At 28.7% G+C, this 112765-nt stretch carries 119 protein-coding genes, 1 pseudogene, 1 riboswitch and 2 other annotated features; of the genes and pseudogenes, 89 read left to right on the top strand and 31 right to left on the bottom strand.

Translation table 11 applies throughout. The features are described from left to right. The 4 genes from BS62_RS09165 to BS62_RS09150 all read left to right on the top strand — a co-directional run. On the top strand, positions 1-334 hold a 334-nt coding region (locus BS62_RS09165), incomplete at its 5' end, for a hypothetical protein (protein ID WP_496490965.1). A 101-nt stretch (positions 335-435) separates the two neighbouring features. Then, on the top strand, positions 436-1353 hold the full coding sequence (locus BS62_RS09160) for a DMT family transporter (RefSeq protein ID WP_496490964.1): 918 nt from the start codon (positions 436-438) through the stop codon (positions 1351-1353). A 36-nt stretch (positions 1354-1389) separates the two neighbouring features. Beyond that, positions 1390-1794, top strand: coding sequence for a large-conductance mechanosensitive channel protein MscL (mscL, locus tag BS62_RS09155; RefSeq protein WP_496490969.1), 405 nt, complete (start codon positions 1390-1392; stop codon positions 1792-1794). 337 nt (positions 1795-2131) lie between these two features. Further along, entirely contained in the window at positions 2132-3556 is a 1425-nt protein-coding gene (locus BS62_RS09150; protein ID WP_496490963.1) for an alanine/glycine:cation symporter family protein, read from the top strand. Positions 3557-3622: 66 nt separating this feature from the next. On the opposite strand, the gene BS62_RS09145 is transcribed toward BS62_RS09150, so the two are convergent. Then, positions 3623-4042 (bottom strand): hypothetical protein, encoded by a 420-nt coding sequence (locus BS62_RS09145; protein WP_496490962.1) that lies wholly within the window; start codon positions 4040-4042, stop codon positions 3623-3625. A 276-nt stretch (positions 4043-4318) separates the two neighbouring features. On the opposite strand from BS62_RS09145, the gene potA reads away from it, so the two are divergent. The 6 genes from potA to rbr all read left to right on the top strand — a co-directional run bounded on the left by potA (position 4319) and on the right by rbr (position 9414). Then, on the top strand, positions 4319-5362 hold the full coding sequence (potA, locus tag BS62_RS09140; protein ID WP_496490961.1) for a spermidine/putrescine ABC transporter ATP-binding protein: 1044 nt from the start codon (positions 4319-4321) through the stop codon (positions 5360-5362). 1 nt (position 5363) lies between these two features. Continuing rightward, a complete protein-coding gene (locus BS62_RS09135) occupies positions 5364-6200 on the top strand; it encodes an ABC transporter permease (protein WP_496490960.1) in 837 nt (278 codons plus the stop codon). 98 nt (positions 6201-6298) lie between these two features. After that, on the top strand, positions 6299-6985 hold the full coding sequence (locus tag BS62_RS09130; RefSeq protein WP_496490968.1) for an ABC transporter permease: 687 nt from the start codon (positions 6299-6301) through the stop codon (positions 6983-6985). Continuing rightward, positions 6972-8024 carry an ABC transporter substrate-binding protein gene (locus BS62_RS09125; RefSeq protein WP_496490959.1) on the top strand — a complete coding sequence of 351 codons (1053 nt, stop codon included), beginning with the start codon at positions 6972-6974 and terminating at the stop codon, positions 8022-8024. Before BS62_RS09130 ends, BS62_RS09125 begins: the two co-directional genes overlap by 14 nt. 142 nt (positions 8025-8166) lie before the next feature. After that, positions 8167-8718 (top strand): hypothetical protein, encoded by a 552-nt coding sequence (locus tag BS62_RS09120; RefSeq protein ID WP_496490958.1) that lies wholly within the window; start codon positions 8167-8169, stop codon positions 8716-8718. 99 nt (positions 8719-8817) lie between these two features. Next, entirely contained in the window at positions 8818-9414 is a 597-nt protein-coding gene (gene rbr / locus BS62_RS09115; protein WP_496490957.1) for a rubrerythrin, read from the top strand. A 42-nt stretch (positions 9415-9456) separates the two neighbouring features. On the opposite strand, the gene BS62_RS09110 is transcribed toward rbr, so the two are convergent. Continuing rightward, entirely contained in the window at positions 9457-9723 is a 267-nt protein-coding gene (locus tag BS62_RS09110) for a TIGR03905 family TSCPD domain-containing protein (RefSeq protein ID WP_496490956.1), read from the bottom strand. Positions 9724-9901: 178 nt separating this feature from the next. Beyond that, positions 9902-10423 (bottom strand): hypothetical protein, encoded by a 522-nt coding sequence (locus BS62_RS09105; protein ID WP_496490955.1) that lies wholly within the window; start codon positions 10421-10423, stop codon positions 9902-9904. Between the two features lie 247 nt (positions 10424-10670). Between BS62_RS09105 and BS62_RS09100 the strand changes: the two genes are divergently transcribed. The 5 genes from BS62_RS09100 (at position 10671) to BS62_RS09080 (ending at position 17096) form a co-directional block, all read left to right on the top strand. After that, on the top strand, positions 10671-11723 hold the full coding sequence (locus BS62_RS09100; RefSeq protein ID WP_496490954.1) for a Gfo/Idh/MocA family oxidoreductase: 1053 nt from the start codon (positions 10671-10673) through the stop codon (positions 11721-11723). A gap of 84 nt (positions 11724-11807) precedes the next feature. Beyond that, complete coding sequence (locus BS62_RS09095) at positions 11808-12920, top strand: hypothetical protein (RefSeq protein WP_496490953.1); 1113 nt, start codon at positions 11808-11810, stop codon at positions 12918-12920. Between the two features lie 113 nt (positions 12921-13033). Further along, positions 13034-14695 carry a S8 family serine peptidase gene (locus BS62_RS09090; protein ID WP_496490952.1) on the top strand — a complete coding sequence of 554 codons (1662 nt, stop codon included), beginning with the start codon at positions 13034-13036 and terminating at the stop codon, positions 14693-14695. A gap of 14 nt (positions 14696-14709) precedes the next feature. Continuing rightward, positions 14710-16404, top strand: a complete 1695-nt coding sequence (locus tag BS62_RS09085; protein WP_496490951.1) for a S8 family serine peptidase — start codon at positions 14710-14712, stop codon at positions 16402-16404. Between the two features lie 104 nt (positions 16405-16508). Continuing rightward, positions 16509-17096: a hypothetical protein gene (locus tag BS62_RS09080; RefSeq protein WP_496490950.1), complete on the top strand. Its 588-nt coding sequence runs from the start codon at positions 16509-16511 to the stop codon at positions 17094-17096. Between the two features lie 111 nt (positions 17097-17207). Here BS62_RS09080 and BS62_RS09075 read toward each other — a convergent pair whose 3' ends face one another. Next, positions 17208-17531, bottom strand: a complete 324-nt coding sequence (locus BS62_RS09075) for a YlbF/YmcA family competence regulator (RefSeq protein WP_496490949.1) — start codon at positions 17529-17531, stop codon at positions 17208-17210. A gap of 177 nt (positions 17532-17708) precedes the next feature. On the opposite strand from BS62_RS09075, the gene BS62_RS09070 reads away from it, so the two are divergent. Beyond that, on the top strand, positions 17709-18065 hold the full coding sequence (locus tag BS62_RS09070) for a hypothetical protein (RefSeq protein WP_496490948.1): 357 nt from the start codon (positions 17709-17711) through the stop codon (positions 18063-18065). A 280-nt stretch (positions 18066-18345) separates the two neighbouring features. Here the strand turns inward: BS62_RS09070 and BS62_RS09065 are convergent, their stop codons facing one another. Further along, positions 18346-18966, bottom strand: coding sequence for a GNAT family N-acetyltransferase (locus tag BS62_RS09065; RefSeq protein WP_496490947.1), 621 nt, complete (start codon positions 18964-18966; stop codon positions 18346-18348). A 159-nt stretch (positions 18967-19125) separates the two neighbouring features. Between BS62_RS09065 and BS62_RS09060 the strand changes: the two genes are divergently transcribed. The 3 genes from BS62_RS09060 (at position 19126) to BS62_RS09050 (ending at position 21274) form a co-directional block, all read left to right on the top strand. Further along, the gene (locus BS62_RS09060; RefSeq protein WP_496490946.1) at positions 19126-20286 is read left to right on the top strand and encodes an amidase domain-containing protein; all 1161 of its coding nucleotides are present in this window, start codon (positions 19126-19128) and stop codon (positions 20284-20286) included. A gap of 110 nt (positions 20287-20396) precedes the next feature. Beyond that, on the top strand, positions 20397-20597 hold the full coding sequence (locus BS62_RS09055; RefSeq protein WP_496490945.1) for a cold-shock protein: 201 nt from the start codon (positions 20397-20399) through the stop codon (positions 20595-20597). 248 nt (positions 20598-20845) lie between these two features. Further along, a complete protein-coding gene (locus BS62_RS09050; RefSeq protein ID WP_496490944.1) occupies positions 20846-21274 on the top strand; it encodes a CBS domain-containing protein in 429 nt (142 codons plus the stop codon). Between the two features lie 41 nt (positions 21275-21315). On the opposite strand, the gene BS62_RS09045 is transcribed toward BS62_RS09050, so the two are convergent. After that, complete coding sequence (locus tag BS62_RS09045; RefSeq protein ID WP_496490943.1) at positions 21316-22077, bottom strand: peptidylprolyl isomerase; 762 nt, start codon at positions 22075-22077, stop codon at positions 21316-21318. Between the two features lie 205 nt (positions 22078-22282). Between BS62_RS09045 and BS62_RS09040 the strand changes: the two genes are divergently transcribed. Then, complete coding sequence (locus tag BS62_RS09040) at positions 22283-22507, top strand: alpha/beta-type small acid-soluble spore protein (protein ID WP_496490942.1); 225 nt, start codon at positions 22283-22285, stop codon at positions 22505-22507. 41 nt (positions 22508-22548) lie between these two features. Here BS62_RS09040 and BS62_RS09035 read toward each other — a convergent pair whose 3' ends face one another. Then, positions 22549-22998 carry a hypothetical protein gene (locus BS62_RS09035; RefSeq protein WP_496490941.1) on the bottom strand — a complete coding sequence of 150 codons (450 nt, stop codon included), beginning with the start codon at positions 22996-22998 and terminating at the stop codon, positions 22549-22551. A 213-nt stretch (positions 22999-23211) separates the two neighbouring features. Between BS62_RS09035 and BS62_RS09030 the strand changes: the two genes are divergently transcribed. The 3 genes from BS62_RS09030 (at position 23212) to BS62_RS09020 (ending at position 25006) form a co-directional block, all read left to right on the top strand. Next, on the top strand, positions 23212-23421 hold the full coding sequence (locus BS62_RS09030; protein ID WP_496490940.1) for a cold-shock protein: 210 nt from the start codon (positions 23212-23214) through the stop codon (positions 23419-23421). 101 nt (positions 23422-23522) lie between these two features. Beyond that, a complete protein-coding gene (locus BS62_RS09025; RefSeq protein ID WP_496490939.1) occupies positions 23523-24263 on the top strand; it encodes an alpha/beta hydrolase in 741 nt (246 codons plus the stop codon). A gap of 92 nt (positions 24264-24355) precedes the next feature. After that, on the top strand, positions 24356-25006 hold the full coding sequence (locus BS62_RS09020; RefSeq protein ID WP_496490938.1) for a hypothetical protein: 651 nt from the start codon (positions 24356-24358) through the stop codon (positions 25004-25006). Between the two features lie 40 nt (positions 25007-25046). Here BS62_RS09020 and BS62_RS09015 read toward each other — a convergent pair whose 3' ends face one another. Beyond that, on the bottom strand, positions 25047-25493 hold the full coding sequence (locus BS62_RS09015; RefSeq protein ID WP_496490937.1) for a hypothetical protein: 447 nt from the start codon (positions 25491-25493) through the stop codon (positions 25047-25049). A 280-nt stretch (positions 25494-25773) separates the two neighbouring features. Here BS62_RS09015 and BS62_RS09010 point away from each other — a divergent pair, with 280 nt between their 5' ends. The 4 genes from BS62_RS09010 (at position 25774) to BS62_RS08995 (ending at position 28968) form a co-directional block, all read left to right on the top strand. Further along, positions 25774-26319 carry a DUF3867 family protein gene (locus tag BS62_RS09010; protein ID WP_496490936.1) on the top strand — a complete coding sequence of 182 codons (546 nt, stop codon included), beginning with the start codon at positions 25774-25776 and terminating at the stop codon, positions 26317-26319. A 94-nt stretch (positions 26320-26413) separates the two neighbouring features. Beyond that, positions 26414-27172: a SagB/ThcOx family dehydrogenase gene (locus BS62_RS09005; protein ID WP_496490935.1), complete on the top strand. Its 759-nt coding sequence runs from the start codon at positions 26414-26416 to the stop codon at positions 27170-27172. A gap of 224 nt (positions 27173-27396) precedes the next feature. Beyond that, positions 27397-28671, top strand: coding sequence for an HD-GYP domain-containing protein (locus BS62_RS09000; RefSeq protein WP_496490934.1), 1275 nt, complete (start codon positions 27397-27399; stop codon positions 28669-28671). Between the two features lie 15 nt (positions 28672-28686). Continuing rightward, the gene (locus BS62_RS08995) at positions 28687-28968 is read left to right on the top strand and encodes a DUF1653 domain-containing protein (RefSeq protein ID WP_496490933.1); all 282 of its coding nucleotides are present in this window, start codon (positions 28687-28689) and stop codon (positions 28966-28968) included. A gap of 37 nt (positions 28969-29005) precedes the next feature. Here the strand turns inward: BS62_RS08995 and BS62_RS08990 are convergent, their stop codons facing one another. Then, the gene (locus tag BS62_RS08990; protein WP_496490932.1) at positions 29006-29752 is read right to left on the bottom strand and encodes an acyl-[acyl-carrier-protein] thioesterase; all 747 of its coding nucleotides are present in this window, start codon (positions 29750-29752) and stop codon (positions 29006-29008) included. Between the two features lie 271 nt (positions 29753-30023). On the opposite strand from BS62_RS08990, the gene BS62_RS08985 reads away from it, so the two are divergent. The 5 genes from BS62_RS08985 (at position 30024) to thiE (ending at position 33525) form a co-directional block, all read left to right on the top strand. Continuing rightward, the gene (locus BS62_RS08985; RefSeq protein WP_496490931.1) at positions 30024-30188 is read left to right on the top strand and encodes a zinc-ribbon domain-containing protein; all 165 of its coding nucleotides are present in this window, start codon (positions 30024-30026) and stop codon (positions 30186-30188) included. Between the two features lie 90 nt (positions 30189-30278). After that, positions 30279-31106, top strand: a complete 828-nt coding sequence (locus BS62_RS08980) for a DUF2278 family protein (protein WP_496490930.1) — start codon at positions 30279-30281, stop codon at positions 31104-31106. 30 nt (positions 31107-31136) lie between these two features. Next, positions 31137-31247: riboswitch (TPP riboswitch) on the top strand. Positions 31248-31318: 71 nt separating this feature from the next. Beyond that, positions 31319-32128: a bifunctional hydroxymethylpyrimidine kinase/phosphomethylpyrimidine kinase gene (gene thiD, locus BS62_RS08975; protein WP_496490929.1), complete on the top strand. Its 810-nt coding sequence runs from the start codon at positions 31319-31321 to the stop codon at positions 32126-32128. After that, entirely contained in the window at positions 32121-32921 is an 801-nt protein-coding gene (thiM, locus tag BS62_RS08970) for a hydroxyethylthiazole kinase (RefSeq protein ID WP_496490928.1), read from the top strand. The genes thiD and thiM overlap by 8 nt, the downstream gene beginning before the upstream one ends. Beyond that, a complete protein-coding gene (gene thiE / locus BS62_RS08965) occupies positions 32914-33525 on the top strand; it encodes a thiamine phosphate synthase (RefSeq protein ID WP_496490927.1) in 612 nt (203 codons plus the stop codon). The genes thiM and thiE overlap by 8 nt, the downstream gene beginning before the upstream one ends. Positions 33526-33571: 46 nt before the next feature. On the opposite strand, the gene BS62_RS08960 is transcribed toward thiE, so the two are convergent. Continuing rightward, positions 33572-34360, bottom strand: coding sequence for an ABC transporter permease subunit (locus tag BS62_RS08960; protein WP_496490926.1), 789 nt, complete (start codon positions 34358-34360; stop codon positions 33572-33574). After that, positions 34353-35261, bottom strand: a complete 909-nt coding sequence (locus BS62_RS08955; protein ID WP_496490925.1) for an ABC transporter ATP-binding protein — start codon at positions 35259-35261, stop codon at positions 34353-34355. The genes BS62_RS08960 and BS62_RS08955 overlap by 8 nt, the downstream gene beginning before the upstream one ends. Before the next feature lie 164 nt (positions 35262-35425). On the opposite strand from BS62_RS08955, the gene BS62_RS08950 reads away from it, so the two are divergent. Beyond that, complete coding sequence (locus BS62_RS08950; protein ID WP_496490924.1) at positions 35426-36073, top strand: lysoplasmalogenase; 648 nt, start codon at positions 35426-35428, stop codon at positions 36071-36073. A gap of 57 nt (positions 36074-36130) precedes the next feature. Here BS62_RS08950 and BS62_RS08945 read toward each other — a convergent pair whose 3' ends face one another. Next, positions 36131-37240: a DEAD/DEAH box helicase gene (locus BS62_RS08945; RefSeq protein WP_496490923.1), complete on the bottom strand. Its 1110-nt coding sequence runs from the start codon at positions 37238-37240 to the stop codon at positions 36131-36133. Positions 37241-37543: 303 nt separating this feature from the next. Between BS62_RS08945 and BS62_RS08940 the strand changes: the two genes are divergently transcribed. Then, entirely contained in the window at positions 37544-39151 is a 1608-nt protein-coding gene (locus BS62_RS08940; RefSeq protein ID WP_496490922.1) for a SulP family inorganic anion transporter, read from the top strand. Between the two features lie 44 nt (positions 39152-39195). Here the strand turns inward: BS62_RS08940 and BS62_RS08935 are convergent, their stop codons facing one another. From BS62_RS08935 to BS62_RS08925, 3 genes are all read right to left on the bottom strand, one after another. Then, positions 39196-39627: a hypothetical protein gene (locus BS62_RS08935; protein ID WP_496490921.1), complete on the bottom strand. Its 432-nt coding sequence runs from the start codon at positions 39625-39627 to the stop codon at positions 39196-39198. A 30-nt stretch (positions 39628-39657) separates the two neighbouring features. Then, on the bottom strand, positions 39658-40074 hold the full coding sequence (locus BS62_RS08930) for a hypothetical protein (protein WP_496490920.1): 417 nt from the start codon (positions 40072-40074) through the stop codon (positions 39658-39660). 80 nt (positions 40075-40154) lie between these two features. After that, the gene (locus BS62_RS08925; RefSeq protein ID WP_496490919.1) at positions 40155-41345 is read right to left on the bottom strand and encodes an L-lactate MFS transporter; all 1191 of its coding nucleotides are present in this window, start codon (positions 41343-41345) and stop codon (positions 40155-40157) included. Between the two features lie 164 nt (positions 41346-41509). Here BS62_RS08925 and BS62_RS08920 point away from each other — a divergent pair, with 164 nt between their 5' ends. After that, on the top strand, positions 41510-42331 hold the full coding sequence (locus tag BS62_RS08920) for an MBL fold metallo-hydrolase (RefSeq protein ID WP_496490918.1): 822 nt from the start codon (positions 41510-41512) through the stop codon (positions 42329-42331). A gap of 57 nt (positions 42332-42388) precedes the next feature. Here the strand turns inward: BS62_RS08920 and BS62_RS08915 are convergent, their stop codons facing one another. Next, positions 42389-42592, bottom strand: a complete 204-nt coding sequence (locus BS62_RS08915) for an alpha/beta-type small acid-soluble spore protein (protein ID WP_496490917.1) — start codon at positions 42590-42592, stop codon at positions 42389-42391. Between the two features lie 121 nt (positions 42593-42713). After that, complete coding sequence (locus BS62_RS08910; protein WP_496490916.1) at positions 42714-43907, bottom strand: anaerobic nitric oxide reductase flavorubredoxin; 1194 nt, start codon at positions 43905-43907, stop codon at positions 42714-42716. A gap of 132 nt (positions 43908-44039) precedes the next feature. Between BS62_RS08910 and BS62_RS08905 the strand changes: the two genes are divergently transcribed. Further along, positions 44040-44750 carry a YczE/YyaS/YitT family protein gene (locus BS62_RS08905; RefSeq protein WP_496490915.1) on the top strand — a complete coding sequence of 237 codons (711 nt, stop codon included), beginning with the start codon at positions 44040-44042 and terminating at the stop codon, positions 44748-44750. Between the two features lie 53 nt (positions 44751-44803). Here the strand turns inward: BS62_RS08905 and BS62_RS08900 are convergent, their stop codons facing one another. Then, complete coding sequence (locus BS62_RS08900; RefSeq protein WP_496490914.1) at positions 44804-44983, bottom strand: hypothetical protein; 180 nt, start codon at positions 44981-44983, stop codon at positions 44804-44806. A 163-nt stretch (positions 44984-45146) separates the two neighbouring features. Between BS62_RS08900 and BS62_RS08895 the strand changes: the two genes are divergently transcribed. From BS62_RS08895 to BS62_RS08860, 8 genes are all read left to right on the top strand, one after another. Beyond that, complete coding sequence (locus BS62_RS08895; RefSeq protein ID WP_496490913.1) at positions 45147-45566, top strand: CidA/LrgA family protein; 420 nt, start codon at positions 45147-45149, stop codon at positions 45564-45566. Further along, complete coding sequence (locus BS62_RS08890; RefSeq protein WP_496490912.1) at positions 45559-46251, top strand: LrgB family protein; 693 nt, start codon at positions 45559-45561, stop codon at positions 46249-46251. Before BS62_RS08895 ends, BS62_RS08890 begins: the two co-directional genes overlap by 8 nt. Before the next feature lie 118 nt (positions 46252-46369). After that, positions 46370-46561, top strand: coding sequence for a hypothetical protein (locus BS62_RS08885; protein ID WP_496490911.1), 192 nt, complete (start codon positions 46370-46372; stop codon positions 46559-46561). Positions 46562-46743: 182 nt separating this feature from the next. Beyond that, positions 46744-46995: a hypothetical protein gene (locus BS62_RS08880; RefSeq protein WP_496490910.1), complete on the top strand. Its 252-nt coding sequence runs from the start codon at positions 46744-46746 to the stop codon at positions 46993-46995. A gap of 69 nt (positions 46996-47064) precedes the next feature. Then, positions 47065-47327: a binding site (T-box leader), on the top strand. Between the two features lie 163 nt (positions 47328-47490). Then, entirely contained in the window at positions 47491-48288 is a 798-nt protein-coding gene (locus BS62_RS08875) for an amino acid ABC transporter substrate-binding protein (protein WP_496490909.1), read from the top strand. Between the two features lie 45 nt (positions 48289-48333). Next, positions 48334-48945, top strand: a complete 612-nt coding sequence (locus tag BS62_RS08870; protein WP_496490967.1) for an amino acid ABC transporter permease — start codon at positions 48334-48336, stop codon at positions 48943-48945. 11 nt (positions 48946-48956) lie between these two features. Then, positions 48957-49703 carry an amino acid ABC transporter ATP-binding protein gene (locus BS62_RS08865; protein WP_496490908.1) on the top strand — a complete coding sequence of 249 codons (747 nt, stop codon included), beginning with the start codon at positions 48957-48959 and terminating at the stop codon, positions 49701-49703. A gap of 67 nt (positions 49704-49770) precedes the next feature. Further along, on the top strand, positions 49771-51282 hold the full coding sequence (locus BS62_RS08860; RefSeq protein ID WP_496490907.1) for a fascin domain-containing protein: 1512 nt from the start codon (positions 49771-49773) through the stop codon (positions 51280-51282). A 72-nt stretch (positions 51283-51354) separates the two neighbouring features. Here BS62_RS08860 and BS62_RS08855 read toward each other — a convergent pair whose 3' ends face one another. Then, a complete protein-coding gene (locus BS62_RS08855; RefSeq protein ID WP_496490906.1) occupies positions 51355-53034 on the bottom strand; it encodes a flavin monoamine oxidase family protein in 1680 nt (559 codons plus the stop codon). A gap of 200 nt (positions 53035-53234) precedes the next feature. Between BS62_RS08855 and BS62_RS08850 the strand changes: the two are divergent. From BS62_RS08850 to BS62_RS08840, 3 genes and pseudogenes are all read left to right on the top strand, one after another. Further along, positions 53235-53369: pseudogene (locus tag BS62_RS08850) on the top strand (tautomerase family protein); the annotation flags it as partial. 148 nt (positions 53370-53517) lie between these two features. Beyond that, positions 53518-54834: a hemolysin family protein gene (locus tag BS62_RS08845; RefSeq protein WP_496490905.1), complete on the top strand. Its 1317-nt coding sequence runs from the start codon at positions 53518-53520 to the stop codon at positions 54832-54834. Between the two features lie 77 nt (positions 54835-54911). After that, positions 54912-55415 (top strand): peptide deformylase, encoded by a 504-nt coding sequence (locus tag BS62_RS08840; protein ID WP_496490904.1) that lies wholly within the window; start codon positions 54912-54914, stop codon positions 55413-55415. 51 nt (positions 55416-55466) lie between these two features. Here the strand turns inward: BS62_RS08840 and BS62_RS08835 are convergent, their stop codons facing one another. Then, positions 55467-56015, bottom strand: a complete 549-nt coding sequence (locus tag BS62_RS08835; RefSeq protein ID WP_496490903.1) for a DUF2238 domain-containing protein — start codon at positions 56013-56015, stop codon at positions 55467-55469. Positions 56016-56168: 153 nt separating this feature from the next. Here BS62_RS08835 and sfsA point away from each other — a divergent pair, with 153 nt between their 5' ends. The 4 genes from sfsA (at position 56169) to mnmA (ending at position 60739) form a co-directional block, all read left to right on the top strand. Then, on the top strand, positions 56169-56858 hold the full coding sequence (gene sfsA, locus BS62_RS08830) for a DNA/RNA nuclease SfsA (protein WP_496490902.1): 690 nt from the start codon (positions 56169-56171) through the stop codon (positions 56856-56858). Between the two features lie 148 nt (positions 56859-57006). Then, positions 57007-57876: a DegV family protein gene (locus tag BS62_RS08825; protein WP_496490901.1), complete on the top strand. Its 870-nt coding sequence runs from the start codon at positions 57007-57009 to the stop codon at positions 57874-57876. Between the two features lie 187 nt (positions 57877-58063). Then, positions 58064-59515, top strand: a complete 1452-nt coding sequence (locus BS62_RS08820) for an amino acid permease (RefSeq protein WP_496490900.1) — start codon at positions 58064-58066, stop codon at positions 59513-59515. A 135-nt stretch (positions 59516-59650) separates the two neighbouring features. Further along, positions 59651-60739, top strand: coding sequence for a tRNA 2-thiouridine(34) synthase MnmA (gene mnmA, locus BS62_RS08815; RefSeq protein ID WP_496490899.1), 1089 nt, complete (start codon positions 59651-59653; stop codon positions 60737-60739). A gap of 34 nt (positions 60740-60773) precedes the next feature. Here the strand turns inward: mnmA and BS62_RS08810 are convergent, their stop codons facing one another. From BS62_RS08810 to BS62_RS08800, 3 genes are all read right to left on the bottom strand, one after another. Continuing rightward, a complete protein-coding gene (locus tag BS62_RS08810) occupies positions 60774-61226 on the bottom strand; it encodes a staygreen family protein (protein WP_496490898.1) in 453 nt (150 codons plus the stop codon). A gap of 137 nt (positions 61227-61363) precedes the next feature. Next, complete coding sequence (locus tag BS62_RS08805) at positions 61364-62296, bottom strand: ATP-grasp domain-containing protein (protein WP_496490897.1); 933 nt, start codon at positions 62294-62296, stop codon at positions 61364-61366. Between the two features lie 34 nt (positions 62297-62330). Continuing rightward, positions 62331-63638 carry a dicarboxylate/amino acid:cation symporter gene (locus BS62_RS08800; RefSeq protein ID WP_496490896.1) on the bottom strand — a complete coding sequence of 436 codons (1308 nt, stop codon included), beginning with the start codon at positions 63636-63638 and terminating at the stop codon, positions 62331-62333. A 122-nt stretch (positions 63639-63760) separates the two neighbouring features. After that, positions 63761-63997: a binding site (T-box leader), on the bottom strand. Positions 63998-64172: 175 nt separating this feature from the next. Between BS62_RS08800 and cspBA the strand changes: the two genes are divergently transcribed. The 5 genes from cspBA (at position 64173) to BS62_RS08775 (ending at position 73680) form a co-directional block, all read left to right on the top strand. Continuing rightward, positions 64173-67514, top strand: a complete 3342-nt coding sequence (cspBA, locus tag BS62_RS08795) for a bifunctional germination protease/germinant receptor pseudoprotease CspBA (protein ID WP_496490895.1) — start codon at positions 64173-64175, stop codon at positions 67512-67514. Positions 67515-67650: 136 nt separating this feature from the next. Next, the gene (locus BS62_RS08790; protein WP_496490894.1) at positions 67651-69339 is read left to right on the top strand and encodes a S8 family serine peptidase; all 1689 of its coding nucleotides are present in this window, start codon (positions 67651-67653) and stop codon (positions 69337-69339) included. A gap of 322 nt (positions 69340-69661) precedes the next feature. Further along, complete coding sequence (locus BS62_RS08785; protein WP_496490893.1) at positions 69662-73084, top strand: pyruvate carboxylase; 3423 nt, start codon at positions 69662-69664, stop codon at positions 73082-73084. A gap of 108 nt (positions 73085-73192) precedes the next feature. Beyond that, positions 73193-73387 carry a CDIF630_02480 family spore surface protein gene (locus BS62_RS08780; RefSeq protein WP_496490892.1) on the top strand — a complete coding sequence of 65 codons (195 nt, stop codon included), beginning with the start codon at positions 73193-73195 and terminating at the stop codon, positions 73385-73387. 98 nt (positions 73388-73485) lie between these two features. Beyond that, positions 73486-73680, top strand: coding sequence for a CDIF630_02480 family spore surface protein (locus tag BS62_RS08775; protein WP_496490891.1), 195 nt, complete (start codon positions 73486-73488; stop codon positions 73678-73680). A gap of 33 nt (positions 73681-73713) precedes the next feature. Here BS62_RS08775 and BS62_RS08770 read toward each other — a convergent pair whose 3' ends face one another. Next, positions 73714-74745 (bottom strand): alpha-hydroxy-acid oxidizing protein, encoded by a 1032-nt coding sequence (locus BS62_RS08770; protein ID WP_496490890.1) that lies wholly within the window; start codon positions 74743-74745, stop codon positions 73714-73716. Between the two features lie 95 nt (positions 74746-74840). Then, the gene (locus BS62_RS08765; RefSeq protein ID WP_496490889.1) at positions 74841-75701 is read right to left on the bottom strand and encodes a nucleoside hydrolase; all 861 of its coding nucleotides are present in this window, start codon (positions 75699-75701) and stop codon (positions 74841-74843) included. Between the two features lie 159 nt (positions 75702-75860). On the opposite strand from BS62_RS08765, the gene BS62_RS08760 reads away from it, so the two are divergent. The 16 genes from BS62_RS08760 (at position 75861) to BS62_RS08685 (ending at position 90759) form a co-directional block, all read left to right on the top strand. Continuing rightward, the gene (locus BS62_RS08760) at positions 75861-77072 is read left to right on the top strand and encodes an ABC transporter substrate-binding protein (protein ID WP_496490888.1); all 1212 of its coding nucleotides are present in this window, start codon (positions 75861-75863) and stop codon (positions 77070-77072) included. Between the two features lies 1 nt (position 77073). Further along, entirely contained in the window at positions 77074-77937 is an 864-nt protein-coding gene (locus BS62_RS08755) for an ABC transporter permease (RefSeq protein WP_496490887.1), read from the top strand. Positions 77938-77945: 8 nt separating this feature from the next. Beyond that, positions 77946-78740, top strand: coding sequence for an ABC transporter permease (locus BS62_RS08750; protein WP_496490886.1), 795 nt, complete (start codon positions 77946-77948; stop codon positions 78738-78740). Positions 78741-78771: 31 nt separating this feature from the next. Beyond that, on the top strand, positions 78772-79794 hold the full coding sequence (locus BS62_RS08745) for an ABC transporter ATP-binding protein (RefSeq protein WP_496490885.1): 1023 nt from the start codon (positions 78772-78774) through the stop codon (positions 79792-79794). A 9-nt stretch (positions 79795-79803) separates the two neighbouring features. Next, positions 79804-80478 (top strand): TIGR04283 family arsenosugar biosynthesis glycosyltransferase, encoded by a 675-nt coding sequence (locus BS62_RS08740; RefSeq protein ID WP_496490884.1) that lies wholly within the window; start codon positions 79804-79806, stop codon positions 80476-80478. Further along, positions 80478-81188: a TIGR04282 family arsenosugar biosynthesis glycosyltransferase gene (locus BS62_RS08735; protein WP_496490883.1), complete on the top strand. Its 711-nt coding sequence runs from the start codon at positions 80478-80480 to the stop codon at positions 81186-81188. Before BS62_RS08740 ends, BS62_RS08735 begins: the two co-directional genes overlap by 1 nt. Next, positions 81163-82164: a phosphotransferase gene (locus tag BS62_RS08730; protein ID WP_496490882.1), complete on the top strand. Its 1002-nt coding sequence runs from the start codon at positions 81163-81165 to the stop codon at positions 82162-82164. Before BS62_RS08735 ends, BS62_RS08730 begins: the two co-directional genes overlap by 26 nt. Before the next feature lie 12 nt (positions 82165-82176). Continuing rightward, positions 82177-82929, top strand: coding sequence for an exodeoxyribonuclease III (locus tag BS62_RS08725; protein ID WP_496490881.1), 753 nt, complete (start codon positions 82177-82179; stop codon positions 82927-82929). Between the two features lie 181 nt (positions 82930-83110). Next, complete coding sequence (locus BS62_RS08720; RefSeq protein ID WP_496490880.1) at positions 83111-84259, top strand: (Fe-S)-binding protein; 1149 nt, start codon at positions 83111-83113, stop codon at positions 84257-84259. 34 nt (positions 84260-84293) lie between these two features. Next, on the top strand, positions 84294-85262 hold the full coding sequence (locus BS62_RS08715) for a sulfurtransferase (protein WP_496490879.1): 969 nt from the start codon (positions 84294-84296) through the stop codon (positions 85260-85262). An 82-nt stretch (positions 85263-85344) separates the two neighbouring features. Continuing rightward, positions 85345-85773, top strand: a complete 429-nt coding sequence (locus BS62_RS08710; RefSeq protein ID WP_496490966.1) for a C-GCAxxG-C-C family protein — start codon at positions 85345-85347, stop codon at positions 85771-85773. A 147-nt stretch (positions 85774-85920) separates the two neighbouring features. Next, on the top strand, positions 85921-86625 hold the full coding sequence (locus tag BS62_RS08705) for a YdjY domain-containing protein (protein WP_496490878.1): 705 nt from the start codon (positions 85921-85923) through the stop codon (positions 86623-86625). Positions 86626-86685: 60 nt separating this feature from the next. After that, complete coding sequence (locus tag BS62_RS08700; RefSeq protein ID WP_496490877.1) at positions 86686-87879, top strand: TVP38/TMEM64 family protein; 1194 nt, start codon at positions 86686-86688, stop codon at positions 87877-87879. Positions 87880-87938: 59 nt separating this feature from the next. After that, positions 87939-88589 carry a TVP38/TMEM64 family protein gene (locus BS62_RS08695; RefSeq protein ID WP_496490876.1) on the top strand — a complete coding sequence of 217 codons (651 nt, stop codon included), beginning with the start codon at positions 87939-87941 and terminating at the stop codon, positions 88587-88589. Positions 88590-88646: 57 nt separating this feature from the next. Further along, positions 88647-89813 carry a (Fe-S)-binding protein gene (locus tag BS62_RS08690; RefSeq protein WP_496490875.1) on the top strand — a complete coding sequence of 389 codons (1167 nt, stop codon included), beginning with the start codon at positions 88647-88649 and terminating at the stop codon, positions 89811-89813. Positions 89814-90072: 259 nt separating this feature from the next. After that, positions 90073-90759 (top strand): TVP38/TMEM64 family protein, encoded by a 687-nt coding sequence (locus BS62_RS08685; RefSeq protein ID WP_496490874.1) that lies wholly within the window; start codon positions 90073-90075, stop codon positions 90757-90759. Positions 90760-90838: 79 nt separating this feature from the next. On the opposite strand, the gene BS62_RS08680 is transcribed toward BS62_RS08685, so the two are convergent. Beyond that, positions 90839-91600: a rhodanese-like domain-containing protein gene (locus tag BS62_RS08680; protein WP_496490873.1), complete on the bottom strand. Its 762-nt coding sequence runs from the start codon at positions 91598-91600 to the stop codon at positions 90839-90841. A 207-nt stretch (positions 91601-91807) separates the two neighbouring features. On the opposite strand from BS62_RS08680, the gene BS62_RS08675 reads away from it, so the two are divergent. The 12 genes from BS62_RS08675 to BS62_RS08620 all read left to right on the top strand — a co-directional run bounded on the left by BS62_RS08675 (position 91808) and on the right by BS62_RS08620 (position 101563). Then, complete coding sequence (locus BS62_RS08675; RefSeq protein ID WP_496490872.1) at positions 91808-92167, top strand: GntR family transcriptional regulator; 360 nt, start codon at positions 91808-91810, stop codon at positions 92165-92167. Position 92168: 1 nt separating this feature from the next. After that, positions 92169-92867 carry an ABC transporter ATP-binding protein gene (locus BS62_RS08670; protein WP_496490871.1) on the top strand — a complete coding sequence of 233 codons (699 nt, stop codon included), beginning with the start codon at positions 92169-92171 and terminating at the stop codon, positions 92865-92867. Then, positions 92860-93588 carry a hypothetical protein gene (locus BS62_RS08665; RefSeq protein WP_496490870.1) on the top strand — a complete coding sequence of 243 codons (729 nt, stop codon included), beginning with the start codon at positions 92860-92862 and terminating at the stop codon, positions 93586-93588. Before BS62_RS08670 ends, BS62_RS08665 begins: the two co-directional genes overlap by 8 nt. 95 nt (positions 93589-93683) lie before the next feature. Beyond that, positions 93684-94907 carry a beta-N-acetylhexosaminidase gene (gene nagZ / locus BS62_RS08660; RefSeq protein WP_496490869.1) on the top strand — a complete coding sequence of 408 codons (1224 nt, stop codon included), beginning with the start codon at positions 93684-93686 and terminating at the stop codon, positions 94905-94907. A gap of 206 nt (positions 94908-95113) precedes the next feature. Beyond that, the gene (locus BS62_RS08655; protein ID WP_496490868.1) at positions 95114-95740 is read left to right on the top strand and encodes a DUF47 domain-containing protein; all 627 of its coding nucleotides are present in this window, start codon (positions 95114-95116) and stop codon (positions 95738-95740) included. A 10-nt stretch (positions 95741-95750) separates the two neighbouring features. Next, positions 95751-96752, top strand: coding sequence for an inorganic phosphate transporter (locus BS62_RS08650; protein WP_496490867.1), 1002 nt, complete (start codon positions 95751-95753; stop codon positions 96750-96752). Between the two features lie 197 nt (positions 96753-96949). Then, entirely contained in the window at positions 96950-97495 is a 546-nt protein-coding gene (locus tag BS62_RS08645; RefSeq protein WP_496490866.1) for a hemerythrin domain-containing protein, read from the top strand. A 140-nt stretch (positions 97496-97635) separates the two neighbouring features. Beyond that, on the top strand, positions 97636-98364 hold the full coding sequence (locus BS62_RS08640; protein ID WP_496490865.1) for an ABC transporter ATP-binding protein: 729 nt from the start codon (positions 97636-97638) through the stop codon (positions 98362-98364). Continuing rightward, positions 98357-99541, top strand: a complete 1185-nt coding sequence (locus BS62_RS08635) for an ABC transporter permease (protein ID WP_496490864.1) — start codon at positions 98357-98359, stop codon at positions 99539-99541. The genes BS62_RS08640 and BS62_RS08635 overlap by 8 nt, the downstream gene beginning before the upstream one ends. An 88-nt stretch (positions 99542-99629) precedes the next feature. Continuing rightward, positions 99630-100439: a ZIP family metal transporter gene (locus BS62_RS08630; RefSeq protein WP_496490863.1), complete on the top strand. Its 810-nt coding sequence runs from the start codon at positions 99630-99632 to the stop codon at positions 100437-100439. Between the two features lie 53 nt (positions 100440-100492). Next, on the top strand, positions 100493-100867 hold the full coding sequence (locus BS62_RS08625) for a DUF4363 family protein (RefSeq protein ID WP_496490862.1): 375 nt from the start codon (positions 100493-100495) through the stop codon (positions 100865-100867). 12 nt (positions 100868-100879) lie between these two features. After that, positions 100880-101563 carry a YetF domain-containing protein gene (locus tag BS62_RS08620; RefSeq protein WP_496490861.1) on the top strand — a complete coding sequence of 228 codons (684 nt, stop codon included), beginning with the start codon at positions 100880-100882 and terminating at the stop codon, positions 101561-101563. Positions 101564-101609: 46 nt separating this feature from the next. Here BS62_RS08620 and BS62_RS08615 read toward each other — a convergent pair whose 3' ends face one another. Together BS62_RS08615 and BS62_RS08610 are read right to left on the bottom strand one after the other, a co-directional pair. Next, positions 101610-101849, bottom strand: a complete 240-nt coding sequence (locus BS62_RS08615; RefSeq protein ID WP_496490860.1) for a hypothetical protein — start codon at positions 101847-101849, stop codon at positions 101610-101612. 341 nt (positions 101850-102190) lie between these two features. Continuing rightward, positions 102191-102580, bottom strand: a complete 390-nt coding sequence (locus BS62_RS08610; protein WP_496490859.1) for a GntR family transcriptional regulator — start codon at positions 102578-102580, stop codon at positions 102191-102193. 343 nt (positions 102581-102923) lie between these two features. On the opposite strand from BS62_RS08610, the gene BS62_RS08605 reads away from it, so the two are divergent. Both BS62_RS08605 and BS62_RS08600 read left to right on the top strand, forming a co-directional pair. Next, positions 102924-104036 (top strand): ABC transporter ATP-binding protein, encoded by a 1113-nt coding sequence (locus BS62_RS08605; protein WP_496490858.1) that lies wholly within the window; start codon positions 102924-102926, stop codon positions 104034-104036. A 19-nt stretch (positions 104037-104055) separates the two neighbouring features. Next, complete coding sequence (locus BS62_RS08600; RefSeq protein ID WP_496490857.1) at positions 104056-105609, top strand: glycine betaine ABC transporter substrate-binding protein; 1554 nt, start codon at positions 104056-104058, stop codon at positions 105607-105609. Between the two features lie 58 nt (positions 105610-105667). Here the strand turns inward: BS62_RS08600 and BS62_RS08595 are convergent, their stop codons facing one another. Continuing rightward, positions 105668-106564, bottom strand: a complete 897-nt coding sequence (locus BS62_RS08595) for an HD domain-containing protein (RefSeq protein ID WP_496490856.1) — start codon at positions 106562-106564, stop codon at positions 105668-105670. Between the two features lie 141 nt (positions 106565-106705). Here BS62_RS08595 and BS62_RS08590 point away from each other — a divergent pair, with 141 nt between their 5' ends. Then, entirely contained in the window at positions 106706-108448 is a 1743-nt protein-coding gene (locus tag BS62_RS08590; RefSeq protein WP_496490855.1) for an ABC transporter ATP-binding protein, read from the top strand. After that, positions 108438-110174, top strand: a complete 1737-nt coding sequence (locus BS62_RS08585) for an ABC transporter ATP-binding protein (protein WP_496490854.1) — start codon at positions 108438-108440, stop codon at positions 110172-110174. Before BS62_RS08590 ends, BS62_RS08585 begins: the two co-directional genes overlap by 11 nt. 86 nt (positions 110175-110260) lie before the next feature. Here BS62_RS08585 and BS62_RS08580 read toward each other — a convergent pair whose 3' ends face one another. Both BS62_RS08580 and BS62_RS08575 read right to left on the bottom strand, forming a co-directional pair. Then, positions 110261-111217, bottom strand: coding sequence for a 1,4-dihydroxy-2-naphthoate polyprenyltransferase (locus tag BS62_RS08580; RefSeq protein WP_496490853.1), 957 nt, complete (start codon positions 111215-111217; stop codon positions 110261-110263). Between the two features lie 113 nt (positions 111218-111330). Continuing rightward, positions 111331-111852: a QueT transporter family protein gene (locus BS62_RS08575; RefSeq protein WP_496490852.1), complete on the bottom strand. Its 522-nt coding sequence runs from the start codon at positions 111850-111852 to the stop codon at positions 111331-111333. 374 nt (positions 111853-112226) lie between these two features. Between BS62_RS08575 and BS62_RS08570 the strand changes: the two genes are divergently transcribed. Next, a partial coding sequence (locus BS62_RS08570; protein ID WP_496490851.1) for an anaerobic carbon-monoxide dehydrogenase catalytic subunit occupies positions 112227-112765 on the top strand: 539 nt, incomplete at its 3' end.

Here is a 112765-nt window from a genome sequence, read left to right as displayed (position 1 = left end):
TAATGAAATTTCTAAGGTTAGTTTAATTGATGTTAAGGAAGATGAAAAAAATAATAAGAAGAATAATGATAAAAATAATACTAAAAATAAAATTATAATTGAAATTAATAATGTAAATACAGGAAATAAGAATAAAAAAGAAGAAAAAGAAGTTAAAAAAGAAGAAAAAGAAATTAAGAAAGAAGAAAAAGAAGTTAAGAAAGAAGAAAAAGAAATTAAAAAAGAAGAAAAAGAAGTTAAGAAAGAAGAAAAAGAAATTAAAAAAGAAGAAAAAGAAGTTAAGAAAGAAGATAAAAAAGAAAATAATAAAAATAATGACAAAAAAACTAATTAGATATAGAATTAAGGAGATACACAGTAAAATGTGTGTTTCTTTATTTTTGATAACTTAATATAATTAAAAACAATTGGGATTTTATACGAAGGGGGGATTATATGAAAATAAATATTGATAAGTATCTTATGGTTATGGCAACTATATTTTGGGCAGGAGCATTTATTGCAGGTAAGTTCTCTGTAGGTGAATTTCCAGTTTTCTCCCTCACTTTCTTTAGATTTTTATTTGCTACTATATTAATATTTGCAATAATGATAAAAAAAGAGAAAGATTGGAAAATATCCAAAAAAGATTTACCTATATTTATAGCGCTTGGAATTGTTGGAATGGTAGGGTATCATGTGTTTTTCTTTTCAGCACTTAAATACACAACTGCTACGAATTCTTCGTTAATAAATGCTACTAACCCAATAATAACAACTATTTTAGCGATAATATTTTTAAAGGAAAAGATAAAAACTAAAAATGTATTATCTATACTAGTATCATTTTTTGGAGTGATACTTATAATAACTAATGGGGACTTCAGTGTATTATTAAATTTTAAATTGAATTTTGGTGATTTGCTTATGATAATAGCTGCTATATGTTGGGCTTCTTATGCTGTTATCTCAAAAAAGGCATCATATAATTATAGTCCAATAAAAATAACTAGTTATGCATTTTTAGTTTGCGTCATAGTTTTAATACCATTTGTTATAATGGAAAAACCTTGGGTATATATACCTAATACAACGGCAATAGGATGGGTATCTGTAATTTATATGTCTGTATTTGCATCTGTAGGAGGATATCTGATTCAACAAATATCAATTAAAAAAATTGGTCCAAGTAAAACATCTTTATATGTAAACTTAGTACCGGTATTTTCTATGATATTAGCATTCTTTATACTAAAAGAAAGCATAAGTTTCATAAAAATATTTGCTGGATTATTTATAGCGGCAGGTGTATTTTTAAATACTAGAAATGATAAAAAAATTAATAATGAAGAAATAAAAGTAAATGAACAATAAAAATAATTAGTCTTGGAGGTAAATATTTTGAAAGAAATGATTAAAGAATTTAGAGATTTTGCTGTCAAAGGTAATGTTATTGATTTAGCAGTAGGGGTTATAATAGGTGGTGCTTTTGGTAAAATAGTAACAAGTCTTGTAAATGATATTATAATGCCTTTGGTAGGTTTAATAATAGGAAAAGTTAATTTTGCAGATTTAAAAGTAGTTATAACGCCAGCAGTAGGAACAACTAATGAATTAGCTATTTACTATGGTAAATTTTTACAAACTACGTTTGATTTTTTAATTATCGCATTTTGTATATTTTTATTTATTAAAGTAATAAGTAAATTAAAAAGTAAAAAAGAAGAAGAAGAAAAAGTTGTAACAGTAGAAGAAGCACCAAAAATTGAAGTTCTACTTGAAGAAATCAGAGATTTATTAAAAGAAAATAAATAAAGTTAAAAATAAGCCTTTTTGCCAATGGTAAAAAGGCTTATTTTTATTTAATTTAATAATTTAAAGTAATATATGAGTTATTTTACTAATTTCTTTAATTTTTAAATTAAAACTATACTATTAATTTAAGTAATAAAATTAAGGTAATTGCATGAATTTTACTTATTATATAAAAAATTCGTAAATTTGTATTGAAATGAATAATTATTTTTTGTATACTGTAAAAGTCGACAGATAAATAAGGAAAAATGATGAATTTAGTTTAAAAAATGAATTTTTTATAATGCAGGTTGCATTTATCTATTTAATTGAAAAATAAGAAAAAGGAGGATATGGAATGGGAAATTTACTAAATAGTGTTGTTGGAACACTAAATAATGTTTTATGGTCTTATATTTTAATAGTAATGTTAATTGGTGTAGGTATTTATTTTACATTTAGAACTAGATTTGTTCAGTTTAGAATGATTAAAGAGATGATAATGCTTCTTACAGAAGGCGCAGTCAATAAAGATGGTAAAAAAGGGGTATCTTCATTTCAAGCATTTTGTATGTCAACTGCTTCAAGGGTAGGTACAGGTAACTTAGCTGGAGTTGCTCTTGCAATAGCAGTAGGAGGACCAGGTGCTGTATTTTGGATGTGGTTAATAGCAATTATAGGATCAGCATCAGCATTTGTAGAAAGTACATTAGCACAAATATATAAAATAAAAGATGGGGATAACTTTAGAGGTGGCCCTGCATATTATATGGAAAAAGCTTTAAATAAAAAATGGATGGGTATAACATTTTCAATACTTATAACTTTATGTTTTGGACTAGTATTTAACTCTGTTCAATCTAATACTATAGCTCTTGCTTTTAATCAAGCTTTTGGTTTAAGTAAAATTACTATGGGGATAATAATAACTGTTTTAACGGCTGTAGTAATATTTGGGGGCTTAAAGAGAATAGCTAAAGTTGCAGAACTTATAATTCCTTTTATGGCTATAGCATATGTAGCAGTAGCAGCATTCATAGTAGTAAAAAATATAACTATTATACCACAAATATTTTCTTTAATAATTAGTAGCGCATTTGGATTTAACCAGGCTATTGGTGGTGCAATAGGTGTAGCTATGATGCAAGGTATAAAAAGAGGTTTATTCTCAAATGAAGCAGGTATGGGTTCCGCGCCAAATGCAGCAGCAACAGCACATACATCACACCCTGTAAAGCAAGGATTAATACAAGCATTAGGTGTTTTTACAGATACATTATTAATATGTTCTGCTACAGCTTTTGTAATATTAATTTCTGGAGTATATACAACTCCTGGTTTAGATGGAATACAACTTACTCAAGGAGCTTTGACTTCTCAAGTTGGGTCTTGGGGTACTATATTTGTAGCTTTATGTATATTATTATTTGCATATACATCTATAATAGGAAACTACTATTATGGTGAATCTAATATAGAATTTATGAGTGAAAATAAAACTTGGTTATTAATATACAGATTATCTGTAGTTGGTATGGTTATGTTCGGTTCAGTTGCCAAAATACAAATAGTTTGGGATTTAGCAGATTTATTTATGGCTTTAATGGCATTAATTAACTTAATAGCGATAGTTCAATTAGGACCAGTTGCATTTGCCGCTCTTAAGGATTATCAAATGCAAAAGAAACAAGGAAAAAATCCTGAGTTTTATGCTGATACTATACCAAATTTAAAAGGTGTGGAATGTTGGCCTACAAAAAAAGAAGCAAACAAAATTTCATAGTAAATATTAATTTATAGCAAAAAAACCGTTGATAAAGAAATTTATCAATGGTTTTTTAAATTATGTTTATACTTCCGTATACTTAATAAATAAATTATCAAATTCTACTTTAGCATCAAGTGTTAAAGATTTTACAATATCTCTAGAAGAAGAGGAGCATATTCTTGGGTCATTTAATAGGTCATCAATTATATTTTCAAAATTTTCATATTCAATTTCAGTTATAGAAGAATTAAGGGCTAACTGAATAAAAACTTTTTTTAGAGAACTTATACTTGACTTAGAACTTACAAGTTTTATAGGTTCTAAAGTTTTATAAGCTTTTATTGAAGATAGATTGATATTGGGATTACTATTATTTATATTATCCATATATTTAGTTAATTTGTTTGTACTTTTATTTAAATAATCTATAAAAAATGAATTATCTTCGTCTACGATTAAATTATTAACTATAGATGATAAATTTTGAGGTAATGATAACATAATTGAATCTCCTTATGTAAATTTAAAGTCTTGATATCGTTTTCCCAAAGGTAATTATACCATAAAATCGATTTTAGAGTATAAGATTAAATTTATTACATATGTGATTACTGACTCTCAACCTTACAGAGGTATTGATTTATAAATAAAACTCCTATATAATAATTATGGTTTGTTTATAAATAGTAAACATATTGTTTAGTTATAATAAGCCACTACATATTTAAATTATTTATGCAAAATAGATAGACCATATTTTAGGAAAGAGGTGGTTTTTTGATAGAAAATATCATTGAGCTAAAAAATATATCTAAATCCTACGAGGATAACAAGGTTTTAGATAATATAAGTCTAGACATAAGAAGAAATGAATTTCTTACATTGCTCGGACCTAGTGGATGTGGAAAGACTACAACCCTTAAGATATTAGCTGGTTTTGAATCTACTGATGAAGGATCTATATCGTTTGAAGATAAAAAAATAAATAATTTACCTCCCTACGAAAGGCAAATAAATACAGTATTTCAAAAATATGCTTTATTTCCACATATGAATGTTTATGAAAATATAGCCTTTGGACTAAAAATAAAGAAAATTCCTAAAAGTGAAATAGATATAAAAGTAAAGGAAATGTTAAAATTAGTTGCTCTTGAAGGCTTTGAAAAGAGAAAAGTAGAGTCATTAAGTGGTGGACAACAACAAAGAGTTGCTATAGCTAGAGCTTTAGTTAATGAGCCTAAAGTACTATTATTAGACGAACCATTAGGGGCTTTAGACTTAAAATTAAGAAAAGAAATGCAAATTGAATTAAAAAAAATACAAAAAAAATTAGGTATAACATTTGTGTTTGTAACACATGATCAGGAAGAAGCACTTACAATGTCAGACACTATTGTTGTAATGAATAAAGGTAAAATACAACAAATGGGTACTCCAGAGGATATATATAATGAACCTAAAAATTCATTTGTAGCTAAATTTATAGGAGAAAGCAATATATTAGATGGAATAATGATTGAAGATTATAAAATTAAATTTTGTGATAAAGTATTTAATTGTGTAGATAAGGGATTTGATAAAAATGAAGAAGTAGAAATAGTAATAAGGCCTGAAGATATAAAAATGGTAGATGTAGAAAAAGCTATGTTAAAAGGTACTGTTGTGTCTACAACATTTAAAGGAGTTCACTATGAAATAGAAGTTAAAGAAAATAATAGACTATGGATTCTTCATAATACTAAAAGTGCTGAAATTGGGTCTGATTTAGGGATGGATATATATCCAGAAGATATTCATATAATGAAAAAAGAGAGGGATTAAAATGAAAAAGAATTCATATATAGCCTACCCTTATATTGTATGGAGTGCTATTTTTATATTAATCCCTATATTACTAATCTTATTTTTTAGTTTCACACAGAAGATAAATGGTGAATACATATTTTATCTAGGAAACTATGAAACGTTATTTAATCCGATCTATATAAAAGTATTTACACGCTCTATTTCATTATCTCTTACATCAACTATAATATGTCTTATAATAGGATACCCTGTAGCTTATATAATATCAAAAGCTCCTTTAGATAAAAGAAGTACATTATTACTACTGTTCATACTTCCTATGTGGATGAACTTTTTATTAAGAACATATGCATGGATGGCTATACTTGGAAAAAATGGATTATTAAATAATATATTAGATTTTATTGGTTTAGCAAAAATAAATATAATGTATACAAATTCAGCTGTAATGTTAGGTATGGTATATAACTTCCTACCTTTCATGGTATTACCAATATACACAGCTCTTTCTAAAATGGATAATGACTTAATTAATGCAGCATCAGACCTTGGTGCAAATAAGCTTCAAATATTTACAAAGATAATATTCCCAATAAGTATACCTGGAGTAGCATCAGGAATAACTATGGTATTTATGCCAGCTGTATCAACATTTGTAATATCAAGGCTTTTAGGTGGTGGTCAATATATGCTACTTGGAAACTTAATAGAACAACAATTTACTTCTATTGGAAACTGGAACTTCGGTTCAGCTATATCTATGCTTATGATGGTTATAATACTAATTTCCATGGCACTTATGTCTAGATTTGAAGATAAGTCAGATAAAGAGGGCGGTGGAGTGATATGGTAAAGAAAATAATATCAAAAATATATTTATTCTTAGTTTTTCTATTTTTATATTTACCAATATTCGCCTTAATACTGTTTTCTTTTAATGATTCAAGAAGTATGGCTAGATGGGAAGGATTCACTTTTAAGTGGTATGGAGAATTACTCCAAAATGAAAGAATAATAACAGCGCTATACTATACAATAACAATTGCAATAGTAGCATCTATAATAGCTACTATTGTTGGAACAATAAGTGCTATAGGTATATATAAAATGGGCGGATTAAAAAAGGAAATAATATTAAATATAAATTATTTACCTATATTAAACCCAGATATAGTTACAGGGGTTGCTCTTATGACCTTATTCATATTCAGTAATATGGAATTTGGTTTTATGACAATTCTTCTATCACACATAACTTTTAATATACCTTTTGTAATACTATCTGTGCTTCCTAAGTTAAGTCAACTTCCTGAAAATATAGAGGAAGCTGCAATGGATCTTGGAGCAAAACCTATGTATACACTGAGAAAAATTATAATTCCTCAGATAAAACCAGGGATAATTTCTGGGTTTTTAATAGCGTTTACTATGTCAATAGACGACTTTGTTATTAGCTTTTTTACAACTGGAAATGGAGTTACAAATCTATCTATTGAAATATATTCAATGGCTAGAAGAGGAATAAAACCTGAAATAAATGCTCTTTCGACAATAATGTTTGTTTCGGTACTGATACTACTCTTATTGTCAAATAAAAAACAATCTATAATTAGAGGTGAAAAATATGAGAAAATTTAGTAAGATAATATCTTTAGCTGCTATAGCTATTATATCAATGTCATTATTGACTGGATGTAAAGGTTCAAAATCATCTGAAGAGGTATTAAATATATACAATGTTGGAGACTATATTAACGAAGACCTTATAGATAAGTTTGAAAAGGAAACTGGAATAGAAGTTGTTTATGAGACATATGATACAAATGAAATGATGTATCAAAAGCTACAAGGAGGAAGTACAAATTATGATTTGATAGTTCCTTCAGATTACATGATAGAAAAACTTATAAAGGAAGATATGGTTCAAGAAATAGATTTTAATAATATACCAAACTACAAGAATATAGACGATAACTTTAAAAAACAATCATATGATAAAAATAATAAATACAGCGTCCCTTATATGTGGGGGACATTTGGAATACTATATAACAAAACAATGGTAAGTAATCCAGTAGAGAGTTGGGATATGTTGTGGGATGAAAAGTACAAAGGAGAAATATTAATGCTTGATTCAGTTAGAGATAGCATGGGTATAGCTCTTAAGAAGTTAGGATATTCAATGAACTCAACTAATCCAGATGAAATTCAAAAGGCGCAAGAAGAATTAATAAAACAAAAACCATTAGTTTTAGCTTATGTAAATGATGAAGGAAAAGATAGACTATTAGCAGAAGAGGCTGCTATGGGAATTGTTTACTCAGGAGATGCTGTTACACTAATGGAGCAAAATGAAAATCTTCAATATATTATACCTAAAGAAGGTACAAATAAATGGATAGACGCTATGTGTATACCAAAAACTGCACAAAATAAAAAAGAAGCAGAGATGTTCATAAACTTTATGTTAGATCCACAAAACTCTAAAGAAAACGTAGATTATATAGGATATTCAACACCTAATAAAGCAACTCTTGAGATTCTAGATGACAGTGTTAAAAATAATAAGGTAGCTTATCCTAGTGATGAAATAATTAGAAAAAGTGAAAGTTTTATAGACTTAGGCGATAAACTTAAGCTATATGATGACGCTTGGCTTAAAATAAAATCAGAATAAATATAAAAAAACGTATTGGGAAACCAATACGTTTTTTTATATTTAGGTAATTATTTTAATATAATTTCAAAAATTTGGTAATAATCTTAACGTAACTATGTATATATATATTAATTTGAAGCAAATTAAAGGAGGAATATATGTGAAAAAGAGATTATTGCAAATTTTTATAGCTATTAGTTTAATTATAACTATGTTGACTGGATGTAAATATAATTCTATAAGTGATACATCAAAATTAGACAATGAAGTTACCTTATTAAAAGAAGAAAAACAGCCTGAAGTAGTATCGTTGCCAATATATAAAATAAATGAAGATAATTATCAGCAAATAGAAGTAGAGGATTACATACAAATATATACAAATACATCTATGGAAGAAAAATTAAAGACTATAGCAGATTATTTATCTAAATCGTATTTTGAAAATCTTCCTATTGAAATTGTTAAAATTGAAGATGATATAGCTTATATAAATATAAAAGAAGATGAAAATAATAAATTTAGTTGGGCTACATATTATTTTCAGGGATCTTACGGTGGTAGACAAACAGCAACTAAACTAATAGAGACATTTTTGCAAAGAAATTACAAAGAAAATTGGATTAAAGGAGTTAAGTTTATGTATAACGACCAAGTGGATTGGGGGTTTGAACATTTAGGAGACGATTTTTCAGAAATACATTATAGATAGATAATATTTTCCATATTAGATTTATTATATAAGTGTATGGAAAAGTAAGTAAATGAATATAATTTTAAAGTGTAGAATTGAAATACAAGGAGGATTCTTATGAAAAGTTTGAAAGGTACGAAAACACTAGAAAATTTAATGAAAGGTTTTGCTGGAGAATCACAAGCTAGAAACAGATATACTATGTATTCAAAAATTGCTTCAGATGAAGGTTATGAACAAATATCTGAAGTATTTAAGTTAACAGCTGAAAATGAGAGAGCACATGCGCAAGTATTCTTTAATCATTTAAATGATGGATTACAAGGAGAAGAATTTCCTTATAATGTAGATATACAAGGTGGATACCCTGTTGGCATAGGGACTACAGTAGAGAACTTACAATATGCCGCTAAAGGAGAACATGAAGAGCATTCAGATGTATATCCATCATTTGCAAAAATAGCAGAAGAAGAAGGATTTAAAGCAATAGCAGCTTCTTTTAAAATGATAGGAGATATAGAAGCTCATCATGAACACAGATTTTCTGAATTAGCTAATAATGTACAAAATAAATCAGTATTCAAAAGAGATGAAAAAGAAGAATGGATATGTAGAATATGTGGTTATATACATACTGGAGAAAGCGCTCCTAAAATATGCCCTGTATGTAAAGCAACTGAAGCATATTTTGAAGTTTTTAATGAAAAATTTTAATATCAACATAAAAAATAGGCATTTAACAATGCCTATTTTTTACTACATAGATTTATTTAACTGAGATAAAAACTCTATTAAACCTTTGCTTAATTGATCTGGACAAGATGTAGACTTATCTTTACATGTTATACCACTACATTTATTTATTACAGTTTCAACCTTCTGACCCTCAACTAACATCTTCATTCCTAATAAGTTTCCAGGGCATCCACCTATGAATTCAACTTCTTCTATTATATTTTCTTCGTTGATCTCAAATATTATTTCCTTACAACAAGTATCTGTTGTTTTATATGTCATTTTCATTATTATATACTTCCTTCCTAATAAAATTATGATAATTGTAATGGCTACAATTACAGAGTAAATTATAAGTATTATATAATAAAATGTCAACATAAAAGAAGCTGAGGATTACTCAGCTTCTAATTTTTAGCAAAAGACCTACTTTTCAAGGTTGTTGGCCACATGAGTTTAGCGAATTTTATTGCATTGAGTTCATTGAATTTGTTGAGTTCATTGAGTTCATTTGGTTCATAGCAGAATTAGCAGCTTGTTTAGTCATTTGACTTGTTGCAGCTAACATAGCAGCACTAGAAAGTAATTTTGCAGGATGTTTAACTGCATATTTAGCTAAAGGTTTAGCCATTTGTCTAGTTGTTGAGTTCATCATAGTTGCAGCTGTTATAGCTACAGTAGCAGTTAATGCAGGATGTTGTTTAGCATAATTCATAGCACTTTGAACAGCTGAACTCACCTGTGAAAATGCGCTATTTACTACATTTTCAGCATCATCTACATATTCATCCATAGGCTTATTCATCATATGCTCTGCTTTGTCTACAGTTTTATGAACAGCATTTTTAGTAGAATTAATAATATTAGTTGTTGCATCATCTACTTTGTGTACTACTTCTTCAGCCATATGTTGACCTTTATTAACAACATTTTCTGCTTTATGTGCATAATTATTAAGTTGTCCATTATTATTGTTTTTATTTTCCATTGTGATACCTCCTAATATTGTTGTTTTAGATATCAATGTCTTTATTTTTATTTAAATTTTTGCCTTATTTCTATGTTGTGTAATTATAAAAATAATATAGTATGTAAAAAATTATAATCAATCCAATTTGTGGATATACATTGGAATTGTATTATTTTTCAAGAAATTATATAATTTAATATATTAGGATAAATATTTAAAAAATTAAAATATGTATATTTTATAAAAACATAAAAAGGAGACACTTATGAAAAAATTAAATGTAGCAATATTAGGATTCGGTATGTCAGGTCGAGTTTTTCATGGGCCTATGTTAAGTAGTTTACCTTATTTTAATATTTCAAAAATATTAACTTCAAACTTGAAAACAAAAGAATTAATTTCAAGGTTTTATCCCAAAACAAATGTAGTAGATAATATAGAAGATATATTAAAAGACAATGATATAGATTTGGTTTTTGTATGTACACCAAATCTATATCACTATGAATTGGCAAAACAAGTGTTGATGGCAGATAAAAATGTAGTTGTAGAAAAGCCATTTACTGTATCATCACAGCAAGCTGATGAGTTAATACAAATATCTAAAGAAAAAAATAAAGTTCTTAGTGTATATCAAAATAGAAGATGGGATAGTGACTTTTTAACAGTAAAAAAAATAATAGATAATAAGTTATTAGGAGATATAGTTGAATATGAAGCACATTTTGATAGATATAGAAATTTTATAAAAGATAACTGGAGAGAAGAAAATACAGAGGGAGCTGGAATATTATATGATCTAGGTAGTCATCTTATAGACCAAGCCTTAGTAGCATTTGGGCTTCCTAATTACGTATATGCTGATATTAGAAAACAAAGAAAAGAAGCAATAGTTGATGATAATTTTGAAATAATATTAGGATATGAAAATCTAAAAGTTACACTAAAAGTTGGTATGCTTGTAAGAGGAAATTTACCTAAATATATACTACTTGGCTGCAATGGATCTTTTGTAAAATATGGAATGGACAATCAAGAAAACCTATTAAAACAAGGATATACTCCAAACAACTTAGATACTTTTGGCAAAGAATCAGAGGATATATGGGGAGAGGTAGATTGTGATATTAATGGACTTCATTTTATTGGTAAAATAGAAAGTGAAAAAGGAAATTATAAAGCTTTTTATGAAAATATATATAAAGCTATATTAGAAGAAGAAAATTTAAAGGTAGACCCTAAACAATCTAGAGATGTTATACGTATTATAGAACTTTGTATGCAAAGTTCTATAGAAAAGAAAGTTATTTTATTGTAACCACTATGCATGTACTTCATATATTAATAGTAGGCAAGCACCTATAGCTTGACTAAGTTAATATGACAGCAAAGGGGTTATGATATGAAGAAGAAAAAAGTTAAAGCTAATTATTGCGATAATGGCGTTAAGGGAAATTACTATAATAACTGCGAATGTAATCCTGCACCTATAGTTATGGGAGTAGAACAATGTGAAGATTTAGCTGCTAAAGCTGAAGAGTTATTCTGTAAAGCTAAAGAAGCAGAAGTTCTAGCAGCAGAAGCTTTCGATAAAGCTAAAAAATATGATGATAAAGCTAAAGTACTAGCAGCACAAGCTAATGAATTAGAAAAAGAAGCTATGTGCAATGAAGTAAAAGCTGAAGAATATCTTGAGAAAGCTAGACAATTAAAATGTGCAGCTAAAGAATTAGCTGAAAAAGCTAAATGTCTATTTGAAGAAGCACAGGCTGTAAGAGCTGAAGCTGAAAAAGCATGTGAAAAAGCTAAATGTTTATTTGAAAAAGCTAAAGATTTAAATGAACAGGCTAAGGATTTATTTGACGAAGCTAAATGCCTTGACGAAAAAGCTAAGGATTGTTTTGATGAAGCGTTAGTTAAAGCTAATGAATTTAAAGAAAAAGCTAAAAAATGTGAACATATGATGATGGAATGTGGCAAAAAGGCTAAAGAATGTGGTAATAAAGTTAAAGGTATAGAAGATTACAAAATTGAATGTGATCAAGTTTTAGGAGTAGAAGATAAAAACTGTGGATGTCACAAAAATCATTGTAATCACAATGGTTATCCAGGTGTAATGGGAGCAGAATATAACAAATGTGGATGCAATAATGATTATCCAGATGTAATGGGAGCAGAATATAACAAATGTGGATGTAATAATGATTATCAAGATGTGCTAGGGGCAGAAACTGAATGTCCTGAAACAATGGTTTGCCCTTGTAATGGAAATGGATATGGATACGTACAACCTATGTATAACTTAGCACCAATGCATTATATGGGTGAAATGAATAAAAAATATCCAACATGTGGCGATCATAACGGCCATAAATATATGCCAATGACTATGCCGATGAATATGCCAATGGCTATGCCAATGAATATGGATATGGACGAAATGAATCATATGATGAACTGCTACTATATGTGGATGTATCAAAATATGATGATGCAAAATATGATGAAAAGATAGATTATTAAAGACTAGGATTTTGATAAAATTCTAGTCTTTTTTGATTTCTTATTATTATAATGCTTAAAAAAACATATATATAATATAGGATATATATGGAAGAGGGGGATAAAGTGGTATCTAGATACATAGTGCCTAATAATACAAAGTATTTTATATCTTATACAGGGGATATAGAAGCCGGACTTTCTAATCTTGGAGTTGGAAATAGATTTGTTAGGCTAAGTACAAAAGTAGGCATAATTTATACTGAAGCACCAGTTGGTATTCAAGTTTTATTACAAATACCAGAGATAGACTTTATAGATAGTGATTTACCTATGACCTTACTTTCAAAAAGGCAAGAAACAACCGTTACAGGTGTTAGTGCTGTAGGAGAAATAGGAGGGTTATTTTTTCATAACAATCCATACAATCCTTTAACTGGTAAGGGAGTACTAATTGCAATTATAGATACAGGAATAGATTATCTACATCCAGATTTTATATATGAAGATGGAACGTCTAAAATTGCTTACCTTTGGGACCAAACCATAGCTGGAAATGCGCCACAGCCATTTTTATTTGGAGCGGAATATAGTAATAATGATATAAATCAGGCTATAGCAAATAATGATTCATCGTTATCACAAGATGCAAATGGGCATGGAACCTTAGTGGCTGGAATAGCAGCTGGAAGAGGTAGGGTAAATCCTCAATATGTAGGTGTAGCACCAGGTTCAGAATTAATAATAGTAAAATTAACAGAAACAAATGGGTATTATAGTAAGGTTGATTTAATGGCTGGGATATACTATTCATACTTTAAAGCATTAGAACTTGGGAGGCCGTTAGTAGTAAATATATCTTTAGGAAGCAACTTTGGAGGAATATCAGGAAGAACTATATTTGAAAATTTACTGTTTTATGAAGATAGAGGTGTAGTTACTGTAGCTGCAGCTGGAAACGAAGGTAATACGCAAACACATTATTCAGGAACTATAATACAAGGGGAAAATAGAGATATATTATTAGAAGTAGGCGCAAATGAAAGGGATATACAGCTTCAGTTTTGGGGAAAAAGACCTGATAAAATATCTGTATCAATAATATCTCCATCAGGAGAATTAAGTGAAACATCTACAGTTAGAGACTTATTTACAATTACTGGAGTATTTGATTATGAACTTACAACATATGAAATTTTTTATTCATATCCTGAGTTTTATACTGGTGATGAGTTAGCAATAATAACTCTTAGAGATATAAAACCGGGAATATGGACTATTAGATTAAGTGGAGACTATATAGTCGATGGGCACTATGATATATATTTGCCAAATAGATCTTTATTGCAGCCAGGAACTAAATTTTCAGAGGCAGATCCTTTTGGAACTTTAAACTATCCTTCATCGTCAAAGGAAATGATTACGGTTGGAACATATAATACTGTAAACAATAGTATATGGCAATCTTCATCTAGAGGTCCAACTAGGTTAGAAAAGTTAAAGCCAGATATTGTAGCTCCAGGAGTTAATATAATATCTACCTACCCAGGTGGAGGATATAGTAATATAACTGGCAGTAGTGCAGCAGGAGCACATGCTTCTGGAGCAGTTGCATTATTTTTACAATATGTATTAGTTAATGGTGCTAATCCCATTGTATCATATGTTCAAATGATAAAATCATATATGATGCAAGGGGCTAGAAAATTTCCAGACATAACATACCCAAACGTATCATATGGTTATGGATTATTAGATATAAGGGGAATGTTTGACCAATTTAGATAAAGGCGGTGATATAATTGGCTGATTTATCACAATTTGTGAAATCCTATTTTATACTATATACAGGAGATATAAGAACGGCTTTAAGTGCTATAGGGCTTGATAATATAATAATATTAAACTCAAAAAATGCATTGCTTTACGCTCCAGAAAATTTTAATGATTCGCTGCTTGATAATGTACAAGAAATAGATTTATGGAGAAGTTACTTTCCAATGAGTCACCTAGGAACAGTTACAAATAATGTATCAGGTGGAGTAAGTGTTAGAGATGCTGTGGGTTCACAGATTCTTATACAAGAACAAACATCTTATATAAATTTCAGTGGCAGAGGAGTATTAATAGCTATAATAGATTCGGGTATAGACTATACACATCCTGATTTTATATATCCAAATGGACAATCTAAGATAATTAGGTTATGGGACCAAGAAAATCAACAGGGAAATCCTCCAGAAGGCTATTTATTTGGAACAGAGTACACAAAGGAACAATTAAATGAAGCAATAGCAAACAATGACACATCACTATCTATTGATAGTTTAGGATATGGAACATTAAGTGCAGGTATGGCAGCGGGCATAGGAAACGTATCCACAGCATATAGGGGAGTGGCTATAGGTTCGGAATTAATAGTTGTAAAACTAAAACCACTTTTAAATATTTATACAGAAGATAGAATATATTATAGTCATATAGACTTCTTTGCAGCAATAGATTATGTTATGAGAATATCACAAGAACTTAATAGACCATTAGTTATAAATTTATCTGTAGGAGGTAGATTCGGAAATTATTCAGATACAACATTTTTAAATGCCCTAAGACCACAACTAAGAAGAGGGGTTGTATTAGTAAGTGGAGCTGGAGATGATGGAAATGCAGATGTTCATTATTCAGGAAGATTTTCGGTAAACGGAGAAACTCAAGATGTAGATATAGAAGTAGCTGAAGGTCAGAGAAATCTAGATATATATCTTAGTGTAGATATACCAGATAAAGTATCAATAGCTATTATAAGTCCCTCTGGACAGATGACACGGAAATTTGATTTCAAAACAGTTTTTCATTCAGGTATATTTAATATAGAGGATGTACGATATTCTGTAACATACTTTTATCCAGAAATATTAACTGGAGATGAAATAGCAACTATAAGGCTTATAGATGTTAAACCAGGTATATGGACAATAAGACTGTATGCTGATTATGTAGTAAATGGAATACATGATTTGTATTTACCACCTAGAAATATGTTACCTCCTGGTACTAGATTTGTAAAATCAGATCCATTTGGAACTATAGATTTATTTGGAGTAGATCAAAATATTATTACAGTTGGGGCCTATGATGTTATAGCAAATGGAGTAGCTAGAATTTCATCTAGGGGAACATTAAACCAACAAGATACTATAAAACCCGATTTAGTGGCTCCTGGAGTAAATATAATATCTGCATTTCCAGGTGGAAGTTATAATACTATAACAGGAACAGGCGCATCAAGTTCAATTGTATCAGGTGTTGTTGCACTATTGCTTCAGTATTTTATCGTAGATAGAAATAGCTTACAATCTGCATATACAGAAATGATAAAAACTTATTTAATAGCTGGAGCTGATACCAAAGTAATATACAACTATCCTAATGTATCAGAAGGATATGGTCTTTTAAATATTGGAGACACACTAGTCCAAGTAGATTTAACTATATAATAAACTTAAATTATTAGTAACAGTATAGTATGCACTTCATATATTAATATTAGGCATAGTTGTACAAATACTTAGCCAATATTAATATATAAAGGAGTAAAAATATGAAGTGTAAAAAATGTGGATGCGATTCAGAATATAAACCTAAATATGAAACTTATACTGAGCCTGAATACGAATATAAACCTTGTAATTGGGTAAATCCTATGTGGATGAATTATCAAAGTATGCCAACACAGGTATATGGACAATATCAACAAGCTCCTGAATGTCCAAAAACATATGTAGAACCTATGTATGATATGACACCTATGTATTATACAGGAGAAATGAATAAAGAATATCCACTTATAATGCAACAATCTGTAAATATAGATATGGAACAAATGTACCAACCTATGATGCAATATTATATGTGGATGTATCAAAATATGATGATGCAATTTATGAACCAAATGATGCAACAACCAACACCGACACCAATGCCTCAACCAATGCCGATGCCTCAACCAATGCCAATACCTCAACCAATGCCGATGCCTCAACCAATGCCGATGCCTCAACCAATGCCTCAACCAATGCCAATGATGCCAATGATGCCTATGGAAATGCCTATGGAACAATTCATACCGGAAGAAATACAATTTCCAATACCACAACCTGTAGCTCAACCTAAAAAGTTAAAAGGATAAACAAAAGGGGCTGATAAAATATCAGCCCCTTTTTAGATTTAAAAAATTTTAGCAATTTTTGAGCAAGGTCCCATTTCTTCAAGGTCGTTTAAGACATGAGCATAGCGAATCTTATCTAGTTAATTCTGATTCTATATATTTATATATTTTCTCCATCATTTCATTAAATCTTTGAGCAGCAAGAAGATAATTATTAACTTCGCTAGATCTAAAGAAATTTTCGTATTCCTTATTTAGTTGTGCAAGCTTTTCTTCCATTTGCTGCCCTGGCTGATATCTTGAGTATATATTAGTTTGTTTATATAAGTAAGAATCAAGTTGCTTTTTAAGATTTCTATTTCTTTCCAAAATAGATTTAGAATTATTAAGTTCTATAAACTCCTTACTCATTTTTATTGAACTTGCAAGTGCCTTAGCTTGTTTATTTACATCCATAATAAATCCTCCTTGTATAACTTTAAAATTAGACTCTATATATTATAATCTTTAATAAGAATAAGTGTTACATAAGATAAAAACATAAAAGTTCTGGTAACAGAAATATATAGCCAAACATATTATGAATTAAAGAAGGACAACTTCTTTGCAATTTTATAAAAGGGAGGGAACTTAATGTATAATTATTATCTAGCTCAAAATGGCGATAATGAACCTAATTATATACCTGAAAGACCACAGGGAGCTCAGGGAGGGGTAGCTCTTTTCATATCTCCAGGAGCTATAGAAGATTCTATAAGAAGATGTAGAAGTAGATGGATATTTATATGGCCAACTAGAGGAAGAAGAGGTTATTGGATGAGAGTAAATTATTTGGATAGACAAACTGTTGGAGGAAGAGTAAGAGGACGTCAAATGTATGTAGACTTACAAAGCATAGAAGCAATAGCATGTCATGAAAGACAATCTCAACCACCAAGACCACCAAGACCACCTCAAAGACCAAATTTCCCATGGTGGTGGATATTCTAAGTTATAATATACAACTGCTAATCTTAAGCAACTCATCTGCTATCACGCCGTTTAAGACACAAGCGTAGAGAATTTCTAAAAATATATTTGAAAAATAAGTATTAATAGTAGCAAAAAAAATTATACTGAATAGATTATATTAAGACAACTTAGTAGAAAGGCACTGTAGAAAAACTTCAAATTTATTTATATTATCACAAATAATAATGACAACGTGTACTAAAATATAAATAAAAAAAGGTATAAGATTCACAATATCTTATACCTTTCTTATGTGTAGTTACGCCGTCTCATATTTGTTAGTGTACCACCCTTCGCGTAAATCATCTACGCCAAATGATTCAGATATATCCTTATAAAGTACATATCTAATAGTTCCGTCTTCTTTAGCTCTTGTAGTTCCTATCTTAAATCCTGCGCTTAGTATATTATTAAGGCTGTATACATTTTCAACAGCTACAGTAGTTAGTATATACTTCTTACCTCTAATTTGAGACTGCTGGATTCTTGTGTTTAACAATATAGACTGAAGAGAATTTCCTCTATATGATGGATGAACCATAACAAAGCCAGATATATAAGTGTTTACAAAATCTTCAGAAGGTACTCCTATTTCATTCATTAACTCTATGTCTGTTATAGAAGGAGTTTCGCAAAGTGCACTTGCTATTATTTCACCTTCAACATAACAACCTACTATAAAACCACCTCTGTTTAATATTTCTTGCAAATAGTCATGATCTCTAAACTTTAGCCAACTCTTTCCATCTAGGCCATCATTAACTATATTATATAATTTAATAATATCATCAAAATTTTCCTCATTTATATAACGTATATCAGCATATACATTATTAGTAGGAACTCCATTGACTTTTGATAGAAGTACTTTAGTTATCATCGCAACACCTCTTTTCTAGAAATTTATTTAATTATATCACAAATTCATTGATTTTCAATGAAATTTTTTAAAACACAGTCACTTTTTTAGAATTGCTATTAAATTCCTTTGAATAGCTTAGATTTACTCTAAATAATTAGATACTGGAGGTGTCATTTATTGGTTGTATTAGTCGCAAAAAAGAAGTTGTTAAAGCTAATATCTGTTGTAGTTATATTTTCTTTTTTTGTAGTGGGGGTGGTATATGGTAGTGAATATCTAGCAATAAAAAATACATTATATGAATTAGAAAATAGTGAAGAGGCATTTTTAACAAAAGAAGATTATACTCAATATCAAAAGATGTTGGAAAGTATATTCGATTATAGAAATAAAGCTATATTAGAACAAAACGAAGAAATACTTAAAGGATTATATGACACAGGACACAAATATGGAATTTGGGCATATGAACATGAAGTAAAGAAAATGAAGTATTTAAACAATTGGTCTTATAAGCAAGGGGTAAAATTCAAAGACATAAAAACTAGAGTAAAAGTTAGGGCAGTAAAAGAAAAAGAAGAAAATTTGTATAGTGTTATAGCTACAGTATCAACAGAATATACATATTCATATGAAAATGAACCAAGTGTGACCAATGTTAGTAGAATAGGTACACATCATTACTTAAACCTTAGAACAGAGGATGGAGTGTATATTATAACTAAGGAGTGGTACACAGACCCATTTGCAGATTCACTTAACTTAGATAATATCAAATCTGATGAAATAAAAAATCATATAATTAGCCAACAACCTGTACAATTAGAAGTAAAAGAAACAGTAAAAAAGGCCGTTGATTATGCTCATATGTATAGTGGTGCTGCAGGTGATGAGGAATATGGATTGAAATATAACAATGCTAAGTACAGAGATCATAATCCAGATGGTGGAGACTGTGCAAACTTTGCTTCTCAAATAATGTTTGAAAGTGGAGCTTTTAAGAAAAATGGAACATGGAACTATGCAAATGGTTCAGGAACAAAAGCGTGGCTAAATGCCCAAGGATTTAAAAATTATATATTAAATAGTGGAAGAGGATCATTAATAGCTAAGGGAAGCTATGAAGATGTTTATAAAGTAGCTTATAAGTTAAGACCTGGAGATGTTGTTGCTTATGAAAAAAATGGAAGAATAACACATGTTTCAACGGTTACTGGACTTGACTCTAAGGGATACCCATTAGTTACTTGTCATAATACTGATAGAAAGCTAGTGCCTTGGGATTTGGGATGGAGTAATAAAAAAATAAAGTTCCATTTATTACGTGTACACTATTAAAACTAGGCCTAAAAAGAAATTGACAATAATGCAAAAAAAATGGTAAAATACTACTAATGTTACAAGTATTTGTTAACAAATAAGTTTTAGTTTTTAGGAGGAGTTTGTAAATGAAAACTGGAGTAATAAAATGGTTTAACAACGAAAAAGGATTTGGATTTATATCAGTTGAAGGAGAAAATGATGTATTTGTACATTTCTCAGCTATATCAGGTGAAGGATACAAGTCTTTAGAAGAAGGTCAAAGAGTTGAATTCGAAGTAGTTGAAGGATCTAAAGGACCACAAGCTGCTAACGTAGTTAAGTTATAATAGCAGATTTATATATAGATTTATTGATTTATATAGCAACACTGATAGTATAATAAACTAAGTTAGAAGTAAAAGCCGCTGATGTTCAGCGGCTTTTTTTAATATTATATACAAAATAATTGGTAGATTAATAATCGATTTGATTGTATAATAAATTTGTTGAAGTAAAAATTTAGTGTTTTCTTCACAATAAATTCATATTACAATGGTATAGTAATAATGTATTTGGAAACAAGGAGGTGCGCATTTTGAATATACTATTTTTCCTTACACCAAAAAAAGATGTGGCATATTTAGATGAAAAAGATACTATGAGACAGGCATTGGAGAAAATGGAATACCATAGATATACTTCTATTCCTATAATAGATAATGAAGGTAAGTATTTAGGTACAATAACAGAAGGTGACTTGCTATGGTCTCTAAAAAATTCCCTCGGCCTAGATCTAAAGAGTACAGAAAATATACTAATAAGAGAAGTTCCAAGAAGGATGGATAATAAACCAGTATCCATAAATGCAAATATAGATGATTTAATATATACTGCAATGAATCAAAATTTCGTACCTGTGATAGATGATCAAAATGTGTTTATAGGTATAATAAAAAGAAGCGATATAATACAATATTGCTATAAAAGGATGTATGAAAAAAATCTTGAAATAGCGTATACTTAAAAAGGTCTTCATTAAGAAGACCTTTTTGTTATTTAACCTAATTATCCGTTAAACTTAACTGGATACTTTGCTTGTAATTCATTAACTTTAGTAGTATAAATTTGATTTTGTTTTTGGTAAGTTAATCCCTTAGCTATTTCAGATCTAACTTCATCTAAAGATGCTTGACCACCTTGGTTTCTATCTTCAACTTTTATTAAGTGATATCCAAATTCAGTTTTAACAGGACCTTTTACTTCACCTGGATTCATGTTAAATACTGCTTCTTCAAATTCTGGAACCATTTGACCTCTGCTAAAGCTTCCTAAATCTCCACCAACTTCTTTAGATGGACACTGAGAACATTGAGCAGCTGCTTCTTCAAATTTCATTTCACCAGAAGTTATTTTGTTTAATAAATCAGTAGCTTCTGTTTCATTTTCAACTAATATATGACTAGCTTTTGCAGTTTCTGGGTTCATAAATTGTTGTTTATTAGCTTCATAATAAGCTTGAATTTCTTCATCAGTTAAAGTTATATTAGTTAATAATCTATTTATTGAATATTGTTTTAACATATTGTCTTCAACTCTTTGCATTTCTTTTCTAAAGTTTTCATCATTATGTAAATTTTGCTCTTTAGCTTCCATATAGAATAATTCTTGATTTACTAAATCATTTAGTAATCTCTTTTTTCCTTCTTCAGAACTAAATTGCATAGCTTGATATTGATCAAGACTTCTTAGTGCATCTTCTACATCATGATTAGTTATTTCTTTCTCACCAACAATAGCTAGAATTTTCTTTTCGTTTGTATTTTCCATTACTTAATTCTCCTTTTTTAAAAAATTTCTTAATAATTTTAAGTATTAGCATTTAATAAAATAATATCAGAAAAAATATCATATGTCTAATATTTCCAAATTACAATTAATCCAAACATTTACTAGGATTAAAAACAGGAATTGAAACAAACTAATATAGAAATCATTTAAGGTTTCAATAAATTTAAAAAGGAAGTGATTATAAATGCCTAAACACCCAAATAGAGTTCCTCAATATAGAAAAAGACCAGATGTTATGAAGATAGAAGTAGCAAGTGAATTAGGAATAACTCATGATATTTATAACGTTGAAAACTCTATTAATCTGGCATCTGGAGGAGCACCAAAACACAGTAAAAAAACTAAAAATACAAAAAATAGTATTAATAGAGAATATAGATTTAAAAATAGATTAGAAGACGAACAATAGTTAAAAGATTAAAAAGCTTGGATTTTTTATCCAAGCTCTTTTTAATAAAATACCATAAGAGACAGTATAAGAAGAGAGGAAATTATACCAACTACACCTTCTTCTAATTTATATCTTGTAACTTTTCTAAAAGAAAAGTATATATGTATAAATAAAAATAAAACTGTTAATACAATACATATAATACTAGTAGGAAATATAAAATACTTTAGTGATGCAAAGAAAAAAGCTAATACTGTAGTAATTCTATAATCTATTATAATTTTAGCTATACTTATATTATTGAATTTTATTGTTAGCGTATAAGAAATTATATACCAAAATGTAAATATATTATATGAGAAAAACAAAAGATATTGCAATTTATGAGGAATTATAAACATAGATGTACCCCAAGATATTATCCAAAAAAATACCACTATAAATTTAAATAAATTGTCATATATTGATAATTGTTGAGTTCGTTGACTGAATTCTTGCATTTGATTCACATCAATACCTCCTAACTTACACAAAACCTATTATTTATCTAGATATTAAATTATATGCAATATTTTTAAAAATCTTCTTAAAAATTTTTAGTTTTACATATTAGTCTTGTAACAAGTATAAACAATTAATTAAAAAATATGCATAAATTAGCACTAATATAAAAAGATATGTTGTAAATAATATTATAAAGACAATTTTAAGGAGGCTACAATATGAGAACTGGAGTAGTTAAATGGTTTAACCCAGAAAAAGCATTTGGATTTATAACTGCAGATGATGATAACAGTGATGTATTCGTTCACATATCAGCAGTAAAAGAGCATGGATCAGAAAAAGACCTTGAAGAAGGTCAAAATGTAAAATTTGATGTAGTAAAAGGAGTAAAAGGACTACAAGCTTCTAATGTTATGAAACTAAGATAAATATAAATTAAAGAAAGCCATGGGCTTTCTTTTTTTTTCACAAAATTGAAGGTAAATGAATATAATATGAATGTAAATCATTTGAAGAAAGGAGTGATATATTGAAGCTAAAAATGTCAAAGCTAAAAGTCTGTTTTATTACAATTGTTTTAATATTAGCATCGTTATTTTTATTGTGGATTAATAATAATTATAAAGCAGACGATATTGCTAAAAATAATTTAAAATCTGATAAGTACATAAATATTACCCAAGATGCTTATATAGAGTTTACACCTAAGAATAACGCAAAAGATGTAGGATTCATATTTTATCCGGGAGCAAATGTACAAGAAGAGTCATATGCTCCGATTTGCAAAGGTATAGCCATGTATGGATATAAAACTATAATAGTTCCTATGCCATTTAACTTAGCTGTACTTGATTGGGATGAAGCCACAGAAGTAATAAAGCATCATCCTAATATAAAAAAATGGGTTATAGGAGGCCATTCACTTGGTGGGGTTATGGCTTCAAATTATACTTATAATAAAAAGCCTGAAAGTATAAAAGGATTGATTTTTTATGCTTCATATCCATCTAAAGTAGATTTTAGTAAAAGTGATTTAAAAGCACTATCTATATATGGAAGTAAAGATTCTATTTTAGAGATGACAAAAATAAAAGATACAAAAAAATTACTACCTTATGAGACTACATATGTGGAAATTCAGGGAGGAAATCATGCTCAATTTGGAAATTATGGTTTTCAAAAAGGTGACTCAAAAGCTAACATATCTAGAGAAAAACAACAAAAAATATCTATAGAATATACAGTTAAATTATTAGAAAGTGTAAAATAAATATTATTATTTAAATTTTAATAGTATTATAATTACCTTACCTCATGCATAAATATGTATTAACTATTTAATATGTTTGTAGGTGGGGTACAATGAAGAATATTGAAGATAAAATTTGTGAGATGAGAAATATTATTATCAATAATGATCTTAGACTTATAAAAAAATGCAAAAACAAATCCCTAGATGAAAACGTTAAATATACAGATAGTGAAGCGGTATTAATAAAAGAGTATAACTATTATATTAAATTCATAAAAAAATTAAAAAAACATATAAATAATCAACAAAACAAAACAACAAAGATATTTTATAACAACCAAAATAAAATACTGTGTTTAATAGTATACTTTGACATAAAAAATATTGAACAGTTTGGAGATATAATTATAAAAATAATAGATGGAGACACAAAAGAAACTTATATGAACTGCTATTATTATAACAGTGAAGATAGTGGAGTACTATACATAAAAGAATTTAGAGCAGGCAAACCTAGATGTGGCCATGGAAGAATTATATTACACAATTTAGATGATATAGTTAATGAAATAAATAGAGAAATAGATAAATACAATCATTATAACGAAGATATTAAATTAGGAACAATAAAATATGCTAAGGGCATTGCTATACCTACAAAGCCTATAATAGATCAAAGTTGCTTAAATAGTATATATAGAAGATATGGATTTGATGTAGATGATAAAAATAGAATTATTAAAAACTTTAAAAGTACATAAAAAAGCTCCTATCTAAAATATATAGATAGGAGCCTTTCTTTTACTTAACTATTATAGCTATTTTTTCATCTGGATTATAGCTTATTTGTAGTAATTGATTTTTCTTTAATTTCTTAGGGTCGTCAATGCCGTGTTTAACTGATAACTTTATAGGCATTTTACCTTGTTTTAATATTAATACATATTCGCCATTTTTTTCTTCAATACTAATTAAGTTCCCAACATAAGGTTTGAAGTTTTGGAATTTCTTGCTTTGATTTCTTATATAGAAATATGAACCTACACCTACTGCAGCTAGTAATACAAGTTGAAGCCAAACATTTAACTTTAAAATAGTTCCTAATATTAATATGGCTACTAATATAACTATAGGAATTATACTTTTCTTTAAAAGTATCTTACCCACTATTTCATTAACTTTTTTCTCTGGGTCACTCATCGTATTTGCTCTTGTAAATGCTCCTGTAAATTTGTCTTTTAATCCCATTTTAATCCTCCTACTCTATAACGATGTAATTTTTATGAGTGCATACTTTACTGAAAGTTACTTATGCATATAGTATGTACAAGTTTTGTATTATTAATTTATATTCAGTAAAAGCAAAATATATTAACTATTTTAACATAAATAAATTAAAAATGAAATAAAGGAAAAATTTTCATAAGTTAAAACCTTCGACAAACATAACTTATTAATAAAATGAATTAAAATGTGTTAAAATTATAAAATATACTTGTGTGGTTTTTATATTAAAGGAGGAGTTTAAATGGATGATAATGTTATTGATTTTAATGAGATAAAAAATAAGGTTAAAGACAAAGATATTGATAAATTCGAAGAGTATATATATAAACTTTATAGTTCTGTATCACAAGGTAGTATGTCTATGGTAGATTTTTCAAAAGAGATAATGAGTTATATGGAAAATAATAATATATCTCAAGAAAAGTTTTTAGATATGCAAAAGAAGCTTATGGAAAGATATGGACTTAATATCTCAGATGTAGAAGGTCAGTTAAAAAACCTTGGAATAGATATTAATTCATTTAATCTTGATTCAACTTCAATTAGCTTTTATGAAAAATATCAAGATAAAATAAAAATGAAAAACGTAGTTACTTGCTTTATAAAAAATAATATTAATGAGATAGATATAATCATAGACTTAGAAAATATTATATTAAAAAGTACTAGGAAAATAAGTCTAAACGACCCGGAACTAAACGAGTTTTTGCGTCTATATAAAAAAATAATGGGGGATAAAAAGATAAATATAACAATTTGTGAAAATACAAGCTCATATGATTATTAAATTGTAACAAATGATACATAAATAGATATATACTATATGCTATAATGTACAGTTGTTATAATCAATAATGAAATAAGAGAGAAGGTATTTTATAATGACAAAACTTAAAGATTATAGAAACTTTTTAAAATCAAATTTTGATGAATTTGACAATACAAAAACAGATAAAGCACTTGGAATTACTCAACCTCCAATTACTAAACCATATGATTCATCAAAAAAAATTATAGAACTTCCAAATATAAATGAAGAAATTATAAAAAATAAAAATATATATAAGTGTATAAAAGAAAGAAGAAGTGTAAGGCTTTATAGTGAAGAAAGCTTGAACTTGGAAGAACTTTCTTATCTTTTATGGTCTACACAAGGAATAAATAACCCTAACGATGTTCCAAATTTGAGAACTGTTCCTTGTAGCGGAGCTACTCATTCCTTTGAAACATATTTATTTATAATGAATGTAGAAGGTATAAAAAAGGGTGTTTATAGATATTTACCAATTGGGCATAAGCTTTTATTTATGTTTGAATTAGAAAATATAAATGAAAAAGTAGATGTAATGACACTAGATCAACCATTTATACCTCACTTTGCAAATAAATCTGCTGTTTTATTTGCATGGAGCACTATTCCATATAGATCTGAATGGAAATTTGATATAACAGCCCATAAGAAAATACTTATAGATGTAGGTCATGTTTGTCAAAATCTTTACTTAGCCAGCGAATCAATAGAAGCAGGAACATGTGCAATAGGAATATATGATCAAAAAATGATAGATGATATTTTAAATATAGATGGAGAAGACGAGTTTGTGGTATATCTTGCAGCTGTTGGAAAAAAAAGAAAATAATTTTAAAAATTATTACTCTTTTGACTGCCTATAGGATTTGGAAGTTAAATATATACACTTAAAACTAATCTTATTATGTAAATAAAAGTTGTACTGGGTTTTCAGTACAACTTTTTTTATTGTATAATAAAAAAGTTAACATTTATATAATAAGATATACGAATGTTTTATATAATATAAAAGGGGTAAAAATTATATAGTTTTATTATAAAAGGGAGATTAATATGAAATATAATGTTAACTTAAAAGATATTTTAAGGGTTATGCAAAACACTATAAATTCAGTAGATAATAGATTAGAAAATCATGGAGAACAAGTAGCATATATAGTTTATAAAATAGGGAAATATTTAGGCTATGATAACGACTATTTAACTAAATTAATAACAGTGACAATGTTACATGACTTAGGGGCTTATAAGGTAGAGGAGAGGAAACTACTAAAAGAATTTGAAACACACAATGTTTATGAGCACTGTATATATGGTTATTTATTTATAAGAGAATTTAGTCCTCTAAAAGAACTATCAAATGCAATCCTTTATCATCATCATAAATATGAAGAAAGACATAATATCATAAATGACATACCTATACCAGAAGATGCATTTTTAATTAATCTAGCAGACCGTATTTCTGTTTTGTATCTCAGTGATAAAAAGTCTTTTAAAAATAAGGCTATAAAACTTACATATAGTTTAACTGATAAATGGTTTAAAAGAGAACATGTAGAGGCTTTGAATTATTTAATAGAAAATACAGATTTTATAGATAAGTTATTTGATGAAAGCTATATAAATGAACTGTATGATATTTTTGATAAAGTAGAATTAAGTAAAAATGAAATAGAAGAACATATGAAAGTATTGGTTTATGCAATAGATTTTAGATCTAGGTCTACTGTTATTCACTCTGTAAGTGTAGCTACAACAACTAATATCTTATGTAGATATTTAAATTTAGATGAAAAAACAACTAATAAATACACATTTGCAGCAATACTTCATGATTTAGGTAAAATAACAACTCCAATAGAAATACTGACAAAGCCAGACAAACTAACAAGAGATGAGTTTTCCATAATGATAAATCACGTTGTTGCAACTGACAATATATTAAGTAATTTAGATTTAGATGAAATAAGAAAAATTGCTTCATCACATCATGAAAAGTTAAATGGAAAAGGATATCCTAAGGGGTTAAGTGCAGAAGAACTAGGTCAAGGGGAAAGAATACTTGCTGTTGCAGATATATTTAGCGCATTAACAGAACCTAGATATTATAAACCAGCTTTTCCAAAAGAAAAGGTATTGGAAATAATGAATAATTGTGTAACAAGAAATGAAATTGATGGAAATATTGTAAGTATAATAGAAAACAATTTTGGTGAAATAATAAAAGAGTTATCACTGTATCAAAATGAAACAATTAAAAAGTTTGATAAAATAGTCAATGACTATGAGTTTATGCTAGATAAAATGTATTTAAAAAAACATTAATTAAGGAAGGTATTTATGCATAGAAAATTAACTCCAGATACATATTATAGACATTTTAAAAATAAATGGTACTTTGTAATAGATATAGCTATACACTCAGAAAATGAAGAAAAATTTGTAGTTTATAAGCCATGTTACGGCGATAAAAAGACATATATAAGGCCATATAGCATGTTTATGGAAGAAGTACCAAAAGATAAAGAAAACCCAACTAATCAAAAATACAGATTTATGTCTTTAGATGAGTTAAATATCAACATAGAAGACTTTTTAAAAGAAATAGAACCGAAACTATAAATACCATGTCGAATTTGACATGGTATTTATATAAGTATTAAAATTTGGCAATATCAATAGTAGATCTGAAAATAACATTATTATTACTTTCGTTAACTCCTTCAATATATACGTTATGTAAATCTATATTTTTATAAAATACTATTGTATCTCCTGGTAAGGCTTCATTAAGGTAATCTACTTGTATCGATTTTGCATAATGTTTTTCAAGCTCATCCATAGAAAAACAATCTATAATAAAATCTATATATTTTGAATTGTTTAGGTGTTTATTTGCATCTATATCACTACATCCAATTAATCTTTTATATACAATATCAACTTCTTCTATAGGTCTTATTTTTTTAAGATTACAATCAATAGCTTTGTCTTCTAAATAATCTAAGAACTCTGTTTCAAAAGAATCGATACTTTTCATTTTTCTTTCTTCAATATCAAATATGATCCAACTTGATATAGCTTTTATAATTATATTTCCATCTAAATCTTTGATAACAAAATCTCTTTGAATTTGATATTTTTTAGGTTTATGAAACCATGTTTCAAGTATAATTTCTTCATTCCAAGTAGGATATCTATCAATATCAACTTTTATACGTGTCAAAACCCATGTTAAACCATATTCTTGTTGGAGAAGAGTAGTAGAGCCACCTGTTTTTTGAGAATGTAAATCTCCTATTTCTTGAAAATAATTAAAAATAGTACTTAATTTAATCTTTTTTCTAAAATCAATATCATTAAAAGTAATTTTATATTTTTTAATTAATTTTGATAAATCGCTCACTTTAATGTCTCCTTATATATATATAAATTTACTGAATATAAACTCCAATAAATACATTTTACACCATATTTATGTCTATAAACAAAGGTATATGTCAAGATTTATATTTTTTTATTATCTATTGTATAAGCTATTTAAATATGATATTCTCATAAAGTCAGTAATTCTCGTAATTACTATTACTGGATTTGAATTGAAAACAACTTCCTCTTTCTAGAGTATTTGTTAATCAGTTTTTAAATCTTAATTCTAAAGAAGGAGGAATGTTAAAATGGCAGATAAAACTTTAAGTTGTAAAGATTGTGGAAAAGATTTCCTTTTCACTGAAGGAGAGCAAGCTTTCTACCAAGAAAAAGGATTCGAAAATGAACCACAAAGATGTCCTGAGTGTAGAGCAGCAAGAAAACAACAAAAAAACAATAACTTCAGAAGATAGTTATATAAACCCTATGAGAATTCATTCTCATAGGGTTTTGTTTTTTTGTAAAGAATATATTTGAATAAAACATATTAAAGGAGAAATCTTATGCCTATTCCTGTATATTCTATATGTAAATCAAAGGGACGTACTATTGGTAATATATGTTGTGAAACTACAGATAAGAAAGGTCAAGTATTAAAGGATAATATAGTCTGCAGATTTAAAGATATAAAAAAGGGATGCCATTATCATTTTAAAATTAAAGCAGAAAAAGTTAACATAAAAAATAAAGAATTTAAATTTGAAGATAGAGAAATTAATATTAAAATTAGTATTATGTCGCGTGGAAGTGCCAAATCAAAGGAAAAAAATATAAATAGAACACTTTGTATTATAAAAGAAAATCTAATAATAAAAGATAATAAAAAGTTTTCATTAGAAGCTTTGTCTAACTTAGATTATGGTATAAAAGTATTTGACTATGAGGAAAATGAAAATAAAAAAAGCAAAATTTCATTAGATTATATTAGAAGTAATTTATTTGAGATGAATGAATTTAAAGGTTTTTCAGATACTAACGAATTAAATGAAAATATACATAAATATATTACGGAATGTAGACAAAAAGATGCTGATATATATATATACGGAGATGTCTACCCTGTAGATTCTGAAGATGCCATATTACCAGATAACGATAAAGAAAGAAAAATAAAACTTAGACGTTTAAGTCAATATGGACCAGAAGGGATGCATAATATTCATATGAATCAAGGTAATAAAGAAAGTAAGCATTTATCAGATAATGGGGTTTATCAAGATGGTGGAGTTTTAATTCATTTTAAGTTAGAAAATAGATGGAGTGCTATTTTTACTAGATTTGAAAGCCAATGTATAAAAACTAATAATATTGATGGGTGTTGTCAAAATTAAATCATTATGTTAGAATGAAATAAAATTTAATAGTATTGCTAGGGGTGCTGGGTAGGCCAGCTGAGATAAAGATCCTATAAAATCTTTGACCCTTAACCTGATCTGGATAATGCCAGCGGAGGGAAGCTATGTGATCTTATATTCGTATACAGGCATAAATTCCATACTGGGATTTATGCTTTTTTTTATTTTTAGAATTTGGAGGGAAGAATATGAAAACTGTATTGACAATAGCAGGTAGCGACAGTAGTGGAGGGGCAGGTATACAAGCAGATCTAAAAAGTTTTGCTGCAAATGGAGTTTATGGATCAAGTGTTATAACAGCTATTACAGCTCAAAACACTACGGGGGTATATGATGTTTATCCAATTCCATCAAGTATAGTTAAATCACAACTTGAAGCTGTATTTTCAGATTTAGATATACAATCTGTAAAAATAGGGATGGTATCAGATATTGATATTATGAATGTAATAAGTGATGCATTAATAAAGTACAAGCCTAAGAATATTATATTAGACCCAGTTATGGTCTCAACAACAGGACATACTTTATTACAGCAAAATCAAATAGATTCTTTAAAATCTAAATTATTTTCACTAGCTACAATTATAACGCCGAATATTAGTGAAGCTGAAGTTTTATTAAATAGAAAAATTAAAACTTTTGACGATATGAAGTCAGCATCATATGAATTACATAAAAAGTATAAGTGTTACGTTTTATTAAAAGGTGGGCATTTTCCAATAAAAGATGGAGAAAATGTAAAGTCAGTAGACGTTTTATCAAATGGGGAGATGTTTGAAATGGATTGGATAAATACAACATCTACCCATGGAACAGGATGTAGCTTATCATCAGCTATTGCTTCAAATTTAGCAAAAGGACAATCTATTTCTAAATCTATAGAAAATGCAAAAAAGTATGTAAATAAGGGTATAGCTAATTCTTATAAAGTAGGTAAAGGAAATAATCCTATTCATCATTTTTATAAATATTGGGGGGTTGATAGTAATGAATAATTTAACAAAGGGATTGAGTTTAATAAAAGAAAGAAAGCCATTGGTTCATCACATTACAAATGTAGTAACAGTAAATGGTTGTGCTAATATGACATTGGCAATTGGAGCAGCACCTGTTATGTCTAATGAAATAAAGGATGTAGAAGGCATAGTATCTATAAGTAGTGCTTTAGTTATAAATACAGGAACAATAACTAATGAAACTTTTGAAGCTATGATAAAAGCAGGAAAAAAGGCAAATGAATTAGGAATACCTGTAATATTAGACCCTGTAGGAATAGGGGCAACTAAATATAGATTGGAAGTAAATACAAAACTAATAAATGAGGTGAAATTCTCAGTTATTAGAGGAAACTACTCAGAGATAATGACATTAGTTGGAATAGATGGGGGAAGAGGTGTAGATGCAGAACTTGGAGCTTCACTTGATGAGAAAAGAGTAATAGAATATTCTCTAACAAAGAATGTAATATTATGTGCTAGTGGGGCAGTTGATTTTATTACAGATGGAAATAAAAAAGCATATTGTAAAAATGGTACATCGCTTTTAAGTGAAATAACAGGGACTGGATGTATGTCAACGTCACTAATTGGTTCATGCCTAGGAGCTTCTATAAACAGTTTTGATGCAGCAGTTTTAGGTACAACTATTATGGGTATTGCAGGAGAATATGCAAGTGAAAAATTAGATGGCAAAAGAAAATTAGGATCATTTAATCAATATTTACTTGATGGTGTAAGTACTTTAGATGAAGATATATTTGTGAAAAGAGGTAATATAGTTTATGAGTAGTAATTTAGATTACACATTATACCTTATAACAGATGGTAAACCTAATATAATCAATAAAGTTGAACGAGCTATTTTAGGTGGAGTTACTGTTGTGCAGTATAGAGAAAAGAAAAAAAGTTACGATGAAATGTTAGAAGAGGTAATAGAACTGAAAAAACTTTGTAGTAAATACAACGTTCCATTAATTATAAATGATTATATAGATTTGGCAAAAGAAGTAGATGCTGATGGTATTCATTTAGGACAAGATGATTTATCTATAGAAGAAGTAAAAGATTTATTTAAAGATAAGATTATAGGTATCTCAGCTCATAATCTAGAAGAAGCTATAAAAGCTGAAGAAAGTGGAGCGGATTATATTGGTTTTGGGGCAATATTCACTACCAATAGTAAAGATGATGCTAAGATATTAGATGTAAATGAAGTAAATAATATAAAAAATAATATATCTATACCTGTACTATTAATTGGTGGGATAAATAAAGAAAACTTGGCAAGTATTAATGTTAAGTATGATGGAATATGTGTAATATCAGCTGTTTTATCTTCCAAAGATCCTAAAGAGGCTTCTAAAGAGCTAAGAGATATAATATTAAATAAATAATAAAGTTAGAGGTTAGTCAGAAATAAATTTTTGACTAACCTCATTTTTAATTAATTAATTTTTCTATATCAAAGGATTTACTAATTTTATCAAAAAGCAATATGTCTACTATAAATACTATAATTCCAGCCATTATTAAAACTAAATTATTTAGCAAAAATAATCCTGAAGCCTGACCTACAACAAGAAGTACTATAGGGACTACAACAAGCCCAGACATTTGTTGTGCTTCTTGGAAATTAGAAGCTTTAGCAGACGTAATAACTATGATTAATAAACCTAAAAATGTAATACCGGGACATATCCATAGAAGAAGTATAATCCAACTTAGATTTGGAAATATTAGTTTGTCAAAATAAGTTATTCCTCCTATGTTCATAACAATTCCAAACAAAATAAATGAAATAAAAGTTATTATATAAGATGGAATAAATATAGCTATGACTTTTGAAAAAATTAAATCTTTTATATCTATTGGAGTATACAATATTGTCTCTAAAGTCTTTCTTTCTTTTTCTCCTACTATACTACTAGCCCCTATAATACTTGAACACATTAGAGGGATAATAAGAAATAGAGGAGGGAACATATAATTTAAAGCAATATATATAATTTGTTGGGAAGGAGTTAAATTTCCTAAAGTAGGTGATAGATTTTTTACCATCATATCCATTCCATTTATTGTGTTCACATTGTATTTCGCGCCTATTATTAAGATCGTTGGCATTATTATAGTAAACATAATAGGTACAATAATCATAGGAATATAAATCTGCTTACTAGAAAATATCTCCTTTATATCTTTTGCAATAATAGCTTTAGTAATATTATTCATTGTTATCACCTCTTTGATATGCAAAATATAGGTCTTCTAAATCCCAATGTATTTGCTTTGCCTCGTAAATTTTTCCACCTTTAATAAATATTTGTTGTAATATATTAGGGATGTTATCTTCATTATCTATAGATATTACATATCTATCCTCTTTTATCTTTTTCATATTATCTATATTAGGTAAGTTTATGCCTTTAATTTCTAATTTTATATTTTGATTTTTGTTAGATAAAAGTTCATTGAATGTTCCATAGCCTATTAAATTCCCCTTGCTTATAAATCCATATAAATTACAGATTTCTTCAGCATACTTTAATTGATGTGTACATAAAAATACTGTTACATCTTCTTCTAAAGCTGTTTTTTTAATAAAATCTAATACTATTTTAGATGACTCTGGGTCAAGCCCTGATGTAGGTTCATCTAAAAATAAAATTTTTGGTGAATTAAGCAAAGTACGAATTAATGAAAGTCGCTTTTTCATACCAGTACTGAATGTTTTTACTTTTTTATCTTTTGAATCTAATAATTTGAATTCATTTAAAAGATATAAACTTCTTTTGTTTATATCATCATTATTTAATCCAAACATTTTTCCAAAAAAGTTTAGATTCTCCATACAAGTAAGATTTTCATATATACCAGCATTTTCAGTCATAACTCCACAAAGATTTCTTATTTCTTTTCTATCATTTATTATGTCTTTTCCAAGTATTTTACCGCTTCCTTGTGTAGGATATAGTATTCCATTTAAAGTTCTAACAAGAGTAGTTTTTCCAGCACCATTAGGACCTAAAAACCCAAATATAGAACCCTTTGGAACATCAAAAGTTATATCTTTTAAAGCTATAGTATCTTTATTATATGATTTGCTTAAGTTTAGTACTTCAATTGCATTCATAAAATCCCTCCAATTAAATATTTAGATAAATGTCTAATTATTTAATAATATTATATTCTATAATAAAATATGTTTCAATATAATTTTTTATTAAAAAACTTAATATACTAAAAAGTAAAGAATTTACATAGATATTAATATGAAATTAACAAGGGAGGGAATTCATGGATTTAAACTATATTGCATTACTACCTTTCATATGCGTTTTTGTTCTTAACATACACTTTGTGAAAGTAAAAAATAATAAAGGAATTTATATAACAAAGCCACTTTTAATGCCAATGCTTATTATTTTTTATGTATTAAGTACAACGGATATAAATTGGCTTATAGTTAGCGCCTTAATATTTGGGTGCATAGGGGATATTTTACTAATGTTACCTAGGCGCCAATTTATTTTAGGATTAATTTCTTTTTTAGTCGGTCATATGTTTTACATAAAAGCTTTTATTGACCCAATACTAAATCATAATATAGCATATATAATGGTATTTCTTATAATTCCATATATTATATATAATATGCTTGTACTAGGTAGGTTTGTGCCATATAAAAAATTAAACAATACAACAAAGTTTTTTGGAGGCTTATATCTAATTGTAATAAGTATTATGGGATTTAGTAGTACAATAAGAATATTTTATATAGAAGGATTTAAGTTTTATTCTACCTTTATTGGGGCAATGTTATTTATAACATCTGACTGTTTAATAGCTCTTAATAGTGTAGTATATAATGCTAAGAATAAAGGGGCATATATAATGACAACTTATATAATAGCTCAATTTTTAATAGTTTTAGGGTGTATTTAAGGTTATTTAAAGAGAGAAATACAAAAAGGTATTGATTTTATCAATACCTTTTAAATATTATATATCCAATTTTCTTCTAGGTATTCTAAATTTTATAGCTTTTTCTATTTCTTCTAAAGTTCTTTCATTTTTGGGATCTATAAATAAACAAGTATATCCTTCTTCGCCAGCTCTTCCTGTTCTACCAATACGATGGATATAATCTTCAGGAGTTTCTGGAATATCATAATTGTATATATGACTAACTCCACTTATATCAAGTCCTCTAGATGCTACATCTGTTGCTATTAAATACTGAATATCTGCGTTTTTAAAAGATTTCATTATTCTTTCACGTTTTGATTGCATTACATCGCTGTGTAATTTTGCACAGTTATATCCACGTTTGTGAAGTGCTTCTTCAAGGTTGTCTACCCTTATTTTGGTTCTGCAAAATATTATAGCCATAAATGGGTTATCTTTATCTAAAACCTTACATAGGGCATCTTGCTTTTGTCTATCTGTAGTTTCAACAACTTCTTGTTTTATATTTTCAAGCGTAACTTGCTTTTTTTGTATAGAAATTTCAATAGGATCATTCATATATCTATAAGATAATTTTTTTACTTGAGAATCCATAGTAGCTGAAAAACATAGAAGTTGACAATTTTTAGGAGTTTCTTTTAAAATATCTTCAACTTCAGTTTTAAATCCCATAAGAAACATTTGATCTGCTTCATCTAAAACAAAAGTTTTTAGTTGACTTAAATCTACTGTTTTTCTTTCTATATGATCTAAAAGTCTACCTGGAGTCGCAATAATTAGGTGAATGTTTCCTTTAAGTTTTTTAAGTTGAGATCCAATATCTTTTCCACCATATGCTGCTAAAATATTTATATCTTTAGCCTCTTTAAGTTTCATAGCTTCTGCAGTTATTTGAATAGCAAGCTCTCTAGTAGGGGTTATAATTAATCCTTGAATACTATTTATATTAGGTGATATATTTTCAAAAATAGGAAGTAAAAATGCAAGTGTTTTTCCAGTACCAGTTTGTGCTTGTGCTATAACATCTTTACCTTCTTTAATAAGTCCAATACTTTCTTGTTGTACTGGAGTAGGACTATTTATACCACTGTTTTTTAATATTTTTATTATACTTTCACTAATTCCAAGTTCTTTAAAATTCATTGTTTTTACCTCTCATTACTAATATGTATTTTGTTTGTTTTAGTCAATTAATAATATCATAATGTTACAAATAATACTAATATTATTATAATGAGTATTATTAGCAAAAATATTCAAAAAAACAAAACAAGGAGCATTTCTAAGAAAACTAAAGATTATACATAGATATAATCTTATTTCGCATAATTAATGTCAATATAAACCTTTTTAGGTTTTCACTTTAATATACTAATCTGATATCATAGAAGTCGCGGGTTTTTTAGAAAATTATATAAAAATTTCTTAAGAGGGAAGTGTATTTAAGTGTCTGTATTTTATCCTAAACTTTTTACTTGTATGAAAAATTACAGTCTAAGTCAATTTTATAAGGATATAACTTCAGGTATAATAGTTGCAATTATAGCTCTACCTTTATCAATTGCACTCGCTATTGCCTCTGGAGTATCTCCCGAAAAAGGGTTGCATACTGCAATAATAGCGGGATTTATTATTTCTTTTTTTGGAGGAAGTCGCGTTCAAATTGGAGGACCTACAGGTGCCTTTATGATTGTTGTATATGGAGTACTATCTAAACATGGAATAGATGGACTTATAATATCAACTATATTAGCTGGGTTTATATTAATGTTAATGGGTATCTTTAATTTCGGTAAAATTATAAAATTCATACCATATCCAATTGTAACTGGCTTTACAAGCGGTATAGCTCTAACAATATTTTCAACTCAAATCAAAGATTTTTTCGGACTATCAATTGAAACTGTTCCAAGTGAATTTATTCATAAATGGCAATCGTATATAACTAATATAGGAAGTATAGATTTAACTACTACTGTAATAGGAGTTATTTCACTAGTAATTATAATTTTTTGGCCAAAAATAAACAAAAAAATACCAGGAGCTTTAATAGCTTTAATAGTTACAACAGCTTTAGCTTACTTTTTAAAACTAGACATTGAAACAATTGGTAGTAAGTATGGTGAAATATCATCTTCATTTCCAGCACTTAGCATACCATACATGAAGTTTTCTGATATAAAATATTTAATTCAACCAGCTTTTACTATTGCACTTCTTGGAGGTATTGAGTCTTTATTATCTGCAACAGTTGCCGACGGAATGATAGGAGCCAAGCATAGACCGAATACAGAACTTATAGGGCAGGGAATGGCAAATATTGCATCTGGATTATTTGGAGGAATACCTGCTACTGGAGCAATAGCAAGGACAGCGGCAAATATAAAAAATGGAGGTCGTACACCTATAGCTGGAATTGTTCATTCAATAGTACTATTATTTATTATGTTGGTTTTTATGCCTTATGCAAAGCTTATTCCACTAGCTTCATTAGCGTCGATATTAATTGTAGTAGCATATAATATGAGTGAGTGGAGAGAATTTAAAAAACTGTTAAGCTCACCAAAAAGTGATATATTTATTTTGCTTACTTCTTTTGTACTAACAGTAATTGTTGATTTAGTTGTTGCAATAGAAGTTGGTGTTATTTTAGCTAGTTTATTATTTATGAAACGTATGTCTGATGTTTCTAATATAAAAAATGTATCAAAAGATATTAATATATTTAACGTCTCAGATGATACATTAGTATATGATATAAATGGGCCTCTTTTCTTTGGAGCAGCTGAAAAATTTACTGAATCTATCATTCGCGTACAAGGCAAAACAAATGTTATAATTCTAAAAATGAATAATGTGCCTGCTATGGATGCAACAGCATCACATGCATTGGAAGCTCTTTATGAAAAGTGCAAATTAAATAATATAAATTTAATACTTTACGGACTACAAAGCCAGCCTTATTCTGTATTAAAAAAATCTGGTTTTATTAATGAAATTGGACTAGATAATATACGCAATAACATAGATGAAGCACTAATAAAACTTGCTTAATTAACAAATATAAAACAAGAGCTACTTTGTTAGTAGCTCTTGTTTTATAATCTTTTTAACATATTTTGTAGGGCATGTTCTAATATATCTTCAGGGTCTGTATGTGATAATACTTTTCTTTGATTTATATTAGGACTATTAAATTCCCCACCCATATCCTTTATAATTTGCTTTAGATTACCTTCATTTTCTTTATTTGTCTCTACGACAACTTTATAATTTATATCAGTTATTTCCTCCATTTTACCCATACCACTTACTGAAGGGTTTGCAGCAGCTAGGGGAGCTAGAGTTTTATCAATGTCATTTGTACCTGATTCCATAACAAGGCCAGAAAGACTTGTTGAATTTTCTATTTCTGCATGAAAGTAATTATCGATTATATCTACAAATGCCTTATCGTACCCTGACTGTTTTAGCTTTGCAACAGCTTCATTTGCAGCTTTTATTCCACTGAAAAATGCTTCTATTTTCATCTTAAATCCTCCAAATTAAATACTATTTTTTTATAATTTTTTAATAACATGATGCATTGCATAATCTAATACATCTTCACGATGTAGTCTATTATCTACATTAGAATTCTTAAAGTTACCACCCATATTTTTTATTATATGTTTTAATTTTTCTTCATTTTCTTTACTTGTTTCTACAACAACCTTATAACTCATATTAGATATTCCTTGAAATTCCTCTTTGTCATTTACTTCATGACTTGGGTCAATTAGAGAAGAAAGTCTTTTATCAACATTGTTTGTAACTGATTCCAAAGCAAGTCCTGAGACACTTGTCAAGTTTCCTAGTTCTTCATGCAAGTGATTATGGTTTCTATCTACAAATGCCTTTTGAAATCCAGATTGTTTTAATTTTGCAACTGCTTCATTTGCAGCTTTTAATCCGTTGAAGAATGCTTCTATTTTCATTTTAATTCCTCCAAATTCAATGATTTGTTCATATTTTATTTTTTCACAACTATAATGATTTATGCATATTGCTATCGAACTTATTTACAAGATAACGGTGGCTTTACAATAAATGTTATCAATGCACCTATTATAGAAAGTACAGCAGAAATAATAAATGTAGGTTTTAGACCTCCTGTAGTAGATACAATAATTGGACCTAACAAAGCAGATAATCCATATGCTTGATATATAATTCCATAATTAGAACCCAGGTTTTTCAAACCGTAGAAATCACCTGTAATTGTAGGGAATACTGATAAAAATCCACCAAAGCAAAAGGCTATTCCAGAAAGACAAATGAAAAATGTAATAATATTCAATGAAACTATACTCATAATAACCATACATATTGAAGTTATAGCAAACATCATAAATACTATCTTAATTCTTCCTATTTTATCTGATAAAGCACCTAAAATAATTCTTCCACCTGCATTAAAAAGTCCTATAATGGCTACTGCATTAGCCGCCACATGAGGACTAAGTCCAACTAAAGTGACACCTATATCAGTTGCAAGACCTATAACTAAAAGACCGCTCATAGTTCCAAATAAAAACATTATCCAAATTAAATAAAAGGATTTAGTTTTTACCATCTCTTTTGTTGTAAAGCAAAACATTTTATCTGAAGAGTTACTATCTTGATAAGTTAAATTATGTTCAGGTGTAGGAACAACTAAAAACTGTGCTCCTATTATTATTAAAACTAAATATATTATTCCTAAATATAAAAATGTGGTGGAAACTCCATAAGATGCAAGTAAAAATTCAATTATAGATTTAAAAATTAAACTACCAAGACCAAATGCACCTACTGCAATGCCAGTAATAGATCCCTTTCTTTCGGGAAACCACTTAACACAAGTAGTTAAAGGACAAACATAAACAAAACCTACTCCTATTCCAGCTATAATGCCATAGTAAACATATAATTGTATAATAGATGTAGCAGTAGAAGATAGCATCAATCCTATCCCATATAATAAACCTCCAATAGTTGCAACTAGTTTTGGTCCAAATTTATCTTGAAACTTTCCAGAAAATATTGTTGAAAAAGCAAATACAAAAACTATAATTGAAAAAGTAAAAACAACCTGACTTTCTTGCCATCCAAATTTATTCATAAGAGGATAATTAAATAAACTCCAAGAATAAATTGATCCTATACATATTTGTAATAGCACTGCACCAAAAACTACAAGCCAGCGATTAGTAATCTTCTTTTGCATTAAAATCCTCCCTTGGTTATTTCTTTTACTTGTATTTATCATTCTCTTTTATTATTAATATCTGCATGATTATTAATTCATTATATATATAGTCAAAAGCTGGACAAAATAATATAAAAGTAAACGTACTTTAAATTTGAGATAAATACTAGAGGTGAAAAACTATGAATAACATATTTGAAAAAATATCAGACATAACTATGGAGTATAAACAAGTTACTTCTGATATAGTGCTTTTAAATTTTACTTTGGTAAATGCATTTATTGTAGGAGATCCAAATAAAGGAGATTGGGTTTTAGTTGATACAGGGTTGGCAAATTCAAAGAAAGATATAATAAAGGTATCAGAAGAAGTTTTTGGAAAGGGTAGTGTTCCAAAGTCTATTATACTTACACATGGACATTTTGATCATGTTGGTTCGGTTATTGAATTATCAAAATACTGGGACGTATCAGTTTATATACATGAACTAGAGATACCTTATGTTACAGGAAAGAAAGATTATCCAAAGGGAGACCCCACTGTAGGTGGAGGTATGATTGCAGAAATGTCTCCACTTCTGCCAAATGAAAGTATTGACTTAGGAAATCGCGTAAAAAAACTTCCAGATGATAACAGTGTACCTGGAATGGACGGATGGCGTTGGATTCATACTCCCGGCCATACACCAGGTCACATATCTTTATATAGAGATGAAGATGGAGTTATTATTCCTGGAGATGCATTTACTACATTAAAACAAGAATCAATGACTTCTGTACTTACAAAACAAAAAGAATTAAATGGGCCTCCAGCATACTTCACTACTAATTGGGAAGAAGCAGAAAAATCAGTAAAAACTCTAGCAAATTTAAAGCCATCACTTGTTATTCCGAGCCACGGATTGCCAATGAAGGATGAATATCTAAATAGCCATTTACAGTACTTAGCAGATCATTTTGAAGATGTTGCTGTACCTGATAATGGACGTTTTGTTAAAAAATAATTATTTTAAAACATATAAAAAGGGCTATTATAATTATAATAGCCCTTTTACTATTTACTACTTATTAGCCATTTGATTTTCAGCCATTTCAACTAACTTTTTGACCATATAACCACCAACATAACCATTAACTCTTGATGAGATTTCTCCTTTGTCTATAGTATCATAGTTGTTTACTCCTAATTCATTAGCTATTTCTAGTTTTAAACTATTTAATGCAGCTCTCGCTTCTGGAACAACATTTCTATTTGAACTTGACATAAAGATCACCCCTTCTTTTGAGATTTAGGTTATAAGACTTTTAAATATTTAATTGTCTTGCTATTAATATCTACATTAAAAAAATTAAAATGCTAAGCAAAATATGGATTTTGAAAATTTATTAATTGTTTAGTTTACCTGCAAACTCTCTCCCATATACTCTACATTGTTCTAATGATTCTTCACATGGATTCCATAAAATTTTTATACCATCATCTACTAATGCGAGTTTACTTTTAGTTAGTTCTTCATTAATTAATTTTAAACATTCGCCGCTCCAACCATAACTTCCAAATGCAGCTCCCTTTTTATTTTTAAATTCAAGGCCTTTTATAATTTCTAATATTGAAGCTGTTGCTGATAATATTCCTTTATTAATAGTAGAAGAACCTATTAGTATGGCCTTTGATTTAAATACTTCAGTAATTATGTCATTTTTGTCTCCTCTAGAGCAGTTAAACAACTTAATATTTACAGAGTCATCAACTTCCTTAATTCCTTGAGATATTGCTTCTGCCATTTTTCTTGTTGCATCCCACATAGTATCATATACTAATGTGATTTGATTTTCTTGATAATCACTTGCCCATTCCATATATTTATTAACTATTTGTAGAGGGTCTTCTCTCCAAATTATACCGTGGCTTGGGCATATCATATCAACAGGAACATTTAAAGATAATAATTCTTCAATTTTATTTTTTACTAATTTGCTAAATGGAGTTAATATATTAGCATAATATTTTATAGCCTCTTGGTATAATTCACAAGTGTCGACTTTATCATTAAACATATATTCAGATGCATAGTGTTGGCCAAAAGCATCATTGCTAAATAAAATATTTTCATTATTTAAATAAGTGAACATAGTGTCTGGCCAATGGAGCATTCTAGCTTCAATAAAAGTAAGTTGGTTTTTGCCTAAGTCTAATGTATCACCAGTTTTTACTTCCATGAAGTTCCAATCTTGATGGTAATGACCTTTTATAGTTTTTACTCCATTTTTAGTACATATAATAGGAGTATTTGGTATTTCCCTCATAAGCTCAGGAAGTGCTCCACTATGATCAGGCTCTGCATGATTTAATATTATGTAGTCGATTTTATTTAAATCTATTTCTTTTTTTAGATTTTCAACAAATTCCTTAGCAAAAGGCTTCCAAACGGTATCTATTAAAACTGTCTTTTCATCTCTTATTAAATAGGAATTGTATGAAGAACCTTTATGTGTTGAATATTCTTCACCGTGAAAAGTTCTCAATTCCCAATCTATTTTACCAACCCATGTAACGATATCATTTATTTTAAAACTCATATAAAACCTCCTAATATAAAATTTATCATTATAATTATTGGGTTAAATAATATAAAAAATACATAGTGAATAAAATATGTTATAATAAAATCCTAAATTATAATATTGTATACTAGTATAAAGGAGTTTTATATGAAGGAAATGATACTGCGCTTTGTAAGGTTATTTATAGGACTATTGGTATGTTCTATTGGTATAGTAATGACCATTAATGCTAATTTAGGTTTATCACCTTGGGATGTTTTTCATCAGGGTTTTGCAAATAAAATAGGTATTACCATAGGCCAAGCAACTATTATAGTAGGAATATTCTTTGTAATACTAGATAGTGTTTTAGGTGAAAGAATAGGTTGGGGAACTATATTTAATATGATATTTATTGGATTATTTATGGATATTTTAATGATAAATAATATTATCCCTGTTTGCCAAAGTTTTATCTCAGGACTAATAATGATTATATCGGGTATGTTTATAATTGGAATTGGGTGTTACTTATATATGGGAGCTGGGCTTGGATCTGGACCTAGAGATGGATTAATGCTTGCTCTTACAAAACGAACAAATAAGTCAGTTCAATTTTTAACTAATTTCATTCAGATATTTGCACTTGTTGGAGGATATTTTTTAGGTGGATATGTAGGAATAGGAACACTAATTACAGCTCTGAGCTTTGGATATTTTATTCAACTTGGATTTAAAATTTTTAAGTTTGATGTTAGTAAAGTCAATATGAGATTTATCGATGACGATATTAAGTTCCTTAAGAAAATTATACTTAAATCTAAAGGTGATGGACATACTGAAGATGTTAATTTGCAAGCAGTAACAAAAGAAGATTAAGGAACTACTTAAGTAGTTCCTTTTAATTTGATTTAATTTGAGTAATGCTGATTTTATCTTATTACTTTAGTAGTAGGATATTCTGCTTTATCTTCATAATGTGCTTCATAAGTAGAAGCTTCTCCTTCGTATCTATTTCTATCATTTCTTTCTCCAAATCCTTGTTTATCATACTTTAACTTTGATGAGTTTAAATTATTTGGATTTAATTTAGATTGTACTTTAAAACTCATAAAATCACTCCCTTAAATTATTTTGTAGCATATATATTTTTATCATTATTGTATTTTAAATTCATCTATACATTAATTATAAAGTGGTAATTAAGTAAATTTTATTCTATAATTTATATATAAAATTTATTAAAATTAAAATCATTCTAAAAAGGGGGACATAATGAAAATACTTAAACAATTATCAATTATACTTTCTGTTTGGGCATTAGGCGAATATGCAAGTTCACTATTAAAAAGCCTAATAGTTATACCTGGAAGTATAATGGGAATGTTAATATTATTTATATTACTAAATACTAAAATTATAAAACTAGAAAAAATAGAAGATGTAAGTGATTTCTTTCTAAAAAACATAGGGATATTTTTTATACCTCCTGGAGTTGGTCTTTTAGCATCTTGGGGAATTATAAAGCAAAATGGTTTAGTTATTTTACTAACAACTGTAATAAGTACAATAACTGTTATAACTGTTACAGGAATAGTTGTAGATAAGCTTGTACTTTTAAAGAAGAAAGATAATGTAAATGAGACTGTTAAAAGTCCTAGTAAAGATACCATAGGGGAGGGAGATTATGTATAATGTATTAGAAACTCCTATATTTGGTATAGTCCTTACAGTTGTAGCTTTTGAAATAGGTATAATTATTGCTAAAAAAACTAAAAATCCATTTTTAAATCCACTTGTTACATCTTTGTTGATGATACTAGCTTTTTTAATTATAACTAAGATACCATACGATAATTATAAAATAGGTGGGGAAATGATATCTTATTTTTTAGGGCCTGTTACTGTAATATTAGCAGTACCACTTTACAAACAATTTGAACTTTTAAAGAAAAATGCACTACCTATATTGGTAGGAATATTCGTTGGAGTATTAACATCATTTGTTACAATAATTATAATATGTAAACTAATGGGGACGAATTATGAAATAATAGCATCGATAATTCCTAAGTCTATAACGACACCTATGGGAATATCTTTATCTGAAAGTACAGGAGGAATACAAGCTATAACTATTATAGGTATAGTTATAAGTGGAAACCTAGGTGCTATGATAGTGGAACCACTATTGAGATTTCTAAAAATAAAAAGTCCTGTAGCTAAGGGAATAGCCATAGGTACAGCATCTCACGCAGGTGGAACTACAAAGGCTGTGGAAATGGGAGAAGTAGAAGGGGCTATGAGTAGTTTAGCAATAGGTGTGTGTGGAGTTATGACAGTTTTAATCGTTCCAATATTATATAGTTTATTTTTATAAAAAACTTAAAAAGAAATATATTACAAATTTGGATATAAAATAAAAATCTAAAATGAGAATATAGACACAATAATTACAGAAAATAAGTTTGTGTATTATATTTAAAGGAGGATTTAAAATGAAAAAAGTAGCGAAAAAACCTAAAGAGCAACTTTTTAAATATCCAAATAATAAAGGACTTAATCCTAATAATCCAGAATTCAAAGCAAAAATGCAAAGTGGTGCATTCCAAAGAGACCCTGAAGGAAACCACTATGAAGGTAGTGATCAAGCTGCTAAAGCTAAAAATGTATGGAATAACTTTAAATAATATTAAAAATAGTACCTAAAAAGGTACTATTTTAAAATTATAAGGATATTATAGCTTATCTGGTCTATAGATAAGTTATAATATCCAACTGATAAACTTGAGCAACAGACCACATTCTTAAGGTTGTTGGCGACATGAGTGAAACGAATTTTTGTTAAATTACGAAGAAAGGAATTGATAAAATGAATAAATCAGGATTACATATTTTCACAAAATTATCAAAAGATATATTTGATTTTAAATTTAAACAATACGAAGGTCTTTATTTTCATGGAGATGTACTAGAAGACAATAAAACTGTAAAATATAAAGTTACAAGCGATATTGAAGGTGAAGACTTAAAGGAATTTGGAGTTACTCATATAAAAGATAATATGGTTCATATTCCGTTTATAGATGCTTATATAGATTTAGATAGTGTAGATAAAAAGTAAAAAATATTCATAAAACACTTGACATTTTTATATATTATAATATAGAATAAATAAAAAATAAGGAAATTTCTAAAAGCTTTGATGAGAAATAGTAAAAATATATTTTCTTTAACAGAGAGTTCCCGGTTGGTGAGAGGGGCAATAGATTATATTTTGAACACATCTCTGAGCTGGGCACCGAACCCTTTTAAGGTAGTAGACTGTTCCCGGAATCCCTGCACCCGTTATAGTGCTAGAGTATAAACAATTAATTGTCGTACTTGAAGAGGTTGATATCGCGAGATATCAATAAATAGAGGTGGAACCACGTGAGTAATACTCCCGTCCTCTAGCTATAGCTAGAGACGGGAGTTTTTTGTGTTTAAATTTGTAGGGCCCGCAGATTTAATATACAAATTCGCTACGCTTATGTCGCCAACGACCTTGAAAAACAGGTCCGTTGCTCAAGTTTAGCAGTTGGAAATTTAAAAACTAAAATTAAAGGAGATGGATAATATGAAAAATAAATTTTTTAAATTAATAATGATATTAGGTGTACTTACAATTGCTTTAACAGGATGTTCTAGTACAAAAGAAAGTTCAAATATAGAAAATAAAGATTATGTAGTTGTAGGATTTGATGATACCTTTGTACCTATGGGTTTTAAAGATAATAAAGGTGAAATAGTTGGATTTGATGTTGATTTAGCAAAAGAAGTAGGAAAGAGAATAGATAAGGAGATAAAATTTCAGCCTATAGATTGGTCAATGAAAGAAACTGAGTTAAATTCAGGAAATATCGATTTAATATGGAATGGGTATACAATGACTGATGAAAGAAAAGAGAAAGTTTTATTTACCGACCCTTATCTAGCAAATAGACAGGTAATAATCACTTTATCTAATTCTAAAATAAATACTAAAAACGATCTTAAAGGCAAGAAAATAGCTGCTCAAAATGGATCAAGTTCTGTAGATGCAATAAATAAAGAACCAAAGCTAGTTAAAGAATTTAATGGAGGCAAACCTGTATTATTTGAAACAAACAATGATGCTTTTATGGATTTAGAAGCAGGACGAGTTGATGCTGTAGTTGCTGATGAAATATTAGCTAGATATTATATCAAGCAAAGAGGCAGTGAAAAATACAATGTTATTCAAGATGACTTTGGAAAAGAAGAATATGGAATAGGTGTAAGAAAACAAGACAATGAACTTGTTGAAAATATTAATAAAGCTTTAGAAGATATGAAAAAAGATGGATCATCAGCTAAAATATCTGAAAAATGGTTTGGAGAAAATATAGTAAAGTAGAGGTGAAAAATTATGATAAATTATATCTACTCACTACTGCCCTCAATGATTGATGGCCTTAAAATAACTATAGAGGTATTCTTATTAACTTTAGTACTTTCGATTCCTTTAGGAATTATTGTTGCACTTTTTAGATTATCTAAGTTTAATGTTTTGAGTAATATAGCTCAAATATATATTTTAATTATGAGAGGAACACCCCTACTTCTTCAAATAATATTTATATTCTTTGGTCTTCCTATAATTGGAATTGTATTTGATAGATTTAATGCTATTATAGTAGCCTTTACTCTTAATTATGGGGCGTATTTTGGGGAAATTTTTAGATCTGGAATTGAATCTATAGATAAAGGTCAATACGAAGCAGCAGACGTATTAGGGCTAACTCCATTTAATACATTTGTGAGAATTATATTACCTCAAATGACAAAAATGGTATTGCCACCTGTATCGAACGAGGTAATTACACTTATAAAAGATACAGCACTTGTATATGTAGTAGGCTTAGATGACATACTAAAAGCCGGAAAGATAGCTTCTAATACCGATGCATCATTGGCTCCTCTTGTAGCGGTAGGTATAATTTATCTTATGCTAACTGTCATATTAACAAATAATTTTAAGGCTTTAGAAAAAAGATATTCTTATTATGAATAGGGGGTGACATTATGGTTCTTAAAGTACAAAATTTAAGTAAAAGTTTTAAAGGAAAAAAAGTATTAAAAGATATAAATATTCAATTAGACAAAGGAGAAGTGTTAGCTGTTTTGGGGCAATCTGGAGCAGGAAAAACTACTTTAATTAGATGCATAAATGGCCTTGAGCAGTGTGATAAAGGAACTATTGAAATCTCTGGAATGAATTTGTGTACAGATAAAGGTGGAAAAAGCATATACGCAAATAAAAAAGAAATAGGTAATATAAGAAGAAATTTAGGTATGGTTTTTCAAAATTTTAATTTGTTTCCACATATGTCAGTTTTAGAAAATATAATTGAAGCTCCAATAAATTCTTTGGGTATTTCAAAAGATGATGCAAAAGAAAATGCTATAGAACTTCTAAGCTTAATGGGGTTAGAAGATAAAGTAGACTGTTATCCATTTGAATTATCTGGAGGACAAAAACAAAGGGTTGCTATAGCTAGGGCATGTGCTTTAAATCCAAAAATAATTTGCTTTGATGAGCCTACTTCTGCCCTAGATCCACAACTAACAGAAGAGATCGCATCTATAATAAAGAATTTTGCAAAAAATAATATGGCAGTACTTATAATAACTCATGACATGGATTTTGCTAAAAAAATTTCTGATAGAGTTATATTTATTGACAAAGGAGAAATAGTAGAAGAATCTTCTAATGAGCAATTTTTCGAAAATCAAAAAGAGGATATAATAAGAAAGTTTAATTTAGCTTAAATAAACACCCTTATATAGTTTTTAACATATTATACATATAAATTAAACTATATAAGAGGTGAGTAAATTGTATAAAAAGCATAAACCTATGAATTATTATTACTATAATCCTTATGATTATTTTATGTATCTTAATTATTTATATCAAAACTATAATATGTATAATAACATGAATAATAATATCAATATGAATAATAACAACCAGAATAATACAATACAAGAAGCGCCTGAAGAAGATAATGCTGTAGAAGCACTAAACCTTACAGATATAATAGGGCCAGTGCTAGTACAACTAGGTGGAAGAGAAATAAATATAACTATAAAATCTGTAGTAGAAAATAAGTTTGTAGCAGCAGAAAGTGGCGGAGGAAGAGAATTAGTAGCAAATAGAGATGTAGCAGATATATGGGAAACTTTTACAGCTACTATTTTGCCAAATAATGTGGTTATTCTAAGAAGTTATAATGGTCAATATGTAAGAGTAAGAGAAAATGATGGTGCATTATTAGCAAATGCAGATAACAGACAATCAGCAACTAGGTTTACTATAGTTAGATTAGAAGGAAATGAAATGGCAGTTCAAGCGCCAAATGGTCAATATGTAAGAGTAAGAGAAAATGATAAATGGCTAGTAGCAAGGGCTGATGATACAGGAAGAAGAACGAGATTTATAATTAACACAATATCGACAGCACCAAGTATACCAGATATAATTGAAGATATTTTAGAAGATATAATTGGTCAAACTGGAAGAGAAAGAAATGTAACTATAAAATCTGTAGTAGAAAATAAGTTTGTAGCAGCAGAAAATGGTGGAGGAAGAGAATTAGTAGCAAATAGAGATGTAGCAGATATATGGGAAACTTTTAAAATAATAAATACAGGAAATAACACTATAATCCTTCAAAGTTACAATGGTCAATATATAAGAATAAGAGAAAATGATGGAGTATTATTGGCAAATGCAAATAATAGACAATCAGCAACAAGGTTTAGAATAATAAGATTACAAGGAAGAGAAGTAGCTCTTCAAGCACCAAACGGACAATATGTAAGGGTAAGAGATCGTGATAAATGGCTAGTAGCAAGAGCAGATGATACAGGAAGAAGAACTAGATTTATAATAGATAGAATAACGCAACCTATAGATATAATAGATGATTTACTAAGTCAAGTAGGAAGAGAAAGAAATATAAACATTAAATCTATATTAGAAAATAAATTTGTAGCAGCAGAAAATGGTGGAGGAAGAGAATTAATAGCAAATAGAGATGTAGCAGATATATGGGAGAATTTTAAAGCTATAAGTACAGGAAATAACGGGATAATCCTTCAAAGCTACAATGGTCAATATGTAAGAGTAAGAGAAAATGATGGAGCATTATTAGCAAATGCAAATAATAGACAACAAGCAACTAGGTTTACTATAGTAAGACTAGATAACAATGAGATAGCACTTCAAGCACCAAATGGGCAATACGTGAGAGTAAGAGAGCGAGATAATTGGCTAGTAGCAAGAGCAAATCAAACAGGAAGAAGAACTAGATTTACAATAAGTAGAGCTGGTCAGCCTCGTTAACAATAAGTATAACATTTAGTAAATAGATAAAATAAAAGTAGGTTATCGCTTATGTGATAACCTACTTTTATTTTATCTATATCTTCTTTGTAATATAAAATTAACTAGTTCATTAGCAGCTTCTGCTCCGGTTTTTAGTGCACCTTGTACCCATGCATGGGTACCTGCAGCATAGTTACCAGCAAATAATAACCTACCATTGTATTCTGGGGTGACAAGGGGGTAAGTATACAACCTTTTTTCTTCAGGAGACATATAAAAGAATGCTCCAAAAAATGGATATTCCCTATTCCAACTTACAGTTTTATAATCGATTAATATACTATCTAAATAACCTTTTGGAAGATTGTGAACCAATTCTATTTGTCTTTTTATATGTTCAATTCTTATATCATCAGATAGGTTACCTAATCTAGTAGCATCTTGGGTATAATTATAAGATGCAAGTAAAACTCCTGGTCTATTTGGATTTGGTTTGCAGTTTAGACCATATCCATTTATATCATAAGATGGATACCAAATAGATGCAATAGGTAAATCGGTAAAAGATCCACCTCCACATATTGGTCCATACATTTCATTTTTTTCCCAAAAACGTTCCTCAAAAAACAATATTGTTTTTTGAGAATTTTCAAAAGTAGCGCTAAGTATTGCTTGTTCCTTAGGTACAGAAAGTGGAGGATTTGTTCTTATATTTCTAAAAGAAGAAGTAGGGGCACATGATATAACATAATCAAATGTAGAGCTAGATATAGTATTATCGTGTCTATAAGTTATAGTTATAGGACCATTTTTTTCGAATTGGCTAATTTCTTCTACAAAGTGACCAGCCTTAAAATCAATCTTCCCAAGTAACTCAATAGGTATATCTCCATATTCCATAGGGTATTCATTAGTTAAGGAGTTATAAAACGCTAATGGTATAGTTACCATTCCTCCTTCAGGCTGATATACAAAACTAAAATCAGTTGTGTAGGTTTCTTGAAGAACTTCTAAAATGTTATTATCTAAAAATTCTCCTGTAAAAGGATTAACGCCAGAAATCATAGCTATTGCATCTTGACTTAATCCGTATAATTCAAGAGCACGTCTTATACTAAAAAAGTCAGCATTTATAACCTGTTGATTATATTCTGGCTTTACCTGTATAATATCCCTTCTATACATAGGTTGAATTTGACGGAAATAATAATCTACAGCATTGCCTAATAATTTATTCCATGGAGTTATTTTTTCATAACCCTGTAAATTAAATGAAGGATAAATATTTTCCATGACACTTAGTCCATTTGCATCATTTCTCGCGTGTTTATTTCTTACATACATAATTCCGTTTTCATTTGATTGTACAAAGGGTTTTGTATTAAGTTTAAACAAATCTATATATTTCCATGTTGTTTCATGACTAATAGGTATTCTCATTGCACCTAGTTCTCCATAAAGATTTTCATCAAAATAATGTGTATAGATCCTTCCACCGATTCTATCCTTCAAAGCTTCAAATATAGTAATATTAAATCCAAGTTTTCTAAGTTCAAAGGCAGCTGCAAGACCAGCTGATCCTCCACCTACAATTCCTATATTTATATTTTTAAAGGATCCAGGTCGGGCAAGAGTTGTAATATCAGGAGGAGGACTTAAAAGTTCAAGTACGTTATAATAATCTTCTAATCTATTTAAACTTCTCAATGTTTCATAAAACATTTCATGTCTTTGCCTTGGGGTAGGGTTATATATATTTTCACGTATCATACTATCTGCTCCTCTAAGATCAATTATAATTACTGTTATATATATATGTTTTATTAGATAATTTTTGAACTTGTAAATAAAAAATTTAATAAATGCGCAGATTAAAAATGAAATCTAGTAAAAATAATAAATAAAATAAGTGATTATTATGCTTACAATACAAGTTGGTATGGGAGTAATAACTAAAGAAAAGAAAAAGACTTATAGAAAGATTAACAGAAGTAGTATCTGGTGTAGCACAATTATCTAAGCAAACAATTACCATAATTGTCGATGAAAAACATGCGGATAATATAGGCGTAGGTGGAGTTCAATTATCTGAAATGAAAAAATAAATGCTTTAAATAAAAACGAGTAAATTTTTTGCTCGTTTTTATTTTGTAGTAAAATAGTCTAAAAAATATAGCACTTGCGGAATTAAATCGTTATGATTATAATATATTAATATAAATATATTATAATTTTTGTGGGAGGTAGTACTAAATGGATCCTGATCCTAGTCAGAATATTGCTATTCAGATTTTATTTATTTTATTTTTAACTTTAATAAACGCTTTTTTTGCTTCTGCAGAAATGGCTATAGTTTCATTAAACAAAAACAAAATTAGAATGCTTGCAGATGAAGGAAATAAAAAAGCTATAATGCTTGAAAAACTTTTAGAAGAACCAACTAATTTTTTAGCTACAATACAAGTTGGTATAACTTTTGCAGGTTTCTTTGCCAGTGCATTTGCATCTACAGGAATGTCTGATGATTTAGCAAATTTTTTAAACACTATGGGTATTCCATATAGCTCTCAAATTGCGCTTGTTACAATTACTATAGCTTTATCTTACTTAACCTTAGTATTTGGTGAATTATTCCCTAAGAGAATTGCACTTCAAATGTCTGAAACTATTGCTATGTTTGCTGTTAAACCAATAGTTATTGTATCTAAAATTACAAGACCATTTGTAAAATTACTTTCAGGTTCAAGTAACTTACTAGTTAGAATTGTAGGACTTGATGTAGAGGGACTAGATGAAAAAGTATCAAGAGAAGAATTAAAATCAATGATTGAAGTAGGACAAGAGCATGGAGTTATAAATGCAACAGAAAAAGAAATGTTAGAGAGCATATTTGATTTTGATGATAAAGTAGCAAAAGAAGTAATGACTCCAAGGCAAGAAGTATTTTCAGTAGAAATAAATGACCCTATAGATAAATATGTAGAAGGGTTCTTAGAAGAAAAGTTCTCAAGAATTCCTGTTTATGAAGATAATACAGACAATATAATAGGGATCTTAAATATAAAAGATTTTTTTATAGAAGCACACAAACATGGATTCGATAATATAAATATAAAGCCAATACTAAGAGAACCTTATTTCGTTCCAGAAACAAAAAGTATAGATGTTTTATTTAAAGACCTTCAAGGTTCTAAAAATCATATGGCTATTTTAATAGATGAGTATGGTGGATTTTCAGGAATAGTAACTATTGAGGACTTAATTGAAGAGGTTATGGGTAATATATTTGATGAATACGATGAAAATGAGCCAGATATTAAAAAAATAGATAATAATACATACTTAATAGATGGATTAATATCTATAGAAGATGTAAATGACCACCTTGATTTAGATTTGAAATCAGAACACTCAGATACAATTGGAGGATTTGTAGTAGACCTTATAGGTAGTATACCTACAAATGAAGAATATAAAAGTATAGAGTATGAAAACTTAATTTTTGAAATAGAAGAAGTAAGAGAAAAAAGAATAGGAAAAGTAAGAATGCATTTACAAAGAGAGGCATAATGGCTTCTCTTTTTTATTACTAATTATCCCACCCTGTGCATATAATTTAATAATGTAAAACAAAAGGGGGGACTACTATGGCTAAGAGAGATATACTGGCTTTAGGAGATGAAAATTTACATAAGAAATCCATAGAGATATTAAAGGATGATATAAAAAAAGCACAAGCTATAATTAATGACTTACATGATACTTTAATGAATTTTAGAAGAAAGTATGGTTTTGGTAGAGCTATTACAGCACCTCAAATTAATGAATTTTATAGAATAATATATATAAATATTGAAGGAGATTCTTTATCTATTATAAATCCAAAACTTGAATTTATAGGAGATGAAAAAATAGAATTATGGGATGATTGTATGAGTTTTCCAGGGCTAGAGGTTAGATTATATAGATATAAAAAATGCAAGCTTTATTATAAAGATTTAAGTTGGAATGACTGTATTCTAGAGCTTGAAGGAGATTTATCAGAATTAGTACAACATGAATACGATCATTTAGATGGTATATTAGCTGTACAAAGGGCTATAGATGGAAAATCATTTAGAATTAATAAGAAAAAGTCAGGATATTTTTAGGGTAAATTAAATATTTAGATATATAAAGTAAAGTGACCATACTTAATATGGTCATTTTGATTTTAATAAATAAAAATAACTAAATATACATGTCACAAATGACGCAATAACTCCATCTAATATATCGATCATAGTATCTTTTAAGCTAAAATTTTGCATATCAGTTTTTAATATAGAATCTGATACAAACTCAATTATCTCCCAAAATATATTAAATGATATACTAAAACAAAACATAAAAAGACATATAAACAATAGGCTCATATAAGAATATGCTCTAGAAGTATTAACTCTTTTTAATACATAATAACCTACAATGCAAAATAACATTCCAGAATATGCGTGTAAAATATCATCATAGATAGGTACTATGCTATAGAACTTAAAAATTTCTCCTAGCAACATAGAACATAAAATAAGAATATTTAGTGAAATATTTACAATATTAGAAAAGCAGAGTTTGAATTTAGAACATAGTATATCTATAAAGCAAGATGTTAGCAATGCTCCTACCAAGATACCTACGTTATTAAATTCTTTTTTAAATATATAGAATACTATAAATAAAAGATATATTGCCTTAAATAATAAGCTAAACATTTTAATTCTCCTATTCATTAAACTTTACCATATATAATATCCAAAATTATGAAAACTATATAGCAAACTTAATAATAAATCTTATTGGTTAACATTTTTTATAAATGATATAATAACTAGATGAAATATATTAAATAAGATGTAGGTGAGAATGTGATATATACAGAAGAAATAATAAGAGGTAGATTTATAAAAAGACCAAATAGATTCATAGCTCATGTAGATATAGATGGTGAAGAAGTCATAGTGCATGTTCCTAATACTGGTAGATGTAGAGAGATATTAATAGAAGGTTGTACTGTATTACTTAAAAAATCAAATAATCCAAGTAGAAAAACTAAATATTCGTTACTTGGAGCTTACAAAAACGATAAAATAATTCATATAGATTCTCAGGAACCGAATAAGGTTGTAGAAGAAGCTTTATTTATGCAAAGAATTGAAAAACTTAAAAAATATCATAAAATTGAAAGAGAAAAAAAATATGGAAATTCAAGATTTGATTTTAGACTTTCAAATGAAAATGAAGAGTATTATTTAGAAGTAAAAGGGGTAACTCTAGAACTTGATGGAATATGTAAGTTCCCAGATGCACCAACACAAAGAGGTACAAAACATTTACTAGAGTTGATTGATGTTGTAGAAAGTGGTAGAGGCGCAGGAGTAATATTTTTAATACAAATGGATGATGTAATATATTTTACTCCACATAAAGATATGGATAAAAATTTTTCAGATGCTTTAATTAAGTGTCGTGAAAATGGGGTTGATATATTTGCATATAAATGTAAAATAGGTGAAGATTTTATAGAACTTTACGAAGAAGTTGATGTGGTACTTTAGATTTTGATTTCACATGTATACAGAATTTGTGTATAATATAAAATAAAAGATTAAAAGTAATAAATATATAAAGGTAATTGTATAAAAATATCTAATAAATAATAGATAATAATACAAAAAAAGAAAAATTAATATAAAGGAGAAATTTATGAAAGATACAGTAATATTAATAGATTCATGTAGTGACTTGCCAAGAGAATATATAGAAAAAAATAATATACCTTCAATAGGGCTTACTGTTAATTTCAAGGGAGAACAAATAGTAGATGATTTTGGAAAAACTATTTCATATAAAGAATTTTATAATGCAGTTAAAGAAGGAGAGATGCCAACTACATCTCAAATAAATTCATATACTTATAAAGATGTGTTTGAAAGATATATAAAAGAAGGAAAATCAATAATATATTTAGGATTTTCATCTCAATTAAGTGGATCTTTAAATAGTTCTTACATTGCAAGAAATGAATTATTAGAAGAGTATACAGATGCTGATATTACAATTATAGATACTAAAAGTGCATCATTAGGAGAAGGCTTAATAGCTTATCATGCAAATGAAATGCTAAAAAAAGGTTGTACTAAAGATGAAATAGTAAATTGGGTTGAAGAAAATATACCAAAAGTAAATCATTGGTTTACAGTTGATGACCTTAATCACCTAAAAAGAGGTGGTAGAATTTCATCTACTGGAGCTATGATAGGAACTATGTTAAGTATAAAACCTATATTAACTATAGATGGGGAAGGAAAACTGGTTTCTGCTGCAAAAGTAAAAGGAAGAAAAAAAGCTCTTATGTCTTTAGTAGATGAATTTAGACAAAAATCAGTAAATCCAGAAGAACAAGTAATTTTTATAAGTCATGGAGACTGTTTAAAGGATGCACTTGCTGTAAAGGACATGATAACTAGTGAATTTAATGTCAAAGATGTTATAATAAATAATATTGGTCCAGTAATAGGCGCTCATACTGGTCCAGGAACTTTAGCTTTATTCTTTATAGGTGAAAAAAGATAAATTATAAATATACCTGAATTTTGCAATTTGCAGAGTTCAGGTTTTCTTTTTGTAGAAAATTATGAAATTATTAATTCAAATAATAATAAAAACTGAAAGAAAAATTTCAAAAAACATGGTAATTCTTGTAGTATTTTGATATAATCATTGTGAAATTGTTTTCAATTTACTACGAGGGGGATTTTAGATGTCAGAAGTGGATAATAAAAAAATCAAATGGCAGAGTCTTGCAATGATGGCTTTTGTCAGTGTTTGGGGATTTGGAAACGTTGTTAACAACTTCGCAAATCAAGGACTAACAGTTTTGGTGTCATGGGTACTTATAATTGCCCTATATTTTGTACCTTATGTATTAATGGTTGGGGAATTAGGTTCTACATTTAACAAAGGGAAGGCCGGAGTAAGTACATGGATTAAGCATACTTCTACTCCTATGTTAGCTTATTTAGCTGGTTGGACTTATTGGGTTGTTCATGTTCCGTATTTAGCACAAAAACCACAAGGTGCCATAATAGCATTTAGTTGGACAGTATTTCAAAATGGAGATATAGTTAAAAATGCAAATCCATTAGTGTTACAACTTGGATGTTTAGCAATATTTTTATTATTTATGTACATAGCTTCAAGAGGGCTTACATCTATAAAAAGAATAAGTACTGTAGCTGGAATGGCTATGTTCGTAATGGGTATGCTATATGTAGTTATGATGATAGCAGCACCAGCGATAACAGGTGTTAAAATAGCAACTGTTGATTGGAGTTTAAAAAGTATAATACCAAAATTTGATTTTACATACTTTACAACAATAGCGATGTTAGTGTTTGCAGTTGGAGGTGCAGAAAAACTATCTCCTTATGCTAACAATACAGAAGACCCAGAAAAAGGATTCCCTAAAGGAATGATGGCTCTTGCAGCAACAGTTGCTATATCTGCACTACTTGGTTCTATAGCAATGGGTATGATGTTTGATGCAAACAATAGACCTGATGACTTAATGATGAATGGTGCTTATTATTCATTTAAGTTATTAGGGGAATACTATGGATTAGGAAATTTCTTCTTAATAGTATATGCATTAGCTAACTTAGCGGCTCAACTTTCTGTATTATTAATATCAATTGATGCACCACTTAAAGTTTTATTTGCAGAATCTGATGAAAACTTTATACCAAAATCTTTAACTAAAGTTAATAAGTTTGGCGCACCAATAAATGGTTATAAGATGACAGCAGTTCTTGTTGGTATATTGATAATAGTACCAGCACTTGGAATAGGAAGTATGAATGAATTATTTAATTGGTTATTAAAATTAAACGCTGTTGTTATGCCACTTAGATACTTATGGGTATTTGCAGCTTATATGGGAATTAAGCGTATGGCTGATAAATTTGATTCAAAATATAAGTTTATAAAAAATCCTAAGTTTGGATTTATAGTAGGTCTTTGGTGTTTTGTATTTACAGCATTTGCTTGTATAATGGGAATGTTCCCATCTGACTTAAAAGCATTTAGCAGTGAGTGGAATTTTAGAGTTATGTTAAATGTGTTAACACCAATAGTATTAATGGGATTAGGATTAATATTACCTATGATGGCAAAAAAAGCGAACAAATCAAATACTGAAAAAGAAAATAGTTAGAAACTCTATAGTATATTAAAAGCCTAGATTTCATATTGATCGAAATCTAGGCTTTTTGTTTTATAATATTATAAATTACATATAATAAGTTTGAATAAATTTGTAAAGATATATAAAGAAAGGTTGATTATATAGATGAATAAAGAACCGAAAGATACAAAGGTAGTAGTTGGAATGTCTGGTGGAGTTGACTCTTCTGTTTGTGCATTACTACTAAAAGAACAGGGATACAATGTTGTAGGGGTATTTATGAAAAATTGGGAAGAAAAAAATGATGAGGGAATTTGTACAGCAACTGAGGATTATGAAGATGTTATAAAGGTATGTTCAGCTTTAGATATTCCATATTATACAATAAATTTTGTGAAAGAATATTGGGATAGGGTTTTTGAATATTTTTTATCTGAATATAGAAAAGGAAGAACACCTAACCCAGATGTAATGTGCAATAAAGAAATAAAGTTCAAAGCATTTTTAGATTTTGCCATGGGTATAGGAGCTGATTATATAGCTATGGGTCATTATGCTCAGGTAGATTATATAAATGGCGAATATAGACTTTTAAGAGGGCTTGATAAAAATAAAGACCAATCATATTTTTTATGTGAGTTAAATCAAAATCAACTATCAAAAAGTATGTTTCCTATAGGACATTTAACAAAGCCTGAAGTTAGAGAACTAGCAAAAAAACATAACTTAATAACGGCAAATAAAAAAGATAGTACAGGAATTTGTTTTATAGGAGAAAGAGATTTTAGGGAGTTTTTAAATAACTACCTACCTGCCAAAAATGGACCTATAAAAACATTAGAAGGAGAAATAAAAGGGGAGCATCATGGACTTATGCATTATACCCTAGGTCAAAGAAAGGGTCTTGGTATAGGTGGCTTAGGTGAGCCATGGTTTGTTGTAGAAAAAGATTTAAAAGCCAATACGCTTTATGTAGCTCAAGGTGAAAATAATCTAGCATTATATTGTAATGGACTAAAAGCTACGGATGTAAACTGGATAAGTAATAAAGAAAAACCAAGTAGTTTTGAGTGTAGTGCTAAGTTTAGGTATAGACAACAAGATCAAGATGTTATAGTACATATAAAAGACAATAATACTTGTATAGTTGAATTTAAGAATCCTCAAAAGGCCATAACTCCAGGACAAGCAGTAGTTTTTTATGATAAAGAAGTTTGCTTAGGTGGGGGTATAATAGATGAATATTTTAAATAAATTTCCAAAAAAATAGAGTGAAAAACACTCTAAATTATATTAAATAGTCTATAGGTCTATTGTAAAATTCAGTTCTATTAAACTGAGGAAATGATGATATAAATCTAACTGTAATAGGAGTTCCTAATAGTTCAGGGTGTGCCTTGAAAAATTCTCTATCTCCATAAATTAAAGCTTCAAGTGCTAATGGAAGCTCTCTTTTAAATGTATTATATCTTGCTTGAGCTATATCAAATGAAGTATTTCCTACATATACAAATGCTTGAAGTGTATAAATACCTGGATTTACTAAGCCCCATTGAGCTAGAACTTCATCACGAGTATTGGGGTTTATCTTTTCAAAATCAAAATATGGTCCTATAGTTAAAAATAATTCACCTGTAGTGTCTGAATGTGTTAAAGTATATTTTCTAAAACGTATAGGATAAGTTTTAGTTACAGGCGGCACAAAAGTAACTAATAAATTTTCAGGATCTAGTTTTGGCAAATTACTACCTCCTTAAAGGTTTTACTAACATAAAAAAATGTTGTCCATATATAATATTAAATTAAATTACTTTATGTGCTATTTTAAGTAAAAAATAACCTCACTATAATTTTATAAAACCACAGTGAGGTTATTGACTATTTTAGCTTTTCAAGCTCTTCTCCTAGATATCTTGCAATTGCACCCATACCAGATTTTTTTGCTATGGCTTCTGCATCTGAATTGTAGTTTGTATTTGTATTTACATCGTAAGTATATATTTCACCATTTTCATCAGTTATAAATTCTATACCAGATATATGAATATTATTAGCTTTTAGGAAATTTTCATATTTTTCTATTATAGGATTTTTAAATCCTTCTATAATTTTAAATTTAGGTCTTTCTGATTCTGTACCAATAGGGCAGAATGCATCTCCAATTTGGCAAGCATCAGCTGGGCATAACTCAAATCCCTTTGATGTATCAACTTGAACTGCATATATGAATTTCCCACCAACAAACTCACAACGAGTTATATAAGGCTCTGGCGATTTAATATATTGCTGAATTAAAGTAATACCATCTATAGGAGTATCAAATAAAGGTCCATTTACATATTCTTTTAATGCTTCAATATTGTTAAATAACTGAACACCAAGACCTTTACCTGCACGATTGTGTTTTGTAATAAATGATCCATCAAAATCCTTTGCTGCTTCGATAATATTATCTTTTCCTATAGCAGCTACAGTTTTTGGAGTTTTAATTCCATGTTTATTAAGTGATGTATACTGTCCTACTTTACTAACCTCTAATTGTAATGCACGGCTAGTATTTATAACCTTTCTTCCATGAGATTCTAACCAGTATAAAACTGATGCAGTATATTCAGGAGCAAATCTATGATCTCTTGTATGTGAAGATGCACTCATACGGTTATAAAAAACTCCTTCAGGTGGTTCTTTAGATATATCTAATACACCTTCATCAAGGAACCAATCTTCGTAAGGTAGATTAAGTGCTTCTAATTCTCTTTTTAGTGGTGCTGTCCATTCAGCATTTTCGTGTATTATATAAATTTTTTTCATAATAAATACCTCCAAATATAATATTAAATAAATTTTAAGCTACTTTTAACTCTTTCTCTTCATCAAATGCCTTTTTATCAAATTCATCTTCAGAATTTCCAACTAAAAGTGTTACAACTGCACTTGATGTAACGTTTGTCATAGTTCTTATCATATCAATTATAACATCAATACCAAGGAACATTGCCAATCCTTCAATAGGAAGGTTCAAACTTGATAATACAACTGTTGCAGCCATAATAGCAGCACCAGGAACACCAGCTATACCAATTGAACCAAGTGTAGTAGTTGCAACAAGTAATAAATAGTCATTTAATGTAAGATCTATATTAAACATTTTTGCTATAAATATAGCTACTAGGGCAGGGTATATACCTCCACCAGCATTCATCCCCATAGAAGAGCCAAGTGGAGCAACAAAACTTACTATTTTATCAGATATTTTTGCTTCATTTTTAAGCGCTCTTATTGTTATTGGAAGTGTTCCATAACTACTTCTTGTGGTAAATGCTACAACCATTGGTTCAGAAATACTTTTATAAAATCTAAATGGATTTATTTTTGCAAATACTGCTATTAAGCTTCCATGTACCACTAATAAGTGTAGAATACATGCAATATACATTGCTAATATCACTTTTGCAAGTGGTATTAATGTAGAAAGTCCAGATGAGGCAGATATAGAGATCATAAGACCAAATACACCATATGGAGTTAAAGCAATTACAATTTGAGTTATTCTAAACATAATTTTAGAAAATGAATTAATGAAATTCTTAACTGGTTTAACTACTTCAGAATCCTTTGTACCTTCAATTATTATAGCAATTGAGAAAAGCATAGAGAATATAATAACAGGTATTATTTTGTCAGTAGCCATTTCATTTACTATATTCATAGGTATCATGCCCATTAAAACATCTTTAAAAACAGGTATTTCTCTTGCTTCAAAAGATGAATCACTAATAAATTTAACACCTGAACCTATACCCATTAAATTTCCAACTAATATTCCAACTACAGTTGCAATTGTAGTAGTGCCTAAAAGAAGAGCTATAGTTTTAAAGCCTATTTTCTTAAGTTGGTCTGGGTTATCAAGAGATGTAACACTTGAAATTAAAGAACTTACAACAAGGGGTATAACAAGCATTTTAATTAAACTTATATATATACCACCAATAGGTTCAATTATCATTGCATTTTCTTTAAATATAGCACCAAACCCAAGTCCCAAAGCCATAGCTATTAGAACTCTATTCCCAAAACTTACATTCTTGTTTTTAAGAAAATATAAAATACCAAGTAGTAATATACCTACTAATAAACCTATATATTTTGACATTATTTTACCTCCTAAGTTATCTATCTTTTAATATAAACAATTTTCTAATTTAAATATTTATACTCATGCTGTTTGTATATGCGCGCTTTACACAAACAAAAAAAACTCCTACCTCTGTAATATACAGAGGCAGAAGTTAACTTCCGCGGTTCCACTCTAATTAGGCAAAGTTGCCCATCTCATACTAGACACAAACATGTCTATTCTCTATAACGGGAGAACCCGTAGCAGCCTACTATAATTTCGGCCTAACACTCACAGGGGCACTTCGGTTATAATTCTACATAAAACTCTCTCAGCCAAGGAGTTCCTCTCTGTAATGATTCATATAACTTACTTTTCCTGATCATAGTGCTTAATCATTAATTCAGATATGTTTACTAGGTATTTCATGTTTATTATTATAAATACATATTAAATAAAAATCAACACCTTTTTATTATTTTTATATATTTTTTAAAATTAGGTATTTTTATTTATTTTTTCTATATATTTTTAATAACTGCAATCTCTGTACATAGAGGGGGGATTAAATTGAATTTTGAAGTTATAGTTAGATATTTCGGAGATTTAACAAATTTACAAAATGAACTAGGCGTAAGAGTAGAGTTACTAGGTTTTAACTACGCAATAATAACTGTTCAAAATGAAAGTCAAATAGATCAATTATTAAATTATCCTCAAATAGTATACGTAGAAAGACCATTTATTTTAGGACCAGGACAAAATATACCTTCATTTTTCTCAAGTGGAATAGTTAACTTTAAAAATCAAACAGGGCTCACTGGCAATGGTGTTATACTAGGGATAATAGACTCAGGCATAGACTATAATTTACCTATTTTTAAAAATCCAGATGGAACTAGTAAAATACTTTATTACTGGGATCAATCATCAACTCAAGGAAGCCCACCTCCTGGATTTACTAATGGTACATTATATACACAAGAAGATATAAATAAAGCTATAAATAGGGAGATAAATATACCTGTATCATTAACTGCTGCACATGGAACTCATGTAGCAGGAATAGCAGCTCGTATTGCAAATGAATCTAATTTAATTGTTGTAAGAGTTGGAAGTATACAAACAGATGTGTTTTCAAGAAGTACAGAGTTTATGAGGGCAATAAAATTTGTAATAGATGCTTCTATAGAAAAAAATATGCCAGTGGCTATAAATATGAGTTATGGAACTAATGAAGGATCACACTTAGGGGTATCCTTATTTGAACAATACATTGATGATATGTCACTTATGTGGAAAAATAATATGATTGTATCAGCGGGAAATAATGCAAATAAAGGTCAGCATAAATTTATACAACTAGTCCCTAATCAAAACCAACAAGTAGAGTTTGTAGTTGGAGAAAATGAAAAAATATTAAATCTAAATATATGGCCTAACTTTGCAGATGATATTGCAATATCTATAACAACTCCTACAAACAATACTACACCTGAACTAAGCTTGAATTCACGTCTTCTAAGAACTACTTTAAACAGGACTAATATAACGGGGGTTTTCTATCCAATTCCACCTTATACTCTTTTAAGAAGGGTTACTATACAATTATCATCTAATACATCTATACAACCAGGTATATGGAGAATAAACTTTAGGCCAACTACTATAGTAGCTGGTGGAATTAATATATACTTGCCTACTTCTGAGGGGCTAAGTCCTGATACTAGATTTTTAAATCCAACTGTAAAGTTAACAGTTACAGTTCCAGGTACTGCAAATAGAGTTATAACTGTAGGTAGTTATAATGATGCAACAAGTGCAATTTCACCATTTTCTGGCCAAGGAGATGCAAGTCAAGGAGTATTAAAACCAGATATAGTAGCACCAGGAGAAGAAATATTATCGTATTTGCCTGGAGGAAATCAAGGTGTTTTAAGTGGAACAAGTATGGCGTCACCCCATGTAACAGCATCAGCTGCATTACTTATGCAGTGGGGAATAGTAAACAACAATGATCCATATATGTACGGAGATAGATTAAAAGCAATTCTTCTAAAGTTTGCAAATAGAAATGGGCAAAATATAGCATATCCTAATGATGTATATGGCTATGGAAGACTTGATTTAGACAATATACCACTTGAAAGTGGAGCAATGGTTATGAATATTGACGAAAAAGATGGGTTTAACAAAGCAGATGAATTTAAGTACTACGGCAAAATTGAAAAAAAAAACCCAACTATTAGATATACAGCTAGAGAATCAAGTGGATTTTTTTTCTCATATAGTGGAGATGTAATATCACAACTTGATACTATAGGAATGCCTTATACATTTATTCCATTGGGAGTGAATACAGCATTAGTTTATTTTGATGAATTTGTTAGAACTGAACAATTATTGCGATTACGTAACATAGATGATTTAGTAAGAAGCTTGCCAATGGTTTTATTAGGAGAAAGACAAGAATCTATTCAAGGTGGTGTAACTGCAACGCAAGAAATAGGAGCTAAGTTTTTTCAAACTACTCCATATGTACCATTAACAGGTAGAGGAGTCTTGATTGGACTTATAGATACTGGAATAGATTATCTGCATCCTGATTTTAGATACGAAGATGGAACATCTAAAATTAGGTATATTTGGAACCAAGAGCAAAATATAGAAGGAAAAAATCCTGAAAGATTTCCCTTTGGAACAGAGTATAACAATCAAGAAATAAATCAGGCAATAGCTAACAATAATCCAGATTTAGGTATGGATACTGTTGGTCATGGAACTTTAGTTGGGGGAATAATGGCTGGCAGAGGAGTTGTAAATCCTGATTATATAGGAATCGCACCAGATGCAGAACTTATAGTTGTAAAGTTAAGACCATACATGGATTATGATTACGACAGTACAGATGTTTTAGCTGGAATGTACTATTGTTATGATAAGGCATATGAGTTAAATATGCCTTTAATTTTAAATATATCTTTAGGAAGTAACTTTGGTGGAGCAAATGGAACAACCATATTTGAAAATCTAGGCTTATATGAAGAACAGGGAGTAATAACTGTTGCAGCAGCAGGAAATGAAGGAAACACCCAAACCCATTATTCAGGAAATATGGAAAATCAAGGAGAAATAAGAGATGTAATAGTAGAAGTTGCTCAAGGAGAAAAGGATATGAGAATAGAGGTATGGGTAAAAAGGCCTGATAAGGTATCTTTAAGTATAATATCTCCATCTGGAGATGTAAGTAAAGAACTTCCTGTTAGAAATTTCCTTAGAATAGAAGGACTATTTAACCTAGAAAATACTCGTTATGCAATAACTTATTATTATCCAGAAGCAAATTCAGGAGATGAGTTTGTTGGAATAGTTCTATATGATGTAAAGCCTGGTATATGGACTTTAAGACTAAAAGGGGAATATATAATAGCTGGCCAGTATGATATATATTTGCCTAATAGGTCTGTATTACAACCAGGTACTAAATTTGCAGAGCCAGACCCATTTGGAACTATAACCTTTCCTGCCACATCAGCTGAATTTATAACTGTTGGAACATATAATAGTATAAATAACAGTATATGGCAATCTTCATCAAGAGGGCCAACAAGGTATGAACAATTAAAGCCTGATATAGTAGCACCTGGTGTAAATATAATATCAACATCACCAGGTGGAGGATATTCTACTTTAACTGGAAGTAGCGCTGCTGGTGCACACGTTTCTGGAGCGGCGGCACTATTTTTACAATATTTATTAGTAGAAAATGTAGACCCTTATAGAGCTTTTATACAAATGATAAAAACATTTTTTATGGCAGGAGCTAGGACTTCTCCGGAGATAACTTTTCCTAATTTAAGTTATGGGTATGGTATTTTAGATTTAATCAAGACATTTGAGAAGTACAGGTAAAAATCCAGTATATTAGAAAAAGAGTGGATAGATATCTACTCTTTTAGTATATTTTTTAAAACTTTTAGAATAATTATCGTAAATAAAGTAAGCATTTTTATAGATAGAACTAAATTAGTAAAATGGAGGTGGATAAATGGCTGACTTATCACAATTTGCTAAAGCATATTACGTATTATATGAAGGAGATATAAGAACAGCTCTTAACAATATAGGTCTTAATAACTTAATAATATTGAATAATAGGAATGCCCTTTTATATACTCCAGTTGATATTACTGATGAATTAATACTAAGTGTAAGCGAGATAAAATTATTGAGACCATCATTAGCTATGGGGGATTTGGGGATAATTACAAATAACATTAATGAAGGTGTAAGACCTAGTGATGGAATAGGTGATACAGGACTTGTACAAAGTTCTTACCTAAATTTATCTGGAAGTGGAGTAATAATAGCAATAATAGATTCTGGAATTGATTATACTCATCCAGATTTTATTAAGCCAAATGGAACTTCAAAGATAATAAGAATATGGGACCAAGAAAACCAAAATGGGACTCCTCCTGAGGGATATTTATTTGGTTCAGAATACACAAATGAGCAAATAAATGAAGCTATTAAAAACAATGACTTGTCATTAATTATGGATACTAGAGGAACTGGAACTATGTCAGCAGGACTAGCAGCAGGCCTAGGGTCAATTGATAGAGAAAATAGGGGAATAGCACCAGGTGCTGATTTATTAGTAGTAAAACTAAGAGAATACCCAGATCCATTCATGACTGGAGAATTCTCTTATAGAAATATCGATTATTTAGCTGCGGTTGATTACGCTTTTAAAGTTGCTACAGACTTGAATAGACCTTTAGTTGTAAATGGAACAGTTGATATTAGGGGGTGGACTTTTGGAACTAGAACAGCATTAAATGCATTGAGATTTGCTAATAAAAAGGGAAGGGTTATAGTATATGGAGCTGGAAATGAAGGGAATACAGATACTCATTATTCTGGTAGATTCACACACAAAGGAGAGTTTCAAGATATATTAATAGAAGTAGGAGAAAATCAAGAAAACTTAAGTATATTTTTAATAGCACAAAGACCTGATAAAATATCAATATCAATAATAACGCCAAGTGGTGAAATATCTCCTAAAATAGATTATAGAGAATTTTATCTTTATTCCGGAACCTTTAATATACAAGATGTGGATTTTACTGTTTTTTATTACTTTCCTGAATTTATAACGGGAGATTTATATGCTAGTATAAATTTATCTAGAATTAAACCTGGAATATGGACTATAAGATTGCATGCAGATCATATAGTGAGCGGAATACACGATTTATTCATGCCAGTTACGCCTCTTATAGATGCTAATACTAGATTTTTAAAACCAGATCCATTTGAGACAATAACTATATTTGGGAGTGATTCAGGAGTAATTACTATTGGTTCATATGATATAAAAACCTCAAGTATATGGATAGGTTCATCTAATGGTGCTGTACCTGTTGATTATATAAAACCAGATATAGTTGCATCTGGTGTAAATGTTATAGGTCCATTTCCAGGAGGTATATACAATACACTGACTGGAACAGGGGCATCAAGTTCTATTGTATCTGGAGTTGTAGCACTTATTCTAGAATATTTTTATGTAGATGGAAGAAGTATTGAATCTGCGTATACTCAAGTTATAAAAACCTTTTTAATGGTTGGTGCTACAACTAAATATGCATATACCTTTCCAAATGTAATTGAAGGGTATGGAGAGTTAAATATAATAAATACCTTTAGACAGATATCTCAAAGCTTATAACAAAAACTATTGATTAGTTTAATCAATAGTTTTTTGTTTTGTAAAATAAACCAAATTTGAAGAATACTTTATTTTATTAGAAAATAATATTGAATATTATGAATTAATCTTTAAAAAATAAAGTTGTAAAAAATTATATTAAAGTGATAAACTGTTTTTATTGTTAATTTATTATGTAAAATAAATATATTATCTTAAAAAAGCATATATTATTTATTAATTGTTTATTTAATTTAGGACTTTATAAAAAACCAACATTTTTTAAAAAAAAGATGATATAATTCATACTAATATAAACATTCATGACATGAGGGGTGATTTTGTGGAAAGAAAGTTCAAAAAAGTATTGGTTGCTAATAGAGGAGAAATAGCTATTAGAATTTTTAGAGCATGTGCAGAATTAGGTATAAGAAGTGTAGGTATATATAGCAAAGAAGATAAATATAGTCTTTTTAGAACTAAGGCAGATGAATCTTATTTAATAGGAGAAGGTAAAGGTCCACTTGATGCCTATCTTGATATAGATGGAATAATAGATTTAGCCAAGAGAAAAGGTGTAGATGCTATACATCCTGGGTACGGATTTTTATCAGAAAACCCAGAGTTTGTTAAAAAGTGTGAAGAAAATAATATAGTTTTTATAGGACCTTCTGCTAATATTATGGAAGCTATGGGAGATAAAATAAATTCTAAAAATGTAGCAAAAGAAGTTGGTGTTCCTACAATACCTGGAATTGATTATCCTGTAGATAATATAGATGAACTTAAAAAAATTGCATCGAATATAGGTTACCCTATAATGTTAAAAGCCTCAAATGGCGGTGGCGGAAGAGGTATGAGGGTAATTCATAGTGAAGATGTACTTGAGGTAGAATTTAATACGGCATGTAGTGAGTCAAAAAAGGCATTTGGTAAAGCTATGATATTCGTAGAAAAATATCTAAGTAATCCTAAGCATATAGAAGTACAAATATTAGGAGATAAACATGGAAATATTGTTCATTTATATGAAAGAGATTGTTCAGTTCAAAGAAGACACCAAAAGATAGTTGAGTATGCTCCTGCTTTTTCATTAGATGAAAACCTTAGAGAGAGTATATGTAATGATGGTGTTAAATTAGCTAAACACGTTGGATATGTAAATGCAGGAACATTAGAGTTTTTAGTTGATGAAGATGGTAGCTATTACTTTATAGAGATGAATCCTAGAATACAAGTAGAACATACTATAACAGAAATGATTACAGGAATAGATATAGTACAAAGTCAAATATTAGTTGCACAAGGATATAGTTTAGATAGCGATGCTATAAACATAAAATCACAAGAAGATATAAAAATAAATGGATACTCTATACAATGTAGAATAACAACTGAAGATCCGAAAAATAACTTTATGCCTGATACAGGAAAGATAAACGTATATAGAACTGGATCTGGTTTTGGGGTAAGACTTGATGGAGGAAACGGATTTGCAGGGTCAACAATAAGTCCTTACTACGATAGTTTACTAGTAAAAACTATATCTTGGGATAGAACATTTGAAGGTGCAATAAGAAAAATGACACGTTCTATAAAAGAACATAGAATAAGAGGAGTTAAAACTAACGTTGGATTTTTAGTAAATGTATTAAATCATCCAGATTTCATATCTGGAAAATGCAGTACAAAATTTGTAGATGAGACAGATAGTTTATTTAAATTTATAGAAGATAAAAATAGAGGAACAAAATTACTTCAATATATAGGAAATGTTATAGTAAATGAAAATAAGGGTAGTGATAAGCCACAGTTTGATAGTATATATGTTCCAAAGGCAGAAATAAAACTGCCAGGAAGTAGAGATTTATATAAGAAATTAGGAACAAAAGGTTTTATTGATTATATAAAAAATGAAGACAAGTTGCTTATAACAGATACAACTATGAGAGATGCACATCAATCTCTTCTTGCTACAAGACTTAGAACTAATGATTTACTTAAGGTAGCAGATGCAACAAGCTCTCAGATGAATGATTTATTTTCATTGGAGATGTGGGGAGGAGCTACTTACGATGTAGCTTATAGATTCCTAAAAGAATCTCCTTGGAGAAGATTACAACAATTAAGAGAGAAAATACCAAATACATTGTTCCAAATGTTATTTAGAGCATCTAATGCTGTTGGATACAAAAACTATCCAGATAATATAATCGATGAGTTCATAAAAGAATCAGCAAATCAAGGTATAGATGTATTTAGAATATTTGACTCATTAAACTGGGTTGAAAATATGAAACCTTCTATAGAAACAGCACTTAAAACAGATAGTATAGTTGAAGGTACTATATGTTATACAGGGGATATATTAGATAAAAGCAAAACTAAATACAACCTAGAATATTATGTAAATATGGCTCTAGAACTTGAAAAATTAGGAGTTCATATAATAGCAATAAAAGATATGGCTGGACTTTTAAAACCATATGCTGCATATGAGTTAGTTAAGGCATTAAAAGAAAATGTAAAAGTTCCTATCCACTTACACACACATGATACAAGTGGAAATGGTATAGCAACTTACCTAATGGCAACTGAAGCTGGGGTTGATATAGTAGACTGTGCACTAGAATCTATGTCAGGGCTTACAAGTCAACCATCATTAAACTCAGTAGTGGAAGCATTAAAAAATACTAAGAGAGATACAAAAATAGATATAGAAAGATACCAAGAAATAAGTGACTATTATAAAGATATAAGAAATATATATTCAAAGTTTGAAAGTGATTTAAAAAATCCATCTGCAGAAATATATAAATACGAAATACCAGGAGGTCAATATACTAACTTAAAACCTCAGGTAGAAAGTTTAGGTCTTGGAAATAAGTTTAAAGAAGTAAAGGAAACATACAAGGTAGCAAATGATTTATTAGGAGACATAATAAAAGTTACACCTTCTTCAAAGGTAGTTGGAGATTTAGCAATATTTATGGTTAAAAATGATTTAACTAAAGATAATATAGTAGAAAAAGGAAATAACTTATCATTCCCAGATTCTATAGTAGATTATTGTAAAGGTATGATAGGTCAACCTGAAGGTGGAATACCAAAGGATTTACAAGAAGTTGTTTTAAAAGGCGAAGAACCTATAATTGTAAGACCTGGAGAACTTTTAGAAGAAGAGAACTTTGAAAGTACAAGAAAGTACCTAGAAGAGAAATTTAACATGAAAGCAAACATTAGAAATGTAATAAGTTATTTACTATACCCAAAGGTATATGAAGATTACTTAAGTCATTTAAATACTTATCACGATATATCAAGACTTGAAAGTGATGTTTTCTTCTATGGTTTAAATAAAGGCGAAGAATGTGAAGTAGAAATAGATCCAGGAAAAATTCTTACTATTAAGTTTATAGATATGACTGAAGCAAATGAGAATGGAAATAGAACTTTAATGTTTGAATTAAATGGAATGTTAAGAGAAATAGAAATAGAAGACAAAAATTTCTCAAGTAGTATAAAAAATGTACAAAAAGCAGATTTAAATAATGAATTACAAATAGGAGCTAGTATTCCTGGTAAGGTAGTTAAGGTTATAGTAAAAGAAGGCGAAGAAGTTAAGAAAAATCAACCACTTGTAATAATTGAAGCTATGAAAATGGAAACAGTAATAGTTGCAAAGGTAGATGGAGTTGTAGATGAGATATATGTAAAAAATGAAGAAATGGTATCTGACAAACAACTTTTAATAACTATGAAATAAAAAAATAGCAAAATTTTCTTTATGAATTATAGTCATCTTAAATAGGGAAAATAAGAATAAGAAAGAAGTTTTCTTACTTTCTCAAAAATATAAAAAGGAGTGACTATAATGGAAAAAAAATTGCAACCTTTGACAGGAAAAAATAATGCAAGACTTCGTGCATATAGACCAAAGCAAAGTGAAGCAACAGCAGGTTGGCAAGATATAGAAAGATATGCTCCTCATGCAAAAACACCAATACCATCAGAAATAGGAGTAGAAGAAGCTAAAGATTATGTAGACAATGTAAGTAGATTATCATAGCATAAAGAAAACTATTATGAATTATAGTCACTGTTAAATGAAAAAATATAAATAAGAAAAAGAAGTTTTTTCTTAAATTACGAAGGAGTGTGACTATAATGGAAAAAAAATTACAACCTTTAACAGGAAAAGATAATGCAAGACTTCGCGCATATAAATCAAAGCAAAGCGAAGCAACAGCAGGATGGCAAGATATAGAAAGATATACTCCTCATGCAAGAGTTCCTATACCAACACAAAGAGGAGTAGAAGAAGCTAAAGATTATGTAGATAACGTAAGTAGATTATCATAAAAAAAGAGGTGTATATACACCTCTTTTTAAATACTAAAGATTAACATTAAAATTTGCTATTTTGCTGTCATTTATAGATGAAACATCTTTTGTTCCTGTTAAAAGCATAGTTTGACCAAAATCATTTTTAAACTTATTTATAGTAGTTTTAACTCCATCTTCATGATTTCCATATGCCCCCCATATTATAGGTCTTCCAACTAATACACAATCAGCGCCAAGTGCTATATACTTAAATATATCAGAACCATGTCTTACATTTCCATCTGCTAGTATAGTTATTTTCCCTTTAAGTTTTTTAGCTATTTTAGGTAAAACCTCTGCAACTCCTAGTGTATCGTCAAGAATTCTTCCACCGTGATTTGATACAACTATAGCGGCTGCACCTGCTTTATATGCAAGTTCTGCTTCTTCTTCATCCATTATACCTTTTATTATAAATGGAAGTTTTGTTGATGATACTAATTCTTTTAATTCATCAACTGATTTAGGCCCTACTGGTTGATTGTTAAGAGCCATAGTTACAAGTCCAGCACCATCTATATCAATCCCAACTGCAACACAACCAGCTTCTTCAGCTACTTTTATTCTTTCTATTATATCTTTATTATCTCTAGGCTTTATAATAGCAATACCATTTCCGTTTACTTTCTTTATAGCATCTATTCCATATTGATAAAGCTTTAAATCAGCACCATCGCCAATCATTCCTATTGTATTAGAATTATGGCTTCCTATTATAGCTGCATTTACATATTCTTCTTCTGATAAAAATCCACCCATATTGTATGATGCTCCAGTTATAGGTGCAACCATTAATGGTAAGTCCAGTTCTTTTCCAAAAATACTAACTTTTGTATCAGGATTTTTAACATCATGAATAGTTTTTAGCTTAAGCTTTATATTTTTTATAGTACTGTAGTTTCTTTTAAAACTATCACCAGTTCCACATCCACCCATTCCAGGTACTTTACCTGCACACCAAACACCATTACATTCTTTGCAGACATTACAGTAACCTTTCATATTATTTCTAGCATTTTCTAAAACTTCGTTTATATTCATAAAAAAACCCCCAGTTGTAAATATATTATAACTAGACATAAGTCTATAATTATATTTTAAAGTATATTTATAAAATATGAAAGGTTAGTTATTTTTTATACATTACCCCAAGCTTCAAATATTATGTTATTAAACTTATCAACATCTTTTATTAGTGTAGGCATATTTATATTTGAATTAGGATTTTTTGTATTTACAATAAATCCACTTTTTAAATCATCTACTGTAGAATTTATATCTATAAAATTATCTTCAAATAAATCTGGATTTGTCATATATACACTTGCTACTATATCCCAGTTATGAAAGCCATCAATACCAAACTTATCCATTATAAATTCAAACCATTTATAAGTTTTAGAAGTTATATATTTATATATAGGTAAGTCATTTTTAGTTAATCTTTCATATTCATTTCTTCCAAAAAAGGCTTGAAGACATATATGGGCATTTAATATGGTAACTTTACATCCTGAATTGAATACTTTATGTGAAGCTTCTGGATCACAAGAAAAGTTAAGTTCAGCTAAAGGTTTGTTGTTAATAATAAGGGGCTTTGTTACTCCACCCATTAAAACAATTTCTTTTACTTTATTAAAAAAACTATTATCTAAATTATATGCTCCTAATAAGTTTGTCAAAGAGCCTGTTGCAAGTATAGTTATATTATTTGGATATTTATTAACAATTTCAACTAAAAAATCAGCAGCTTCGCTATTTCTATTTTCAGTATTTAATGCTCCCTTTAATAGTGGAGTGTGGTTTATATTAAGTTCATTAAACATATTTTTTGTATTTTCATAAACAGTTTCTAATTCATTGTTTCCATATGTAGTAGTAACCCCTAAAATATCAATATCATTTCTTCCAAGTAAATATAATAGTGTTAAACCGTCATCTACATCACATCCGTAAATTCCCATAGTATTGTCGCAGTCAAATACAACTTTATGCATAAGTAAACCTCCTTAGGTAAAAATAAGTATGTGATATAAGTATATATAATTCAACAAAAAATTACAAAATATAAAAATGCCATGTTTACTTATATTATGTAAATATGATATATATGATATAAGGAATGATATGTAAATGACTTATGAAAGGAGTAATATATGAAAAAAATTATTTCTATTTTAATGACATTACTTATAGTAATTGGTCTAACTGGTTGTGGAAATAAACAAAATATACAAGCAAATAATGAACAGATACTAAACGAAGATTGGGAAACTATACTTGAAAAAGCAAAAGGAACTACTGTAACCTATTATGGATGGGGTGGAGACGAAAAAATAAACAAATGGATAAATACATATGTAGCAAAGGAAATGAAAGATAAGTACGATATAACAGTAAAAAACGTTGGAATGGATGCTCAAGAATTTGTAAACAAACTTTTATCTGAAAAGCAAGTAAAAAACGCAAAGGGAAATATGGATGTACTTTGGATAAATGGTGAAAATTTTGAAGTAGCAAAGAAAAACGAACTTTTATTTGGACCTTTTACAGACAAACTTCCTAACATGGAAAAATATATTGATAAATCTTCACCAGCTATAAATAATGACTTTGGTACACCTGTTGACAAAATGGAAGCATCTTATGGTAAAGCTCAATTTACTGTAATTTACGACAGTTCTAAAATAAATGAAGCGCCAACAAATCATAAGAAATTACTAGAAATAGCAAAGGCAAATCCAGGAAAGTTCACCTATCCAGCCCTTCCTGATTTTACAGGAAGTGCATTTGTAAGAAATATAATATACGATGTAGTTGGATATGAAAATATTAAAGACCTACCAGCAGATAAAGAAAAGGTAAAAGCAGCAATACAACCTGCTATGGACTATTTAAATGAATTAAAGCCTTATTTATGGAAAGAAGGAAAATCGTATCCTTCTACAAGTTCACAACTTGACAATATGTATTCAGATGGTGAGGTTGCATTTTCAATGACTTATACACCAAATTCACTACGTGGAAGAATAAATGACGGAGAGTTTCCAAAGGCTACAAAAATAGTTGAATTTGATAAGGGGAATTTAAGTAATACTCACTTTATGGCTATACCATTTAATTCTCCTAACAAGTATGCTGCATTAGTACTTATAGATTTCTTAGAAAGTATAGATGCACAAGCTTCAAAGAGCCATTCAGAAAACTGGGGAGATGCTCCAGTTTTAGATATGAGTAAGTTAAGTGATAATGATAAAAAGAAATTCAGCGAGACCATAGTTATACCAAATGCTGTTCCAGAATTACCAGCTAATTTAGTGCCAATAATAGAGCAAATATGGATGGAGCAAGTAGCAAAGGGTGAATAAATTGAGTGAAAAATTAAAGCCATATATATTACTAACACCAGTATTAATTATATTGCTTAGTATATTTACTATAGGAATAACACTTTGTATATTCCAAAGTTTTGGATATTTTCCAGCAATAGGAATGACAACTATAACACTAGACTATTATAAAGAAGTTTTAAGAGATAAATACTTTTTAGAATCACTTGGATTTACATTAAAAGTTTCTTTTATATCTTCTGTTTTATCTATTATTATTGGAGTGACAACATCCTATTTACTTTTAAAAGATAATAAATTTAAAAAATTAAAGGAAGCCTTTATTAGGCTTCCTATTATAGTACCTCATATAGTTGTAGTTCTTCTTGTATATAATATATTTTCACAAAGTGGATTGTTTCCTAGAGTTCTATATAATATTGGGATTATAAAAGAACCAGAGCAATTTATGTCCATGGTACTAGACAAGCACGGAATAGGTATAATGTTAACATATCTTTGGAAGGAAATACCTTTTGTTGTACTTATGGTTTACAATATATTTTCGAATGTAAATGATAAATTAGAAGAAGTTGCTATAAACTTAGGTGCAAATAAATTTCAGTCATTCTTTTATGTATTACTTCCACTTTCAATGCCTACAATACTATCTTCATTTATAATAATATTTGCATTTACCTTTGGGTCATTTGAAGTACCTTTCCTTATAGGACCTACAGCTCCAAAACTATTACCTGTAGAAGCTTACATACAATACTCAAGTACAGATTTATCTCAAAGGCCTTATGCAATGGTTATAAATATTATTTTAACTTTAATATGCTTTTTACTTTTAATGTTATACAATAAAGTATTTGAAAAGCTGTATAAATATAGGCTATAGGTGATAAAATGAAAAAATTTAATAATATAGTTATAAATACAACTTTGTTTATATTAATATTTCCATTATTAACTTTAATAATATGGAGTTTTACTAACTCTTGGCCTTGGCCTAATATACTTCCAAAGGAATATTCTTTAAGAGGATTTGAATTCTTATTTACAATAGATAACTTAAAGGCATTAAACACTAGTATATTACTTTCTTTAATAATATCTTTTATAAGTGTTATTATAAGTATTCCAGCAGGAAAGGCTTTTGGACTTTATAATTTCAAAGGAAAAAAGTTTTTTGAACTTTTAGTATTGTCTCCTATAATAGTTCCAACAATATCTGTGGCTATGGGAATTCATATAGTATTCATACAAATGGGAATTGCAAATACTATTTTAGGTGTTGTACTTGTAAATTTATTGCCATGTATACCATATGCTGTTAGAATACTTGCTGATGTTTATGAAATAGTAGGTGATAAACTTGAAATGCAAGCAAAGGTATTAGGTGCAGATAGTATAAACACATTTATATATATAACTCTACCTCTTATAGCTCCAGGAATAATATCTGCAGCTAGTATGTGTTTTATTATAGCTTTTGGGCAGTACTTTTTAACTTTTTTAATAGGTGGAGGAAGCGTAATAACTTACCCAATGCTTATGTTTCCATACATACAAAGTGGAGATAGAACTATAGCTTCTTTATACAGTATTGTATTTTTATTGGTTAGCTTAATAGTTCTCATAATTTTAGAAAGTAGTATTAAGAAATATTACAAAACAAATAATAAGACATTTTTTATATAAAATTAGGAATTTTTTAATCAAGGAGAATATTATGTCTGAAGTAAAACTTGTAAATTTGTCTAAGAACTTTGACGGAAGAAATGTTTTAGATAATATAAATTTGACAATTGAAGAAGGCAAACTTATATCACTACTTGGGCCTTCTGGATGTGGCAAAAGTACAACTTTAAAACTTATATCAGGACTTATTAATCCAGATGGAGGAGATATACTTTTTAACAACAACTCCATATTGAATATACGTACAGAAAAAAGAGATGCAGTAATAGTATTTCAAGATTATCTGTTATTTCCTCATATGAATATTTATGATAATATAGATTTTGGTTTGAAAATGAGAAAAGAAAACAAACATATTAGAAAAGAAAAAGTAAATAAAATTATAGAATTGGTTAAATTAAATGGATATGAAAAAAAGTATCCATCGGAGTTATCTGGAGGACAAAAGCAAAGAGTTGCAATAGCAAGATCCCTTGTAATAAATCCTAAGGTATTACTTCTTGATGAACCATTTTCAAATTTAGATATAAGACTTAGAGACAATATGAGAGAGTTTGTCCTTGATATACAAAGAAAATTAAATATAACTACAATTCTTGTAACACATGATAAAGAAGAAGCACTTATAATGTCTGACAAAGTAGCTATAATGATAGATGGGAAGATAAAACAGTTTGGGACTCCAAATGATATTTATGAAAAACCAGAATCAATTGAAGTTGCCAACTTTTTTGGTGAAAAAAATTATATAAAAGGCAAGATACAGAACAATATATTAAAAACGGATTTAGGAAAATTTAAAGTAAATTACAATGAAAATAGTGATGTAAATGTTATGGTATCTCCAGAAAGAATAAGTATGTATTCTTTAAGCCATGAATCTATTGTTTTAGGTATAGTCACTAAGAAGAAATATGCTGGAGATAGAATTTATTATAATGTAGATGTGAGAAATAACAATTTAAAGATAAGTTCTGTAAATAACAGTTACAATATAGGAGACCAAGTAAAAATTGAAATAGATTTTGAAAATGCTGTTTATTTTAATTTATAAGGAGATTATATGATATCTATTATAATACCTACCTTAAATGAAGAAAAAACAATTGCAAATACTATAGAAAATTTAAAAAACTTAATTGGAGATAAAGAACTAATAGTAGTAGATGGTGGGAGTAATGATAATACTGTAATAGAAGCAAGTAAATATGCAAAGGTTGTAAAGTCTCAACAGGGAAGATCGTTTCAAATGAATGCTGGAGCAAAAATAGCAAAGGGAAACATACTATGGTTTGTTCATTCTGACTCTATAATCCAAAAAAATTCGTTAATGCATATAGAAAATGCAATAGATAAAGGATATGTAGGTGGAGGATTTCATTTATATTTTTACGACTTAAATACAAATTTTATGAAGTTTGTACAAGTTACATCAAATATGAGAGGTAAGTTTTTAAAACTTATATACGGAGATCAAGGAATATTTGCAAGAAAAGATGTTTTTGAAAAATTAGGAGGCTTCCCAGAGATAGAAATAATGGAGGATTGGGAATTTAGCCTTAGAATAAAAAAGCAAGGAAGAACATGTCTTATAAATACACCAATAGGAACATCGGCAAGAAGATTTAAAAAAGGTGGAGAACTAAAAACTTTGTTACTTATGCATAAACTTAAGATATTATATACATTAGGAGTATCGCCTAAGGAATTAGTCAAAATATACAGGGAGGCTAGATGATGAAAAATGCATTAATACTTATGACTAGAATCCCTGTTGAGGGAAAGACAAAAACTAGGCTTATGAGTGCATTAAGTGGATTAGAGTGTGCACAAATACACATGTGTTTTTTAAAAGATGTATTTTATGTTCTTAATTATATAAAAGATGATATAGATATATATCTAACCTATACACCTGAAGACCCATTTGAAATTATAGATGGCATAATACCAGATTATATAAATTGTTTCCCTCAGTATGGAGATAATCTAGGAGATAGAATGTCAAATGCCCTAAAACATGTACTATCTAAAAACTATAATAAAGTTTTATTAATGGGATGTGATATTCCACATATACAACCAGAAAATATAATAAATGCCTTTGAAAAGTTAGACTATAATGATTTATGTCTAGGTCCTACTTTAGATGGAGGATATTATCTTGTAGGTATGAAAAGCTCAATAGATTTAATATTTGACAACAACTTAAGGTGGGGATACAAAACTGTACTAGAAGGAACTTTGGATATATGTAATAAGAACAATATAAAAGTAGGACTTACAGATAAATTAGTAGACATAGATACTAAGGAAGACTTAATGCACTTATTTAATGAAATATGTAATAATAAATTCAAAAACAAGATAATGCCTGTAAATACAGCAAAATTCATACTAAGCCGTGAGAAAGGAACTGAGTATGCTAAAAGATACATTGAAAGATAAAATAAAAAATTATATATATGATTATGACTTAACAAACAAACTTAATATAAAAAGAGATTTTAATGTAGATTTTTTAGCTCAAGGGGAATACAATATTAACTTTACTATAGATGACAATGAAAAAAAGTATGTATTTAGAGTAAACACCAAAAGTCAGTTAGAATTAGAAAATCAAATTAAATATGAATACGATGCTTTGAAAAGTTTAGAAATAAGTAAGGTAACTCCTAAAACTTATTATTTAGATGATACTAAAAGTTATTTTGACTATGGAATATTAATAATGGAATTTTTATATGGAAGACCCCTTGAATACAATAAGGATATGAGTAAAGCTGGAAAAATATTTGGATGTATTCACTCACTGGATGTATCTAAAATCAATAATGATAACTTTATAGTAGAAAGCAATATATTAAGCGATAGAATAAAAGAAGGCAATAGATGGTTAAAAGACTTTTTTAAATCAAATTTAGTAGAACATGAACTTAAAGATTTGTTTTATAAACTTATAAATTACTGTGAAAAAAATAAGCATATTGAAAAATACTTTATAGAAAATAAGTGGCACGTTATAAATAACACTGAAGTAAATTCTCATAACTTTATAATAGGAGACAATAGTTATTTAATAGATTGGGAAAAGCCTGTTATAAGTGATCCATGTCAAGACATAACTCAATTCTTAGCAATTACAACTACCCTGTGGAAACAGAATTATATACTAAATGATTATGAAATAAATGAATTTTATAAATCATACATAGAAAATATAGGCGAAGATAAAAACATAAGAGAAAGGGTAGATATGTACAATCCTTATTTGTATTTAAGAGCCTTAGCTTGGTGTGCTGGTGCATATTTAGAATATCAAGATCCTAATAAAGATATAAAAAATATGGATACCTATAATAAAATAAAAGAATATTTAGACATAGACTTTATGAAAAAAACATTAAAATCTTATATAGGTTAAAAGGAGATAAATATGAAGTTAATATCATGGAATGTTAATGGAATTAGAGCTTGTGTAGGTAAGAATTTTTTAGATTACTTTAAAGAAGTAGATGCTGATATATTTTGTATTCAAGAAAGTAAACTACAAGAAGGGCAAATAAATTTAGAATTAGATGGATATCATCAGTATTGGAATTATGCTCAGAAAAAAGGATACTCAGGTACAGCTATATTTACAAAAACAAAACCTATTAATGTCACTTATGGAATAAATAAGGAAGAACACGACAAAGAAGGCAGAGTTATAACTTTAGAATTTGATGATTTTTATTTTGTAACTGTATATACTCCAAATTCACAATCGGCACTAGCTAGACTTGATTATAGAATGAGCTGGGAAGATGACTTTAGAAGTTATCTAAAAGAATTAGACAAAAATAAACCTGTAATAATGTGTGGTGATTTAAATGTAGCACACAAGGAAATAGATCTTAAAAATCCTAAAAATAATAAAAAAAATGCAGGATTTACAGATGAAGAAAGAAATAAATTTACAGAGCTTTTAGATTTAGGATTTATAGATACATATAGATATTTTAATCCAGACAAAGAAGGCGTATATTCTTGGTGGAGTTATAGATTTAATGCAAGGGCAAACAATGCAGGGTGGCGTATAGATTATTTTGTTGTTTCAGAAAAACTTAAAGATAGACTTGTAAGTGCAGATATTCATACTCATATATATGGTTCAGACCACTGCCCAGTTGAACTAGTTATAAAATAAGAGCTTATTATTAGGCTCTTATTTTTTTGTGCAAAAAAGTATTGATTTTAATTTGTTATCAATATATAATAAAAATACATAATTCCTAGTAAGTTGATAAGAATTAGGGAATTAAAAATATTTACCTAAAAATGCTTAACATATAAACTGAATGACATTGACATAAATTGAGGTGCTAACTATGGAAAAAATAATATATCCCCAAAAATTAATAGATAAAATAAAAGAAATAGCCGATGAATGTATAAATTGCAAGCTTTGTATGAAAGAATGTGTAATGTTAAATGATTTTTGCACATCTCCAAAGCCTTTATTTCAAGATATATTAGATAAAGAAGGAAACGTTGATCCTAAAATACCATTTTCATGTAATATGTGTAAACAATGTACAATAGTATGTCCAAAGGATCTTAAACTTGGTGAAGCATTTATGGACATGAGAAAAGAAATGACTAAGACAAATAATGGTAAATCACCAATGTCAGGACATAAAGCTGTAGATATGCATCAAAAATTAAGTTTTTCTAAAATGTTTAATACTTCAGTTCCTGATAAAAGAAAAACTGATATAAAAAGAGTATTTGTACCAGGATGTGCGCTACCTTCATACAATCCAAAGTTAGTAGGTCAAATACTTGAATACTTACAAAGTGTTTACCCAGGAACATCTGCAATACTTAAGTGTTGTGGAAAGCCAACTAAAGCATTAGGGCAAACTAAGCTTTTTGAAGAAAGATATTCTGATTTACAATCTGAAATAGATATACTAGAAGCTGATGAAGTAATAGTTGCATGTCAAAATTGTTATAACATAATAACTGAAAATAGCCCAAATCAAAGAGTTAGATCATTATGGCAAATATTACCTGACATAGGACTTCCTGAAGGGGCTAAGGGAAAAGGTAAAGGTAGTGATATTACTATTGCTATACATGATGCATGTCCAACAAGGGAAGTAAGCAGTATCCACTATGGTATTAGATGGATAATGGATGAATTAGGATATGAAGTTGAAGAACTTCGTTACTCAAGAGAAAACACTAAGTGTTGCGGTTTTGGAGGCATGATAGCTCCAGCTAATCCAGACTTAGCACAAAGAGTAATGAATAGAGTAACAGAGGAGGTTAAGTCTGATTATATGGTAACTTACTGTGCTTCTTGTAAAGATGCAATGGCAAGAGGGGGTAAGAAGTCAGTGCACATATTAGACTTAATATTTGGAGAACAATATAACTCACAATCTGAGTGGCCAGAAAGTCCAGGAAGTCCTTTAATAAGCTGGATGAATAGATATGCTTCAAAAAAAGAAATGAAAAAAAGAAAGAAATAAATAAATAATAAAAACAACTTGGGAGGAAATAAAAATGACGTTAAGAAAAAGACTTGTGATTTTAGGTTTAGCAAGTGTATTATCATTAGGGGTTGTTGGATGTTCATCAACACAAGTAAAGGAAGAAAAAGAAGTAACTAAGCAAGTAACTAAATACGAACAATACGTTCAAAGTGACAACATAATAAGTCCTAAAGATGCTAAAGCATTACTTGATAAAGGTGAAAATGTTGTAGCTGTAGATATAAGAAAAGATGTTGATTATGCATTAGGTCATATTGAAGGATCAGTTAATATATGGAGACCTGATTATGAAAATGCAAATGCAGAAGTAGAAGGAATGGCTGCACCAAAAGAACAAGTTGAAAAATTACTAGGTGAAAAAATAGGTGCAGATAACAAAACAACAATATTATTATACGATAACGCAGGAGATCTAGACGCAGCTAGATTCTGGTGGATGCTAGATATGTATGGATATGAAAATGTTAAGTTAATAGATGGTGGAATAGATGGATGGAAAGCTGATGGATTTGAAACAACACTTAAAGGCACTGAAGTAAATGCTAAAGAATTTAAGTTCCCAGAAGAAACAGATAACTCTAAGTTAGCTACATTAGATGAAGTTAAGGTAGCGCTTGAAGACGAAAACACTATAATATTAGATGCTAGATCTATAGAAGAAGCAACAGGTAAAGATTTAAAGAAAGGTGCATTTAGAAAAGGTAGAATACCTAATTCAACTTGGTTAGAATACAAGCAAGCAATAGCTGAAGATATGTCTTTCAAAAATGCAGATGAATTAAAGAAAATGTATGAAGAAATGGGAATAACTAAAGACAAGAATATAATAGTATACTGTCAATCCGGTGTTAGATCAGCTCATACTACTTTCGTATTAACTGAGCTATTAGGATATGAAAATGTTAAGAACTTTGATGGTTCTTGGATAGAGTGGAGTTATAACAAAGATCTTCCTCTTGTAACAGGAGAAGTAAAGTAATTAAAAAATTTGGGTTCGTTTTATAACAAACCCAAATTTTTTAATTGCCATTTAGATAATTATGGTTTAGAGGGTGTACAACATGATAACAAATGAATTTATAGTAGAAGAGTTTAAAAAAGGTTTTGACTGTGGACAAGTAGTTGTTAGCTATTTTGCTAATGAGTTTGGAATAAGTAAGGAAATGGCAAGAAAAATATCTGCAACCTTTGGGGCAGGAACTTTCAAATCAGAAACATGTGGGGCAGTGTTAGGTTCCTATGTTGTCATTGGGCTAAGATATGGACACTGTATAGAAGGCGATGGTGAAAAGAAAAGTACTACAATAGCAAAAATTAAAGAATTTGATGAGAAATTCAAAGCTATCCATAAATCAGAAGTATGTAGAGAGATGTTAGGTTATGATTTGAGCAAGGAAGAGGATAAAAAAGTAATTATGGAGAAAGGACTTTTATTCAGTTATTGTCCGAATGCTGTCAGAACTGCTGTTGAAATTCTAGAAAATCTATAGTCTTTTTTTAATAACATACCACGATAGGTTTTCCCTATACCTCGACAAATATCTATAGATTTTTCCTATTTGAAAGAAAACTAAATTTCATTTAAACTAAAGTAGGATTAACTTATAAGAGAATAGTTTAATAGGGAGGAACAGGTAATGAACTTTAAGAAAAAAGCAATGATTGCAGCAGTATTATGTGTTAGTATGGTAGGATTTGTTGGATGTAGCCCTAAAAATGATGGAGGGGACTCAACTAGTGCTCCAAAACAAGAAGAAAAAGTAGAAGCATCTGATAAAGTAGCTGGTGTATCACTAGAAAATCCTATAAAAGTTGATAAAGAAGCTGGTACTATAACTGTACTTACTCAAGTAAATGGTAAATATTTTACAGAAACAACTCGTCATGCTTCAGTATTTAAGGATGGAAGTAATGGAGCTAAGTCTGTATTTACTGCATATGCAGCTCCAGAAGACTTCTATAATGCACTTATAGAAATCGGAGCTGAGCCAGGAAATAATATGACTCCTGATAATGCTTCAACTACTAAAGTTGAAGGTACAGCACTTGATTTAAAGGTTACTTGGAATGGTGCTGATAAGGAATATGATGTTAATGAAGTTATTAAAGATAGCACTGGAGGTAAGATAGCCTTCAAATTTGGTGGAAATTTAGATAGAGCTAAAGCTAAGAAAACTGGATGTTTATCTTGTCTTGATAGCTGCCCAGTTGGTATAATATCTAACTCTACTTATGCTAATGGTGTAGTAGAAAAAACTCAAGAAGTTAAATTTACTGCAAATCAAGATGTGCTTCCAGAAGACGGAACTTATGTAGCTACAGTATATTCAATTGCCAAATAATTTAGATTAAGATTTAGCTTTGTATGGCTTTTCATACAAAATGAATTAGGAGGTTAATTGATGAAAAAACTAAGATTGTTATTTTATTATACTACTACAGGTATAGCACTAGGCTTTCTTTTAAGTATGTTATTGTTCTTTAGTGTAGCATATGAAATGATGGTAGGACTGGGGTTAGTAATGTATATCTTTACAGGCTTTGGACTTATGGTCGGTATTGCTAAGAAAAGACTAGATTGGAAGTATTCATTTTATATAATTGAATTATCAGCTATACTAATAGCTTTATTTACAGGAAGACTACAACAATTCTTTTATATTACAAGAGAAACACTATTAATTACAAATCCTGTATCAGAGATAATGCCTATTTTTATTGTATGTGCAATAGTAGTAAATCTAATAAATCTATATATTGTACTTACTGTTGGAAAATACCAAAAGGAATATACTAAGGAAGAAAGAAAAATTTTAAAAGAAAATGAATTAAAATTAAAAGATTTAAGAGAAGAAATAGATGAAGAAGAACTTGCAAAAATTAAGAAAAAGAGAAGATTAGGAAGACTTATTGCAATTGTAGGTATAGCAATTTTTATGGCTTTATACTTTACAATTCCGTCTCTTAATAATGGCTTAAACCATGCCTTTAGTACAATATCTAAGCTAGATACAGAAGTAGTAATTAATTATTTGAGATCATATGGTAAATTAGCTGCCGTAGTATCATTTATTCTTATGGTTCTTCAATCAATTGCTGCACCAATCCCAGCTTTCCTAATTACTCTTTCAAATGCAGCTATATTTGGATGGTGGCAAGGGGCAATATTATCTTGGTCATCTGCTATGGCAGGGGCTGCACTATGTTTCTTTATAGCGAGAGTACTTGGTCGAGATGCTGTTGAAAAGATTACTAGCAAAGGTGCAATGGCAACTGTAGATGTTTTCTTCGAAAGATATGGAAATTATACAATATTAATCTGTAGACTTTTACCATTTGTTTCATTTGACTTTGTAAGTTATGCTGCTGGTCTTACTAATATGAGATTTTGGCCATTCTTTATAGCAACAGGTTTAGGTCAATTACCGGCGACAATTGTGTATTCATACGTTGGAGGAACACTTACAGGTGGAGCTCAGAAATTGTTTGTAGGATTATTAACATTATTTGCTTTATCAATGGTAATAGGTATTGCAAAAAAAGTATATAACGATAAGCATAAAGGTAAGAAAAAAGAAGAAATAAATGAACAATAAAAAAGAAACCTGATGTATATTACATCAGGTTTCTATATTTAAGAAAGGATATGGAATATATGTCAAAACGACTAAAACAACTTCTCATTATAGTATTGACAATAGCTTTTTTTCTAATATATAAGATGTTTTTATCCAATATTACTGCCGCGTCTATTCGTGATTGGATAACTGGATTTGGTACTCTAGCGCCGATTGCATATATTATTGTATGGGTTATACTGCCAGTATTTTTCTTTCCAGTTCCTATATTGGCATTGGCAGGAGGTCTTTCATTTGGCCTTTGGACAGGTACACTATATACTTTAATTGGAGCAGCACTTAATAGTTCATTGATGTTTTGGATGGCTAAAGTGTTGGCAAGAGATATGGTAAATAAGTACCTTGAAGAAAAGATGCCGAAAAAATGGTGGGATAAATTTATGCAGGCAGAAGAAAAGGAAAGTTTTCTAATTGTATTTATATGTAGGTTAATACCAGCAATGCCATACAATGTAATCAACTATGCATCTGGACTTACTAACATAACTTTTAGTAAATATACTATTGCCACAATTATAGGAATTTTGCCAGGGACAGTAATATTCCTAAATGTAGGAGATAAGATATTAGATATAAAGTCTCCAGAATTTATAATTTCTATAGTTCTAGTGATATTACTTACTGTAGGATCGATACTATTAGGTAAGATGGTGTCTAAAAAGAAATAAATTATAAAAATATTTAACAAATAAACTGAAGAATAGTGATATTAATAGAGGGTAGTTATGAAAAAAATTATATATCCAAACAAAACAATAGAGGATATACAAAGCATAGCAGATGAATGTATTGATTGTAAACTTTGTATGAAGGAATGTGTGATGTTAAATGATTTTTGTTCATCACCAAAGCACTTATTTAAAGATATATTAGATAAAGAAGGGAACGTTGACCCTAAAATACCATTTTCATGTAATATGTGTAAACAATGTACAATAACATGTCCAAAAGATCTTAAGATTGGTGAAGCATTTATGGATATGAGAAAAGAAATAACTAAAGCAAATAATGGAAAATCACCAATGTCAGGACATAAAGCAATAGATATGCATCAAACATTGAGTTTTTCTAAAGTGTTTAACACAGCAGTGACAGACAAAAGAGAAACAGACATTAAAAGGGTATTTATACCTGGATGTTCACTGCCATCATACAATCCAAAGGCAGTAGGACAAATACTTGATTATTTGCAAAGTGTTTATCCAGGAACATCTGCAATACTTAAATGTTGTGGAAAACCAACAAAGGCAATAGGACAAACTGAACTTTTTAAAGAAAGATATGCTGATTTACAAGCTGAAATAGATAAATTAGATGCAGATGAAATAATAGTTGCTTGTCAAAATTGTTATAATATTATAAGTGAAAATAGTCCTAACCAAAAGGTTAGATCATTATGGCAAATACTACCTGAAATAGGACTTCCAGAAGGTGCTAAAGGAAAAGGTAAAGGTAGTGATATTACTATTGCTATACACGATGCATGTCCAACAAGGGAAGTAAGTAGTATCCATGACGGTATAAGATGGATAATGAATGAGTTAGAATATGAAGTTGAAGAACTACGTTATTCAAGAGAAAATACTAAGTGCTGTGGTTTTGGGGGTATGATAGTTCCAGCTAATCCAGAATTAGCTCAAAGGGTAATGAATAGGGTAACAGAAGAAGTTAAATCTGATTACATGGTAACTTACTGTGCTTCTTGCAAAGAAGCAATGGAAAGAGGAGGTAAGAAATCAGTTCATATACTGGATTTAATATTTGGCGAACAATACAACTCTAAATCTCAGTGGCCAGAATCTCCAGGAAATGTTTTAATAAGCTGGATGAACAGATATGCTTCTAAACAAGAGATAAAAAAAAGAAAAATAAACAACGCGAAAATTCGTTAAAATTCACATAGATAAGAGTAAATATAGGGCTAATTGGAATAATTTTTTCTTTACTAGGTTCTGATAGAATCTAAACATTACCTACTTCTATTATTAGATAGGGAATTTAAACGACATATACATACTTTACAACTATAAATACTTTAATTCTTATGTTATTATTAATTGGTGTAATTTCTATATTTTATATTGAAAATATAGCAAAAATATTTAATATAAGAAATTAGATATTTATGTAGTATTAGGAGGGTAAAAATTTATGAAAAATATAAAAAAATCGACTATTGTTAAAATAGGAATAGCAGTAGCTGCAGTACTTGTATACTTTTTTGTTAAACCTGTTAACAATGGTATTAATGAAATAGTTTCTTTGTTTAGTAAAGTTGATGTAGAAGTTATAAAGGAATATATATTATCTTTTGGTATGTGGGCACCTATTATTTCATTTTTGTTAATGGTATTTCAATCTATTGCAGCACCATTACCAGCATTTTTACTTACATTTGCAAATGCTGGACTTTTTGGATGGGTAAATGGGGCGATACTTTCATGGACTAGTGCTATGGCAGGTTCTATACTTTGTTTTTATATTGCGAGATTTTACGGAAGAACAGCTGTAGAGAAGCTTACAAGTAAGTTTGCATTAGATGGTATAGATAAGTTCTTTGATAAATATGGAAAGTATGCAATACTTATAGCAAGATTACTACCGTTCATGTCTTTTGATTTAGTGAGCTATGCAGCTGGATTAACATCAATGAGCTTTTGGTCATTTTTCTGGGCAACAGGTCTAGGACAGTTACCTGCTACAATAGTGTACTCTTATGTTGGAGGTATGTTAGTAGGAGGAGTTAAAACTTTTGTAACTGGACTTTTAATATTATTCTCAGTAAGTGTAATGGCATTCTTGCTTAAAAAGATTTGGAACGAAAAAAACAAGAAATAATACTAATACATTTAGAAAACTTTAAAATATTAAACAACCAAAAGGGATTGTTTCAATTGAAACAATCCCTTTTTATTTCTTAACAACACTCTTCTAATGTAAATTTATATTCTTTTACACCATCAATAGAATTTACTACATTTGTATAACCTAGTCTTTCTAATTTCTTAGCAACTTCACTACTCTTAGTACCAGAATTGCAGTATAAAGCTATAGTTTTGTCCTTTGGTAATTTATCAAGGTTCGCTTCTATAGTATTAAGTGGAATATTTATAGCTCCCTCAATCATTCCTTCGTCTTCAGCTTGTTTTTCCTCTCTAACATCCACTAAAACTATATCAGTATTTTCATCTATAAGCTTTTGGAAAGTAGCTCCTCTTACATCAGAGTACTTAACTAAATCATATTTGAAATTTTTTACACCTTCAGCATTAGTTACATCTTTAAATCCATTATTCACTAGAATTTCTGCAACTTGTCCACTTTTTTTGCCTGAGTTACAGTAAGTTATAATTGGAGATTCTTTTAAATCTTCAATCTCATCAAGTCTATCTTCCAAACTATCAACATTCATATTAATAGCATTTTGAATATGGCCTTCCTTATATTCTTCAGGAGAGCGCACATCTATAATTAAAAACTTATCTTTTTCTTTTCCAGAATTTTGTTTTACAAGTTCTTCTCCTGTCATAGTTTTTATTTCTGATGATTTTACTGTTTCTACTGATTCTGTAGTATTTGTTTTTTTAGCCTCTTCTTGTTTTGCTGAACAACCAATCATCAATGACATTGATAACACACCTACTGCAAATATAGTAGTCATTTTGAAACTTATCTTCATTATTTTCTTCCTCCAAATTTCCCTAAAATGTATTATCTAAACCTAATTCCAGTATACATTACATAATATTGTTTTTATGATTGGACTTATCTATAGAGTTCTGATTTGTTATTTTATTTTTCTATATATAAGTATCAATATTAATTGACATGAACATAATAATAGTGTACTATGTAAATATAACAGTGTAACTGAGGAGGTGATTATATGGAATTTAATACTAGAATTCCTATTTATCTACAAATCATAGATAAAATAAAGAAAGATATTATATTAGAAAAAATAAATAAAGGAGAAAAATTACCTTCTGTTAGAAGTATGGCAGCTGATTTAAAAGTTAATGTAAATACAATGCAAAGAGTGTATCAAGAACTAGAGAGAGAGGGAGTTACTTATACACAAAGAGGAATAGGTTCTTTTATAACTGAAGATGAAGAAGTTATACAAAATATAAAAAGTGACTTAGCAAATGGACTTTTAGAAAGCTTTACAAATGGGATGAAGGAACTAGGGTATTCAAATGAAAAAATATTAAACTATGTTAATAAATACTTAAAGGAGGACTAATATGGAATTATTAGAAGCTAAAAATATAACAAAAAAATATATAAATAAAAAAGCCTTAGATAATTTAAGTTTATCTATAGAACAAGGAAAAATATACGGACTATTAGGACCCAATGGAAGTGGAAAAACAACACTTATGAAGATGATATCAGGTCTTAGTTATCCAACTAGCGGTAGTATTGAAATTAACAATGAAAAAATTGGAACTAACACTAAGAAAATAGTTTCATATATGCCAACAAGCAATAATATTCCAAAATGGATGAAAATAGAGCAGTGTATAAAATACTACGAAGATATGTACAGTGATTTTGATAAAAACAAAGCTATTGAAATGATAGATTTTATGGGAATTAATATAAAGCAAAAAATATCAGATTTATCAACTGGTATGTTAGGGAGATTAAGACTTAGTTTAACTTTTTCTAGGAATGCAAAATTATATGTATTAGATGAACCGTTAAATGGAATTGACCCTATATCTAGAGAAAAGATTATGGAGTCAATACTTAATATTTGTGATGATGAAAGCACTATAATAATTTCAAGTCATTTGGTAAAAGAATTAGAGACTATAATAGATGAGGCAATATTTATTGATAAAGGGACTGTAGCATTAAAGGGAAATGCAGAGGATTTAAGGGTAGAAAGAAGTATGTCTATAGATGAGATATATAGGGAGGTTTATAAAGATGTTTAAGATAATCAAATATGATTGGATGAGTAGATGGAAGTTTTTCTTAGGGGCAATAGCAGTTGCCATAATATTAAATATAGATATTATGAGAAGAATACTTACAGAAGATAGTAGCGAGCCATCGATGTTTACATTCATTTTATTTATGTCAGCATTTGCAATGGCTGTAATTTTAGGTGTTGATCATATAAGAAGAATGTATACAAATTTATTTACAGAAGAAGGCCAATTTTTATTTTTAACTCCTTTAACTGGATATGAAATTTTAGTAGGAAAATTATCGGCTATTATAGCTGAATGTTTAGGGATATTATTACTAGTGGGGTTATTTGGATTTATAGATTATCAAATGTTAGCAAATAAATTCCCTCAAATATCTTTATATAGTGCAATTCCTACTGAATATATACCTGAGATGTTTAAAGGATTATTATTAATTTTAATTGGATATATAATTTTTTTACTTACAGTATACTTATCTATGGCTTTGACAAAAAGTATATTTTCTAATGTAAGATATGGCAAGTTATTGTCATTTATATTCTTTATTATAATATCAAATGTTACTGCATATATAAGTGGGTTATTTTTAAAGTTTCCAACTGATATGTTTGTTATGGAACTTAATAAAATACCTAGCATTTATATTTTATTAAATCTAATTATGGCTGCTATACTATTTACAGCTACAGGATATTTACTAGATAAGAAAATAAATTTATAAAAGTAATTACAAAATACTTCATTTATAGTGGAGTATTTTTTTTGTTGAATTTAGAATATAATAATACTATTGATTATAAAAATAGGGGGGATAATGTGGGCAAAAAATATTATATGTTAATAATATCATTAATATCAATATTACTACTTATAGTAGGGTGTAATGTTGCAGATGACAAACAACCTAATAATGAAGCTGAAAAAGAAAGACCTGTAGTAGACCCAATAAAGGAAAATATAAAAACAATGACGTTAGAAGAAAAAATAGGCCAAATGGTAATAGTAGGCCTTGATAGTTATAATGTAGATGAAAATACTGTAGATATGATACAAAATAAAAAAGTAGGTGGATTTATTTTATTTAAGAAAAATGTAAAAGATACAGGACAGTTACTTAATCTAGTAAACTCTCTGAAAGAAAATAATTCAAATAATAATATACCTTTATTTATATCTATAGACGAAGAAGGTGGAAAAGTTAGCAGAGTTCCAGATGAGTTTAAAAATCTTCCTACAAATAGAGAAATAGGAAAATTAAACAATAAAGATTATTCTTATGAAATAGGTAATGTTTTAGCTATGCAATTAAATGCATTTGGAATAAATATGGATTTTGCACCAGTATTAGATGTAAATACAAACCCAAACAACCCTGTAATAGGTAATAGATCATTTGGAAGTGATCCTAATACTGTAAGTGATTTAGGGATTGCAACAATGAAAGGTATTAAAAATAAAGGCGTTATTCCTGTTGTAAAGCATTTTCCAGGTCATGGAGATACATCAGTAGATTCTCATATAGGATTGCCTTCTATAGACAATGATTTAGATAGATTAAAGGAAGTTGAACTTGTTCCATTCAAAAATGCAATAAAAAATGAAGCGGATGTAGTAATGGTTGCGCATATATTAATGACAAAATTAGATTCTAATTATCCAGCTTCCATGTCCAAGAATGTAATAAGTGATATATTAAGAGATGATTTAAATTTTGATGGAGTTGTAATAACTGATGATATGACTATGGGTGCTATTTTAAAAAATTATAGTATAAATGATGCAGCTATAAAATCTGTAAATGCTGGGTCTGATATTATATTAGTTTGTCATAACAATGATAATCAAATTAATGCCATAAATAGTCTTATACAGGCAGTAAAAGATGGAGAAATTCCAGAAGAAAGAATAAATGAAAGTGTGTATAGAATTTTAAAGTTAAAAGACAAATATAATATAAATGGTGAAATAATAAACTCAGTAGATGTAGATAATATAAATTATAATATAAATAAAGTTTTGGACACTTACACAAATAAATAAACATAAAAAAGATATGTTAATATAGCATATCTTTTTTTATGTTGAAAAATGTTAAGTTAATGTTAAATTTATTATAAAATGTTAAAAATGTTAAAAAAGTGTTATATAATCTTTAAGGAATTAAATTTATTTTAAATTAGATTTTAGTTATATATAAGCTAGTATTATCTGGACAAGTATAAATCTATTGTAGGAGGAAAATAACAATGTTATTTAAAAACAAGGGAAAAGATAAATTATTCATAATGATTTTAGAACAAGCAGAGGTTGTAAAGGAAGCTTCTAAATACTTTTTTGATTTTAAAATAAAAGAAAGCAATGACTTAGAAGAACTTTACAATAATATAAAGAGCTATGAAAAAAAAGGTGATGAAATAGTTCATGAAATTACTAAAGAACTTCATCAATCATTAATAACTCCTATAGAAAGAGAAGATATACTTCATCTTGCTAACAGCATGGATAATATACTTAATGGGCTTGAACAATGTGCAGCTCGTCTTGAAATGTATGATTTACACCAAGTTACTGAAGAAATGGTTGCATTTAGCGGACATATAAACAGTTGTGGTATAGAGATATTTAAATGCATAGAACTACTTTCAGAAAAGAAATTACCTAATATGATGAGTCATATAGTAAAAATAAAAGAACACGAGACTGCATCAGACCTTCTTGAGAGACAAGGTATAAAGAAGCTTTTTGTTGAAAGCAAAGATGATGCAATAAAAATAATACAGTACAAATCAATATACCAAACACTTGAAAGTACTGTAGATAAATTTAAGAATGTATCTAAAGTTTTAGAAACAATAATAATGAAAAACGCATAAGGGGGTAATTATGGATAGCGCATTAATAGTAATAATTTTAACTGTAATTTTAGCCCTAGCTTTTGACTTTATAAATGGATTCCATGATACTGCTAATGCAGTTGCTACAGCAGTTTCAACTAGAGCTTTAAAGTTAAAAACGGCAATTTATTTAGCTGCACTAATGAACTTTTTAGGAGCTATTGCATTTACAGGTGTTGCAAAGACTATTGCAAAAGATATAGTTAATCCATACTCAATTGCAAATGGTTCATATGTAATTTTAGCAGCATTAATTTCTGCAATAGTATGGAATCTACTTACATGGTATTACGGAATTCCAAGCTCATCGTCACATACATTGATAGGTTCTATTGTAGGAGCTGCAATTGCTGCTTCTGGATTTGACATAATACACTATGATGGGTTTTTTAAGATTTTGAAAGCACTTATTACATCTCCAATTTTAGCATTTGTAGTTGGATACATTGTACTTTCTATACTTAAAGAAATATTTAAAAAATCTAATATATTTAAAACTAATAATGGATTTAGAAGGCTACAAATATTAACTGTTGCAATACAGTCTTTTTCACACGGTACAAATGATGCACAAAAATCAATGGGTATTATAACAATGGCATTAGCTACAACAGGTTTTTATAGCGGAGACGCAATTCCATTTTGGGTACAACTTTCATGTGCTATAGCTATGGCTCTTGGAACTTCAATTGGTGGGTGGAGAATTATAAAAACTGTTGGAACACAAATTATGAAAATTAGACCTATAAGTGGAGTTGCTGCAGACTTATCTTCGGCTATAGTAATATTTGGAGCATCACAAGTTGGTCTTCCTGTAAGTACAACTCACGTTATATCATCTGCAATAATGGGTGTAGGTACTGCTTATAGACCAAGAGCTGTAAAATGGGATACAGGTAAAAAAATGCTTATTACATGGGTAATTACATTGCCTATATCAGCTTTGTTTGCAGCATTAATTTATTGGTTAATTAATATTTTATTTTTATAAAAAGACGAGGAACTACGACACTGTAGTTCCTTTTTTAATTTCCAACTGCTAAACTTGAGCAACGGACCTGTTTTTCAAGGTCGTTGGCGACATGAGTGAAGCGAATTTTTATTTTTTAAAAAATGATTTAAATCACATAGTAAAATTTAATAATTGTATATAATAATACTAATATAAATTTGAAAGGGGATATTAATTTGAACTCAATAGAAATAATGATGAAAGAACACGAAGATATAAAAAGAGTACTTAGTGCAGTTAGAAAATTATGTATAAATATATTAGATACAAAAGATGTAAATTATGAAGCTTTTGATATGGCAATTGACTTTATAAGAAATTACGCAGATAAGCACCACCATAGTAAAGAAGAAGAAATATTATTTAAAAAGATGATAAAAGAGTTACCACATACAGAAAGTCCTATACTTGGAATGTATTCAGAGCATGACTTAGGAAGGTTATACATTGGTAATTTAGAAGAGTCATTAAAAAGAGTAAAAGAAGGAGACTTAGATTCAAAAGTAGATATAATAGGTAGTGCTATGGCTTATGCAGATTTATTAACTAGACATATTCACAAGGAAGACAGTGCTATATATAAATTTGCTGAAAAACAATTAAGTGAAAGTGCTCTAAAAGAAATAGAAGAAAGATGTAGTGAAGTTGAAAATAGCGCTTGTGAAAACAAGGTACAAGATAAATATATAAAAATTATAGAAACATTAGAACAAATGATTTAATAAAATTTAGGTTAAAAAGGGGCTACTTTAAAAAGTAGTCCCTATTTTAGTGATAATATATTATAATTAAAATATATGGATAATTATGTTAATTTAATAATAATATTATTAATGCATATTAAACTAAAAGAGGTGATTAAATGATAGAGGTCAAGGGGCTAAGTAAAAGTTTTAAGTCGGTAAATGCAGTAGACAACATAAGCTTTAAAGTTAATAATGGAGAAATAGTAGGACTTCTTGGAGAAAATGGAGCAGGAAAGACTACTACATTAAGGATGTTAGCTACTATGCTAAAATCAACTAATGGAACTGCTATTATTAATGAATATGATATAAATAAAGACTCTAGTAAAGTTAGAAAAGAAGTTGGAATACTATTTGGAGGAGAAGTTGGACTTTACGATAGATTAACAGCTTTTGAAAATATAATGTACTTTGCCCAGTTAAACGGGATTAACAAAGAAGAAGCAACAAAATACATAGATTATCTTGCTGATATACTAGGAATGAAAGAATATATAAATAGAAGGGTAGGGAAATTTTCTAGAGGTATGAAGCAAAAGGTAGCTATAGCTAGAAGTATAGTACATAATCCTTCTGTAATGTTATTTGATGAACCTACTATAGGGCTGGATGTATCGTCTATTAAAATAGTTCAGGACTTTATATTAAGATGTAAAAAAGAGGGAAAAGCAATATTATTTTCAAGTCATAGTATGAATGAAGTTGAAAAATTATGTGATAGAATAATAATAATTAACAAAGGGAAATTAGTAGAATCAGGAACCTCAAATTATTTAAAAGAAAAGTATAATAATGATAATTTAGAAGATATATTTATGATGTTAGTAGGTGATAAAAATGAATAGTATAACTTCTATAGTACTAAAAAAAGAATTAAAAGATTTATTTAGAGATAAAAAAACATTGATAATGGGAGTTTTAATACCTTTACTTTTGATTCCAGCTATGTTTTATGTAATGGATAAAAGTATGAGTAGTTTTATGGAAGATGCAGAAAAAAGTATAAAAATAGGAATACAAGATGAAAGTAATGGATCATTTGGAGAGTTTATAAAAACACAAAAAAATATAGATATAAAAAAATCTAATGATTTTGAAGAAGATGTAAAAAACGGAGACATAGATGTTGCTATAAAAATACCTAAGAATTTTGAAGAAAACTTACAAAAAGAAAAGCAGTCAGAACTTACATTAATTTATGATAATTCAAGTCAATCATCATCAACTGCTTTTAATTTTATTAATTCTTATGTAGATGCTTATTCTAAGGAAATAGTAAAAGTAAGATTACAACAAAAAAATATTGATGAATCACTACTAACACCTATAGTAGTCAAGGAAAAAACTTCTGTAGATTCAGGTAAAGGTGAAGGCATAGTAATGTTATCTTCAATGTTACCTATGTTTTTAATTATATACAGTGTAACAGGACCACTTGCAGCTGCAACAGATTTAGGAGCAGGAGAAAAGGAAAGAGGAACTTTAGAACCCCTTTTATCTACTCAAGCTGGAAGATTGTCATTACTTTGGGGTAAGTTCTTGGCTATAACTGTTATGGGAATTATAGCCTCAGCTGCATTTATAGTGGGACTTCTTATTGCAATGAATAAAAGTAAAACTGTATTTGGCGGAGATATATCAGGAATTAATTTCTCATTAGAATCACTAGTTATTATAGGGATAATTTGTATATTAATTACAATGGTATTTGGAGCAATAGAGTTGGCTATTAGTATATATTCTAGAAGCTTTAAAGAAGCCCAAACTTATCTATCTCCAATTACTATAATAGCCTTTATACCAGCATATGCTACATTTATGTTAGATCCTAAAAATATAGATTTAATATACTTTAATATTCCTGTTGTAAATGCTATAGCATTAATAAAAGAGGCTATTGCAGGTATTTTTGATCCGATGCATATACTACTTACATTTGGATGGTTGTTAATTTATATAATAATATCTATTTTATTTGCCAGATATATGTTTAATAGAGAAGATGTTATATTTAGAACTTAATAAAGAATAATAGAGAACCTATATAGATAAAATACTATATAGGTTTTTAAATTACAAAAACTTTATGAAGCAAATAAGGAGGGGTATTGTGATTATAGATTTTATAAAAGATTTGAATCACGTACAACAAGCGCTATTAGCTACTTTATTTACATGGTTTGTAACTGCGCTTGGATCGGTAATAGTGTTTTTCTTTAAAAATATAAATAAGAAATTAATGGATGGTATGATGGGATTTGCAGCAGGAGTAATGATAGCAGCAAGCTTTTGGTCGCTTTTGGCTCCATCTATAAAAATGTCTGAACAAGGGCCTCTACCATCTTGGATACCACCAGCTATAGGATTTTTAGCTGGGGGGGGATTTTTATATGCTGTAAATAAATTTCTTCCGCATTTACACATAGGTCATGAAAAAGCAGAAGGTATGGAAAGTGGTTTGCATAGAAGTATACTTTTAGTTCTAGCTGTAACACTTCACAATATACCAGAAGGATTGGCTGTGGGAGTTGCATTTGGAGCTATAGGTGCAGGTCTTGAATCAGCATCTCTAGCAGGTGCAATAGCATTAGCTATAGGGATAGGACTACAAAACTTTCCAGAAGGAGCAGCGGTTTCAATGCCATTGAGGCGCGAAGGTCTGTCTAGGACAAGAAGCTTCTTATACGGTCAAGCATCTGGAATAGTAGAACCTATAGCGGGTGTATTAGGAGCTTTATTAGTTGTACAAATACAATCTATACTTCCGTATGCCTTAGCATTTGCAGCAGGTTCGATGATATTTGTAGTAGTTGAAGAACTTATACCGGAGTCACAACTTGATAAAAATGCAGATTTAGCTACATTATGTACGTTATTTGGATTTACTATAATGATGATATTAGATGTTGCCTTAGGTTAAAAGATTGTATAGAATATGGATGTTTTGTCAACTATTACTATGAGGTGATTTATATGCTTTATAAAAAAGACATTACTATTCAGATAGCTATATTTACTATTTTATTATTTTTAATAATGACTTTAAGTTTTTATAGCTTGACTAAACCTGCAAGAACTATTGAAAAAGATATTAATGATATAGAAAAGAATCTAGTTCTAGAAAATTGGGATGAAATAGAAAATCATATAAATGATATAGATAAAAAATGGAGGCAAAGTGAATTTATACTTAGAATAATAAATACAACAGAAAGTATAGATAAATTTGAAGAAAATTTAAGCCAAGCTACTATTCTTACAAAACATAAAGAGGATGACTTAATAGAATATATAGCACCTTTAAGAGATACTACGAGAGTAATAACAAAGATCATACCTAATCAATAAAGGAGTGATAAAATGATAGGTATATTAGCTTATATATGTAAAGGAACAATTGTTTTTATTTTTACTTATCTTTTTTTAAGACTTTTATCTAACAAGTCTATGGTTCACATGGCACCCTATGAAATAGCAGGACTTATGATTTTCTCAAACGTAGCAGCGCAACCTTTTCTTACAGAATCGTTAACAACAACGATTATAGGTCTATGTGTATTAATAATTTTAACAGTTGCTTTAGCTAAGCTTTCACTTATAAATAAACTTACAACAATATTAGAAGATATTCCAACTATTTTAATAAATAATGGTCAAATAGATATGAAAGCACTTAGAAAATCTGATTTAAGTTTAAATGAATTATTAGGATTATTAAGACAACAAGGATATGACAGTCTAAGAGATATAGATTATGCTATATTAGAGCCCCAAGGTCAAATTTCTGTTTTTGCTAAACCTGAAAACAGACCTGTTACTATAAAAGATTTAAACTTAAAAAAAGGACCATCAGGAATAACAGTACCTTTGATAATTGACGGAGATATAATATATGTAAATTTAAATCACACTAATTATAATAAGGATAGATTGATAAAGGAATTAAAAAATAAGGGAATTAAAAATATTAAAGATGTTGCATTAGCTGAATTAGAATCATCTGGTAATCTTACAATATTTAAAAAGGATAAAGTATCTACATAATATAAAAAAACGCCGTTTAGAATTTATAAACGGCGTTTTTTTATAATTATTGTATATTATTTCTACCTGTCATTTGATTTTGAATCATTTTAAGTATTTTTCTACCTGTACTAACCTTAGGATAGTCAAATTGGGTATATTGTTTATCGTGGTCAGGTAACCCTATTTCGTTAGCAATTTCTAGATTCATTTTATCTAAATCTTTTTTAGAATTTACATTAACTTTATTACTTTGAGCTTTAACATGAGCCTTATTACGCGGATATTTATGTTTTTTATTTGGCATAAAAACCACCTTTCCTTAATCATAGTAAACTTAATATTACAATTCTACTAATATTATGTGTAGCAAACTTAATTAATATAAGGTGATTTTTATCATACAAAATTTAAAACACTGCTATTCCAAGTACTACTAAAAAAACAACTGTCAAAATGCCCATAGCCGAATAAACTATTCTTGCATCTCTTTTCATTTTTTTGTCATCCATGAATATACCCTCACCCTCATTGTAATTTTTTTGAATTTTATTAAAATAATATATTTGAGTAATTATATAATTTTTAAATTAGCAATATTACTTTTTAACATAAAATTCACGTAAAATTAACAATGGGTAAAGGTAGTTATTCTAACGTGTCTGCTTTCATAGAGTATTCTAAAATAATATCTAAATACTTATTAATTTCCTTTTCAATTTTTAATTTTTCAATTTGTAATTCCTTTATTTTTTGTCTAATTTGTCTTATATCTTTTCTAGAATTAAATTTCTGAAGATAAGTGTATGCATTTTCTGCAGAGGTAACATAGATACCACTTTTTTCAGATACCTTTACTATATCCATGTCTTGAAGTAATGAAACAGATCTTCTTATAGTTTCTGGAGATACGTTGTATTTACTAGAAAGAGTAGATCTTCCTTTTAATTTATCTCCAACCTTAAACTCACCAGTATGAATCTTGTTTGCTATATCAGCTGCTATTTTTATATATCTTGGAATATCTTGATTTTCCATATAAATTCTCCTTAAAACCTAATCTATAAATATAAAAATTATTATATCAAAAAAAATGCCCAAATATATAAGATTTTACAAATAAGTTTTTGTGTGCTATAATGAATTTAACGTAACTGACATATTCGGAAAATTTGAAAGTTGTTACATTGAGTCTTTATTGCTTTTTATATATTTTTATAAAGCAATAGTCTACGCTATACACGTCAATATACTTATGAAAATCTATACTTTTCAACATATTATAATTCAGTGTCTTATCTATAATTTTATATTAATAAAAAAATCGCATATCTAATATATGTGTTAATTTTAATAAATTTTTTACAAGGGGGTTTTATAATTGATTAAATTTGAAAACATAAAGAAAAGTTTTAAAGGTAAGGTTGTAATGGAAAACTTAAATCTTGAGATAAAGAAAGGTGAGTTTGTAGTTTTAATAGGTGAAAGTGGCTGTGGTAAAACTACAACTATGAAGATGATAAATAAACTACTAAATCCTACAGAGGGTAAGGTTTATATTGAAGGAAAAGATATATCTAAAATAAATCCTATAGAACTTCGTAGAAACATAGGATATGTTATACAAAAGGCCGGTCTATTTCCCCACATGAATGTTGGTGAGAACATAGAATTAATTCCGTTATTAAAAGATTGGTCTATAGAAGATAGAAAACAAAGAGCAAAAGAACTTCTTGATTTAGTTGGATTACCTGCTAATGAATATTATGATAGATACCCTCATGAATTAAGTGGAGGACAGCAACAAAGGATAGGTATCGCTAGAGCACTTGCAGCTGACCCAGATATTATTTTAATGGACGAGCCATTTTCAGCACTTGACCCTATTACTAGAGAACAGTTGCAAGATGAGATGGTTAGATTACAAGAAGAATTAGGCAAAACAATAGTATTAGTTTCACATGATATGGATGAGGCTATAAAATTAGCAGATAAAATTGCTGTTATGAGTGAAGGAAATATAATTCAATTTGATTCACCTGAGGAAATTTTAATGAATCCAGTAAATGAATTTGTAGAAAATTTTGTTGGAAAAGATAGATTATGGAGACAGCCTGATTTAGTTCAAGCTAAAGACATAATGATAAGAAATTACCCAAAGGTATTTCAAAGAAGTGGTATAGCTAAGGCTGTAGAAGTAATGAAGGAGAAAAAAACAGACTTTTTAGTTGTAATAAATAAAGATGGATATTATGAAGGATTTTTAACACGAAAAGAATTAAAAAATGCAGATCCTAAATCCAAAGTTATGGATATAAAAGATAATTCAATAGAAACAGTTGATGAATCTTTGAATATGGTAGAGGTTATAGAAATAATGAAAAATAGACATGCAAAATTTGTACCTGTTGTAAACAGTGAAAATATGTTTATGGGGGTTATAACAAAGAGTAGTTTATTAAATATGATATCGGATTTAATTGTCATAGATTAATTGAGGGGGTTGATGCTTAGTGGTTTTAAATTATATGTTAAGTAATATAAATTTAATTATGGAGAAGTTATTGCAACATATGCAAATAACTTTAAGTGCGGTATTAATCGCAATTATAGTAGGTATACCTTTGGGAATTTTAGTTTCTAAAAGTGAAAAATATGGAAAATTTATATTAGGAGTTGCAAATATATTTCAGACAATACCGAGTTTAGCTTTGTTTGGATTTATAATACCACTACCTTTAATAGGGGGTATAGGTTATAAACCTGCAATACTAGTTCTGTTTTTATATGCGCTTCTACCTATAATAAAGAATACTTATATAGGTATTAAAAGTGTAGATGACTCAGTTGTAGAGGCAGCAAAAGGTATGGGGATGACCCCTAGACAAAGATTATTTATGGTAATACTTCCTTTAGCATTCCCAATAATAATGGGGGGGATTAGAGTTGCCACAGTTATAAATATAGGAACTGCAACTATTGCTTCATTAATAGGAGCAGGTGGACTTGGAGATTTTATATTTAGAGGAATATCTATGAGTGATACAGGGATAATATTAGCTGGGGCTATCCCAACTACAATATTAGCTTTAACAGTAGATTATTTACTAGGATTAATTGAAACAAAACTTCCAATAGGATCTCTTGGAAAACTAATTACAAATAAAAAGATTATGAAAAGAGCAGCAGTTGTAGTTGTTGTACCAATAATAATTTTAGGTTTTATAGCATTTTCTAAATCTTTTGTAAAAGATGAAACAATAATTATAGGAACTAAAAATTTTACAGAATCTAGATTAATGGGATATGTTTTATCTGAGTATATTGAAAAAAATACTGATTTAAAAACAGAAGTAGTTGAATTAGGAGGAACACTTCCTGCATTTAAAGCACTTCAAGAAAAAGATATAGACATGTATGTAGAATATACAGGAACTGGATATGTAACACTTCTAAAGAAAGAAGGGGAAATACCAGAATCTCAAAAATTATACGATATAGTCAAAAAAGAATTCGATAATAAGTATAATCTAAGTTGGTTAAACCCACTAGGTTTTAATAACACGTATACATTATCAATAAAAAAAGAAACAGCAGAAAAATACAATATAAAGACTTTTTCAGACTTAGCGAAAGTATCTGATGAATTTGTATTAGGAGCAACAGCAGAAATACTAGAACGTCCAGATGGATTTCCAGGACTACAAAAGTTATATGGATTTAATTTTAAAGATATAAAGTCATTAGATGCTGGGCTTAGATATAATGCTATATCAGATAATCAGGTTCAAGTAATAGATGCATTTGCAACAGACGGTAAATTAAAGGAATTAGGCCTTGTTGTACTTGAAGATGATAAAAACTTCTTTCCACCATACTATGCAGCTCCTTTAGTAAATAATGAAACACTAAAGGAAAATGATGAATTAAAAGGAATACTAGAAAAATTAAATGATATTTTAGTAGACGAAGAAATGCAAGAATATAATTATAGAGTAGACACAAAGAAAGAAGAGTTAAGAAAAGTAGCACAAGATTTATTAAAAAGTAAAAACTTAATAGACTAGAAAAAAGGTTATATTGAATAAAAATTCAATATAACCTTTTTTTGAGTTAGGATAATTTTTATACATATAATTTGCCTTCTATACGTCTTTCATATGGAGTCCACGAATTAGGTCTAGTATCTTTAGTTATAATTCCTATTTTATTTAATGTAGCATCTACATAGTCTGCAAAATGAACAATATACGATTCTTCTAATTTTGGAGGTTGAGGAGATCCATATTCTACCTTACCATGATGCTGTACTATACAACCTTTAATTCTCTCCATAAAATTTTCGCTATATAAGCTAGGATTTTCTTTAAAAGCCATTTCAAGCATTGTTACACCTATTACTATATGGCCTTCCATAGATCCCTTTAATGTATATGTAAATGCGCCATCATAGGTCATTTCTTCAATTTTTCCTATATCGTGAAGTTTAGCACCTAAAATTGCTATTTCTTTGTTTCTAGCATCATATCTATATGCCATGGTTTTGCTTAAATACATAACATTTAATGTATGTTCAGCTAGTCCTCCTATATAGTTGTGATGTTGACTTACTCCACCTATAGCTCTTTTAAACTTATCTACAAAATCATTATTTTTAAAAAAATAATCGTTTAAAGCTATAGCTTCTGGGGTTTTAAATTCTTCTTCAGATATTTGTTCTATTTCATTCATAATATCTTCTACAGGTCTTTCAACGTTAGGTAAATAATCTTCAATATTGTAATCTGTTAATTTATTTGATTTATCAGCAGTGAAATTACTTTTATAAGTTCCTTTAATATTTATAATATCTCCTAAACCATACTCTCTTTGCTCATCGGGTATACTTGCCTTAAACTCACCAGTTTTATCTCCTATAATTCCAATTAGATTATTTTCTTCTCTTGTAAATATTTTCTTTATCATAAAACTAGTGTTTACACTTTGTCCAGACTTTAAATCCTTAGCAAATACCTTTTTCATAAAATACACATCCTTCTTTTAAATGAGTAATAATATATAGTTTTTACATAAATCTTTTTAATTATTATTTAAAATTTAGGTTAAAAATAGATTGGGTGGTGTATATTTAAAATAGTTATTAATAATTGAAAGGATAAGAATATGGAAAATGTAAAAAAAATAATTAAATATATAAAGCCATATAAATTTATTGCAATTGTAGGACCTTTATTTATGGTACTTGAAGTCTTTATGGACTTACTTCAACCAAAAATAATGCAAAATATTATAGATATAGGTATAGCGAATAATGACTTAAATTATGTGATGATAAACGGTGCTATTATGATATTAGTTGCATTTATAGGCCTATTAGGAGGCCTTATGTGTATATATTTATCAACTAAAACAGCTATAAATACAGCTACAGATATAAGAAGAGATTTATATAACAAAATCCAAAGTTTTTCTAGTAGAAATATAGATAAGTTTCAAAGCGGAAAATTAATAACTATACTAACAAGTGATGTGAATAGTATACAACTTGCAACTATGATGTTATTAAGATCTATGGTAAGATCTCCATTATTGTTTATTGGAAGTATAATAATGGTTTTAATAAGCTCGTATAGCTTATCTCCTATACTTATTATAGTAGTACCTTTCTTAGGATTATCATTATTTTTTATAATAAAAAAATCTGGAAATCTCTTTAAAAGTGTTCAAGAAGCTATAGATAATGTAAACAACATAATGCAAGAGAACTTATCTGGAATTAGAGTTATAAAAGCATTTGTAAGATGGAAGTATGAGATAAATAAGTTCGATAAATCCAATGACAATTTAACAAAGGTAAATATAGATGCGAATCAGGTTATGTCTATATTGTTACCTATCATTATGCTTTCTGTGAATTTGGGAATAGTTGCAGCTCTTTGGCTTGGAGGTATAAATGTAAACAACGGAGTTATTGAAATAGGACAATTAGGTGCATTTCTAAATTATCTTATTCAAATTTTGTCATCTTTAATGACTTTTGGCATGATATTAGTTCATATAACTAGAGCTTTTCCTTCAATTAATAGAATTAGTGAAGTATTAGAAACAAAAGCTGAAATTGTAGATAGTGTAGACTGGGCAAAACTAAAACATATAAAAGGAAATGTTGAATTTAAAAATGTTTCTTTTAGTTATAACAAAAATGATGAAATGGTTTTAAATGATATATCATTTAAGGTTAACATAGGTGAGAAGATAGGAATAATAGGCCCTACAGGAAGTGGAAAATCCACTTTAGCAAAATTAATACCAAGGCTCTATGATGTAGATAAAGGTGAAATACTAGTAGATAATATAAATACAAAAAAAATAAATCTAAAATTATTGAGAAAATCCATAGGGTTTGTTCCTCAAAAAGCTTTATTATTTTCTAAAAGCATAGAAGAAAATATTTTATATGGCAAAGAAAATGCAACTTTTGAAGATTTAGAGATAGCGGCAAAAGACTCATGTTCAATGGAGTTTATATCAAGCTTTGATGATAAATTCAAACATAAACTAAATCAAAAGGCAACAAATTTATCGGGAGGCCAAAAACAAAGATTATCAATAGCTAGAGCATTTATAAGAAAGCCAGCTATACTAATATTAGATGATTCTACTAGCGCAGTAGATGCAAAATCTGAAGAATTAATAGTAAATAAACTAAACAAAAGCTACAAGAATACAACTACATTTATAATATCTTCAAAAATATCATCTATAATAGACGCAGATAAAATACTTGTACTTGATGATGGCAAATTAGTAGGAATTGGGAAGCATAAAGAACTAATAAAAAATTGCAATGTATATAAAGAGATATACCTTTCTCAAGGTGGAAAGGAGGAATCTTATGAAAATTAACAATACAAAAGATACATTAAATAGAATATGGAAGTACTTAAAGAAACAAAAAACTGCGCTTGTTTTAGTTGTAGGTATAGTAATAATAACTTCTATTTTAAGTCTTTTAGCTCCTTATTTAATGGGATTAGCAATTGATAATATACTAAACAAAGATATAGATAAAACATTGAAAACTCTAATTATGCTTTTATCTGTGTTTTTATTAAATTCGTTTTTTACATGGATGCAAACATATATTATGGTTATAGTATCTCAAAACACTATAAGAGATATAAGAAAAGATTTATTTTCAAAATTTCAAGAGTTATCATTAAGGTTCTTCGATAAACATAATCAAGGAGATCTTATGAGTCGAGTTACTAATGATATAGATAATATAAATGCAGCACTTACACAAAGTGTAGTAACAATTATGTCTATATTAATTTCTGTTGTTGGTATAGTAATTGTTATGTTTTATTTAAATTGGATAATGGCAATTACAAGTTTGATTACTATACCACTTATAGTACTAATAACAAAATTAGTAGGAAACTATACTAAAAAGGCATTTGAAAAAAGGCAAAAGTATTTAGGTGATCTAAATGGATATATAGAAGAAACTATAAGTGGAACAGAAATAATAACATTGTTTGGAAAAGAAGAAGATGTATTAGATGAATTTATAGCTAAAAATAATTATCTAAAGGAGTCATCCCTTAAGTCAGAAATATTATCAGGTATTATTCATCCATTAATGAACTTTGTAAACAACTTAGGATTTGGTGTAGTTGTACTTGTAGGTGGATACTTGACACTAAATGGAGCTGCTACCATAGGAACAATAACAAGCTTTGTAAATTATTCAAGGGAAATAGCAAAACCTCTAAACCAAGTTGCTACATTATATAATACTATATTAGCAGCTATAGCAGGTTCAGAGAGAGTATTTGAAATAATGGATGAGGTTGTTGATATAGTCGATAAAAAATATGCAAAAGAAGTAAATGAATTAAAAGGTGACGTTGAATTTAAAGATGTATCATTTGGATATGATGAAAATAAAATAATTCTTAAAAATATAAAGTTACATGCAAAACCTGGCCAAACTATAGCATTAGTAGGGCCAACAGGTTCTGGAAAAACAACTATAATAAATTTATTAACTCGTTTCTATGATATATATAGTGGAGAAATAAAAATAGATGGTTTAAATATAAAAGATTATAAAGTTGATTCACTAAGAAAAAATATAGGTATAGTTCTTCAAGATACTTACCTTTTTTCAGGTACTATAAAAGATAACATAAGATATGGTAGGCTTGATGCAACTGATAATGAAGTAATAGAAGCTGCAAAACTTGCAAATGCACATTCATTTATAAAACATTTACCTAATAAATATAATAGTGTAATAAGTTCACAAGGAGATAACTTAAGTCATGGCCAAAGGCAACTTATATCTATTGCGAGAGCTATATTATCAAATCCAGATATATTAATTCTTGATGAAGCTACAAGTAATATAGATACTAGAACAGAGCTTCAGATTCAAAGTGGACTTAACAATCTTATGAAGGGAAGAACTAGTTTTGTAATAGCCCATCGACTTAAAACTATAGAAATGGCAGATAAGATATTAGTTATAAAAAATGGAGAAGTAATAGAACAAGGAAACCACAATAGTCTTTTAGATAAAAAAGGTTTTTATTATGAACTTTATATATCACAATTTAAGATATAAAATTCACTTCGTTCATGTCGCCAACGACCTTGAAAAACAGGTCCGTTGCTCAAAATTAGTAGTTGAAAATCATAAAAAAAGTGGGGTTAAGCCCACTTTTTTATGATTAATCCTAAAAATATAGTAATTAAATAAGAACCGTTTATTAATGCAAAGTTTTTCACAGAACAAACAAAAGTATCTTTTTTTGTTTGTTTGTCCATAAACTTATTAATATTTTCTCTTACTGGTTTAAAAGTTAATAAAACTAGCAGTGAAGTCAATGGATTTATTCCTAGTATAGTAAGTAATATAATTGAAATATATGAAATATAAAATAGAGATTTCCAAATTAACAATGATTTTTCTTTACCAATATAAATAGGTAGAGTATATCTTTTGTTTTCTATATCATCTTCTATATCACATATGTTATTACCTAACATAATATTTCCTATACATAGAGTAGGAGGTATAGCTAAAATAAAAATTATAATAGATTCCCAAAAACTAAAAGTAAACGATATTGTTTCTAGAGAAAATTTAATATCTATAACTTCATTAGTTGTAGTTTGTATTAATATTGCTATAAGTGGGATTAAAAATCCCATAAATATTCCTGAAAACAATTCGCCAAACGGTGTTCTAGATATTGGAATTGGGCCAAATGAATAACTTACTGCAACTAAAAATGATATAGCACCAAGGGATAATACTATTATACTTGTTCTAAACACTAATAATATACCAAATGTTATAGCTATTAATATAAGACCTATTATTATAGATAAAGCAGTTTTTTCTTTTATATTGTACTTAACCATTGCATTATGCTCTTCATATCCATATCCGTGTTCTTTAATTGCATTCTTATAATCCATAAAGTTATTTAGTGCAGTGGTTGCCATATCTATTGAAATCAATGAAATAAACATAATAAAGAAATTTACTAAACTGAATTTATTATATCGATATACAGCAAAAGCTGTTCCTAAAAGAAATGGTATTACACTTGCAAGTTTTGTCTGTATTTCTACTAGTCTAAAAAAGCTTTGGATACTCATTTTATCTCTCCTAACTTGTGATTTAAATTATCCCCTATATATTATACATCAATTTAACATAAAAAAAGCAGCATATTTATAATGCTGCTTGTAAGCCTGTAGACATAGTAATATTAGTTATCTGTATTAAGTTTTTGTTCTACAAATGTAGAATCTTTATCTATTTTAAGAATAGAAACTAATTTAGAATCTTTTAGGATGCTCTTAAATAAAGGATAACCTATAATTGTAACAACCACAAATTCTCCAAATGCTATTTGAAGAGCTGTTATCCAAAATGGCCAGTTAACTAGGAAATAAAGTTCTAGTCCTATAATTATAGCGTTCATTATAGTAGGCCATAAAGATGAAATAAGTAAGTTTTTAGATTTACTTATAAGATAAACACTTAAAAAAGTTGCAAAACTACCTACTATAACATCTGTAAGACCAAAAGGACTAAAGAAATTAGATATTATACATCCTAAAACTAAACCAGGAATATAAAGTGGATCTATAAAAGCAAGCAAAGTTAAAATTTCAGAAAATCTAAATTGTATAGGTCCATAACTAAGTGGAGCAATAAATATTGTCAATACAGCATATAATGCTGCTACTATTCCTATTCTAGCTAATTTATTTACATTAAGTTTCATTATTATTACCTCCAATCACAAAAACTTTGTTTTGTACTAATTTCAAAAACAAAAAACTGCCATAAGCTAAGCTATGGCAGCAAAAGTAAAGCCATAGGATACACCTATGGCTAGCTAATTTTATACTAAAAATGCTTGCCGTAGTTTTATTTAAAGACAGGAGGCTTACGAACTGTCTTTTTTATTAAAATGTCTTTTTACATTTTAACAACTACTATAAATATAGTCAATACATTATAAATTTATAAAAATATAGGTAATTTTTAAAATATTATTCACTTGTAACTTACGTTACAGAAAAGCATAGCAAATTGATATATATTATATACATAAGCTATGACAAATTAAAAAAGAAAACAGGGAGGAAATCAATAATGTTTGGATTATTTAAAAATAAAAAAGAAGAAACTACAAATACAACTGCTACACCAATAAAGGTAGAGCCAAACCCAATGTTCTGTTATCAATGTGAACAAACACCAGCTCAAGGATGTACTAAAGTTGGTATATGTGGTAAAAACCCAGATATAGCTAGTTTACAAGATATAATGATATTTGGTCTTAAAGGGGTTGCAGCATACGCTACTCATGCTAAAGAGTTAGGATACGTTGATGAAGAAGTTAACGCAATAACTCAAGAAGCTTTATATACAACACTTACAAACTCAAACTTCAATTTAGAAGAACATATAAACATGACATTAAAAGTTGGTACTGCAACGGTTAAAATAATGGATGTACTAGATAGAGCACATACTTCATATTTAGGAACACCAACACCTGTTACAATATCTCAAGATAAAGTAGAAGGTCACTGTATATTAGTTACAGGACATAACTTATATGCTCTTAAAGCATTATTAGAGCAAACAGAAGGAAAAGGAATAAACGTATATACTCACTCAGAAATGAT

This window comes from Sporacetigenium mesophilum DSM 16796, from assembly GCF_059569055.1.
This window is presented reverse-complemented; position numbering and strand designations above follow the sequence as displayed.

Coding starts and splice junctions, on each gene's coding strand:
- BS62_RS09010 (WP_496490936.1), top strand. CDS start 25,774: ATGGATGATAATGTTATTGATTTTAATGAGATAAAAAATAAGGTTAAA.
- BS62_RS08670 (WP_496490871.1), top strand. CDS start 92,169: ATGGAATTATTAGAAGCTAAAAATATAACAAAAAAATATATAAATAAA.
- BS62_RS08730 (WP_496490882.1), top strand. CDS start 81,163: ATGCTAAAAGATACATTGAAAGATAAAATAAAAAATTATATATATGAT.
- BS62_RS08825 (WP_496490901.1), top strand. CDS start 57,007: ATGAAAGATACAGTAATATTAATAGATTCATGTAGTGACTTGCCAAGA.
- BS62_RS09095 (WP_496490953.1), top strand. CDS start 11,808: ATGAAGAAGAAAAAAGTTAAAGCTAATTATTGCGATAATGGCGTTAAG.
- BS62_RS08835 (WP_496490903.1), bottom strand. CDS start 56,015: ATGTTTAGCTTATTATTTAAGGCAATATATCTTTTATTTATAGTATTC.
- BS62_RS08790 (WP_496490894.1), top strand. CDS start 67,651: ATGGCTGACTTATCACAATTTGCTAAAGCATATTACGTATTATATGAA.
- BS62_RS08925 (WP_496490919.1), bottom strand. CDS start 41,345: ATGCAAAAGAAGATTACTAATCGCTGGCTTGTAGTTTTTGGTGCAGTG.
- BS62_RS08930 (WP_496490920.1), bottom strand. CDS start 40,074: ATGAAAATAGAAGCATTCTTCAACGGATTAAAAGCTGCAAATGAAGCA.
- BS62_RS08750 (WP_496490886.1), top strand. CDS start 77,946: ATGAAAAAATTTAATAATATAGTTATAAATACAACTTTGTTTATATTA.
- BS62_RS08585 (WP_496490854.1), top strand. CDS start 108,438: ATGAAAATTAACAATACAAAAGATACATTAAATAGAATATGGAAGTAC.
- BS62_RS08620 (WP_496490861.1), top strand. CDS start 100,880: ATGATAGGTATATTAGCTTATATATGTAAAGGAACAATTGTTTTTATT.
- BS62_RS09070 (WP_496490948.1), top strand. CDS start 17,709: ATGTATAATTATTATCTAGCTCAAAATGGCGATAATGAACCTAATTAT.
- BS62_RS08805 (WP_496490897.1), bottom strand. CDS start 62,296: ATGAAAAAAATTTATATAATACACGAAAATGCTGAATGGACAGCACCA.
- BS62_RS08735 (WP_496490883.1), top strand. CDS start 80,478: ATGAAAAATGCATTAATACTTATGACTAGAATCCCTGTTGAGGGAAAG.
- BS62_RS08865 (WP_496490908.1), top strand. CDS start 48,957: ATGGTTCTTAAAGTACAAAATTTAAGTAAAAGTTTTAAAGGAAAAAAA.
- BS62_RS09135 (WP_496490960.1), top strand. CDS start 5,364: ATGAAAAAGAATTCATATATAGCCTACCCTTATATTGTATGGAGTGCT.
- BS62_RS08800 (WP_496490896.1), bottom strand. CDS start 63,638: ATGTCAAAATATATAGGTTTATTAGTAGGTATATTACTACTTGGTATT.
- BS62_RS09045 (WP_496490943.1), bottom strand. CDS start 22,077: ATGGAAAATACAAACGAAAAGAAAATTCTAGCTATTGTTGGTGAGAAA.
- BS62_RS09145 (WP_496490962.1), bottom strand. CDS start 4,042: ATGTTATCATTACCTCAAAATTTATCATCTATAGTTAATAATTTAATC.
- thiD (WP_496490929.1), top strand. CDS start 31,319: ATGAAAACTGTATTGACAATAGCAGGTAGCGACAGTAGTGGAGGGGCA.
- BS62_RS08675 (WP_496490872.1), top strand. CDS start 91,808: ATGGAATTTAATACTAGAATTCCTATTTATCTACAAATCATAGATAAA.
- BS62_RS08760 (WP_496490888.1), top strand. CDS start 75,861: ATGAAAAAAATTATTTCTATTTTAATGACATTACTTATAGTAATTGGT.
- BS62_RS08910 (WP_496490916.1), bottom strand. CDS start 43,907: ATGAGTTTTAAAATAAATGATATCGTTACATGGGTTGGTAAAATAGAT.
- BS62_RS08855 (WP_496490906.1), bottom strand. CDS start 53,034: ATGATACGTGAAAATATATATAACCCTACCCCAAGGCAAAGACATGAA.
- BS62_RS08995 (WP_496490933.1), top strand. CDS start 28,687: ATGCATAGAAAATTAACTCCAGATACATATTATAGACATTTTAAAAAT.
- BS62_RS08915 (WP_496490917.1), bottom strand. CDS start 42,592: ATGTCAAGTTCAAATAGAAATGTTGTTCCAGAAGCGAGAGCTGCATTA.
- BS62_RS08745 (WP_496490885.1), top strand. CDS start 78,772: ATGTCTGAAGTAAAACTTGTAAATTTGTCTAAGAACTTTGACGGAAGA.
- BS62_RS08820 (WP_496490900.1), top strand. CDS start 58,064: ATGTCAGAAGTGGATAATAAAAAAATCAAATGGCAGAGTCTTGCAATG.
- BS62_RS08590 (WP_496490855.1), top strand. CDS start 106,706: ATGGAAAATGTAAAAAAAATAATTAAATATATAAAGCCATATAAATTT.
- BS62_RS08615 (WP_496490860.1), bottom strand. CDS start 101,849: ATGCCAAATAAAAAACATAAATATCCGCGTAATAAGGCTCATGTTAAA.
- thiE (WP_496490927.1), top strand. CDS start 32,914: ATGAGTAGTAATTTAGATTACACATTATACCTTATAACAGATGGTAAA.
- BS62_RS08900 (WP_496490914.1), bottom strand. CDS start 44,983: ATGAGTTTTAAAGTACAATCTAAATTAAATCCAAATAATTTAAACTCA.
- rbr (WP_496490957.1), top strand. CDS start 8,818: ATGAAAAGTTTGAAAGGTACGAAAACACTAGAAAATTTAATGAAAGGT.
- BS62_RS08725 (WP_496490881.1), top strand. CDS start 82,177: ATGAAGTTAATATCATGGAATGTTAATGGAATTAGAGCTTGTGTAGGT.
- BS62_RS08710 (WP_496490966.1), top strand. CDS start 85,345: ATGATAACAAATGAATTTATAGTAGAAGAGTTTAAAAAAGGTTTTGAC.
- BS62_RS08695 (WP_496490876.1), top strand. CDS start 87,939: ATGTCAAAACGACTAAAACAACTTCTCATTATAGTATTGACAATAGCT.
- BS62_RS09000 (WP_496490934.1), top strand. CDS start 27,397: ATGAAATATAATGTTAACTTAAAAGATATTTTAAGGGTTATGCAAAAC.
- BS62_RS08655 (WP_496490868.1), top strand. CDS start 95,114: ATGTTATTTAAAAACAAGGGAAAAGATAAATTATTCATAATGATTTTA.
- BS62_RS08575 (WP_496490852.1), bottom strand. CDS start 111,852: ATGAAACTTAATGTAAATAAATTAGCTAGAATAGGAATAGTAGCAGCA.
- BS62_RS09150 (WP_496490963.1), top strand. CDS start 2,132: ATGGGAAATTTACTAAATAGTGTTGTTGGAACACTAAATAATGTTTTA.
- BS62_RS08595 (WP_496490856.1), bottom strand. CDS start 106,564: ATGAAAAAGGTATTTGCTAAGGATTTAAAGTCTGGACAAAGTGTAAAC.
- BS62_RS08720 (WP_496490880.1), top strand. CDS start 83,111: ATGGAAAAAATAATATATCCCCAAAAATTAATAGATAAAATAAAAGAA.
- BS62_RS09160 (WP_496490964.1), top strand. CDS start 436: ATGAAAATAAATATTGATAAGTATCTTATGGTTATGGCAACTATATTT.
- BS62_RS08950 (WP_496490924.1), top strand. CDS start 35,426: ATGGATTTAAACTATATTGCATTACTACCTTTCATATGCGTTTTTGTT.
- BS62_RS08715 (WP_496490879.1), top strand. CDS start 84,294: ATGACGTTAAGAAAAAGACTTGTGATTTTAGGTTTAGCAAGTGTATTA.
- BS62_RS08870 (WP_496490967.1), top strand. CDS start 48,334: ATGATTGATGGCCTTAAAATAACTATAGAGGTATTCTTATTAACTTTA.
- BS62_RS08895 (WP_496490913.1), top strand. CDS start 45,147: ATGAAAATACTTAAACAATTATCAATTATACTTTCTGTTTGGGCATTA.
- BS62_RS08765 (WP_496490889.1), bottom strand. CDS start 75,701: ATGCATAAAGTTGTATTTGACTGCGACAATACTATGGGAATTTACGGA.
- BS62_RS08635 (WP_496490864.1), top strand. CDS start 98,357: ATGAATAGTATAACTTCTATAGTACTAAAAAAAGAATTAAAAGATTTA.
- BS62_RS09065 (WP_496490947.1), bottom strand. CDS start 18,966: ATGATAACTAAAGTACTTCTATCAAAAGTCAATGGAGTTCCTACTAAT.
- BS62_RS08985 (WP_496490931.1), top strand. CDS start 30,024: ATGGCAGATAAAACTTTAAGTTGTAAAGATTGTGGAAAAGATTTCCTT.
- BS62_RS08665 (WP_496490870.1), top strand. CDS start 92,860: ATGTTTAAGATAATCAAATATGATTGGATGAGTAGATGGAAGTTTTTC.
- BS62_RS09080 (WP_496490950.1), top strand. CDS start 16,509: ATGAAGTGTAAAAAATGTGGATGCGATTCAGAATATAAACCTAAATAT.
- BS62_RS08955 (WP_496490925.1), bottom strand. CDS start 35,261: ATGAATGCAATTGAAGTACTAAACTTAAGCAAATCATATAATAAAGAT.
- BS62_RS08780 (WP_496490892.1), top strand. CDS start 73,193: ATGGAAAAAAAATTGCAACCTTTGACAGGAAAAAATAATGCAAGACTT.
- BS62_RS08890 (WP_496490912.1), top strand. CDS start 45,559: ATGTATAATGTATTAGAAACTCCTATATTTGGTATAGTCCTTACAGTT.
- BS62_RS09040 (WP_496490942.1), top strand. CDS start 22,283: ATGCCTAAACACCCAAATAGAGTTCCTCAATATAGAAAAAGACCAGAT.
- BS62_RS08920 (WP_496490918.1), top strand. CDS start 41,510: ATGAATAACATATTTGAAAAAATATCAGACATAACTATGGAGTATAAA.
- BS62_RS09100 (WP_496490954.1), top strand. CDS start 10,671: ATGAAAAAATTAAATGTAGCAATATTAGGATTCGGTATGTCAGGTCGA.
- BS62_RS08770 (WP_496490890.1), bottom strand. CDS start 74,745: ATGAATATAAACGAAGTTTTAGAAAATGCTAGAAATAATATGAAAGGT.
- BS62_RS09130 (WP_496490968.1), top strand. CDS start 6,299: ATGGCTAGATGGGAAGGATTCACTTTTAAGTGGTATGGAGAATTACTC.
- BS62_RS08650 (WP_496490867.1), top strand. CDS start 95,751: ATGGATAGCGCATTAATAGTAATAATTTTAACTGTAATTTTAGCCCTA.
- BS62_RS08885 (WP_496490911.1), top strand. CDS start 46,370: ATGAAAAAAGTAGCGAAAAAACCTAAAGAGCAACTTTTTAAATATCCA.
- BS62_RS09020 (WP_496490938.1), top strand. CDS start 24,356: ATGAAGAATATTGAAGATAAAATTTGTGAGATGAGAAATATTATTATC.
- BS62_RS09030 (WP_496490940.1), top strand. CDS start 23,212: ATGAGAACTGGAGTAGTTAAATGGTTTAACCCAGAAAAAGCATTTGGA.
- BS62_RS08680 (WP_496490873.1), bottom strand. CDS start 91,600: ATGAAGATAAGTTTCAAAATGACTACTATATTTGCAGTAGGTGTGTTA.
- BS62_RS09105 (WP_496490955.1), bottom strand. CDS start 10,423: ATGGAAAATAAAAACAATAATAATGGACAACTTAATAATTATGCACAT.
- BS62_RS08935 (WP_496490921.1), bottom strand. CDS start 39,627: ATGAAAATAGAAGCATTTTTCAGTGGAATAAAAGCTGCAAATGAAGCT.
- BS62_RS08840 (WP_496490904.1), top strand. CDS start 54,912: ATGGCTAAGAGAGATATACTGGCTTTAGGAGATGAAAATTTACATAAG.
- mnmA (WP_496490899.1), top strand. CDS start 59,651: ATGAATAAAGAACCGAAAGATACAAAGGTAGTAGTTGGAATGTCTGGT.
- BS62_RS08980 (WP_496490930.1), top strand. CDS start 30,279: ATGCCTATTCCTGTATATTCTATATGTAAATCAAAGGGACGTACTATT.
- BS62_RS08690 (WP_496490875.1), top strand. CDS start 88,647: ATGAAAAAAATTATATATCCAAACAAAACAATAGAGGATATACAAAGC.
- BS62_RS08640 (WP_496490865.1), top strand. CDS start 97,636: ATGATAGAGGTCAAGGGGCTAAGTAAAAGTTTTAAGTCGGTAAATGCA.
- BS62_RS08580 (WP_496490853.1), bottom strand. CDS start 111,217: ATGAGTATCCAAAGCTTTTTTAGACTAGTAGAAATACAGACAAAACTT.
- BS62_RS09125 (WP_496490959.1), top strand. CDS start 6,972: ATGAGAAAATTTAGTAAGATAATATCTTTAGCTGCTATAGCTATTATA.
- BS62_RS09055 (WP_496490945.1), top strand. CDS start 20,397: ATGAAAACTGGAGTAATAAAATGGTTTAACAACGAAAAAGGATTTGGA.
- BS62_RS09005 (WP_496490935.1), top strand. CDS start 26,414: ATGACAAAACTTAAAGATTATAGAAACTTTTTAAAATCAAATTTTGAT.
- BS62_RS08775 (WP_496490891.1), top strand. CDS start 73,486: ATGGAAAAAAAATTACAACCTTTAACAGGAAAAGATAATGCAAGACTT.
- BS62_RS08875 (WP_496490909.1), top strand. CDS start 47,491: ATGAAAAATAAATTTTTTAAATTAATAATGATATTAGGTGTACTTACA.
- BS62_RS08705 (WP_496490878.1), top strand. CDS start 85,921: ATGAACTTTAAGAAAAAAGCAATGATTGCAGCAGTATTATGTGTTAGT.
- BS62_RS08905 (WP_496490915.1), top strand. CDS start 44,040: ATGAAGGAAATGATACTGCGCTTTGTAAGGTTATTTATAGGACTATTG.
- thiM (WP_496490928.1), top strand. CDS start 32,121: ATGAATAATTTAACAAAGGGATTGAGTTTAATAAAAGAAAGAAAGCCA.
- BS62_RS08880 (WP_496490910.1), top strand. CDS start 46,744: ATGAATAAATCAGGATTACATATTTTCACAAAATTATCAAAAGATATA.
- mscL (WP_496490969.1), top strand. CDS start 1,390: ATGATTAAAGAATTTAGAGATTTTGCTGTCAAAGGTAATGTTATTGAT.
- BS62_RS08740 (WP_496490884.1), top strand. CDS start 79,804: ATGATATCTATTATAATACCTACCTTAAATGAAGAAAAAACAATTGCA.
- BS62_RS08625 (WP_496490862.1), top strand. CDS start 100,493: ATGCTTTATAAAAAAGACATTACTATTCAGATAGCTATATTTACTATT.
- BS62_RS08960 (WP_496490926.1), bottom strand. CDS start 34,360: ATGAATAATATTACTAAAGCTATTATTGCAAAAGATATAAAGGAGATA.
- BS62_RS08610 (WP_496490859.1), bottom strand. CDS start 102,580: ATGGAAAATCAAGATATTCCAAGATATATAAAAATAGCAGCTGATATA.
- BS62_RS09075 (WP_496490949.1), bottom strand. CDS start 17,531: ATGGATGTAAATAAACAAGCTAAGGCACTTGCAAGTTCAATAAAAATG.
- BS62_RS08945 (WP_496490923.1), bottom strand. CDS start 37,240: ATGAATTTTAAAGAACTTGGAATTAGTGAAAGTATAATAAAAATATTA.
- BS62_RS08845 (WP_496490905.1), top strand. CDS start 53,518: ATGGATCCTGATCCTAGTCAGAATATTGCTATTCAGATTTTATTTATT.
- BS62_RS08685 (WP_496490874.1), top strand. CDS start 90,073: ATGAAAAATATAAAAAAATCGACTATTGTTAAAATAGGAATAGCAGTA.
- BS62_RS09110 (WP_496490956.1), bottom strand. CDS start 9,723: ATGAAAATGACATATAAAACAACAGATACTTGTTGTAAGGAAATAATA.
- BS62_RS08700 (WP_496490877.1), top strand. CDS start 86,686: ATGAAAAAACTAAGATTGTTATTTTATTATACTACTACAGGTATAGCA.
- BS62_RS09015 (WP_496490937.1), bottom strand. CDS start 25,493: ATGGGATTAAAAGACAAATTTACAGGAGCATTTACAAGAGCAAATACG.